The 115,343-nt window shown below is 42.3% G+C and carries 85 protein-coding genes, 3 tRNA genes and 7 pseudogenes (1 of these 95 running past the window's edge); 29 read left to right on the top strand and 66 right to left on the bottom strand.

The window, feature by feature from the left end:
- The 13 genes from BM329_RS01270 to flgB all read right to left on the bottom strand — a co-directional run.
- Positions 1-629: the 5' portion of a 3-hydroxyacyl-CoA dehydrogenase family protein gene (locus BM329_RS01270; protein ID WP_010848099.1), read on the bottom strand. It extends 229 nt beyond the left edge of the window; 629 of the gene's 858 nt are visible here — the first part of the coding sequence; the start codon lies at positions 627-629; its stop codon lies off the left edge, out of view.
- Positions 630-1,135: 506 nt separating this feature from the next.
- Entirely contained in the window at positions 1,136-9,166 is an 8,031-nt protein-coding gene (locus tag BM329_RS01265) for an AMP-binding protein (RefSeq protein WP_092547729.1), read from the bottom strand.
- Between the two features lie 1,019 nt (positions 9,167-10,185).
- Positions 10,186-11,154: a flagellar hook-associated protein FlgL gene (flgL, locus tag BM329_RS01260; protein WP_092547726.1), complete on the bottom strand. Its 969-nt coding sequence runs from the start codon at positions 11,152-11,154 to the stop codon at positions 10,186-10,188.
- 36 nt (positions 11,155-11,190) lie between these two features.
- On the bottom strand, positions 11,191-12,831 hold the full coding sequence (flgK, locus tag BM329_RS01255; protein ID WP_092547723.1) for a flagellar hook-associated protein FlgK: 1,641 nt from the start codon (positions 12,829-12,831) through the stop codon (positions 11,191-11,193).
- Positions 12,832-13,106: 275 nt separating this feature from the next.
- On the bottom strand, positions 13,107-14,072 hold the full coding sequence (gene flgJ / locus BM329_RS01250; protein ID WP_092547720.1) for a flagellar assembly peptidoglycan hydrolase FlgJ: 966 nt from the start codon (positions 14,070-14,072) through the stop codon (positions 13,107-13,109).
- Positions 14,072-15,190 carry a flagellar basal body P-ring protein FlgI gene (locus BM329_RS01245; RefSeq protein WP_092547717.1) on the bottom strand — a complete coding sequence of 373 codons (1,119 nt, stop codon included), beginning with the start codon at positions 15,188-15,190 and terminating at the stop codon, positions 14,072-14,074. The genes flgJ and BM329_RS01245 overlap by 1 nt, the downstream gene beginning before the upstream one ends.
- A gap of 15 nt (positions 15,191-15,205) precedes the next feature.
- Positions 15,206-16,009, bottom strand: a complete 804-nt coding sequence (locus BM329_RS01240; protein WP_092547712.1) for a flagellar basal body L-ring protein FlgH — start codon at positions 16,007-16,009, stop codon at positions 15,206-15,208.
- A gap of 67 nt (positions 16,010-16,076) precedes the next feature.
- Positions 16,077-16,859 carry a flagellar basal-body rod protein FlgG gene (flgG, locus tag BM329_RS01235; RefSeq protein WP_092547709.1) on the bottom strand — a complete coding sequence of 261 codons (783 nt, stop codon included), beginning with the start codon at positions 16,857-16,859 and terminating at the stop codon, positions 16,077-16,079.
- Between the two features lie 22 nt (positions 16,860-16,881).
- Positions 16,882-17,637 (bottom strand): flagellar basal body rod protein FlgF, encoded by a 756-nt coding sequence (locus tag BM329_RS01230; protein WP_092547707.1) that lies wholly within the window; start codon positions 17,635-17,637, stop codon positions 16,882-16,884.
- An 84-nt stretch (positions 17,638-17,721) separates the two neighbouring features.
- Positions 17,722-18,918 (bottom strand): flagellar hook protein FlgE, encoded by a 1,197-nt coding sequence (gene flgE, locus BM329_RS01225; RefSeq protein ID WP_092547704.1) that lies wholly within the window; start codon positions 18,916-18,918, stop codon positions 17,722-17,724.
- Between the two features lie 16 nt (positions 18,919-18,934).
- Positions 18,935-19,630 carry a flagellar hook assembly protein FlgD gene (locus tag BM329_RS01220; protein ID WP_092547702.1) on the bottom strand — a complete coding sequence of 232 codons (696 nt, stop codon included), beginning with the start codon at positions 19,628-19,630 and terminating at the stop codon, positions 18,935-18,937.
- A gap of 13 nt (positions 19,631-19,643) precedes the next feature.
- On the bottom strand, positions 19,644-20,048 hold the full coding sequence (gene flgC, locus BM329_RS01215) for a flagellar basal body rod protein FlgC (protein WP_092547700.1): 405 nt from the start codon (positions 20,046-20,048) through the stop codon (positions 19,644-19,646).
- Between the two features lie 4 nt (positions 20,049-20,052).
- Complete coding sequence (gene flgB / locus BM329_RS01210) at positions 20,053-20,469, bottom strand: flagellar basal body rod protein FlgB (RefSeq protein WP_092547698.1); 417 nt, start codon at positions 20,467-20,469, stop codon at positions 20,053-20,055.
- 207 nt (positions 20,470-20,676) lie between these two features.
- On the opposite strand from flgB, the gene flgA reads away from it, so the two are divergent.
- The 3 genes from flgA to BM329_RS01195 all read left to right on the top strand — a co-directional run bounded on the left by flgA (position 20,677) and on the right by BM329_RS01195 (position 22,238).
- On the top strand, positions 20,677-21,348 hold the full coding sequence (flgA, locus tag BM329_RS01205) for a flagellar basal body P-ring formation chaperone FlgA (protein WP_092547695.1): 672 nt from the start codon (positions 20,677-20,679) through the stop codon (positions 21,346-21,348).
- 122 nt (positions 21,349-21,470) lie between these two features.
- The gene (gene flgM / locus BM329_RS01200; protein WP_092547692.1) at positions 21,471-21,770 is read left to right on the top strand and encodes a flagellar biosynthesis anti-sigma factor FlgM; all 300 of its coding nucleotides are present in this window, start codon (positions 21,471-21,473) and stop codon (positions 21,768-21,770) included.
- A gap of 27 nt (positions 21,771-21,797) precedes the next feature.
- Positions 21,798-22,238, top strand: a complete 441-nt coding sequence (locus BM329_RS01195) for a flagella synthesis protein FlgN (protein WP_092547690.1) — start codon at positions 21,798-21,800, stop codon at positions 22,236-22,238.
- Positions 22,239-22,498: 260 nt separating this feature from the next.
- On the opposite strand, the gene BM329_RS01190 is transcribed toward BM329_RS01195, so the two are convergent.
- The 10 genes and pseudogenes from BM329_RS01190 to BM329_RS01145 form a co-directional block, all read right to left on the bottom strand.
- Positions 22,499-23,497 carry a fimbrial protein gene (locus BM329_RS01190; protein ID WP_092547688.1) on the bottom strand — a complete coding sequence of 333 codons (999 nt, stop codon included), beginning with the start codon at positions 23,495-23,497 and terminating at the stop codon, positions 22,499-22,501.
- A 94-nt stretch (positions 23,498-23,591) separates the two neighbouring features.
- Positions 23,592-26,096 (bottom strand): fimbria/pilus outer membrane usher protein, encoded by a 2,505-nt coding sequence (locus tag BM329_RS01185; protein ID WP_092547819.1) that lies wholly within the window; start codon positions 26,094-26,096, stop codon positions 23,592-23,594.
- A 23-nt stretch (positions 26,097-26,119) separates the two neighbouring features.
- Positions 26,120-26,824 carry a fimbrial biogenesis chaperone gene (locus BM329_RS01180; protein WP_092547686.1) on the bottom strand — a complete coding sequence of 235 codons (705 nt, stop codon included), beginning with the start codon at positions 26,822-26,824 and terminating at the stop codon, positions 26,120-26,122.
- Positions 26,825-26,923: 99 nt separating this feature from the next.
- Positions 26,924-27,451, bottom strand: coding sequence for a fimbrial protein (locus BM329_RS01175; protein ID WP_092547684.1), 528 nt, complete (start codon positions 27,449-27,451; stop codon positions 26,924-26,926).
- 808 nt (positions 27,452-28,259) lie between these two features.
- Positions 28,260-30,395 (bottom strand): annotated as a pseudogene (gene flhA / locus BM329_RS01170) (flagellar biosynthesis protein FlhA); the annotation flags it as partial.
- Complete coding sequence (flhB, locus tag BM329_RS01165; protein ID WP_092547678.1) at positions 30,340-31,491, bottom strand: flagellar biosynthesis protein FlhB; 1,152 nt, start codon at positions 31,489-31,491, stop codon at positions 30,340-30,342. The gene flhB and the pseudogene flhA, both read right to left, overlap by 56 nt.
- A gap of 212 nt (positions 31,492-31,703) precedes the next feature.
- Entirely contained in the window at positions 31,704-32,672 is a 969-nt protein-coding gene (locus BM329_RS01160; protein ID WP_092547676.1) for a fimbrial protein, read from the bottom strand.
- Entirely contained in the window at positions 32,669-35,161 is a 2,493-nt protein-coding gene (locus BM329_RS01155; RefSeq protein WP_092547673.1) for a fimbria/pilus outer membrane usher protein, read from the bottom strand. The genes BM329_RS01160 and BM329_RS01155 overlap by 4 nt, the downstream gene beginning before the upstream one ends.
- Before the next feature lie 184 nt (positions 35,162-35,345).
- Positions 35,346-36,059: a fimbrial biogenesis chaperone gene (locus tag BM329_RS01150; RefSeq protein WP_092547666.1), complete on the bottom strand. Its 714-nt coding sequence runs from the start codon at positions 36,057-36,059 to the stop codon at positions 35,346-35,348.
- Between the two features lie 57 nt (positions 36,060-36,116).
- A complete protein-coding gene (locus BM329_RS01145) occupies positions 36,117-36,665 on the bottom strand; it encodes a fimbrial protein (RefSeq protein WP_092547664.1) in 549 nt (182 codons plus the stop codon).
- Between the two features lie 814 nt (positions 36,666-37,479).
- Here BM329_RS01145 and BM329_RS01140 point away from each other — a divergent pair.
- Entirely contained in the window at positions 37,480-38,040 is a 561-nt protein-coding gene (locus BM329_RS01140) for a recombinase family protein (protein WP_092547653.1), read from the top strand.
- 146 nt (positions 38,041-38,186) lie between these two features.
- On the opposite strand, the gene cheZ is transcribed toward BM329_RS01140, so the two are convergent.
- The 14 genes from cheZ to cspE form a co-directional block, all read right to left on the bottom strand.
- Entirely contained in the window at positions 38,187-38,843 is a 657-nt protein-coding gene (cheZ, locus tag BM329_RS01135; protein WP_092547650.1) for a protein phosphatase CheZ, read from the bottom strand.
- Between the two features lie 9 nt (positions 38,844-38,852).
- Positions 38,853-39,242 (bottom strand): chemotaxis response regulator CheY, encoded by a 390-nt coding sequence (gene cheY / locus BM329_RS01130; protein WP_092547648.1) that lies wholly within the window; start codon positions 39,240-39,242, stop codon positions 38,853-38,855.
- Positions 39,243-39,328: 86 nt separating this feature from the next.
- Complete coding sequence (locus tag BM329_RS01125; RefSeq protein ID WP_092547645.1) at positions 39,329-40,381, bottom strand: protein-glutamate methylesterase/protein-glutamine glutaminase; 1,053 nt, start codon at positions 40,379-40,381, stop codon at positions 39,329-39,331.
- Positions 40,374-41,261 (bottom strand): protein-glutamate O-methyltransferase CheR, encoded by an 888-nt coding sequence (cheR, locus tag BM329_RS01120; protein WP_092547642.1) that lies wholly within the window; start codon positions 41,259-41,261, stop codon positions 40,374-40,376. The genes BM329_RS01125 and cheR overlap by 8 nt, the downstream gene beginning before the upstream one ends.
- Before the next feature lie 15 nt (positions 41,262-41,276).
- On the bottom strand, positions 41,277-42,899 hold the full coding sequence (locus BM329_RS01115) for a methyl-accepting chemotaxis protein (RefSeq protein ID WP_092547640.1): 1,623 nt from the start codon (positions 42,897-42,899) through the stop codon (positions 41,277-41,279).
- 56 nt (positions 42,900-42,955) lie between these two features.
- A complete protein-coding gene (locus BM329_RS01110) occupies positions 42,956-44,659 on the bottom strand; it encodes a methyl-accepting chemotaxis protein (RefSeq protein WP_092547638.1) in 1,704 nt (567 codons plus the stop codon).
- A 193-nt stretch (positions 44,660-44,852) separates the two neighbouring features.
- Positions 44,853-45,350 carry a chemotaxis protein CheW gene (cheW, locus tag BM329_RS01105; protein WP_092547636.1) on the bottom strand — a complete coding sequence of 166 codons (498 nt, stop codon included), beginning with the start codon at positions 45,348-45,350 and terminating at the stop codon, positions 44,853-44,855.
- Positions 45,351-45,452: 102 nt separating this feature from the next.
- Complete coding sequence (gene cheA, locus BM329_RS01100) at positions 45,453-47,567, bottom strand: chemotaxis protein CheA (protein ID WP_092547633.1); 2,115 nt, start codon at positions 47,565-47,567, stop codon at positions 45,453-45,455.
- 6 nt (positions 47,568-47,573) lie between these two features.
- Positions 47,574-48,575 (bottom strand): flagellar motor protein MotB, encoded by a 1,002-nt coding sequence (motB, locus tag BM329_RS01095; RefSeq protein WP_092547630.1) that lies wholly within the window; start codon positions 48,573-48,575, stop codon positions 47,574-47,576.
- Between the two features lie 2 nt (positions 48,576-48,577).
- Positions 48,578-49,459 carry a flagellar motor stator protein MotA gene (motA, locus tag BM329_RS01090; RefSeq protein ID WP_092547627.1) on the bottom strand — a complete coding sequence of 294 codons (882 nt, stop codon included), beginning with the start codon at positions 49,457-49,459 and terminating at the stop codon, positions 48,578-48,580.
- 130 nt (positions 49,460-49,589) lie between these two features.
- Positions 49,590-50,174: a flagellar transcriptional regulator FlhC gene (flhC, locus tag BM329_RS01085; RefSeq protein ID WP_092547624.1), complete on the bottom strand. Its 585-nt coding sequence runs from the start codon at positions 50,172-50,174 to the stop codon at positions 49,590-49,592.
- Between the two features lie 2 nt (positions 50,175-50,176).
- On the bottom strand, positions 50,177-50,527 hold the full coding sequence (gene flhD, locus BM329_RS01080) for a flagellar transcriptional regulator FlhD (RefSeq protein ID WP_092547622.1): 351 nt from the start codon (positions 50,525-50,527) through the stop codon (positions 50,177-50,179).
- 2,376 nt (positions 50,528-52,903) lie between these two features.
- Complete coding sequence (locus tag BM329_RS01070) at positions 52,904-53,254, bottom strand: hypothetical protein (RefSeq protein ID WP_092547618.1); 351 nt, start codon at positions 53,252-53,254, stop codon at positions 52,904-52,906.
- A gap of 486 nt (positions 53,255-53,740) precedes the next feature.
- Positions 53,741-53,953, bottom strand: coding sequence for a transcription antiterminator/RNA stability regulator CspE (gene cspE, locus BM329_RS01065; RefSeq protein WP_015834829.1), 213 nt, complete (start codon positions 53,951-53,953; stop codon positions 53,741-53,743).
- 490 nt (positions 53,954-54,443) lie between these two features.
- On the opposite strand from cspE, the gene BM329_RS01060 reads away from it, so the two are divergent.
- The 6 genes from BM329_RS01060 (at position 54,444) to bssS (ending at position 57,657) form a co-directional block, all read left to right on the top strand.
- A complete protein-coding gene (locus BM329_RS01060) occupies positions 54,444-54,968 on the top strand; it encodes a YlaC family protein (RefSeq protein ID WP_092547610.1) in 525 nt (174 codons plus the stop codon).
- 118 nt (positions 54,969-55,086) lie between these two features.
- Positions 55,087-55,162 (top strand) — tRNA-Asn (locus BM329_RS01055).
- A gap of 330 nt (positions 55,163-55,492) precedes the next feature.
- A tRNA-Asn gene (locus tag BM329_RS01050) sits at positions 55,493-55,568 on the top strand.
- A gap of 244 nt (positions 55,569-55,812) precedes the next feature.
- Positions 55,813-55,888, top strand: a tRNA-Asn gene (locus BM329_RS01045).
- A 225-nt stretch (positions 55,889-56,113) separates the two neighbouring features.
- Positions 56,114-57,166 carry a dihydroorotase gene (gene pyrC, locus BM329_RS01040; protein ID WP_092547607.1) on the top strand — a complete coding sequence of 351 codons (1,053 nt, stop codon included), beginning with the start codon at positions 56,114-56,116 and terminating at the stop codon, positions 57,164-57,166.
- A 236-nt stretch (positions 57,167-57,402) separates the two neighbouring features.
- The gene (gene bssS, locus BM329_RS01035) at positions 57,403-57,657 is read left to right on the top strand and encodes a biofilm formation regulator BssS (RefSeq protein ID WP_092547604.1); all 255 of its coding nucleotides are present in this window, start codon (positions 57,403-57,405) and stop codon (positions 57,655-57,657) included.
- Between the two features lie 466 nt (positions 57,658-58,123).
- On the opposite strand, the gene trhO is transcribed toward bssS, so the two are convergent.
- The gene (trhO, locus tag BM329_RS01025; protein ID WP_092547817.1) at positions 58,124-59,182 is read right to left on the bottom strand and encodes an oxygen-dependent tRNA uridine(34) hydroxylase TrhO; all 1,059 of its coding nucleotides are present in this window, start codon (positions 59,180-59,182) and stop codon (positions 58,124-58,126) included.
- Positions 59,183-59,614: 432 nt separating this feature from the next.
- On the opposite strand from trhO, the gene BM329_RS01020 reads away from it, so the two are divergent.
- Positions 59,615-60,556, top strand: a complete 942-nt coding sequence (locus BM329_RS01020) for a Kdo(2)-lipid IV(A) acyltransferase (RefSeq protein WP_092547601.1) — start codon at positions 59,615-59,617, stop codon at positions 60,554-60,556.
- A gap of 453 nt (positions 60,557-61,009) precedes the next feature.
- Here the strand turns inward: BM329_RS01020 and BM329_RS01015 are convergent, their stop codons facing one another.
- The 7 genes and pseudogenes from BM329_RS01015 to BM329_RS00990 form a co-directional block, all read right to left on the bottom strand.
- On the bottom strand, positions 61,010-61,456 hold the full coding sequence (locus BM329_RS01015) for a hypothetical protein (RefSeq protein ID WP_092547598.1): 447 nt from the start codon (positions 61,454-61,456) through the stop codon (positions 61,010-61,012).
- 319 nt (positions 61,457-61,775) lie between these two features.
- Positions 61,776-62,918: an FMN-dependent L-lactate dehydrogenase LldD gene (lldD, locus tag BM329_RS01010; RefSeq protein ID WP_092547595.1), complete on the bottom strand. Its 1,143-nt coding sequence runs from the start codon at positions 62,916-62,918 to the stop codon at positions 61,776-61,778.
- An 81-nt stretch (positions 62,919-62,999) separates the two neighbouring features.
- Positions 63,000-63,506, bottom strand: a pseudogene (locus BM329_RS01005) (L-lactate permease); the annotation flags it as partial.
- A gap of 12 nt (positions 63,507-63,518) precedes the next feature.
- Positions 63,519-63,716, bottom strand: a pseudogene (locus tag BM329_RS15255) (alpha/beta hydrolase); the annotation flags it as partial.
- Positions 63,717-63,730: 14 nt separating this feature from the next.
- The gene (locus BM329_RS01000) at positions 63,731-64,492 is read right to left on the bottom strand and encodes a thioesterase II family protein (protein WP_177216156.1); all 762 of its coding nucleotides are present in this window, start codon (positions 64,490-64,492) and stop codon (positions 63,731-63,733) included.
- Between the two features lie 559 nt (positions 64,493-65,051).
- Positions 65,052-65,504, bottom strand: coding sequence for a DUF2335 domain-containing protein (locus BM329_RS00995; protein ID WP_092547583.1), 453 nt, complete (start codon positions 65,502-65,504; stop codon positions 65,052-65,054).
- A 94-nt stretch (positions 65,505-65,598) separates the two neighbouring features.
- The gene (locus BM329_RS00990) at positions 65,599-65,820 is read right to left on the bottom strand and encodes a Cro/CI family transcriptional regulator (RefSeq protein ID WP_092547582.1); all 222 of its coding nucleotides are present in this window, start codon (positions 65,818-65,820) and stop codon (positions 65,599-65,601) included.
- Between the two features lie 100 nt (positions 65,821-65,920).
- Between BM329_RS00990 and BM329_RS00985 the strand changes: the two genes are divergently transcribed.
- A complete protein-coding gene (locus BM329_RS00985; protein WP_092547581.1) occupies positions 65,921-66,634 on the top strand; it encodes a LexA family protein in 714 nt (237 codons plus the stop codon).
- A gap of 386 nt (positions 66,635-67,020) precedes the next feature.
- Here BM329_RS00985 and BM329_RS14935 read toward each other — a convergent pair.
- From BM329_RS14935 to pncB, 3 genes and pseudogenes are all read right to left on the bottom strand, one after another.
- Positions 67,021-67,492: pseudogene (locus BM329_RS14935) on the bottom strand (IS3 family transposase); the annotation flags it as partial.
- Between the two features lie 98 nt (positions 67,493-67,590).
- Complete coding sequence (asnS, locus tag BM329_RS00980; RefSeq protein WP_092547579.1) at positions 67,591-68,991, bottom strand: asparagine--tRNA ligase; 1,401 nt, start codon at positions 68,989-68,991, stop codon at positions 67,591-67,593.
- A gap of 205 nt (positions 68,992-69,196) precedes the next feature.
- Positions 69,197-70,411 (bottom strand): nicotinate phosphoribosyltransferase, encoded by a 1,215-nt coding sequence (gene pncB / locus BM329_RS00975; protein ID WP_092547577.1) that lies wholly within the window; start codon positions 70,409-70,411, stop codon positions 69,197-69,199.
- A 400-nt stretch (positions 70,412-70,811) separates the two neighbouring features.
- On the opposite strand from pncB, the gene pepN reads away from it, so the two are divergent.
- The 8 genes from pepN (at position 70,812) to rmf (ending at position 82,967) form a co-directional block, all read left to right on the top strand.
- Positions 70,812-73,430 (top strand): aminopeptidase N, encoded by a 2,619-nt coding sequence (pepN, locus tag BM329_RS00970; RefSeq protein ID WP_092547575.1) that lies wholly within the window; start codon positions 70,812-70,814, stop codon positions 73,428-73,430.
- Between the two features lie 341 nt (positions 73,431-73,771).
- Positions 73,772-74,785: a quinone-dependent dihydroorotate dehydrogenase gene (pyrD, locus tag BM329_RS00965; protein WP_092547573.1), complete on the top strand. Its 1,014-nt coding sequence runs from the start codon at positions 73,772-73,774 to the stop codon at positions 74,783-74,785.
- Between the two features lie 144 nt (positions 74,786-74,929).
- Entirely contained in the window at positions 74,930-77,065 is a 2,136-nt protein-coding gene (rlmKL, locus tag BM329_RS00960) for a bifunctional 23S rRNA (guanine(2069)-N(7))-methyltransferase RlmK/23S rRNA (guanine(2445)-N(2))-methyltransferase RlmL (RefSeq protein WP_092547571.1), read from the top strand.
- A gap of 4 nt (positions 77,066-77,069) precedes the next feature.
- Entirely contained in the window at positions 77,070-78,980 is a 1,911-nt protein-coding gene (locus BM329_RS00955; protein WP_092547569.1) for an ABC transporter ATP-binding protein, read from the top strand.
- A gap of 49 nt (positions 78,981-79,029) precedes the next feature.
- Positions 79,030-80,298, top strand: a complete 1,269-nt coding sequence (gene pqiA, locus BM329_RS00950) for a membrane integrity-associated transporter subunit PqiA (protein WP_092547567.1) — start codon at positions 79,030-79,032, stop codon at positions 80,296-80,298.
- A 4-nt stretch (positions 80,299-80,302) separates the two neighbouring features.
- Positions 80,303-81,949 (top strand): intermembrane transport protein PqiB, encoded by a 1,647-nt coding sequence (gene pqiB, locus BM329_RS00945; protein ID WP_177216159.1) that lies wholly within the window; start codon positions 80,303-80,305, stop codon positions 81,947-81,949.
- Positions 81,949-82,587, top strand: coding sequence for a membrane integrity-associated transporter subunit PqiC (pqiC, locus tag BM329_RS00940; RefSeq protein WP_092547563.1), 639 nt, complete (start codon positions 81,949-81,951; stop codon positions 82,585-82,587). Before pqiB ends, pqiC begins: the two co-directional genes overlap by 1 nt.
- A gap of 221 nt (positions 82,588-82,808) precedes the next feature.
- The gene (gene rmf / locus BM329_RS00935) at positions 82,809-82,967 is read left to right on the top strand and encodes a ribosome modulation factor (RefSeq protein ID WP_092547561.1); all 159 of its coding nucleotides are present in this window, start codon (positions 82,809-82,811) and stop codon (positions 82,965-82,967) included.
- Between the two features lie 107 nt (positions 82,968-83,074).
- Here rmf and fabA read toward each other — a convergent pair whose 3' ends face one another.
- Positions 83,075-83,593: a bifunctional 3-hydroxydecanoyl-ACP dehydratase/trans-2-decenoyl-ACP isomerase gene (gene fabA, locus BM329_RS00930; RefSeq protein ID WP_092547559.1), complete on the bottom strand. Its 519-nt coding sequence runs from the start codon at positions 83,591-83,593 to the stop codon at positions 83,075-83,077.
- Positions 83,594-83,679: 86 nt separating this feature from the next.
- On the bottom strand, positions 83,680-85,410 hold the full coding sequence (locus tag BM329_RS00925; RefSeq protein WP_092547814.1) for an AAA family ATPase: 1,731 nt from the start codon (positions 85,408-85,410) through the stop codon (positions 83,680-83,682).
- Positions 85,411-85,615: 205 nt separating this feature from the next.
- On the opposite strand from BM329_RS00925, the gene matP reads away from it, so the two are divergent.
- Entirely contained in the window at positions 85,616-86,065 is a 450-nt protein-coding gene (gene matP / locus BM329_RS00920) for a macrodomain Ter protein MatP (RefSeq protein ID WP_092547549.1), read from the top strand.
- A 96-nt stretch (positions 86,066-86,161) separates the two neighbouring features.
- On the opposite strand, the gene ompA is transcribed toward matP, so the two are convergent.
- Together ompA and BM329_RS15170 are read right to left on the bottom strand one after the other, a co-directional pair.
- Complete coding sequence (gene ompA / locus BM329_RS00915) at positions 86,162-87,283, bottom strand: porin OmpA (RefSeq protein ID WP_092547546.1); 1,122 nt, start codon at positions 87,281-87,283, stop codon at positions 86,162-86,164.
- A 356-nt stretch (positions 87,284-87,639) separates the two neighbouring features.
- Positions 87,640-87,912 (bottom strand): annotated as a pseudogene (locus BM329_RS15170) (SulA-like leucine-rich domain-containing protein); the annotation flags it as partial.
- Between the two features lie 485 nt (positions 87,913-88,397).
- On the opposite strand from BM329_RS15170, the gene BM329_RS00905 reads away from it, so the two are divergent.
- A complete protein-coding gene (locus BM329_RS00905) occupies positions 88,398-89,021 on the top strand; it encodes a TfoX/Sxy family DNA transformation protein (protein ID WP_092547543.1) in 624 nt (207 codons plus the stop codon).
- A 33-nt stretch (positions 89,022-89,054) separates the two neighbouring features.
- Here the strand turns inward: BM329_RS00905 and BM329_RS14930 are convergent.
- From BM329_RS14930 to BM329_RS00885, 5 genes and pseudogenes are all read right to left on the bottom strand, one after another.
- A pseudogene (locus tag BM329_RS14930) lies at positions 89,055-89,169 on the bottom strand (IS1 family transposase); the annotation flags it as partial.
- Between the two features lie 637 nt (positions 89,170-89,806).
- On the bottom strand, positions 89,807-90,148 hold the full coding sequence (locus BM329_RS00900; RefSeq protein WP_092547540.1) for a DUF4156 domain-containing protein: 342 nt from the start codon (positions 90,146-90,148) through the stop codon (positions 89,807-89,809).
- Between the two features lie 159 nt (positions 90,149-90,307).
- Positions 90,308-91,954 (bottom strand): chaperonin GroEL, encoded by a 1,647-nt coding sequence (gene groL, locus BM329_RS00895; protein ID WP_092547537.1) that lies wholly within the window; start codon positions 91,952-91,954, stop codon positions 90,308-90,310.
- Between the two features lie 55 nt (positions 91,955-92,009).
- Positions 92,010-92,303 carry a co-chaperone GroES gene (locus BM329_RS00890; RefSeq protein ID WP_092513011.1) on the bottom strand — a complete coding sequence of 98 codons (294 nt, stop codon included), beginning with the start codon at positions 92,301-92,303 and terminating at the stop codon, positions 92,010-92,012.
- Positions 92,304-92,478: 175 nt separating this feature from the next.
- Positions 92,479-93,009 (bottom strand): FxsA family protein, encoded by a 531-nt coding sequence (locus BM329_RS00885; protein WP_092547534.1) that lies wholly within the window; start codon positions 93,007-93,009, stop codon positions 92,479-92,481.
- Positions 93,010-93,363: 354 nt separating this feature from the next.
- Here BM329_RS00885 and aspA point away from each other — a divergent pair, with 354 nt between their 5' ends.
- The 6 genes and pseudogenes from aspA to BM329_RS00855 all read left to right on the top strand — a co-directional run bounded on the left by aspA (position 93,364) and on the right by BM329_RS00855 (position 102,133).
- Positions 93,364-94,788, top strand: coding sequence for an aspartate ammonia-lyase (gene aspA / locus BM329_RS00880; RefSeq protein ID WP_092547531.1), 1,425 nt, complete (start codon positions 93,364-93,366; stop codon positions 94,786-94,788).
- 140 nt (positions 94,789-94,928) lie between these two features.
- Complete coding sequence (locus BM329_RS00875; protein WP_092547528.1) at positions 94,929-96,230, top strand: anaerobic C4-dicarboxylate transporter; 1,302 nt, start codon at positions 94,929-94,931, stop codon at positions 96,228-96,230.
- Between the two features lie 379 nt (positions 96,231-96,609).
- The gene (locus BM329_RS00870; protein ID WP_092547525.1) at positions 96,610-98,394 is read left to right on the top strand and encodes a protein-disulfide reductase DsbD; all 1,785 of its coding nucleotides are present in this window, start codon (positions 96,610-96,612) and stop codon (positions 98,392-98,394) included.
- Positions 98,395-98,412: 18 nt separating this feature from the next.
- Positions 98,413-99,004, top strand: a pseudogene (gene dicD / locus BM329_RS00865) (division control transcriptional repressor DicD).
- Positions 99,005-99,575: 571 nt separating this feature from the next.
- Complete coding sequence (locus tag BM329_RS00860; protein WP_092547522.1) at positions 99,576-100,700, top strand: porin; 1,125 nt, start codon at positions 99,576-99,578, stop codon at positions 100,698-100,700.
- 242 nt (positions 100,701-100,942) lie between these two features.
- Complete coding sequence (locus tag BM329_RS00855) at positions 100,943-102,133, top strand: amino acid aminotransferase (RefSeq protein WP_092547519.1); 1,191 nt, start codon at positions 100,943-100,945, stop codon at positions 102,131-102,133.
- Between the two features lie 96 nt (positions 102,134-102,229).
- On the opposite strand, the gene BM329_RS00850 is transcribed toward BM329_RS00855, so the two are convergent.
- The 7 genes from BM329_RS00850 to cmoM form a co-directional block, all read right to left on the bottom strand.
- A complete protein-coding gene (locus tag BM329_RS00850) occupies positions 102,230-102,862 on the bottom strand; it encodes an MBL fold metallo-hydrolase (RefSeq protein ID WP_092547516.1) in 633 nt (210 codons plus the stop codon).
- A gap of 40 nt (positions 102,863-102,902) precedes the next feature.
- A complete protein-coding gene (gene mepK / locus BM329_RS00845) occupies positions 102,903-103,451 on the bottom strand; it encodes a peptidoglycan L,D-endopeptidase MepK (RefSeq protein WP_092547510.1) in 549 nt (182 codons plus the stop codon).
- Positions 103,452-103,858: 407 nt separating this feature from the next.
- Positions 103,859-105,577, bottom strand: a complete 1,719-nt coding sequence (gene ldtD / locus BM329_RS00840) for a L,D-transpeptidase (RefSeq protein ID WP_092547507.1) — start codon at positions 105,575-105,577, stop codon at positions 103,859-103,861.
- Positions 105,578-105,932: 355 nt separating this feature from the next.
- The gene (mukB, locus tag BM329_RS00835; RefSeq protein WP_092547505.1) at positions 105,933-110,402 is read right to left on the bottom strand and encodes a chromosome partition protein MukB; all 4,470 of its coding nucleotides are present in this window, start codon (positions 110,400-110,402) and stop codon (positions 105,933-105,935) included.
- Positions 110,399-111,121, bottom strand: a complete 723-nt coding sequence (gene mukE / locus BM329_RS00830) for a chromosome partition protein MukE (protein ID WP_092547503.1) — start codon at positions 111,119-111,121, stop codon at positions 110,399-110,401. Before mukE ends, mukB begins: the two co-directional genes overlap by 4 nt.
- Positions 111,102-112,424 (bottom strand): chromosome partition protein MukF, encoded by a 1,323-nt coding sequence (gene mukF / locus BM329_RS00825; protein ID WP_092547492.1) that lies wholly within the window; start codon positions 112,422-112,424, stop codon positions 111,102-111,104. Before mukF ends, mukE begins: the two co-directional genes overlap by 20 nt.
- Entirely contained in the window at positions 112,421-113,206 is a 786-nt protein-coding gene (cmoM, locus tag BM329_RS00820) for a tRNA uridine 5-oxyacetic acid(34) methyltransferase CmoM (RefSeq protein ID WP_092547490.1), read from the bottom strand. Before cmoM ends, mukF begins: the two co-directional genes overlap by 4 nt.
- A gap of 168 nt (positions 113,207-113,374) precedes the next feature.
- Here cmoM and elyC point away from each other — a divergent pair, with 168 nt between their 5' ends.
- Positions 113,375-114,184, top strand: coding sequence for an envelope biogenesis factor ElyC (elyC, locus tag BM329_RS00815; RefSeq protein WP_092547488.1), 810 nt, complete (start codon positions 113,375-113,377; stop codon positions 114,182-114,184).
- Between the two features lie 126 nt (positions 114,185-114,310).
- On the opposite strand, the gene kdsB is transcribed toward elyC, so the two are convergent.
- Complete coding sequence (gene kdsB / locus BM329_RS00810; protein WP_092547486.1) at positions 114,311-115,060, bottom strand: 3-deoxy-manno-octulosonate cytidylyltransferase; 750 nt, start codon at positions 115,058-115,060, stop codon at positions 114,311-114,313.
- Positions 115,061-115,063: 3 nt separating this feature from the next.
- Positions 115,064-115,243, bottom strand: a complete 180-nt coding sequence (locus BM329_RS00805) for a Trm112 family protein (RefSeq protein WP_092547484.1) — start codon at positions 115,241-115,243, stop codon at positions 115,064-115,066.
- Positions 115,244-115,343 lie beyond the last annotated feature (100 nt).

Raw genomic sequence — 115,343 nt, 5'->3', positions numbered from 1 at the left:
TGCGGACTCGCTACATGATCCTGTACCAGAAATGCTGCTTCGTTCATGAATAAATGAGAAAGCCGGTTTGAAACAAATCCAGGAAAGTCTTCTACAACCACCGGATTTTTTCCAATTCCCTGTAAGAATTTTTTTGCATCAATTAATGTCTGTTCGGAAGTATGGAAACCCTGGATGACTTCAACACATTTTTTAATCGGTACTGGGTTCATAAAGTGCAATCCCAATACATTTTGCGGGAACGGTAAAACGGAAGCAATTTTTGTGATAGATATACAGCTTGTATTTGCAGTAACATAAGTTTCAGGTTTAATGTACGGTGTTATTGCTGCATAAACTTTCTGTTTAATCGACCAATCTTCAGTCACATTCTCAATAATCCAATCACTGCCTTCAACCGCTTTATAAGAAGAATCAAATTGAATTCTATTTTTCAATTCGGCTAAATTCAGCGCATTGAATTCAGGTTTCAGCATCCGATATGAACGGAATTCACGTGACATTCTTGAATCAAGGTTAGCCAGAACATCTGAAGATATATCTATAAGTGATATATTATGACCATATGCAGCACAGGTTATCGCCGTGTCCAGCCCCATCACACCAGCACCGATAATTGATATTTTCAACGACAGCCTCCATTTTTAATGACTGAAAATTAGGTCGTAGAAAAAACAGATGATACTCAACTTAATGAGTGTTATTTAAGTACGCTACCGCCCTTAAGTAACGGCCTTAAAACCATTCAAAAAATCTTAATTTTTTCTACAAAAACTTGGATGATTCAAACAGACTATATATTTTTAATTTCAAAAATATATATTACGAACGTAACAATTCATTTTTAATAAAAAATACAAACCATGTTAATTTCACAGAATTAACATGATAGAAAAAGAGGTAAACGCATTTTATCAAGTAAAAAGAAAAAAGAGGTAATACTAAATTCACAAACACTTATCATTATTTCCCATATGATAACTAATATTTATTATGAACATATACTATTCATAGACTAAATCGATATTTTTAATATCTCTATTTCAGACTCTCTTCGTTAATGCTTTTCCATCAAAAGCCAGTCTCATCCAAACCGTATGGAAGAGTCCGGCTTTATCCGTTAAGTTAGCTCTCCTTAATTCCCTGTGGATTTGCGTCGTCTGTCTGCCAGTCTACTTTTACCTGACTGGAATGAGCGCTGTAAATGTTCCTGGGAAGACACTTTATCCGATGCGGATGTAAATTCTGTTTCCTTCACTTGTCTACACGACAATTGGCCCTGTTTAATCCAGTTTGTAAATGAGGCAATCGTCGGATGTTCAAATAAGGTGGTGACCCGAATTTCACGATTGAATGCCTGCTGCAACAGGGACTGCAATGTAATTATCTTTATCGAGTTACCACCGGCTTCAAAGAAATTCGTTTCCGTCCCCACCCTTTCATTTTCAAGGACTTCCTGCCAGATCGCCCGCACTTTTACCGCCGCCGGATTGGCCAGTAGCAGGTGATCTTCAACCGGTTTTGCCTGCAATTGTTGCACCGCATATTCCTGTAAACTCTGACGATCAATCTTACCGGTAATGGTGCGTTTAAACCCATCGACAACCACAATCAGTGAAGGAAGCCAGGTATCCGGGAAGTTACGCCGGATATGTTCCCTCACCCGGGGTTCCAGCAATGCAGGTTGTTCCATGCTATCGACAAAAAGATGCCATTGACGTTTACCTTTCGATGTCGTTGCCGGCAATAAACAGCTTGATTTCACCGCGTCTAATGTTTCAACCACCCGCTCTAATTCACGAGGCTCTATACGGATACCGTTTACTTTTATCTGATCATCAATTCGTCCCAGATAGCGGAAACCTGTTTCACCGGAAAAAGTAACCATATCGCCGGTACGATAAAAAGGATGCTGGCTGTACTGCGCCAGGTATTTCGGCTTAACAAAATATTTGGCGGTTTCAACGGGATTCGTCGTGTAGCCACGGGCAACCGCCCTGCCTCCTACCCAAAGTTCACCCCGGACACTGGCGGGCAATGGCTTGCCAAAAATATCAGCACAGTAAGCGATAACATTTTGAATTGGCCACCCAATGGCAACTTCCGTCGCTAAGGATTGTCTGGCACTCAGGCAATCCACCGTTGTCTCACTCGGGCCATAATGGTTGCTCACCGCATATCCTTGTCGCAGCAAATCATCCCGAAGGCGTTCAGGTAATTCTTCACCCCCAAATATCCACAATCTCATGGACGGGAAGAAAGGAGCGTCCTGAATGAGCTGCGAAATAGCACCGGGGATAAAGTTGATTAAGGTGATCGATTCAGATTGCACCACGTTAATGAATGCTTGTCTTTCCAGTAATACATCGGGAGAGGGATAAATTAACGTCGCACCAACCACAAAACTGGCAAACAAATCCTCTACGCTGGGATCGAAATTCAAATCCGTCAGCCCAAGCACTCTGTCAGCCGCGGTCAGCGCAGTTTCTTGAATAAACCAATCCAACAAGTTAGCCACTGACTCATTGCGAATCGAAATTCCCTTCGGCGTTCCCGTCGTTCCTGAGGTGAAAATAAAATAGAATTCATCTTCAGGTTGTCGGTTAAGCCAGACAATGGGCTGCTCTTCGGCTGGCGGTAAAATATTTTCCTCAATATCCAGCAATAAATAATTTGTCCCTGCACCAAGTTCCTGATTAAACGCAGTCCCAGACAAAACAATGTTGCAATTCGCCAAGTCCAGTAATTTTTTCTTGCGTTGCAAAGGATCTTTCGGATTGATATAGCAATAACTGCCACCGCTGAACAAGATCGCCAGTATGGCTTGAGTCGATAACAAGCCTTTCTCAAGATGAACAGCCACTCGATCGCCGGGAATAAAACCCGATAAGCGTAATCGTTCCTGTACCGCACTTATCGCCTTCAGTAATTCATCATTGCTGATTTTATGCTGGCCGTCGATCAAACTGATTTCCTGAGGATACCCGTCAAGGCGTTGATAGATTTCTTGCAGCCGCGAATTAATATCCGGGATATGTTCATTGATCTCTCCCATGCTTAACGAGGTTTCTTCCGGCTCTTTTGCATTCAGCTTTAAAAAGAGATCTTCAATCAGTGTATCCGTCGTGTTGCTAATCAGATCTTCTGCCAGAGATTCAAAGGCATTAAACGCTGTTTTTACTGAGTCCAATGCACCCTTAAACATCTCTCCGGTACTTAATTCCACCCGCCATTGTTCCATGCCGGACACAGTTAACGTCAAACCAAAATGCGTCGTTTCTTCACTGTATAAATCCGTCAGGAATGCACCACAACTGGCATCTTTCAATGACGCATCAATCGGATAGTTATCAAAAACAACAATGGAATCATACAGTTCATCATTTATCCCCGCTTCCTCCCGGATTAACAAAGGCGGCGTTTTTTCATATTGTTGCGCCTGTTGTAAAGCCCGGAAAACGGAACGCAAAGCGACTTCTGTATTCCACTGGCCTTCAAGCGTCAGGATAAGGGGAACGGTATTAATAAATAAGCCTAAAGGCTGGCGATCAACACTTTGTGTCAAAGCCCTGCCTCTGCCGGAGAACGTACATCCCAACGCAATTGTTTTCTGGAATGTGAACTTAGCCAGTGTCAAGGCCCAACACAGGTAAATGAAACTGGCCGGCGTTACACCCGCACGTCGGCAAAGTGCTTCGATCGCGGCTTTACGCTCCTCGCTCCATAAACTGTTTACACAGAGTCTTTCATTGGTTTTTCTTGCAACTTCATTCTGCTTATCGGCCCGGAATAAAGGTTCTGCCAGTAATTTTGTTGTTGCAGAAGCTTCTCTGTTAGGCAGGTGCTGAAAAACATCCCGCCAGTATTCGCGGCTGTGTATCAACGCTTCCGGGCTTAACCCTTGCCAAAGTTGTTGTGAATAATTCCGTGCATCCAAGGGCACAATCTTTTGCTGACGCAATCCCTGTAACCACAGAGAAATCAACAATGAACTGCTCCAGCCATCCATCAGAATATGGTGGAAAGAGAAAGCCAGACTTAACATGCCCGCATTGACATCATGGAATCCGACAAGACGAAAGACTTCTTTATTTAATTCGAACGGTGTGGCCTTGGAGTGTGCCAGCCAATCGAGGCAACGCTGCCTGCATGACAGGGGCGGCGTTGTCGCGTCAACACGAACGTATTCGAACGGAATGCGAGGCAAAGCATAGATAATCTGATGAGGAATACGAATACCTTCCCAGACAAAAACCGACCTTAAAGCAGGTTGTGATTGCTGTATCTGCTGCCATACCTCAAGCAGCGTTTTTTCATCGGCATCCACTTTCACACTGAATGCCACACCAATGTGATAAGCGCTATTGCCATCTTTTAAAGCGTGGAACAATAACCCATTCGCCTGAGGTGTTGCTTCCAGCAATTCTTCAAGATAATTATTGCCGAATGTCGTATTCGTTGAATCAATAGCCGTTTTCAACGCGCCCTTAATAAGCGGATCAAATTCCGACTGAGCGAGCTGACAAAGCGGAAAATCGGCAGGGATCAAAGGTTGTTCCAAATGATGTTCGACCTGTGGATCTCGCAATACATCATTTTGGCTATCACACCAAGCCAATAGCTTCTCGTTCAATTGGGCTAAGTAATGATAAGCCTTATTACTGTCAGCGTCCGGCATCCCCAACTGCAATTCAACCCATACATCGCCGGATTCAAGACAATCACGGATCAGAATGTCAAAGTCAGCCGTACTCTTTTCATCCGGATGCCGGAAACCACCCGACAAAGTTTGATCCAGACTGAAATGGCTCCACGTTCTGCTTCCATCTAACCCGAAACCAATATCGTTAATGCAAATCAATGGCCGTTTTCCGCTGTTGTTCAGACCGAGTTGCGCTTCCCAGCTCTGCTTATCTTCAGACAGACCCGATTTTAAGATCCGTAAAAAAGCAGTTTGGGAACAGGGTGCTGAGGGTTCTACAGGCACATCAAGCGTTAACTGATTAAAACCGGTAAACCAACCCACCGCACTGGCCATTTCAGCATTCCAGGCAGTCGGTATTCCAGCTTCAGAGAATAGGCGGCCGTGATTTTCTAACAAGACGACAGGCTGTGAAGGCAATATTTCGTTATCCTGCATAACCTCCATCAAAGCAGCCACAATTAATTGCGAACGTTCAGCCTTAAAACGCTGTTCAATTGACTTAAAATCACGACCACAAATTGACAATGCCAATGTCACAGTAACCGCCGCGGGGTGATTAATAGTGTCACCGCATAGCGCATTGTCGTCCGTACCAGAGATATGTTCGCTTAACCATTTACCCCACAGGAAGGCACCTTGTTCTTCGGTTACTTCTTTCGCTGTATCGTGCCGGGATGCAATTTGATGGATGGCTTGATCCAATTCATCTAATAAGAAAATCCATGAATGCACATCACAAATAAGGTGATGACAGACCCAAATCAGATAATTTTTTTGTGAAACGGCATCAAATACGATTGCGTGTACACTGGGTTGTGTTTCCAGACTCACCCGGCTTTGTAGTTGGTTCAGCCGGTCTGCAAGCGATTCACCGGATGCCAGCGTTTCACCTTCTGTCAACGTATCACTGTCAGGTTTTGACGGGTCGAAATAGAATTCAGTCAACGCCTGATTTGCTCTCAGGGAAAAAATTTTATGCCTGGCTTTAACCGCTGAAATAGCAGCATTTATTGCCTCAGCGCAGAGAGCAGGTTTCAATTCGAGTACCATTCCCTGCTGCAACCGATTGCTATATTTGAAATCTTGTTGGCGGAACCAACTGACGCTGGGTAAGTGCCTGACCCAATTCGCTTCTGTTTTTTCTGATATTACCGAATCAGTGGTGTCTTTTTCCAACTGCTCAATACAGGCCTTTTCAAGTACAGAACCTAAAGAATTCAACGTTAACAGTTCACTGGCACTAATTCGGATACCTTCTCTGGTTAACAGTGCGACGAGCCTGATGGCTTTGATCGAGTCGCCCCCCTGCTCCAAAAACGAAGTAGTGAAATCAACGGATTGTGGCCAGATAGGTTTGAGAAACGCTTCATTCAGCCAGACAGGAAGCTGATAGCTGCCCGCTATTTTCTGGCCTTGTTCATGAACCGAACTGGACAAAGAAGAACCACTTTCCATCAATTTTGTTTTAGCCGCAACAGTTAAGGCGACTGTATCAACTTTACCATTGGCATTAATCGGCCAGGGTTGTACAGCGCAATACAACGTTGGCATCCAGGCATCAGGAATTTTTGCTTTCAGGCGAAGTTGAAATTCAGGATTGTTATGGGGTACAGGTTGGCTGCTGCATAAAGCAATGGTTTCATATTTTTCAACGCCATCACTTTCATCAACGATCAATTTCAGTACTTTCAGCTTCCAACTGTCATTAGCGTTTCCATCAAGACTGACCAGTACATCTTCTACCGCTTTCTCTATTTCCGCCGGATGAATCCGATAACCACGTACCTTAAATTCATCATCAATGCGTCCAAGACAATGGAATACACCTTGTTCATCCTGTAACCCCAAGTCACCGGTGCGGTACCAACGACTAAAGCCATCACCACTGTGCACAAATTTTTCGGTTGTCTGGGCAGTATTGTTGAGATATCCATCCGCCAGTACAGGGCCTCCAATCCAGATTTCGCCTTTAAATCCACGGGGCATCGTTTGCCCCCACGAATCTTTGACGGCCATCTCTGCTTTGCCCAGTGCCTGACCAATCGGCATCACCGCCGTGTTGATTTTATCGTTTCCGTCAAGATCGCCTTCTTTCCCGCTGACTGAACAGATACAGCATCCCACGGTTGTTTCTGTTGGCCCATATTCATTAATCACTTTGCTGCCCGCCGGAAAATAACTCAGGGCTTTTTTCACCAAAGAGGTGGATAAATTTTCTCCGCCGACAATAAACGTTAATGGGTTAATCCGCGCAGGGCTGTTTTCAATCAGCAATGAGAGGTGTGAAGGCGTGCATTTAACGCCGGTTAATGACTTATCAGCGAGCAGGATTTGCAGCAGTTCAGGATTATCACGAATATCTTGTTCATGAGCCTGAATAAAACCACCGGATAAAACGGGCACCAGCAGCGTTGTTTGTGTTAAATCGAAACCGAAGGAGGTAAATAAAGGCGCGTTAAAGGGGGTTTCCGCAGCATAAGCCTTCTTCGCCGCGAGGGCATAGTTTGCCAGAGCAACCGGAGAAATCACTACGCCTTTAGGCTCTCCCGTCGAACCAGAGGTATACAGGATATAAGCCGGATTATCGTGGATGGGTTTTGTCCCGTTTTCTGAATTTGATGAAATTTCAAACCCTGTTTTATCTAAATCTGTTTTACCCAAGGAAATAGGCAATAAAGGTAAATTCAGCCTTTCTGCAAGGCTGCTGTCAGCCTCGGTATAAATGCAAAGAGCTGCCCCGGAATTACGGGCAATGGCCGATAATCGGGCTACAGGCATAGTAGGGCAAACGGGCACCACGGTAATATTTTCAATCAGACATGCCAGATAAGCGAGGGTGATTTCAGGGGTACGTCTTCCCACAATGAAGACCGGGCTGTGTGTATCATGCCCATCGAACCTATCACGCAACTTAAGCCTGAACGGGTTAATCCATTGCAAACCCTGACGATAGGTCACAACATCAGCCGCCTGTTTGAATAACAGGTTATCGGCATAACACTCAAACGCATGGTATAAATGAATGCCAATCGGCGTTATCGAAGACGCTTTCCAGGCATCGGTGTCTTGCCTGTTTTTAATGAGTTGTTTCTGTTCCGTTTCTTGTTGTTCTGCTTTTTGTTGTTTTAATATGGCGAAGGCAGCTTCCATTGCATAATCAGTGACGATTCGTAAAAATTCGTGACACTGTTCTAATGACCATATCCTGCGGAAATCGGCCTCAAGTTTAAAATCCCCTTCTTCAAAGCGATCGTGGATATGGATTGTCGCGAAAAGTGCCTCTACCGCCTGCATGTGTTCAATCGATACTTCTGCGCCTAAAACCTCTTTCCGAAAGATACCGGTTTGGTAAGAAACCCCAAAAGCGGGAGTGATCCTCTTCCAATCCGGTGACGCAAACTCGCTCCAGCGGGCACCCGGTGCATAACGTGAATGCGCGACCGCTTTTTGCAAACGTTGTTTGAGAGCATGATAGCAATCCACCACGCCCTCACCCGTTTCACGAAACACAGGAATTAAAACGGGCGCCACTGTCATTGCGGCAGAACGTTTCTCTTCACTACTCCAACGATTGAGCATAGGCGCTTGTAATAAAGCCCCATTACCATCTTCAATGACCATTTGCGTATAGGCAACAGCCGCGAAAAATAATCTGAAAATGGAGCCCCCCGATTTTTTAAACTGACGCAAAGTATCGTTGTGTGTTTTGCTCAGTTTGTAATGTACACGCCTGGATCGGGGCGTTAAGGTACGATAATCACCCATCGGGTAACGACATGATATTTTGTTGACATCAGATGATTCCGGCGCGTCAGATTTCAGCCCATCAACTTCCCGCTCGTTAATAGTCCTGTCACTAAAAATACTCCGCCAATATATTTCATCTCTTTGCCTGCGCCGGGAGTTTTCATAATTTTGTTCCCCTTCTGCATGAACCGAAAATAAAAGAGATTCCGTATTCGGTTCTTCTTTCTCCAGAGCCTTCATCAGATGTTCTATCAGTACTGAAAACCCCTCACCATCCATCGCGGCATGATGCGCTTTAATAAACCATCCGGTTTGCCCTTGTTGAAAATGTACGGCAAAAATCCGCACCGGCGTTAATGACAAATCTTCTTTTATCAACATTTGGCGGTCTGCCCAACTCTCAAAAGCCTGTTTAGAGTCCGGGTAGTTGCTGAAATCGACCTGGATTACTTCAGAATGGGGGGTGAGCCGACGGATACCATGCCAATGTGTTGCCAGGCCACTCATTTCCACATTATCAGTCTCAAAACCGATGTGAAATATATCCATTGAGTTCCGAACGGTTTCGGCTGCCCGCACAAGCCAATCCAGAGGAATACTGCCATTTAAACGCACTGCAACACCCAAATAAAACGGACAGCCAGCCAGATGAAACGCTTCCATTTTGAAAACAGCTTGCTGTGATCTTGATAACTCAAAAATCGTCTTCTTCATGGTTTAAATACTCGTTTTGGTGAAGAGCAGACACTACCTATCTATGCTTGATGCAATTTCACTATCAAGGTTTAAGGAGTTTCATTTTAGTAATCGTAAAAAATGCCAATATTGTTCCAATAACATCCAAATCCATATTGATGAAAAGGCAATCTTTCGAAAACAGATAAAAAGTCATTCATAAATCGAGTCAGCAAAATTCCATTATTTTCATATTTCCTTTATAAATATTGTAAATTAAGTTCACCTAAGAATATAAATTAAGTTGGCACCATAATTAATAGATTGCCACTTGCATCATACAAATAAAAAGATAAACAATCAGAAACACAGATAATTTATCAACTATACATTTCGTCTTTCAAACTGCCTCTTTGTTGGCTGCGCTCACTCACCCCGGTCACATAGTTATCTATACTATTGGGGGTTCATTCCCTTGCCGTCGTGCTGCAACTTGAAATCCATTGTGTATAAAGTGAAAGAGTATAATAAAAAATAATATAGTTTTAAGGCCTTATAACCAACGTATCCACTTTATCTTATAGTGTGTCATTAATCAATGGAATAATAGAAAATCACAAAGAAAATCACAAATACAAATGCCAATAACAATTTAAATTAAAATAAAGTGAAAATAAAAAATCAAAGATATATTAAATATAGACAACATCATAAACACTATCAGGCATTTAAATTTTATTATCCCATTTTAATTAACTATATTTGTCTTAAATTAATAAGAAAAAGCGAAAATATTTTTATATAAAAAATTTTAAGATATATCTTCTTTTTAATTTATTAATATTTATTTTAGTGATATAAGATTTATTTTAGTGATATTAGTATGAGAGTTATTTTTATTACCTGAATTGTGGGTTCAAATTATTAATATACCCAATGGATTTCAAGATGCAGCCAACAAAGCTGCAACTTGAAAGACGACGGGTATAGAAAATGATATCAAAGAGATGTCAAGGTACAGCTAACAAATCTGTACCCTGAAACAGGGAAGGTTTTGATCAGCGATACATCTCAAACAGAGACATGCCTTTTAAATCAGTAAACGCTTTGAAAGAAGCCTGCAATGCAGCCTGTTGCTGGTAGTATTCAGAAATAGTCGCAGCCCAATCAACGTCAACCAGCTCTCCTGAACGTACTTTGTTAGCGATACTACGTTCACTGCCCAGAGAATCCAGTTGTTCCAGTTCCTGAAGCTGTAAACCAAGAACCGCTTCTACAGAAGAGAAGTTGTTCAAGTTATTGCGAATACCACGGTTAGCCTTATTCATCAGCTCCGTCGCGTCACTCTTCTGTTTTTCAGTCGCGCTACTGTATGGCGTTTTTAGTGCCTTGATTGCCATATCAATGGAAGCGAAAACATCAGATTCACTATTGGTTTTGCCATCAGGTTCTTTGATCGGATTATCCGGCTGAGATAAAAACGTTTTTCTGCCAGTATGAGCGATGGTCATCGAACGATTATCATCTACTTTCTGGGTGATTTTTTCATCACCGCCCACATAACTCACCTTTCCACTCTTCTCATCTAATTCGAAAGGGGGTTTGTCAGTCTTATATCCGGCAAAAATATAACGGCCATTACCATCGGTTTTATTGCCCAGATTCAGCAATTCTTGTTTAAAACCTTCCAGTTGCTGTGCATAAGATGCCCGATCCTGATCGCTCTGCTCATCCGCCGCTGCCACTAATGTCTCAAAAACATTGGTCGTGACTTTCACCATATTTGAGGTAATGCTTAATTGCGTTGACATGGCATTTTTGGCGAAAATACGAGCCGTTGCGAACTGTTGGTTTTTCGATTCAGACTGCGAAACCATAATGTTCTGCGAAGCAGCCAGAGGATCATCTGACGGATTAATCACCCGGCGACCACTGGAAAGTTGCTCACCCGATTTCATCCACTTAGATTGGGCACCAAAGATCCCATTCATTTTTTGAGTGTATAATTGATTCGTACTTACACGCACAATATCACTTCCTTTTTATCTTCAACCGAGCGGTGATTAACGCATGCCCAAAATAGCGTCAAACAGTGTTGTTGCCGTCTGAATAACACGGGCATTTGCCAGATAATACTGCTGCAAACGTTGCAATTCGCCGTATTCTTCGTCCATGTTGACACCAGAAATTGATTGGCGGGTTGAATCGAGTTTATCTACGATATGCCCCTGAGCGTCAAAACCGACTTTCGTTTTGTTCGCATCGCTGCCTACTTTACTCACCAACGAAGCATAGGCACCAGCAAAAGAAGATTTGCCATCAACCAAACGCTTATCCTGCAATTCAAGGAATTTCTGTGCATTACGGTTATCGCTCGGGCCACTATCTTTGGCACCGGCTGTCGCCAATTGAGAGGAATCTTTCAGATTCATTTCCAACGTTGCTACAACATTGCTGACCGTTTTCAACGTGTAAGTGTCGTTAGCTCCTGCTTTAGAGGCATCAATTTTGACTTTCAGACCGTCGAATTCCAGCGTATCTCCTGTTGGTTTCACAGGGAGTATAACGTTGTCAGAAACACGCTGAACTTCCCAATCTGTACCATCAAATTTCAGTTTATAGTCATCGGCCTTAACTTTAGAAGTATCGGCATATTCCACTGTGATCTCAGCCGATCCTTTATTATTGCTGTTAGAGGTAATTTCAGGTTTGGTAAAATTAAAGAAATCAACGCCATTATCACCGTTCAGGTCAAAACCGCTATGCTGTACCTGATTAAACTGATCTGCCATTACCAGTGCCAGCTGATTCAGTTTATTACGGGTTTCATCCCCAACTTCCCGGCGGGCTTGCAATGCTCCGCCTAATGCCCCCTGAGAAACAAAACGTTCATCAATTTCCCGGATACCGGATGTGCCATTGTTGTAGCCCAATGTGATACGAGCACTGTCAGTGCTGGATGGGATCGCTTCCAGTTGATAGGACTTATTGCCAGACACCAGTGTCATGCCACCGCCGAATGAGACGTTATAGACGCCACCATCCTGCTGAATCACATTCACTTCAACCAATTGGTTTAATCGGTTAACAGTTTCATCACGCTTGTCCAGCAAAGCCAGTGGTTCGCCATTGCCCACGCCGCGCATACGCGTGATTTCATCGTTCAGCCTGGCAATTTCTTCCGCATATTTATTGATTTCCTGAACATTTTGTTCAATTTGGGAATTGATACTGTTATCAATTTGACGCAGGTATTCATCAGCTTCTTTGAAACGACTGATCAAACCTTCCGCTTTACCCAGCACCGTCGTTCTGGCAGCGCTGTCTTCCGCATTGCTTTCAACCGTTCCCAGACTTTTAAAGAAATCTTCAATAGAATTGGACAAACTGGTGTCCTTATCAGCTAACAAATCATTGATTTTCGTAATCTGCTGATCATAGCTTTTTAATGCAGCATATTTGGTTTGTGCAGCATTATGTTGCTCAGTGATAAATTCACTGTATTCGCGATTGATTCCGGTGACAACCACACCGTTGCCCACAAAACCCACCGACGACATGGTTCCATTATTTTGCGTCATTACGGTAGTCTGTCGGTTATAGTCCGCGCTTTTCGAGTTGGCAATGTTATTACCCACTACACCCATTGCCACCTGTGCGGCATTAATACCACTCATGGCAGTATTCATAAGACTGTTGGACATGTTGTGTAGATCCTTTTACGTTTTTCTTTAAACCTCCATCTATACTTGGGTATATGGGAGGCCATTCACTGATACAGTTATCGGCAAATCACCCTGTTCCTTGAGTAAAAATGCGCTCTGTTTCGATCGCTATACACAATGGATTTCAAGTTGCATCGCGACGGCAAGAGAGCAAATCCCCGGGAACATAGATAACTATGTGACCGGGGTGAGCGAGCGCAGCCAACAAAGAGGCAGTTTGAAAGACGAAGTGTATATCACTTAAAGTGAAATCCTTAAAAGAGGCTATCGAAATCATAGGAGTAGGCTTTCGCCATTTGATTGCCGGTATTTTTTAACTGCTGGATCAGTGACACGAGTTTTTTGGCATAACCAGGGTCGGTGGTGTATCCGGTATCCTGCAAGGAGTATGCGCCCTGCTCAGCCGTTGTTGATTGTGCGACTTTGGCGTAACGGGGGTTTTCTGTCAGTAGTTTGACATAATCCGTTATTGCTTCCACATAAGAGCCATATACGCGGAAGCTGTCCTGCATTTTCTTCGGTTCGTCATCAATATATTCTGTCGTCATAATATTGGTGACAGCTCCCTTCCAATGCTTACCGGCTTTGATACCAAACAGGTTATGACTCGGTTTGCCTTCTGCGGTGAGTATTTCCCGTTGTCCCCAACCCGATTCCAGCGCAGCCTGTGCAATGATCAGTAAATGTGGAATACCACTTTGTTGGCTTGCCAATTGCGCAGGCAAGGAGAGCATGGAAACAAAGTTGGCACTGTTCATTGGCAGTGGCTTCGACTGAACTGTACCTTTGGAGAAAGCAGAAGACGTGTTTTCAGGCATAGCCCGGCGCATAAACTGTTCCAGAGCCTGTTTCGGTAATGTGGGCAAAATATCATTATCTAATGGCATCGGTGTGGTTCCGGCCAGTTCACTGGGAATATTATTCACATTGGAAAACTGTTTGACGATCATATCAGCGAACCCCAGTCCTTTCCGGGAAAGGTCTTGGGCAACTTGCTGATCGTATATCGAAGTGTAAAAACGTGTCTGCTCACTGCTTAATATGCCATCCTGCGGCAATGAGGAACGCATACTCTTCAGCATCATCTGGACAAAAACACCTTCCAGTTGTTGGGCTACTTGCTGTAGCCCTTGTTCGGGTTCCTGTGACAGTTTTGCTTTCAGTGAATGCAGTGAATTAACATCGTAAGCAGCGTTGGACATCGTCAGAAAATCATTCATCAGATAATCTCCAATTTCGCACGCAGACAACCTGCGCTCCCCATTGCCTGCAAAACCGACATGAGATCCGTTGGCGTTGCTCCCAACGCATTCAATGCACGCACTACCTGAGCCAGATTCGGGCTGGCACTGACTTGCTGCAATGCACCACTCTGCTCTTGGATACCAATATTCGTATTGCGAGTTACAACGGTATTACCTCCCGCCAATGGGGCATTAGGCTGATTAACCACAGTCTGACGTTCAACCGTCACTGACAGGCTGCCATGAGCAATGGCACAACTATCCAGTGTCACATTACGGTTCATGACGACCGAACCGGTACGGGAGTTAAAAATCACTTTGGCATCACCGGCATCGACGCGGATATTCAGGTTCTGCACTTGAGACAAAAATTTAACCTGCTCACTGTTTTCAATCGGTAAACGCAACTGCACAGTGCGGGAATCCAGCGGGGTTGCCGTTCCTGTTCCCTTCAAACGGTTGACTGCATCACTGATTTGTTGAGCCAGACTAAAATTATCATCATTCAGTTGCAGGTTCAGCGTATCTTTCTGACCAAATTGCGTCGGCAATTCACGCTCAATCACCGCACCATTGGAAATACGCCCACCTGCAAGCTGATTAATCTTGATGCTGTTACCACTGGCACTCGCACCTGCACCACCCACAAGGATATTTCCCTGAGCCAGCGCGTAGACCTGATTATCCACGCCTTTCAGAGGTGTCATCAGCAATGTGCCACCACGCAGGCTCTTGGCATTACCCAATGAAGAAACCACAACGTCAATGTTTTGCCCTGAACGTGCAAAAGGTGGCAGCCTGGCTGTCACCATGACGGCCGCGACATTTTTAAGCTGCATATTCGTACCGGATGGCACGGTAATTCCCAGCTGTGACAACATATTGCTCAAACTTTGGGTCGTAAAAGGTGTCTGCATGGTCTGGTCACCCGTGCCATCCAGCCCAACCACCAGACCATAACCAATCAGCGCGTTATCCCTGACACCTTCAATGGTCGTCAAATCACGAATACGTTCTGCAAAAGCGCTGGCAGACGCAAACGTGTTAAACAGCACCAATAAAAATGTAAAAAGGCTGGCGACTAATTTTCTCATCCTGACCATCCTCTTTTAAAACGGTGAGATATTCATAAAGAAACGTTGCAACCAGCCCATATGCTGCGCTTCGTTGATATAACCGTCACCAACATACTCAATGCGGGCATCTGCAACCTGGTTGGAGCTCACCGTATTATTACCGGTGATAGTGCGTGGGTTCACGACACCAGAGAAACGAATGAATTCCGTTCCCTGATTGATGGCGATCTGTTTTTCTCCCACTACTTGCAAGTTGCCGTTTGCCAGCAATTTATCCACCGTGACAGTGATCGTCCCTTTGAATGTATTGTTGGCATTCGCCCCGCCTTTGCCGCCAAATTCGTTATTGCCTTCCATGCCTAAATCAGTTTTATCACTGCCTATCAATCCCTGTAAGAAACGGGGAGTCAAAGCAGCCGCAAAACCGGTTTTTCCACTCCGGCTGGCGTTGGCTGAAGAATTTTTGCTCGCACTGACGTTTTCTTGCAGGATAATGGTCAGCGTATCGCCGATATTGCGTGGACGGCGGTCTTCAAACAGCGGTTGATAACCGTAATAGACCGGTTGGACAACCTGGAAAACAGAACCATTTGGCACTGGAGCCGATGTTTCGGCGGGTTTTGCAGTTGTCTTCCCTTTCACCAGCGGTTTGTGCGGTATATAAGCACATCCCCCTAATGTCAGTACTGACAATGTGAGAACCGCTATAGATATGCTGATACGCCGCTTATCTCTCCGGTTTTGCCGTAAACCGGCAGAGTCATAAGCTATATGGTTGTTAGCATGGTTTCCGGCATGTCTTCCGGCATGGCTCTCGGCAACTGGCATTGTATCCATCTTTTATGCTCTTAAGTTTATCGCAGAAATAGTGAGAGAAGCTGCTCTCCCACTATTCATGATCGGATTATAACTGAGTCAGTTTTTGCAGCATCTGATCAGATGTTGATACCGCTTTGCTGTTGATTTCATAGGCTCTCTGAACCTGAATCATATTGACCAGCTCTTCCGCCACATTGACATTAGATGTTTCAACATAGTTTTGATAAAGCAATCCAGCGCCATTGATACCCGGTGCATTTTCCACCGGAACACCGGAACTGTTGGTTTCCAGATACAGGTTCTCGCCGATACTTTCCAGACCGCTTTCATTAATGAACGTGGTCAGTGTTAATTGCCCGACCTGCTGAGGCGCGTTTTGCCCCTGCACGTTCACGCTGACAATCCCGTCACGGGCAATGCTCATTTTGGTGGCATTGTCTGGAATGATGATCGCAGGCACGACCTGAAAACCGCCTGCTGTCACCAGCTGACCATTCTGATCCATCTGAAATGAACCATCGCGGGTGTAGCCCGTTGTGCCGTCAGGCATCTGGATCTGGAAGAAGCCCTGCCCCTTGATTGCCACATCCTTGGTGTTGTTGGTCTGTGCCAGATTACCTTGACTGTGCAGACGCTCAGTCGCCACCGGACGCGCGCCCGTACCAATCTGCAAACCCGATGGCAGGTTGGTCTGTTCAGAAGACATCGCTCCCGGTTGGCGTTCAGTTTGATAGAGCAAATCTTCAAACACCGCGCGCTGACGTTTAAAACCGCTAGTGCTGACGTTTGCCAGATTGTTGGCAATGACATCCATATTGGTTTGCTGAGCATCCAGCCCAGTCTTGGCAATCCATAAAGATCGGATCATGAATTTATCCCCTGTTACCGATTCAGCTCATGGACAGAATTTGGTTGGCCCGCTGAGCATTTTCATCGGAACTGTGTATGACTTTCATCTGCATCTCAAAGCGACGCGCGTTGGCGATCATGTTCACCATGCTCTCTACCGGATTGACATTGCTGCCTTCCAGTACACCCGGCATGATTTCCACTTCCGTGCTGGCCGCCAGTTCGTTGCCTGCCTGCTCCTGCGCCTGTGGTGTCAGATGGAACAAACCATCATCGCCCCGTACTACTTGGCTGGCTTCCGGTTTGACGATTTTCAGTTTGCCAATCTGACCCAACAAAGTTGGCGGATCGCTGGCAATCAGCGCGGAGATAGCGCCATCAGCCGCAATGGTCAGTTCAGCCTGTGGCGGAACATCAATCGGCCCGTTTTCGCCCATTAACATGCGCCCCTGCACCATCAGTTGCCCGTCGGGTGAAATCTGGATGCCGCCGTTGCGGGTATAGGCTTCCGTTCCATCTTCAAGCTGAACAGCCAAGAAACCGCCTTGTCCGACCGCCACATCCAACGGACGGGAGGTATAATTCATTGGTCCCTGACGGCTATCGATGCCGGGAGTCGAGGCAACGGTGAGAGTACGTGTCGGCAGGGTTTCGCCTTCAATCGGTACAGCGCGTAGCGCAGCAAGCTGGGCCTTGAAGCCCGGGGTTGATGCATTGGCCAGATTGTTGGCAGTAACAGCCTGATGTTCCAGCGTTTGTCGCGCTGCGCCCATAGCGGTATAAATAACGTGGTCCATAAAACTATCTCCAAAAAAACCTATCCCCAAAAAAACCTATCTCCAAAAAAACCTATCTCCAAAAAAGCTATCCGCCGGAGTCTATTAACGCATGCTGACCAGTGTTTGCAGAATCTGGTCCTGCGTTTTGATGGTCTGGGCGTTGGATTGATAGTCACGCTGGGCGACGATCATATTGACCAGCTCTTGGCTCATGTCCACGTTAGAAGCTTCCAGTGCACCGCTGTACAACTTACCGAAATTGTCTGAACCTGCGAGACCTATAACCGGGCTACCAGACGCACCGGATTCTGTCCAAATGTTATCACCTTGGGCAACCAAGCCTTCAGGATTAGAGAAGTTTGCCAGTACAACCTGACCCAGGGCCAGTGTCTCAGTGTTAGAGTAAATGCCGTAAATTTTGCCGTCATTATCGACACGGTAATTGGTGAAATGACCAGTCGTATAACCATCTTGTTTTGGCGGAGAGATAGAGTTTTGAGCAATATTCTGCTGCTTGCTACCATTGAGTTCAATCTTGATTTCCGCGGCGGCTGAGCCATTTAAAGCGGGTACATTAAATTTAAATGGTGGAATATTTTTCATTTGACCACTGGTAGTGAATTCTAATTCACCCAATTTCTGAGGTGTAGCACCCACAACAGACCTATCCAGCGCATGAGCTGTCCATTTGTTATTGTCTGTTTTAACCAAAAATACATTGATATCATGCTGATTCCCCAGACTATCAAATACCTGAAGCGGAGCACTAAAGTTAAATGTGTCTTTCTTATCCGGATCAAATGCTGCGGTGATAGCTGCCTCCATTGAATTCAGATTAGCTTTCAGTTTGATTTCCGTCGTTGCTTTTGCATCCAACATATCGGTTGGAATAGAAATCGGCCCGACTGATCCACCCTGCTGAATTTCACCGTTCACTGCCGGATAACCTGTCAGCTTCATACCCTGCATATTGATCAGATTACGATCTGCATCCATCTGGAACTGGCCGTTACGGGAATAGGAGATATTGCCGTTGGAATCCTGCATGCGGAAAAAACCACCTTGTGTGATAGCTATGTCCAACTGGCGGTTAGTTGTAGTCGTTGAGCCATCTTTAAAGTTCTTAACCAGACCAGCAACCTTAACACCCAGACCCACATCTGAGCCGCTGAAAACGTCCGCAAAAGCAGCAGAGCTGGATTTAAAACCAAATGTCGCTGAGTTTGCAATGTTATTACCGATAACGTCCAGGTTACTCGCTGCGGCATTCAAGCCACTGACCGCTTGTGAAAAAGACATATGTCCCTCCGTTTAATTAAAGAATCTGACGAACTTTATCTATGGTTACCGTACCCGCCAGCCCTAAATCTAATTTAGTGCCATCCTCACCCCGCATAACACCGTTTACCACGGCATGAGTCAGCGGAAGTGTCACTATCGCTTGATTCTGATAGCTTGCGGAAACAGTAAAGCTATAGGCTCCGTTTTCCACTTCCTTGCCATCTGCGTTTTTGCCATTCCACTCGAAACTATGGACTCCGGCATTAAACTGACCGAAGTCCATTTCCCGCACTACCGCACCACTCTTATCTTTGATGGTTATTTTCACTTCATCGGCAGGTCGGGTCAGTTCAAAGCCAAACCGCGTTATGCTGATACCTTTTTCTTCGTTGAAGCCGACTAAAATCTTATCGCCGGGCACCATAACACCTCGCTTAATCAGCAACGTCGTTTGCATTGCCTGATTTTCGCCCATCTGTCCGACAACGGCTCCCAGTGTTTTATTGAGTTTTTCTACGCCCTGAACGGTGCTTATCTGTGCAAGCTGAGAGGTCAGCTCACTATTTTGCATTGGATTGGTTGGATCTTGGTTCTTGAGCTGTGCGACTAATATATTCAAAAAATTATCTTTGATCTCGCCGCTGCTTTGGGGCTTTGTTTTGATCGCGGAAGCGAGCTCACCTACTGTGGAGTTATCCAACGAATCATTAATTGAAGTGGTTATTCCCATAATGGAATTCCTGTTACTGACCCAGAGTCAGCGTTTTCAGCATGATGGACTTAGTGGTGTTAAGCACTTCAACGTTCGCCTGATAATTGCGGGAAGCGGAGATGGTATTGACCATTTCACCGACCACATCCACATTTGGCATGCGTACATAACCTTTTTCATTAGCCAGCGGGTTACCCGGCTGATACTCAAGGCGGAAAGGCGTGGGATCATCCACCACTTCGCTGACACGAACACCGCCTATCTCCTGCCCCGCTGGTGCAGCGACGCGGAAGACGACTTGTTTGGCGCGATAAGGCTCACCATCCGGCCCGACAACGCTATCGGCATTCGCCATATTGCTGGCGCTGACGTTCAGTCGCTGGGACTGAGCGGAAAGCGCAGAGCCGGCAATATCAAAAATACTGAGTAGAGACATCCCATTATCCTTGTGACTGTAGAACTGACATCATGCTTTTGATCTGCGCATTCGTCATAGTAAGTTCGGCCTGATATTTCAGGCTGTTATCTGCGAAATTGCTGCGTTCCATATCCATGTCAACGGTATTTCCATCCATAGCCGTCTGATATGGCACCCGATACAGCAGATCCATCTCCAGACGTTTTTGAGGCTGAACGGGAATATGTCGATCGGAAGTCAGAGTCAGCCCAATTCCATTCCCCGTTGCATGACCATGTGCCATGACCTTTTTCAGTTGAGCAGCAAAATTAATATCACGCGCCTGATAGCCAGGGGTATCCGCATTAGCAATGTTGGCAGACAAAACTTCCTGTCGCTGGTTGCGCAGAGCCAGCGCTTCTTGTCGAAATTGAAAGGCGGCATCTAATTTATCGAGCATATTCCTCCTTCGGTTTTGTTCGTGAAATCTGATGGGTTTAAGCAGCTAACAGAATAAACGCAGAAGAAAAAGGTGATTCGAAGAATAGAAACAAATTGAATTGCTATTTATCCCATTAACGAATAATCAATCGCGTTACACTATTAATATCCAATAGGTGCTGAATATTTTTGAAATCATGGTTCGCAATGAGATTGAGGTGAAGAGATGCCGGCATTAAAATTTATCGGGTTCCTTGCCATTTTTTTTAATCTATTTTTTGGCAGTTCTTTGGCTTGGGGAAATAATTTACCGCAATCGATAAATGACTATTTCAGGCAGATCCATCACACAGCAGGCCAAAAAGTCTCAGTGGAAATTAAAACGCCTGAACAACAATGGCCAGTCTGTGAATCTCCAGAAATACAACCATTACTTGGCAACAAAAATTGGGGCAGTATCTCCATTCCCGTGACTTGTGGTCAGCAGCGCCGTTTTATTCAGGTCTACGTCAACGTTATCGGCCCATATTTGGTTTCCAGGCGAACCATTAACCGCAATACCGTACTGACAGAGAAAGACTTTCAAGTCAAAACAGGCTCCCTGGATAAATTGCCAAACGATATAATCCGTAACAAAAAGGCCATACAAAATGGTATTGCTATCCGCAGCATACCTGCCGGACAATCCATCACACGCAATATGATCCGGCATCCCTGGGCAATCAAAGCCGGACAAAATGTGGTCGTTACCGTAGATGGGCACCATTTTCAGGTGCGTTATGAAGGAAAAGCGATTAACAACGCCGCGAGTTTTGATAATATTCGCGTCCGCCTGAACTCCGGACAGGTTATTACTGGTGAAGCTCAAGAAAATGGCAGTGTAAAAATGATGTTATAAATGGCTGAAGTTTTACTTTTTCGAGCCGATATAACCAACAGACTATGATTTACATGCATGCCAGCGGTATATCGCCTGCTACCTAAGACAAATAAATAATGCCTGATTAAAGGATTACGATTATGAGTATTGAACGCACTCAACCTCTACTGGCTATGGCGGCTTTACAGCAACGCAATGCCAATAAAGGTACTCAGAGCACTCACAGAACTGTGGCTGTCGCAGAAAAAAGCGCCGATACACAAGTCAAGCTGAGCGAAGCGCAGAAAAAGCTCGTTCAGCCAGGCGGTCAGGATATTAATATCCAGAAAGTACAACAATTGAAAGAAGCTATTGCGAAGGGAACACTGGCAATGGACAGCGGTAAAATTGCCGATGCTCTGTTCAGCGAATCCCTTGAAAATATGGAATATGATAAATAAACCATCAAAATCATAAAGAGCCATATAATGGAAAAACTTCAACTTTTGCTTGAACAGCAAAGTGCGCACCTGAACTCGCTTTCGCAAACGATGGCTGAAGAACAACGCATATTGAGCGACGGTTTTATTGAAGCGAATCATTTACATCGTGTGACGGAACAAAAAATGTTTTTACTTTCGGCACTTGATCACGCAGAACGAAAGCGCCAGTACTTAAATAAAACGCTGGGAATAAAGCCACCTTACACCAATCATGAAAGACTGGCTGTATTATGGGAACAAATTAACCAGACGATTGAACATATCCGTAATTTAAATGCGCATAATGGTTTTCTGCTGAATCAGCATGTGGAGTTGAACAGTAAAGCGATTACTTTTCTGAAAAGTCACCACAGCCCTTCTCTTTATGGTGCAGATGGTCAGGCCCGACGTAATTCAGCGCTATCGGGTCACAAGATTTGCGTTTAATTTTTATCATATTGCTTTAAGCAATAATTTCTACAGACCTCTTGGTTTATCCGTAATAATAAGAGGTCTGTTTTAGCAGCTGTTTATTTTAGATGTATATTCGGATGACATATTCAAAAAATTAATTTGAGTCATTTATACAATAGTTAATTTATTGAAACAATTAAACATACTTATTTATTTTATTATGATTCTTATAAACAAATTTTCCGTCACAATCAAATCCAGCAAATTATCACACCTCCGATTTTCACTCTTTATTACTCATAACTCATTGTAAATGTCGCGGATGCATTGGCAATTCCTACTTTCAGGTCATTACTATACCGATAGTAACGTGCTTTTAAAGGAATGTTGACAAGCCCTCCTATCGCGGTAGTTGTATAGTATATTTTTTCACCGATATGAATAGGAGTGTTAGTGTTACCATCTAAAATCTGAATACCTACTCCTTCAGCTCTGGCCTTGCCTTTAACTTTATCCTTAAAGCCACTTTTAAGATTGATAATGCCTTGTTTTGAATTATAAGCACCTTGATTACCATTTAAGGTCATATAAACCTTAGAATTGGGCTCACACTCCAAAGGTATATTAAATTCTTTTTCTGCCGCCGTAGAACCAAGTCCAGGCAATTGCGCCATCGTTACCGAGGGTAAATCTACGTTAATAACTGTTTTACCAATGGTACACGATGGTACTTTAATCGTTATTTCATCCGTACTCAATCCAGATTCACTCAGAGGTAGACTATTTCCTTGACCACTATTATCCCAGTATTCTAATAAGATATTGAGACGATTCTGGTTTAATTGATATAGACCTGCCTTTGCTTTTCCAATTTTGTAATAGCTAAAGACAAGCTCAATCGGTATACTGATACTTTCATCTTTTTTGATCTTTGGCAAATCCTTGTAAAACCCTTGTGCATTTTTTGTCATAGTATTTGTATATTTCAGTGATGAAGATTTATCCGATACTTTGACAGTATATGCAAGACCACTATCGTCCAGTTTATATTTTGCAGAATTCAATTGAAAAATATAGACCTGTATCCTATGAGTAACGTTTGCGACTCCTGTGCATGCAACAGTACCCTGTCTGGTTGTAGACAGCACACTTTTGCCAGAAGAAATATTGGATGACGAAAGAATTACTTCCTGTTCCCCTGGCGGATCCAGCTTTACAGTACAATTGGCATAAACTTTGCCCACAAAAAACACCGAGGCCAGCAATAACCACGGATAAATAAATACTTTCATCAGCCATTCCTTATATGAATTCTACCATTTATTGTTATGTCACCATTATTAACATAAAAAATTGTTAACACAGAAATATGATGGCCTCCTGCCATCATTGACAATTTTCATGTATTGAAATTACCGGAGCTTCGCTTTTTGGCAATGTAAAATGTGTTCTACATTGTTCGAATTGACTATTACCCCATTGAACCGATAGCTGTCCCTGCTCCGGCACGCCGCCGAAATAAACTTCGCCTCCATTGCCGACAATGCTTTGATTTGTGCTAAGAGAGCTAGTTTTATTCTCTTTATTCACTTTATTTTCTTCATATAAAGCGGCTATTGCGCCAAAAGGAATCGGTTTACCTCGGTGAGTCAGCGTGAACAGGACTCGGTGACCGACCCATGTGCGAAAATCAGCTACGACCATCGCTCCCTGTGTCGGAATAACGGTCTGAATATTAGACTCAATTTCTACTCCCTTGCCAAAAGAGTCCGGAGACAGCGCAATCCGGTTACGATGATAAGCACTGACATAAGGCAATACAGCATGACCTTGCCCATCCGTTTCAACGCCGCTATAACCGTTAATCTTAACACCAGCAGCACCGGGTGTTTTGACCAGAACAATCGTCTCACCCAATGGCTGGGATAACGTCGCGCCATGGCGATGAGCAACTATCCCGCCCCTGAGTCCGTAATTAATCTGTTTCGAACTATCGTTGTAGTTATATCCACCGGACAGCTCACCATAACGGGCTTTATAGCTGAGATGAATATTACCATCAGTACCCTGACCGTTATTACCATAACGCTGCTGCAGAGAATAACCCAGAACACCGTTATCCAGAGCCGTACCACTCAATCCAATTGATTGGTTGATATCGCCCCGACGGTTATGATTGATACTGTAGGTAGCCCAACTGCTCCGCAGCCAGCGATCGAGCGGAATGTGTATATTAAAAGCCAGTTGCTTATCGGCTGTTGAGTTATTTGAACTCATATTCTGGGTGTAATTCAGGGTATAATTGATATCGGCATAATTCACACTATACCCGATATTAAAACGACGGGTTTGGCTGTTCTTCCCCCAGTTATTCTGCCAGTCACCGGAAAAATAGACACTGCCGTAATCCGACAGATTTTGACTCAGAGTGAGCTGAAATTTATGTTTGCTTTGAGATGATGGCTTGTCATATCCAGACTGATGATTAGCTTCCGGTAAATCATAAAAGTGCGGTGAGGAGTAATAATAACTGGACAAAGACAAGTTAGTTCCCGTCTGCTCAAAGTCTTTGGTGTACTGGGTCCGGTAAAGCCAACCCTGTTTTTGACCTTCATCAATAATATCAGCCTGCGAGTGTGTGATATCAAAAGACAAAGAACCCCAATGACCAAAGCTATGGCCCACACCGATGGCATAAGCCTGATAGTTTGGAGACAGTAATGTACCACTATACACCGTTGTGGCATGAGGCAAACCATAATAGACTTCGCTCTGCATAAAAATCGGCCGACGGGTATGTTCGTGCGAATTACGGTATTCTCCCGCTGTCAGGCTGTATTTGAATCTCCCTTCTCGCAGCATAACGGGAGCTGATGAAAAGGATTGGACAAAATGCCGCTCACGACCATCCGCTTCCCGAATAACCACATCCAAATCGCCGCCAGAAGAGGCAGGATAAAGATCATCAATGACGAAAGCGCCGGGTGGAACATAAGCCTGATAAATCATGTACCCGTTCTGACGAATGGTGATTTGGGCATTACTTTCTGCGATTCCCCGCACCACGGGGGCGAAACCCCGCTGGCTGTCCGGCAGCATATTATCATCAGACATCAGAGTGGCACCAAGGAAAGCAAACCCGCTGAACAGCTCTCCCCGTGTATTACTTTCACCAATCACCAACTGGCTTTTCAGCAAATGAATATCACGTTGCAGATACGTATTAAGATTTTCCCAACGCGACTCACTGCGATTGCCTTGGTGATAAGTAGAATAATTCCGTAAACGCCAGGCACCCCAGTTTAATCCACTACGCAGATTCAGATAGAGACTCCTGGTATCAGAGCCGATTTTATTCCGGGTTTCAGCACCACTAAGATCGTAATTCATCCATAGCGCGGGTTCACCATGCTGCCAAAGTGACGAATCAATCGCACCGCGCGCTTCAGCCGTCATCACTGCTTGAGGAAGATTAATCAACAGCGTTTGTTGACTAAATTGTAACGTGGTATCGGCATAAGGAATGGTATCAGCCAAATCAGTGATCAACGTATCTGCGTTCAAACCGGGAAAAGCGGCTACATTGACTCCCCAGTCAATCAGTTGCTGAACCGATAAGACGGGTTGCAGCTTCTTACTGGCTCCCAGCACAAACCGGACATCTTGATCACCTTTATCCTGACCATTGACACGGATATCAACACGGTAGATCCCCGGTGCACTCCCGCCTTTTTCTGTAAAATAACTCAAATCAGGCGGCGGCATCGAAGGATCATGAATTTCCAGTGCATCAAGATCAAAATAGTCACTGGAATACCCACATACAGGTAAAAATCCGATCAGCAAAAATAACCTTAGCCAGCCGCGGGCAGTAAAAGCAATCCAACGCATATTATCTTTTGACTTATAGATCATTACCAAGATGATAATGTCTGAGATTGTGGTTCAGTTGTGCCGCCAAAATCATTGATGGCTCGCCATGTCACGGTATTGCCGGAATCTTCGGGTAAAGTCCATTGTTTAATGCTAAATGGAGATACCATACCGGTTTCTGGTACAGGTTGTCCCCCAATCATAATGTCATAGAAAGATATATAAAAAGGGGTTGGATTCTGCACTGTCAGTTGCCCGTCCTGCCGGGAAAAAGTCAGTTGCTGATAGGCATGACCCGCCTGTTCTTCTGTCAACCCAGCTGGCCGATAAAAAAGTTTTATCCGGTTTTTCACCGATATCAGCAGACGATTTGCATTACTCTTTTCCACCGCAGGAATGGCTTTAACGTTCAGCCAAAAGACAGATTCACGATCCCGTGGTAAAGCGTCGTCTGTCAGCATAATTCGCAGACGGTTTTCTTGTTCGCCATCCAGACGGAATAAAGGCGGTGTGACTAGAAATGGCGCTTTACGATCAGATGCTTCTGTCGTTGATGTAAACATATCGACCCAAGACTGAATAAGGTAAACATCTTCCTTGCCAGAATTAATGACGGAAACAGTCGCTTCACGCTGAGAAGCTTCATAAATGACCCGGGTACTACCGAGCGACACGCTAGCATAAACGGGGGAAACGAAAATAACAGGCAGGGACAGTAACAGCCCGATTAAAAAACGCTTTAACATAACAATATCACTACACAACTTAAAATAAGGGACATCCCACCGAATACGGTGGGAATATCACAGGTGCAATAAAAAACAGTAAACGGAAAGTGTAAGAAATTAGTTGTAGTGTAGTGTAAAGGTCGTGGAAACACTCACAACACCTCCTACTGCAGCCGCGTCTGCTGTAGCCACATATTTGGCCTTAAATTTAAGTTCACCTGTCTGATTCAAGCCTACATTAAGAGGTTTACTAAAACCCGCTTTGGTAATTTGAGTACTACCATCATTCTCATAAATACCAATACCAACATTTTTTGCTTTACTTATATCGCCGCTTGTATTTACTAGCAAATTATTTTCACCTAAACCTTCGAATTTCACCTTAACGGTTTTAGAACCAGCTAGCCCGCATTTTTCCAGATTAATCTGAAAGTCTTTTTCACCAGCAGTTGCATCTTTCGTTAACAATTTGCTTGCCAGTACATCGCCCAACGTGACATTTAATGTTGATGATCCGCTGCTGACACTACACGTTCCGCTAACAACCCTACCCATAAAGTTAATTGTGCCGCTATTGGCAGCAGATGCTGGCGCAGCCATTGAGCTAAAAATAACTACTGCGATAAATAATTTTAATAACTTCATTTTTATATTCCTTTAATTACATATATTACGCATATCAAAATCTCCTCAGCCGAAATAAAAATACCCCTTTTCAGTTAAGGAAATTCAATAAATTCTAATAATTGATGATTGTGTTTTAACAACAGATTCAGAATGTCTTTCTTAATAAATAGTAACAATCTTTGCCAGAACTCAAAACAATAGGTTTGACCAAAGAAAGCCACAATTTTTATATGAACAATCTATTTTTGTAATTACCTAAATGTCCGATCGAGAATACCGATCTTCACTCGCTAGCTCATGTACATATCCAAAAAAAAGCACATGGAATTGAAAAAAATCATTTATCCCATTGCTTTTTTTTTAATAATTACCTTCAATTTCAGCACTGCATCCACTTAAGGTAAAATGAGTATATAAATGGTGTGCTAATTAATGAAATGTTTCAGACAGCATTATCCGGCTGTGGTTTCCATACTCAATAATATTGAACATTTGATTAACGCTACTAGCATAAATACATCCTGTTTAACTATTTTATCTATTTAACTAATTAAAAATTTCATATTAGTAAGCCAAGAAATATACACTAACTAATTTCTTTATGGAAATTGTTATTATCGATCAATTAATATTATTTAATAGTTTATACCTATCAATATTAATAATTCGATCGTTTATTCCAATTTAAAATCATTAATCAATTAATGCGTTATTAAGATAATACGGTTATGTTTTCTTTAATTTTTTATTTTTTAATAAATACTGAATCAGGTTGGGGCATTAATTTATCTATTGATTTATATATATACATTATCTTATCTCGATCTTATCTCGTACCCCCAATCGTTGCTGTCATTCTGATTTGACGATTATCGGTAATTTCAAGGCTGGACAATACAACCAACCGAGGCAATACGCGACGTAAGAAACGAGATAATAGCGGGCGCAGTGCATGGTTAACCAATAGCACTGGCGGTGCTCCCAGCATTTCCTGACGTTCCAATGCTTCTGCCGCCTGACGTTCCAGACTTTCTGCCAGACCCGGTTCCAGTCCGCCACCATTTTGCAGTGCCTGAAGCAGTAATCTTTCCAGCCCCGCATCCAATCCAATAACGTTGATCTCATCCGCTCCCGGGAACCATTGCTGGGCAATCGCTCTGCCAAGCGCAATTCGGATCATGGCAGTTAATTCGTAAGGATCTTTCTGCATCGGCGCATGTTCTGCCAATGTTTCAATAATAGTGCGCATGTCACGAATCGGTACTTGTTCCGCCAGTAAATTTTGCAGAACTTTGTGCAGCGTTGTCAGGCTGACGACATCAGGGATGAAATCTTCCGTCAGTTTCGGCATCTCCTGACTGACCCGTTCAAACAATTGCTGTGCTTCCTGTCTTCCGAACAATTCACTGGAATGCTGTGACAGTAGATGGTTAAGATGGGTTGCAACCACGGTGCTGGCTGCTACGACTGTATAACCCTGTACCTGTGCCTGTTCTCTCAGACTGTCATCAATCCATACCGCTGCCAAACCAAAGGCCGGGTCTGTGGTTAAATCACCCTGCAATTCTCCGATAGCGCCACCCGGATTAATTGCCAACCAACGCCCCGGATGTGCTTCTCCATGACCAATCTCTACACCTTTCATCATGATACGATAACTCGCCGGTGCCAATTCAAGGTTGTCACGAATATGCACGACAGGGGGCAAATAACCCACTTCTTGCGCAAATTTTTTGCGTATTCCGCTGATACGGCCGAGCAATTCACCATTTTGGCGAAAGTCCACCATCGGAATCAGACGATAACCCACTTCCATCCCCAAGGGATCTTCCAACTGTACATCAGACCACGAGGCTTCTGCGGTCTGCTGTTGTTCCTCCATCGCTTTCATCACTTCGTGTTGTACAGCCAGTGGGTTTTTATCCTTACGCAATAAGAAATATCCCGCCCCGGCCAACGCTGCCGTAAACAGCAAAAAGACAAAGTTAGGCATTCCCGGCACTAAACCGAGCAGGCCAAGCACCCCCGCACTCAACATCATTACTTTCGGATTATTGAAAAGCTGGGTCACCATTTGCTGACCAACATCTTCATCAGTCGCAACACGAGTGACAATAACACCCGCTGCAGTGGAGATGATCAAAGCTGGTAACTGGGCAACCAGTCCGTCACCGATAGTCAGCAAGGTATAGGCTTCTGCGGCATCTCCCAACACCAAACCATGTTGAACAACACCAACAATCAATCCTCCGATGATATTGATCACCAGTATCATTAATCCGGCAATCGCATCGCCGCGCACGAATTTACTCGCACCATCCATCGAGCCGTAAAAATCCGCTTCCTGTGTCACTTCAGCGCGACGCTTTTTAGCTTCATCTTCACCAATCAATCCGGCATTCAAGTCAGCGTCAATCGCCATCTGTTTGCCGGGCATTCCGTCCAGCACGAAGCGCGCACCAACCTCTGCGATACGCCCCGCACCTTTAGTAATCACCATAAAGTTAATCAGGATCAGGATAACGAAAACAACAATACCAATCGCAAAATTACCGCCAACAAGAAAGTGCCCGAAGGCTTCCACTACCTGTCCTGCGGCGGCTGATCCGGTATGGCCTTCCATCAGAATAATTCGTGTGGAAGCAACATTCAGTGACAAACGCAATAAGGTCGAGAACAATAAAATGGTCGGAAACGCAGCAAAATCGAGCGTTCTGCGGGTGAACATCGCCACCAGCAACACCATAATAGAAAGCGCAATATTGAAAGTGAATAATAGATCAAGCAATAATGGTGGCAACGGCAACACCATCATCGACAAGATCATAAGAATCAGAACAGGTCCCGCAAGCATTTGCCATTCGGAGCCTTTCATATTTCCCGGTAAACGGAATAACGAGGCCAGATTAGCCATGACGATTATTTTCTCCAGCAAAATCCAGTGCTGGCGGCACTGGCAGATTTTCAGGTTTCTTCGGTTTCAGGCCACCTTCCTGTTTCCAACGTTTCAATTGGTAAACCCAGGCAAGCACTTCGGCGACAGCGGCATAGAGCGCCGCAGGAATAAAACCGCCCACTTCAGCATGGCGAAATAATGCCCTCGCCAAAGGGGGAGCTTCCAACAACGGAATGCGGTTTTTCGCACCAACTTCTTTAATGCGCAAAGCAATAAGCCCTGTCCCTTTGGCTAAGACTTTCGGCGCACTCATTTTTTTGCTGTCGTATTGCAGAGCAACAGCATAATGGCTCGGGTTGGTGACAATGACATCAGCCTTCGGCACATCCGCCATCATGCGTTTACGCGCCGCCGCTCGCTGTTGTTGACGGATCCTTACCTTTACATGTGGGTCCCCTTCTTGTTCTTTAAACTCATCCTTGATCTCTTGACGGGTCATTCTCAGTTTTTTCAGGTGGCTGCGGATTTGATAAAGCACATCAAATGCCACCATCGGTATCAGCATAAATAAGACAATATAGCTGGCAAAAATCATCATGAGCACAGCATCATTCAACGCCATCAAAGGAGGCTGGGCTATCAGGTTAAGCATGGCAGGCCAATTCAGCCAGATAAACAGCGCTGCTGCTGCTCCCACCAACGACGCTTTCAGGATGGCTTTGAAAAGTTCTGCCAGCGCATTCATGGAGAAGATTTTCTTCAGACCAGAAATGGGATTCAGCTTAGTTAAATCAAATTTAATGGATTTTGAGCTGAATATCAGCCCGCCCATCAATGCTGGTGCACTGAGAGCAATCAGGACTAATCCGGCAAATACTGGCAACAAAGCCCAAACGGCTTGTTTCAACAATCGGCCAACTTGTTGCAACATCTGTTTGTCATTACTGATCATATTGTGATCGAAGTTGAATCCTTCAAATACCATCAGCGAAAGTTCGTGGGTGATCGACTGTCCGCTCATCCAGAGCAGACTGACTCCTCCTGCTAACATCAGGATTGAAGTCAGCTCCCTGGAACGCGCAATTTGCCCCTCTTTACGGGCTTTTTCCCGTTTATGGGGCGTGGGTTCTTCGGTTTTTTCGAGGTCGTTATCTTCAGCCACAGCTTTTCCTGATAAGCATTCGTTATTGCATGCAAAAAATTTGCCTTTGGAAAAGAGCAAATGAAATTGTGTTAAGCATGACAAAAGCCCAGAAATTCAATGGCGGGAACACTGCAAAATTTGCGGGGGTATTTGGGGAATAATAAAAGTGCCGGAGGCTGGGCAGCTCCGGCAGTGGGATTGGTGCTATTTATAGCTGATATTACTGATAGCTAATAGTAGCTCATAGTATAGGTGACTTTGCCGTTGGCTTTGCCGGGGGTGACATGGTTTTCGGTTTGGATATAACGTGCCTGTAATGGGATCGTGATCACCCCCTTACTTACTGAGTTAGTCAACTGATGTGGCTGGCCAAATTTTACAAAGTTATTATCGTCATATTGCAACTGAATACCTATACCTTTAGCAGCACCTCCACTACTGTCAATCTCCATAATACCCTGCGCTCCTCCATTAACCACTGAATTGGAGGCAAGGACAGTAATCGACAGGTTAGTATTATCTGGACAGTTGTTCAAAACAATACCGGTACCGATATTCTTCCAGTTTGTGAAGGAATCTTTCCTCTTAAAGTCAGCAATATCATAGTCCCCCATCTCCACTCGGACATCAGGGGTTGTGCAAGTCGATTCCCTGATTTTTACTGTTCCTGTAAATTTGATGCGAGCTTTGTTGGCCTTATTGGCACTGTGGATACATAACTGGGGAAGAGAAGCACCCGTAAGTTTTCCTGCCATTAAGTTCGAACCTCTGAGAAACTTGAATGTCACTCCTGTACTAGGTGTTATATGAGATGTATTAGGAGATAAGGAAGTGTCATTATCATCTACCACTGCCATAGTAATACCTGAATTTCCAGACAGATTTTTGGAAAAACTATATGATAGCTGATCATTATCATTTAGCCCTGGTAAGCCAGAAAGCGTGGTATTCCCTTTAAATAGAACTTGACCCTCTTGGGTATCCGAAAGGAAAACAACCTGAGACAAGTCCACCTCGCGCACTTTGTCATCATCCACGGCCATGCCGTTACAAGTAAAGCTATTATCTGCTTCAGCGCCAGTGGAACAGAATATCCCCCCCAGAAAGATTACGGGTAAAAATAATTGATATAATTTTTTCATCATTAACTCGCTGATCATTGATTTAGCACACTGAATCCCCTCAGTGTTGCCCGTCATTTACACAACTGCACGCTCTGAGTATTATCCCACCACGAACTTTTGCTGTCCGGTAACTGATATTTCACCCGGCACTGCATTTGATTGTGGCTGCCCCATTGCACTTTCAGCTCACCTGTTGAGGCCTGCACACGGGCAAACAGTTGCCCTGCCTGACTGATATAACCCACCAGCCCCCCTTTTTCGTCTGTGACTTCCGCCCCAAAAGGGATCGGCTGCTGATTTGACTGCTGTAGCCGAAGCAAGATTGCAGTGCCCTGTTTAACACCATAATTCAGCTTCACCACCGCGCCCGATAACGGGGCCACTTTCTGCCGTGTAGTCCTTAATTCCACACCATCACTGGCTCCTTTGGGATCGATGACAATGTCATTCATCCGGTAGGGATTCAGGTTGGGCACGATTGCATACCCCTGAGAATCAATATGGATATTGGAATAGGATGAAACCTGTGCCCCTTCAGCCCCTTTGGCTTCGACAAGGGCAAAAGTATCGCCGCTATGGGATGAAAAACTGAGGCCGCCTGAATGCGCGATGACCGTGCCATTTATTCCGGCCGAAGCACTGCTATAGTTTTTTCCTTTACTGTAAGAAGCCGACAACACACTCCACGAGTTACGATAATTACCGGAAAGTGAGGCCGCATAGTCAGAACCCCGCCGCTGTGAAGCATTCAGGTTATAATAAAACGGCGTGTCTTCCCCGACCGTGCCGGACAGGCTAAGCTGTTTTCTCCACTGACTTTGCTCATCATAAGCCAGGCTGGTACTGAGATGACGGACTGCCTTTTTCCCCAGGGGCAGGCTGACATTAAACAGCCAGCTATTCTGGAATTTCCCCCGGTCATTCTGGTTACGGGTCACCGATACGCCATAGCTGATGTCTTGCCAATGGTTATTGTAGCCGAGCTGATATTGCCGGCTATAGCCCTGACGTTTCCAGGAATTCTCCATGGAACCACTTAAATGGAACTGTCCCCAGTGCTCTGGCAGGCTCTGATTGAATGTTAACGTGACGCGGTTGCGGGGTGTGCTGCCATTATTATCAGCCACGTCCTGTGAAGACAGGGCATCGGACAAGCTCCGGTAATCTTTGGTTGAAAAATGGTAAGTGTCCAAAGAGAAATAGCTGCCCGTTTCACGCATATGCTGACTGTAGCTTAAGTGATAACGCTGCCCCTGTAACAACTTACCCTCACCGGTATTTAAATGCGTATGGGCGACCGCGGCCGACAGTGCCCCTATGGGGGTATCAACGGCCAACCCCAGCTGCCCGGCATAATAGTTGCGTGAATATTGTAATCCCGCATTACCGGTTATACGGTTAGTTAAACCCTGCTGCCAGGTCGTTTCAGCAAACAGGGGCAGCACCTTTAACGTGTGACGGCGATATTTACCCACGGTAAAACTGTATTTACTGGCACCGGGACGTAATAACTGAGCGACAGCGGCATACGGCACTTCAAAATGCTGTTTGCTGCCATCTGCTTCATGAACCGTGACCGCCAGGTTGCCCCCATAACCCGTCGGATAAAGATCATTGATAACAAAATCCCCGGGCGGCACCGTAGTTTCATAGATAACTTGCTCTCCCTGATGCACCGTCACTCTGGCATTGGTACGGGCAATCCCGCGAATTTCAGGCGCATAGCCTTGTTGGGAAGGCGGTAACATATATGAAACGCTGGTCAGCGAAACCCCGGTAAATGGCAAGGTATCGAACAATTGACCGGAGGTATATGACTCCCCCATCAATACCCGGCCCTGCAATGCAGGAATATCACGCTGTACATAGGTATTCAGGGCATGATATTTTTTTTGGCCCTCCTGCGGCCAGTTGAGGCTGCCATTATGGCGGAAATACCAGGCGCCCAGATTCAGGCCGGTGTGCAATGAACCGTAAGCCGACTCACGGTGCACTCCCCGGGATTCACTGCGGTATGCGCTGAAGGTATAACCCAGCGTAGCAGCCCGGATACCTTTGTCCCACAATATGGGATCCACCGCATCCCGGGCCTGTTTTTTAACGTATATCTGCGGCAGGTTAATATTGAGTTGCTGATAGCTACTGTTGTACTTTACCGTGGCTTCCGGCAGCCATTCAGCCAATGAAATACAATTATCCTGATCTTCCGCTCCCGCTGCCGTGATATCTTTTGCCAATAGTTTCAGTTTAAGGGGCAACTGCTTTAAGAACGCCGCCGGCACACACAGACTGACCTGATAGTTTGGTAACCCTTTAAAGGTCACACTGTCCCGTGTCAGGTATTTCCCGTTCAGCCAGATCTCAGATAAATAAGTGCCCGGCAGCATGGCCGCTCCCTGACTGAAACGTTTTAAATCCAGTTTTTCCGGAGAGACACTGCGCAAAAATGTAGCCTCAAATTCAATATGTTCGCTGGTGTGTGCGGCAGAATAAGCAGAGGCTATGACCCCATAACCGAATACAATGGCAGGATATAAACGGTGATTAATTTTAGTTGATTTCATCGCATTCCTTATTTTCTTTATTTATGACTGTATTGCTTTCTTTATTGCTTTATTGCTTTGTTTCTTTCTTTATATATTGCTTTATGGTTTTGTTTATTTATTGCTGGATTTATGGATTTGTTTCTTTATATATTGCTTTGTTTGTTTATTTCTTTATATATTGCTTTCTGGCGACCAGAACATTTTATTGTGTGCTGTGTACAGCGCCATAGTCATTAATATATTGCCAATCCTTTACCTTACTAACGGCCGCCCCTTTAATTGCGAAGGTACGTTTGCCAAACGGGGAAACCGTATCGCCTGCGATAAGTTGTTCTTTCCCCGTTTGCTCTACCGTAATATTTGCCAGATTGATATACCAGGGGGAATCATTAATCGCAGTAATGCCTTTATTGTCGATTTCCCAGCGCAACCTTTTAGCCGCTGATGTCGGCTCTCCTTTAAGGGAGGCGGGACGAAAGAAGATTTTGATACGGGTACGTATTGCAAATTGTAAATAATTACGATGCTCTTTCTCTTCTTTGATTTTCGCCGGAATTTCCAACGCATTTAGCCAGAAGAGCGATTCCCGGTCCGCCGGAAGATGATTATTTTCGATATAACGAATACGCAGAGACTGGCCTTGATTGGGGTCAATCCGGTTCACCGGGGGGGTGAGAATAAAAGGCACATCAATCAGTTCCGGCAGGGCTTCTGCATCGCCATTATCTATCCAGCTTTGTAATAATACCGGTGATTTTCCCTTATTATTGACCTGTACCGTCACTTCCTTCTCTTTTTGTGGATAGATGACGCGGGTAGACGAGAGCACAACAGATGCAAAACCAGGATGTGCCATGATTGCCAGCAGCAAGACTGCCGGCAGCTTTTTTAATAACAGATAAGATTTTGATGACATATTACAGCCCGTTATTCTGAGAGATAGAGCGGAGTTTCCTCCGCTGCTATTTAATTATTATTGATAGCTGATTTCATAACTTATTTTTGAATTAAACGCCCCCGGTATAACTGGTTTATCATCTTCTATACGCTTATATTGGACAGAATATTCAAATTCACCCTCATTACTATTTAATACAATTTCCGGACGAGCGGTTGCTAGATCCAGTTTGTTTCCACTACTATCCAACATTTCAAGGACAACATTTCCAGCTGAATCACTAGACGCCTGATTAATTATTTGTCCGGCTTTGTTAATGCTATTCGTGTTACCTGTAAAAGTGGCAAACACACTTCTAGTATTGGGCACGGTAGAACATTGATTAAGCTTCAATTTCACTGCAGAATTTGCTGTTTTCCCAGATTTGTCAATATCTGTCGAATTGACATCGTTTAAGGTAATCGTTCCATCATTTCCAGGAACACCATTCATAAGTACAGTACAAGTAGGTGATCTTATATCCCCTTCAAACGTAATCGTTCCACTAGTTCCAGCAGCCATTACAGATGTACTGCTTAACGTAAAAATGGTCATTGCCATAACGGATAATTTATTAAGTTTCATAAAAATAACTACCTAATTCTGAATTAAAATTAATTAAAAATATCGATGATATTCGCTTATATTGCGGGTTATCAAAGGATACATTCACTGCGTGTTATCAAGGGATAGATTCACAAATCACTTATTAAAAAGTACAAGACGCATAACCACGCTTAACTTATTAACATACGGCAAGAAATCTCTTAATAACGGAAGGAAAATATATACTAACTAATTTCTTTAGGGAAATCGTTCTTATCGATCAATTAACATAATTTAATAGTTTATACCTATCAATAAAGATCATTCGATCGTTTATTCCAATTTCATAATAATTAATCAATTGATGAGTGATTAAGATAAGACGATGATGTTTTCTTTAATTTTTTATTTTTTAATAAATACTGAATCAGGCCGGGGCATTAATTTATCTATACCCTTCGTCTTTCAAGTTGCCGCTTTGTTGGCGGCGCTCACTCACCCCAGTCACATAGTTAGCTATGCTCCTAGGATTCATTCCCTTGCCGTCGCGCTGCATCTTGAAATCCATTGGGTATATTGATTTATATATAGTGTGTCTATCTGGAGAGCATTCAGATGGACTCATTGCGTATTACTGATAAGAAAAAATTGATACTGTGAATCAGCTAACTCGTTTAGGTTATTTTTCATTGAATTCATTGGTAATAATTTCTCTTTCATCACTTAATCGGATAAACACTGCAAATCAACCATTTTTTATCGTTCATTTAGATAAATAAAAGGTTTTTTATATCGTATAAATAGGTATTATTTATGTAATAAACAGTTTCTAAAAGTAACAAAAGGAACTTCTGTGGCAAGAGTGGGTTATATTAGAGTGTCAACAAATGACCAAAATAGTGATTTACAAAGAAATGCGTTGGTCAATATCCATTGTGAACTGATTTTTGAAGATAAAATAAGTGGTAAAACGGCAAATCGCCCCGGACTGAAACGCGCCTTAAAACACCTTAAACCTGGTGATACTCTGGTAGTTTGGAAGTTGGATCGATTAGGCCGCAGTGTAAAAAATCTTGTCACGCTCATTTCTGAACTGCATGAGCGTGGTATTCATTTTCAGAGTCTGACTGACAGTATTGATACCAGTACCGCAATGGGGCGATTTTTCTTTCATGTAATGAGTGCGCTGGCAGAAATGGAACGTGAACTAATTGTGGAAAGAACCAATGCGGGTCTGGCAGCAGCACGGGAACAGGGAAGAATGGGTGGACGACCCGTGATATTTACCGAAGAAGATCGTCAGCAAGCTGCCAGACTATTGACTAAGGGACACTCCCGAAAACAGCTGTCAATTATTTACAATGTCTCGTTATCAACAATTTATAAGTATTTACCTGTAGGGAAAGTGGTTTGACCACTGCTATTTGTACCGTGCAGAAAAACGATGAGGTTTCGATTACTCTCCAGACCGTCTTCTGGTTCTTTACGGTAAGAAACAAATGAGTTTTTCAACTTAATAATCTTATGAATCGACTTCACAATGTTTTTCTCTTCTCGTTATCAAAAACCTAAACTATCCAACAAATCATCAACTTGTTCTTGGTTGGCAATGACACCTGAACCATTTTGGTTGACTTGAGGGCCGTTAAGGAGACTATCGTTCTCTTTTTTCCCTTTAGCCATCTGGTCAGAGGGCATATTTTCCATTAATACCATGACCAATTGTTTTTCCAGTTCCTGAATGACTTCCATCATCCTCTTGATTACCTGCCCCGTGAGATCTTGAAAATCTTGTGCCATCATGATCTCAAGCAATTGGGTGTTGGTAAATAAGGCATAATCAGGCACAAGAGTCAGGTAGTTTCTCGTGTCTGTTACCAGTGAGCGGGCATCAGTCAGCTCCAGATTTTTCGGGTTTGCAAACCACTCATCCCAACGTTCAGTCAGGGATTTTGCCGACGCTTCCAGTTCATTCTGACAGGGCTGCGCTGCTTCAACGCAGTTCAGCACTCTTTCAGCTGCCTGTGCCGTCATTTGGACAACATAATTCAATCTCTCCCTTGCATCTGGGATCGCCTCAGCCGCCTGAGCTATAGTTTGATCCAATCCCAGTTCACGCAGACTATCGCGCAGCATTCTTGTCAACTGCCCAATACGACTAATTATTTCACTGGCAGGAATTGCTTCACCTCTAGGCATGACTGGATTTTCACTCATTTTATCTCCTTAGAGCCCCAATTTTTCAAATATCTTATCGAGCTTCTCTTCTAAGATAGCGGCAGTAAACGGTTTCACTACATAACCGCTGGCTCCGGCCTGTGCCGCTGCAATAATGTTTTCTTTCTTCGCTTCTGCCGTCACCATCAAAACAGGTAAAGAAGCCAATTTTTCTTCGCCGCGAATCGTTTTCAGTAATTCGAGACCATCAATATTTGGCATGTTCCAGTCAGAAATAACGAAATCAAATTCAGAAGTACGAAGTTTAGTCAGCGCTTCAGCCCCATCCTGAGCCTCATCTACGTTGTTGAAACCTAACTCTTTCAATAGATTACGCACAATCCGGCGCATAGTTGAAAAGTCATCAACAACCAAAAATCTCAGATCCTTACTTGCCATAAAAACTCCTTAGAATTGCATTTGTCCGGCAGCACAATTTTGTTTGCAAAAACAGGGCTGCAAAAATTAACATCAAATAACAACGACTAAGTGCGAATCGATTGCCCTGCGCTGATTTTAGCAAGCATCGCTTTGCTGATGTTTCGAATGTCCATGACATCATCCACTGCTCCCAATTGAATCGCTGCCCGTGGCATGCCAAATACCACGCAGCTTGCTTCGTTCTGCGCCAGGGTATAGGCTCCCGCCTGCTTCATTTCCAACAAACCTGCGGCTCCATCACTGCCCATGCCCGTTAAAATGACACCTATGGCATTACGCCCTGCACATTTGGCAACTGAGCGGAACAGAACATCAACGGAGGGACGATGGCGATTAACCGACGGTGTGTTAGTTATCATGATTTGGTAATTGGCACCACTGCGACACAGCTCCATATGCCGATCCCCCGGTGCGATGTAAGCATGCCCCGGCAGGACACGTTCTCCGTCTTCGGCTTCTTTGACAGTGATTTGACTCAGTTTATTGAGCCGTTCAGCAAATGAGCGCGTAAAACCCGGTGGCATATGCTGTGTAATCAATAAGGCCGGACTCGTGACCGGCAGAGGTTGCAGCAAATTTTTAATCGCTTCAGTTCCCCCCGTCGACGCTCCGACTGCGATCAGTTTTTCACTGGACAATAAGGGCTTGAAATTCAGCGGTACTGCCACTTCAGAAACTGATGTCACAGAACTGACTTTTGCCTGTGCCGCAGCACGGATTTTCTCGGCAATCAGTTCACTATAAGCCAACATACCTTCACGGATGCCCAGCTGTGGCTTGGTGACAAAATCCACGGCACCTAATTCCAGCGCTTTTAATGTAATTTCCGAACCTTTTGCTGTCAGAGAAGAAACCATCACGACAGGCATAGGACGTAACCGCATTAATTTTTCCAGAAAATCAATCCCATCCATGCGAGGCATCTCGACATCCAATGTTAATACCTGCGGGTTATATTTTTTTATCAAATCGCGGGCAACAAATGGATCCGGAGCACAATCGACCACTTCCATATCAGGGTGGCTATTGATAATTTCCCGCATGATTTGGCGCATCAGCGCCGAATCATCCACACAAAGAACAGTTATTTTATTCATGACCCCTCCTTGCCCGATTTACACCGTAAACGGTATGCCCTTGCAAGTAGAACTCTCGGCTGATTTGAGTGACATTTTCGGAATGCCCTGCGAAGAGCAAACCATCCGGTTTTAAGATATTGATAAAACGACGCAAGATCCTTTCTTGTGTCTTTTTATCAAAATAAATCATGACATTACGACAAAATATCGCATCAAATTTACCGTCTGGCACCCAATCAGCATCCAATAGATTCAAGTGCTGAAAGCTCACCAACTCAGCAAGCAAAGGGCGGACCCGGGCATGACCTTCGAAAAGACCAACTCCTTTGAAAAAATATTTTTTCTTTTGAGTCTCACTCAGAGACTGTAATTCTTCCAGTCGATAAACACCCTGCCGGGCTTTCTCCAGCACGCTGGTATCGATATCGCTGCCAATGATTTTTATCCGATTTGAACGATGCCCCAGTGCATCACACAAGGTCATTGCAATAGAATACGGCTCTTCACCCGTTGAAGCAGCTGCGCTCCAAACACGGTATGTTCCCCCACTCTTCCTGCTGGCATGTGTCGCCAGAATAGGAAAATGATGGGCTTCCCTGAAAAATGCCGTGAGATTGGTGGTTAATGCGTTGATGAACAATTCCCATTCGTTGCTGTGGATATCTTGTTCCAAAATCGACAGGTATTGACCAAAGTTATTCAGCCCTAATACACGAAGCCGCCTGACTAAGCGGTTATACACCATCCCACGTTTATTTTTTGCCAGTACAATGCCAGCCCGTTGATAGATAAACTGGCAGATGCGCTCAAATTGCGCATCTGACAAGGCATGCCGCTGAAGCATAAAGTTCAGCGGTGCAATAGCATCAATATCTGAAGCTGTTAAATTGGATTTCATCTGACCTCAGTGTACTTAACTTACAATATACTTATTGGTCATGTTTGATGCAGAAGACTTCTGATGACTATATTCATTGCCAGAATCTTTAGGCAGTTCAAATTGAGCAACGTTTTTCACCAGCATGTCTGCTTTCTCTTCAAGTGCTGACGCAGCCGCCGCAGATTGTTCCACCAAGGCCGCATTTTGTTGTGTAACTTGATCCATTTGGCTGACGGCTTGGGCAACTTGATGAATACCACGGCTTTGTTCATCGGATGCAGCCGCAATTTCAGCCATCAGTTCTGTTACCCGGTTAACAGAGCTGACTAATTCATCCATTGTTTGCCCCGCATGATTAACGAGTTCTGAGCCTTGGTTTACACGATGGACAGATTCATCAATTAAGGTTTTGATCTCTTTTGCTGCCTCAGCACTTCGCTGTGCCAAATCACGTACTTCACCTGCAACCACGGAGAATCCACGCCCTTGTTCTCCTGCGCGGGCAGCTTCTACCGCAGCATTAAGAGCAAGGATGTTGGTCTGGAAAGCAATACCATCAATGACACTGATAATTGCGCTGATTTTCTTCGAACTATTGGCAATTTCATCCATAGTTGCCACAACACTTGTGGTCAATTCACCACCTTTTGAAGCAGTTTGGGATGCGGAAACCGCTAATTCGCTGGCCTGACGTGCATTTTCTGCGTTCTGCTTCACAGTGACGGTCAGTTCTTCCATACTGGCTGCGGTTTCTTCCAGTGAGGCTGCTTGTTCTTCTGTCCGTGACGATAAGTCGGTATTTCCCTGTGTAATTTCCTGAATACCGATATACATTTGATCGGTGTTATCCCTCACTGCCAAAATCGATTGAATTAATGATTCCTGCATATCACGTAGTTTTCTGAATATGTCGCCAATTTCATCATTGGTTGTGACAGACACTTCTTTATCCAAACGGCCTTCTGCCATATCTTGAAAACAAGCTCTCAGATTTTCAAATGGTTTGAGCAGATTACGTTTCAGCCACCAATTAGCTGCTATAGCGACAGTAAATACCATCAGAATGGAGCCGAAGAACATAGCAACAGCAATTTTGTAATACAGTGTTGCGTCGGCCATCACTTTTATAATGTTGGTATTGAGGTAATGCATATAATTGTTATATGCAACTGCCATCCGACGCTGATGCTCTTCTGTCGGTTGATCAAGGAAAGCCTGGAAATCTCCGCCATAAAGAAAATCCTTCAGCTCTTTCAGAGCGTTAAAATATTCTCTATGAGCCTGTTCAATCTCAGCTAATAAGTCATCCCTTTTTTTACTCTCTCCAATTTGGGGCAGTGAAATAAATTTGGCAAAATTTCTTTCCAATTCATTCAGTGAGCTTTTAAGTAATGCTTCCATCGCATCTATCTGAACTTGCGGCTGTCCTACTTTTTGTGCAATAGCGATTTTATTCAGAGTGTTACGCGTTTGTAACAATGCTGCCCAACTCAAGCCAAGGGTATCTCTCCGTTGGGTTCCCAGATTAATTCTTTCAATATATGTCTGATCTGTATGAATTATTCCCAGAGATAAACCACTCGAAACAATTTGCATAACACAAAACATCATTAATAATAGATACAAACTGGTTGATATGCGAAGCTTGTCTAACATGTAATCACCTCGTTTAACGGCTGCCTAAGACAGCCGTGGTTATCGCTATTATTTTTTTAGAATGTTTCCCAATTAGATGGGTCTTCCACATCCCTGCTTTTTTTCAGTGTGGGGGAATTCGTTTTATTAGCTGGAGGGGTTGACGTCTTTTTCATCAATAAAACTTCATTTTTACTTTTTTCAGGCTGCCCCCTTTCTGCCTGCTCCGGTAACTGGAACAACGCGACCGCTTTGGTCAATATTTTTGCCTGCTCTTCCAATGCTGCGGCGGCAGCGGCAGACTGTTCAACCAGTGACGCGTTTTGTTGAGTCACTCTATCCATTTCAGAAATAGCCACACCAACCTGGGTAATTCCCCTGCTTTGTTCATCAGAAGCCGATGCAATTTCTCCCATGATGTCGGTCACGCGTGTTACGGAATTGACAATTTTCTTCATGGTTTCACCCGCACTTTCTACCTGCATAGAGCCAGTATCAGTACGGTTTACAGAGTCTTCAATCAGTGCTTTGATCTCTTTGGCTGCTTCAGCACTACGCTGTGCCAGATTGCGTACTTCGCCCGCAACAACGGCAAAACCGCGTCCATGCTCTCCGGCACGGGCCGCTTCCACCGCAGCATTAAGTGCAAGGATGTTGGTTTGAAAAGCAATGGCATCAATCACACCAGTGATATCAGAGATTTTTCGGGAACTGTCAGCGATTTCATGCATTGTCTCAACAACGTTAGCCACCACTTTACCTCCCTGACGGGCGATATCAGAGGCATTGTCAGCTAAGTTGCTGGCCTGACGAGCATTGTCAGCATTTTGTTTTACTGTCGCAGTCAGCTGTTCCATGCTGGCAGCTGTTTCTTCCAACGAAGCCACTTGCTGTTCTGTCCGGGCAGAAAGATCGTTATTACCCGCAGCAATTTCGCTGGTGCCGGTATAAATGGTTTCAGTACTTTGATGGACGCTTCTGACCGTGTTAATCAGTTCTTCCTGCATGTCTCTCAAGCCAACAGCTAACATGCCCATTTCATTATTACCGGATACGGTAATCGTCTGGGTCAGATCTCCCTTTGAGAAGGCTTTGATGTTTTCCAGCAATGTATGCAATGGATCGATAAGTACTTTACGCAGGCCAATCCAACTTACGGTCATGACACCAATCAGCAACACAAATACAGAGATCAGGCTGATAATGACGTTGCGATAAGCGCTATTCGCTGTTTCTGATACGTCTTGATACAGTTTGTCATTCTGGTTCAAATAGAATGTATGTTCCACATTAAAAGCGTTTTGGAAGCCAGTGGTTGGCTGTTCAAAAAAGGATTTAAGATCTTTTTTTGTCAGAAGAATATCAAGTTCTTTCAAAGCATTAAGGTAGTCATGGTAAGTTTGTTTCAGTATTTGAAGACGCTCTGGATCATGTACAGGCAGTTTTGGCAGTTTATCAAACTGTTCGAAACGACGTTCCGCACGAGCAATATTGACTTTGGCTTCCGCCCAGATTTCGTCGACAGAATATTCACTACCAAAATTCTGTTGCTTCATTATGGTGACAATACCAATACGGTTCAGATTATTACGGGCTTGCAGCAGGCTAATCCAGCTTTCGTCCAGTAATCTTTGGTGCCCGCGAATGTTATCTATCAGATCAAAAGCTTCTGTATCATTCTTCAAGCCATTGAAGAATAAACCCCCGGAGATAAATTGCAGAGCACCAAATAATATGATGACTGAGATAAGCCCCGTCACTATTTTCATTCGGTTAAACATGACTTCCCTTTTGTAATAAATTGCTATGCCAGTGTTATCGGCACGCTTAAAGGGAACTTTATGCGTAATCCTAAAAATTGATTTTTTTACAGTGCTTTTTTGATCTAGAGCAATTTTGATCTAAAACATTTTTTATCCGGCGACCTGAAACAATAAAGCTGCTGTTTTTCTTAGTACAGCAGCTTTAAAAACATCAGCCTTTCGCAACTGAATCGACCAATGCCATTTCTTCACTATTGAGGAGCTTTTCAATGTCGACCAGAATCAGCATCCGTTCATTAAGGGAACCAAGCCCTGTCAAATATTCTGTTGATAATGTAACCGCAAATTCCGGTGCAGGGCAGATTTGATCTTCTTTCAGGGACAAGACATCTGACACGCCATCCACCACAATTCCGACGATGCGATTCAGCAGGTTCAGAACAATAACAACAGTGTTGTCGTTATAGGTAACATCTTCCTGTGAGAATTTGATCCTCAAATCAATAATAGGAACGATTACCCCACGCAGGTTAGTAATCCCTTTTATAAAGTTAGGTGTATTCGCAATGCGGGTAATTTGGTCATAACCACGAATTTCCTGCACTTTCAGTATTTCAATTCCATACTCTTCGTCACCCAAGGTGAAAACCAGATACTCCTTTCCGATTGTTTCCCCTGATAATTTATTTAATTCTTCAATGGCTGACATGATGTTACCTTTTGACTTTGAGATGACTATCCTCTTTATCTTTCAGGCCACCGCTCTATTGGCTATGTCACAACCTGAAATCGATCGGGTCTATCTTATTTGTTATTTATTCACCAGTTCTGCTTTATGCATAGCCAATTGTTCATGGTTGAGTTTCTGCAAAGCAGGAATATCAATGATGAGTGCAACACTACCATCCCCCATGATAGTGGCTGCAGAAATGCCCGGCACTTTGCGGTAATTGCTCTCAATATTTTTAACAACAACTTGGTGCTGCCCCACCAGTTTATCCACCAGCAACGCATAACGACGTCCGGCACTCTGCACAATAACGGCAATGCCTTTTGTAGGATCTGTTTCTCCATTCGGGATATCGAGTATGCGGTACAGTTCAAGCAGCGGTAAATACTCGCCGCGTACCTGCAATAGTTTCTCATCACCCGCCAATGGGTAAATATCTTCATCCTGTGGCTGCAATGAACTGACTACAGCTCCCAGAGGCAGAATGAAAACTTCACCATTAACTTTGACGGACATACCATCCAGTATTGCCAATGTCAGTGGGAGCAGAATACGAATGATGGTGCCCTTCCCTTCCTGGAAGTTGATCTGAATCTGCCCACCCATATCCTGAATATTACGTTTGACCACATCCATTCCGACACCACGACCAGAAACATCTGTTACCTCTTCTGCGGTAGAGAATCCGGGAGCAAAAATCAGCATGGCCACTTCTTCATTGCTCATGTTTTCGCTGATGTTCAGGCCCTGAGACTGTGCTTTAGCCAAAATCTTCTCGCGGTTTAAACCTGCACCATCATCAATAACTTCAATACAGATATTTCCACCCTGATGCTCAGCCGCCAGTGTCAAATTACCGATTTCGGATTTCCCTGCTGCAAGGCGTTTTTCTGGACTTTCGATACCATGATCAAGACTGTTACGTACCAAATGTGTCAGAGGGTCAATAATCCGCTCAATCAAGCTCTTATCCAGTTCTGTGGAGCTACCGATCAGTGTCAGCTCTACTTTTTTATTGAGTTTTCCGGCCAAATCACGCACTAAACGTGGATAACGGCTAAACACATATTCCATCGGCATCATACGGATAGACATGACAGACTCTTGCAAATCACGGGAATTTCGCTGCAATTGAGTCATACAACTCAACAGTTCGCTGTGTATTGCCGGTTCCAGACCATCGCAGTGCTGTGCCAGCATAGATTGGGTAATGACCAATTCCCCTACCAAATTGATAAGTTGATCGACTTTTTCAACAGCGACACGAATACTGGAAGATTCCGCACGTTGACGTGGTGATCCCGCCGCAGGACGAGGTGCAGGATGCCCGATTTCACGTGCATCTGTTTTTTTCGGTGCTTCATCAGATTGGGGCTTATTTGGAGTTTCAATTTTGGTCGCTTCTGCCTGAGATTCATGCAGCGGTAAAAACGTTATTTGTTCAGGTTCAACCACAAAACACAGTACAGCAGTAATATCATCTTCTGTCGCAGATGTTATTAAGGATGCTTCAAGGCTGTTTGAAGTTTGCTCCACATCATATATATCACCAAGATGAGCTAATTCATCCTTCATCAACGCAACTTCGCGTTCTTTCAGTCCAGATAGATGAATACGGATCTGCCCATTATCGGGTTTATTTATAGAAGAAGATTGAGAAGAAGATTGAACTCCTGCTACCGCTTGTTCTTTCTCTATAGTATCTACAGCTTTAGTATCTACAACTTCAGTATCTACAGCTTGTTCTATGACAAGATCAGCTTGAATTTCAGATGATGCAGCGAAAAGTTCCTCTTCCTGCTTATCTTCCTGTAGCTCTAACGCAAGCTTACGCAATGTCTCACAGATATAATTGAATGTATCCTCATCCGGCTCCTGTGAAATTTTATAGGCATCCAATTGTTGCTGCATAATATCTTTCGCTTCTAAAAACAGGTTGATAATGTCAATGGTCAGGCGTATTTCATCACACCTGGCACTGTCGAGCAGATTCTCCAAAACATGCGTAGTTTGTTGTAGCTTGGTAAAACCAAAAGTTGCAGCTCCCCCCTTAATTGAGTGGGCACTGCGAAATATTGCGTTTAGCTGTTCAGTATCAGGTTCATCAGTGTTGAGCAGTAATAAATGCTGCTCCATATCCACCAATAATTCGTCTGCTTCATCAAAGAAAGTCTGATAAAACGCGGTAATATCCATCGTTACTTACTCTGTCACCTTATTAGTATCCCTACTCAGTTCAGCCGATGGCTGCTCCGGTTTTGTGGTTTCATTGGATTGGTCAGTAGGTTGCTGAACAGGTGTTCCCTCATTCGAATCCATTCTGATAACTTTTTGCATGTCCATACTATCGTTAGCGGTTATGGCGCTACCGCCACTGTTTTCCTGCTCAATTCGTTTTTCTGCATCTTTATTCAGTACAATGATGCTGATACGACGGTTAATCGGTGCATTAGGATCAATGCCTTTCTGCATGCTAACCGTGGATGCCATCCCGACAACCCGCAGGATTTTCACTTCACCCAATCCCCCCATCAGCAATTCACGTCTTGAAGCATTGGCACGATCAGAAGAAAGTTCCCAGTTGCTGTAACCTCGTTGGCCATTGATATACTGTAAATTATCGGTATGACCAGAAAGGCTGACTTTATTCGGAATATCATTCAAGATCGGCGCAATTGCCCGTAAAATATCGCTCATGTGACTTTCAACTTTTGCACTGCCAATCATAAACATAGGACGATTTTCCCGATCGATGATCTGAATGCGCAATCCTTCATCCATCATGTCAATCAATAAATGAGGACGGAGTTCTTTAAGGCGGGGATCTGTAATAATCAGCTGATCAAGTTGCTGGCGCAGGCGGTTCAGACGACGATTGTCTTCGCTGGTTTCAACGTGTTTAATTTGGCGGAAGACTTCTCCATCCTGTTGGAAAACGTCCTCTCCTCCACCAGGGATCGGGGTTGTGCTGTCACTGCTTTGTTGCCCTTTATTAATAGCGACTTGCAAAGGAGTGCGAAAATATTCTGCAATGCTGGTCAACTCCTGTGGGCTGGCGATGGATATCAACCACATCACCAAAAAGAATGCCATCATCGCAGTCATAAAGTCAGCATACGCAATCTTCCATGATCCACTGCAATAGCCCGGATCATGTTTTTTACGCTTCTTTATTCTAATGACGGTAACATTATTCGCTCTCATAATTATTCTTCAACTTCTTGTTGTACAGGAGCTTTAACCCGACGAACATGCTCTTCAAGTTCTGTAAATGAAGGGCGATCGGTGAAGAATAATGTTTTGCGACCGAATTCAACGGCAATTTGTGGTGCATAACCGTGGAGACTGGAAAGTAGTGTCACTTTGATGCATTGCATCATTTTGACTTGTTCACTGCTGCGTTGACGAAGTAATGTTGCCAGGGGAGAAACAAAACCATAAGCCAGCAAGATCCCTAAAAATGTTCCCACCATCGCCTGTGCGATCAAAGCACCTAATTCCCCAGCCGGGCGATCCGCAGATCCCAGAGCGTGGACAACACCCATTACAGCTGCAACAATACCAAATGCTGGCAGTGAATCTCCCACCATCGCTAAACTCGTAGCTGGCACTTCACTCTCTTGTTCGTAAGTCTCGATTTCTTCATCCATCAACGCTTCAATTTCATGAGGATTCATATTACCGCTGATGATCAAGCGCATGTAATCAGTGATGAAATCCATCAATTGCTGATCTTTCAGTAAACGGGGGTACTGGGTGAAAATGTCACTTTGGTGTGGGTTTTCAATATCCCGTTCCAAAACAAGAAGCCCATTCTGGCGCGATTTAGATAGCAGGCGAAACTGTAATGCCATAAGATCCATATACATCGCTTTATTATATTTTGATCTGCGCAATATTTTTGGTAGAACACGCAGTGTTGCCTTTATCGCCTTGCCATTATTGCCCACGATAAAAGCACCAATTCCCGCGCCTGCAATAATTAGAAATTCCGCTGGCTGATAAAGTGCGCCCATGTGACCACCGACAAGCAGATAGCCACCAATTACCGCACCAAAAACCACTATATATCCTAAAAGTACTAACACGCGATATCCTTTAGCTAAATTGGTGAGCAGATGGGATTTGAACAGAGTGAATTGATAAATGAAGAAGGGTGTGGTGGCAGGTTACAGTTTTTTAAAGCCTGTAACCTGAATTTTACTTTCCCATTTAAATTCACACAGCTTGCTGAGCAAATCCATCCAGCCGTTGTGAATTAGTATCGGCAGGTTGAGAGGAAAGTTTACGTTTTTTTACCGCTCGTGACGGCGGCTGGCAAAGACTACAAACAAAACTATTGATTGGTTGGTGAGCATGTGTGATGAAAGTTCCACCACAACAACGGCACTCTGTTGGTTGTAGCATACCACTGTCAACAAAACGAACCAATGTCCAAGCTCTGGTCAATGCCAAAATAGGCACATCCCCATTATTTTCCGGGGGACATTGCTCAAGGTACAGTCGATAAGCTCTTACAACAACTTCTACACCTTCACAATGCCCACTTTTCAACAGAAAACGGTAAGCATTATAGAACATTGACGAATGAATATTTTGTTCCCAAGTCATAAACCAATCCGTCGAAAAGGGGAGCATCCCTTTAGGCGGAGGGCTTCCCCGCAACTCTTTATACAACCGGATCAGCCGGCCCCTGCTTAGCTGAGTTTCACTTTCAAGCATCTGCAATCGTGCACCTAAAGTGATGAGTTCCATTGCCAGCTGAATATCTTTCGCTTCCTGAACAATACTTTTTTCAACCATTTTTATTCTCTTTTCTTGATTGAAGTGTCATCCTCGGCGGATAACTGCTGAAAAAGATGAGTAGACAACAAGATACCTGTATGAATTTGTTGCAGATCGTCCACCCGCGATTCCTTCGTTAACTGTTGCACGGTTTCGTGGTCTTCAAACCGAAAATGGCAAATCAGTTGGTTTGTTTCAGCTAATTTTACTAACTGAGGCAATGTCAGCTCGGCCAACGTATCAACCATCGATTCATTAATACCTAAACGGAACATCGCAGATGCTTTCTCATGGTTAATTAGCCGTTGTGCTAAAAGCAAATACGATAAATTTATGTCATAAATATGTTTGAGCAATTCAACCGTACTCATTTCTATATATCCCGTCCGATTACATGAAAAAATTAAATTAAGTGATCAAAGAATCACTCACGACAAAACTACCAGTAGCATGAGATTCAATAATCTCCGACATAACTGAAATATACATCTTTAGCCAGAGCAGTAACTGTCCTTTGTATTACTCTTGGGATCGCCCAATTTCTAAAATATTTCGGTAATGGGTTGTGAAAGTATTATTGCGTCATCTGGATAATACACTTGCCACAATTGATTGAGAATATTCTTAATGCTAATTAACTTTACTCCTGAACCATCAACTTATACAACGGAGAATATATGTCATTTTAAATACTATGTGACAATGATCACAAAACTGACGCTTTTTATTATGATTCTAGCTCATTAACTATTCAAGCAATAAAAAACAAAAAATAGTCTATAATTAATAAGTTAAATTATCTAAATAAAAATATTAGTGACTGTTTTTTGTTTTATGCGATCTATTAAACTTATAAATCTAAAATAACGATAAAAAATCTTTCCTTTAGTAAAATTATCAACATCTTGGTAAAATTTGTTTCTTGATAATGTAGGCAGGCACTCATCTTCCACTATAAGTTGATTTAGATCATAGCCATGCCAAATTCATTAATTAAATGTGAACACTAGTTATTAAAAGATACCAGTCTGATCATTTTTAGTTTATGATCGTGTTTTTTTTACACAGAACAAAGAGAGGTACTTCATCCACTCACGGGTCAAATCTCACACAGATCACAAAAATAAGATAAAATACAGTATGATATTGAAATAAAAAAACATCTGCCTTATTACCCTCCTATAGATATAGCCAGCAAGGTTTTGTTAACTGAACAGAATCAATGTCTATCAAGAGCTATCAAAGCTATTCTTACCCATACAAATCAATAAATTTATCTAAACAAATAGAACGCATTCATAGCCTGTTTGTGACATAAGTTTAACCAAATGCTCATCGGTGATTATTTCCACTTACTGGCTAGCTTATACATACAAAACATAATAAAAATTAATCAATCAAACTTATTGCAAATTCACAAATGATAAAAATAATCAATGTTTTCGATGGCGTTCTATAACTTAAAAACTGATGAGGAAGTTCATAAGAAAACTAGATTATTGACTAAAAATCAATTCGTTTAAATAATAAAATATATAGATACAAAACCATTCCAAAATGCAAATTTAGTGACTAATTATTATTGTATAAAATCCAATTACAAGAGGAATAAATATTCAAAATAAAATCAAATGAGTATTAATAGATAGAATAAATATAAAAAATAAATTTATTCTACTTAAGTTTAAATAAAAATAACAATAGATGATTTTAATTTCCATTTCAAATAAATAATATAACAGCTAAATATAGTCCTATTACTTCATTAAATTAATTTCTATTGTGATAGAAGGTTCATATTCAAAGAATGACATCAATACCTATTCTAAATATTTATAAAAAATTTATTTTAAGGAGAGTTATAATGGAATACGCTCTGTACAAATTACTCCTTTAAAACATACAGAATAAGATATTATTTAAGGATAATTATTTACAACCATCCACTAAGACGTGAATGTAAAATCTCTTCATCATCTGAACAACAATACACTCACTTATTAGCCTCCTGATTAACTATGAAAAACAATCGCAAGGCGGCCAATATAACTCCATAGGAGTATCAAGGGAAAGAAATGAAATTAATTACCTAATGCCATTATTATTAAACCACATCACGTCGTATGTCGTTATGTAGAAGATAGATGAGCAATCCCACTCCAGAGCAGAAAACACTCAATACTATTTTCGTATCTACTTACATTTTCTTTCAGGAACTCTTTATCTATTTTATCTCAAAGCAAAAACTGTTGTGAAATGTCGCATATTAGATTTTGTATGGGCAAATGAACGGCTAACCTCTTCTCTTAATCATCCCCCCACTAATATCATCCGGTTTTCATCAGGCTGAATGATTCTGCTGACTTTTTTGTGATATCTGCCACTGTATCAACTGAAATTCTGACATCAGTAGCCTGTAATGTAAGAGCTTCATTTATTCCACCATGAAGAAAAACAAAGGCATGACCATTCTTTTACGATGCTTTAAAATGAATGATTTTTGTAACTCGATTAACTTACAAAAAACCGACCTTAATTCCACTTATTTTGAAAGATTTTCATCACTCATTAATTCAATATCAGAGCCAATAAGAATATTTCCAGAATCTAAATCTACATCACGGTAAACTTTAGCCATAATGACAGGATTATCTCCGGTAATCACCTTAACCAGAGTACCATTTATTCTAATGTTACTATTGCCATTGTTTTATTTTCTTTTTCTCGGTCTAAAAATGTTATAAACCCTACTGCATCATCGCCTTTTCATCAGTAATAAAAAGAGGATAATTCGCTCCATCAGTACTTAACTCCCTTGTCACTAAGATTAACACCCTGAAACCTTGTCCGTTATAGCGACTAACCAGTTGCACCACATTGTTGCGACTTTCTTCAGTGAGAGAAATTATTTTCTCCTCTATCTTTATATAGGAGCAAACTGATAGCAGTTCTTGCACAACACTCCCGTCAACCAATTGGTGTTTTTTTATACAAACTATGTGCAAAAATTGACTGACTGGGTCTGACAAAATCAAGTAGTAACTCATCAATTTTTCTGTAGCTGCATACAAAATTGATATCTGAATTTCTACTTTCATAACCAATAATCGCTTGATTTATTAGTGGGATCATACTTCCTCCTCACTGAATGATAGTAAGAAGTAAGCAGTACGGAAAACGACCATAAACAATAGTGGTAATAAAAACTTTGACTATCCAATTGCTCACTCTCCAATAGAATTTGGGACGGAGTATAAACAAGTAGAATTGATAAGTAACAATTTTAATCGAGATACAATTTCACAAGAAATCATATATTATTTGTTTTATTGGACAACAATGGTTCTGCAAATATTTTGCATGCAACCAGAATTTATTTTATTCCATAATAAATAACTCTTTATTTTCATAAAGTTACTTTTATCATGTAAATAAATTCACTTAGAAAATTTTATAATGGAAACTATTTTTGGAAAGGAGGCCGTGTGATGTAGGATTCATATGATGCGGATTGCACTACAAAAGACAAAAAGCCCGTCAGAGCAATTTATTAGTCTGACGAGCTTAAATAAGGCTTAAGGCAATTAGATAGCAGTTACGTTTGCTGCCGCTGGGCCTTTGGCACCACTTTCAATGGTGAATTCTACGTTCTGGCCTTCTGCCAGAGTTTTGAAACCGTTACCTTGAATGGCAGAGAAGTGTACGAATACGTCTTTGCTGCCATCAGCTGGAGTGATGAAACCAAAGCCTTTAGACTCGTTGAACCACTTCACTTGACCTTTCATTTTGTCGGACATTTGACTTTCCTATATATCAAAAAAAACTCGCCACCTTGGGCATGTGTTGGCCAGTATCAGCTATTACTTATGGAGGCACTAAGAAGGAAACGGTCAACAAAGGCTACCAGAAATAGCACTTACACATAACTCATTAACTCAAGATGTCGTACATAAAGTAGGTCTGTTAATCAGGCCAAACGCATTAACGCATTAACGCACACGAATAGCAACCTTTTTATGTGTTCTCATTTTAAAAAAAACTAATCTGCTCAATATTAGAACAAAACAGCATAATAAAATGGGTCATTTATAATTTTATTTGATTTATTCAACTTTTGTCGTAGCAAAAATACTGATACCAGACACCAACAATAACAATTTCATAAATAAATTAAACTAATTGATATACAGATGTGTGTTCGGGCCGTGTTAACCTTGAAAATGATACAACTTTCAATTCGATTATGCTTTTTACAACACTTTTCTACAAAATAAGTGGGTTAGTATTATGAACATCATCAAACAGATATTGATTCAGGATCTTGAGCGGATCAATCTTCAAGAACATCGCGATGGTAAAGTGCGCTTCAACAGTATCTTTATTCGCCACCATCCATACCTATGTCTGGCGATGGTTATCGCTTATGCTTTTATGGCTGCGCTCATGTGGTATGCACCCTATTTCGGTACATGGTCTCTTTTGGCATTTACCGTGGCTTTTATTGCTATGGCAGCTGTTCTGCTATTTGATATTAAACCCGTCTACCATTTTGAAGATATCGATGTGCTCGATTTACGTGTATGTTATAATGGTGAGTGGTTCGTCAGCGAACAAGTTTCCAAAAAAGCTGTCAATCAAATACTCACTCATCCTCAAGTACCTAGTGAAATCAAAAATAACATCAAATACATTATGAAAAAGAAACAAAGCATCTGTTTTTATGATGTGTTTATGCTTACTTGTTCAGAACAGTCACCTTATGTTCAGTCTATGATTATGGTAAATAAAAGCGCAATAAGTTCAACAAATTAGTATGATGATGACACAATACGCTTACATAGTAGGCAAACAGTAAGAAAATGGTATTTTTGCCGTTGACACTATTCAAGTTCATCGCTAATATTCGCCCCGTTCTCAAGAACGAAGTAATTCCTCCATAGTTCAGTCGGTAGAACGGCGGACTGTTAATCCGTATGTCGCTGGTTCGAGTCCAGCTGGAGGAGCCAAATTCTGAAAAACCCGATTAGCAATGTTAATCGGGTTTTCTATTTCTAATAAACCCAAAACTTTCTTTTATCACTGCCACTTTATAATTTCGGTGTATTTTCACCCTTGCACCTACTTATGTCCCCTTATCCTCCAATGCTCAGATTTATCCACAAAAAATAAATACCGTATCTTGAGATTCATAAAATTGCATTACACATACTAAAAATACAAATATGATCAAAAACAACACAACAAGAACATATTTTCAGCAATCAAACAGTTATCATTATTTTCCGCTTTGACAAATGTAAAAAGTGCCGTTAATATTCGTGCCACTTAAACGGAGTTCCTCCATAGTTCAGTCGGTAGAACGGCGGACTGTTAATCCGTATGTCACTGGTTCGAGTCCAGTTGGGGGAGCCAAATATTCTAAAGAGCCTGATTAGTTTTACCAATCAAGCTCTTTGCTATTCCCCTTCAACTTTTTATCTTTTCTCTATCTTTCTGTTTGCACATAATATCTTTATTTTCTGCTTTCCCTCAAATGAGCAGTAGAAAGACCAAAAAACACATACAGTACACATTGCGGGCAATTAAACAATTATTGGTATTTTCTACTTTGACAAACGGTAAAAGTACCGTTAATATGCACACGTCTTGAAGGAGTTCCTCCATAGTTCAGTCGGTAGAACGGCGGACTGTTAATCCGTATGTCGCTGGTTCGAGTCCAGCTGGAGGAGCCAAATTTAATTCACCCTCGCGTTGTTATTTCTATTTTTTCTTTTTTGATATAATAATTCCTCTGGATACCCTAACACAAAAAATTAAAATTCTAGTTACAAAAAATTCATAGAAATCTATCATTCAATAATAGCTATTTGGCTATTTTCTCTTTATCATCCTCCTCCGGCTTAAGGAATGCTGAATCAGCATCCATCATTTTTCATCTATATTCTGGAGCCGGTTCCATGACCACTGAATCATACACAATTAAAATCCGCCGTCCTGACGACTGGCACGTCCATTTCCGCGATGGTGATATGCTAAAAACTATCGTCCCTCATACCAGCCGTTTCTTTGGCCGAGCTATCGTCATGCCTAACCTTGCCCCTCCAGTGACAGATGTAGCCAGTGCCAAAACCTACAAAGATCGGATAATTGCAGCAATTCCGTCAGATCACCATTTCCAGCCTCTTATGACTTGTTATCTGACTGACTCAACAGACAACACCCAAATTGAAATTGGCTATAGCGAAGGGGTTTTCACTGCCTGTAAACTCTATCCAGCCAATGCAACAACTAATTCCAGCCACGGTGTTTCTGATATCAAGAAAATCTATCCTTTATTGGAGACCATGGAAAAAATAGGAATGCCTTTGCTGATCCACGGTGAAGTCACTGCTGCTCATATTGATATTTTTGACCGTGAAGCTAGATTTATCGAACAGGTAATGGAACCATTACGTAATCAATTTCCTGGTCTGAAAGTTGTTTTTGAGCATATTACAACTAAAGAAGCTGCTGAATATGTTCTTGAAGGAGGCGATAACTTAGGTGCAACTCTGACACCACAACACTTGATGTTCAATCGGAATCATATGTTGGTTGGTGGTATTCGCCCCCACCTTTACTGCTTACCTGTACTGAAACGCAATATTCATCAGGAAGCTCTACGAGCGGCAGTTACCAGCGGCTGTGACCGATTCTTCCTGGGGACAGATTCGGCCCCACATGTGCTACATCGTAAAGAATCATCTTGCGGTTGTGCAGGAGTTTTCAATGCACCTACAGCTTTGGCTGCTTACGCCACTGTTTTTGAAGAGTTAGGAGCAATGAAACATTTTGAATCTTTTTGCTCTCTAAATGGCCCTGCCTTTTATAATCTTCCCATTAACGAAGGGTTTATCGAACTTACACGCAAACCTACACAAGTCGTTGAATATATTGAGTGTGGAGATGAGAAATTAATCCCCTTCCTCGCCGGAGAAGATGCTGGATGGGATGTCAAAGTATGTAAGTAATTTTTTCACTGACTTCTGTGCAGAAATTATTCTTTATTTCCGCATAGTTATCCTTATTTATAAGGTTCAGGAATAACTTACAATGATTTCTATCAGTGATAAAGTGAAAAATTCTACTTTTTTCGCTTCTTTGATTGCTAAAAAGGTTTATACTGCTAGTGGTTCGTCTTAGATGAGATCTTTTGCTCTTAGTCAATTATATTAATAGTGATGCTGTAGTCTGATTAGGAGGTTATATGGATAGAAAAAATGAGATAATTCAAACTCATCCTGTTATAGGTTGGGATATCAGTACTGTTGATGCCTATGATGCTATGATGCTCCGTCTTCATTACTCATCTTCCGAAGCTCAACCACCAGAGAATGTCAGTGTCGACAAAACATTATGGTTAACAACGGGTGTTGCAAAGCAACTCATCTTTATTTTACAAGCTGGGATTGAAAAGATAGAAGCCTCAGAATATAGTCAGCTCGATTACATTAAACATTAGCTTTAACAATAGATTTCAACACGCCAAAAACATTCGGACACTCAACCCCTTGAGTGTCCAGCAAGATTCAACACATACAACTCTCTTTTTAATTATCAGGAAAATAGAATTATCTACTACTGGATGTTAAGAACTGATATCCATAGTATCGCCAAATATTAAAAATCAGTAATAGTACAGTTTATTCTCATAAAAGGCATATTATAGAAAAATCAAGCGCTTCTGACAAAATAGAGTTATTCCTCATTTATAATATTTTTAAATATATCTGTTGGATTCCTCTAATTAATTATTTAATCGCAAATAATCCTAATTTACGCTAAGTTTAGCTCTCACAAATTCATTAATTCAATTTCAGTCGCAACGCAAAGGCAAGAGAAGATTCCCGCAGGTCACATAGATATCTACGTGACCTGCGGGAATAAATACAGTCAACCAAACTTAAACTTGAAAGACGACGGGTATATTACTTAATGGATTGCAGTGAAGTTATATTTAAGCCATCATTTAACCGATAACGGGATTTATTAAAAATCTTAGCCCCATTTTCTCTTCCTGCCCGACGAGCATGTTGTTGCTCTTCAGGAAGCTTCATTTCTTCACGACAAACATGACTACAACAGCCTTCGAAACGTTCTGCGCAAGATGGGCATTGGATAAATAGTAGGTGACAGCCATCATTTTTACAATTGATATGACTATCACACAGCGCGCCACACTGATGACAATGTGCAATGATTTCTTCAGAAATACGCTCACCCATACGCTCATCAAAAACAAAGTTTTTACCAATAAAGCGAACCGGTAACTCTTGTTCTTTCGCTTTGCGGGCATATTCAATAATGCCGCCCTCTACGTGGTAGACTTTGTTAAAACCGTTATGCAGCATATAAGCACTGGCTTTTTCACAACGAATGCCACCAGTGCAATACATCACGATATTTTTATCTTTGTTGTCCTTCAGCATGTCTACTGCCATTGGCAACTGTTCACGAAATGTATCTGAAGGAATTTCAATTGCGTTTTCGAAATGCCCTACTTCATATTCGTAGTGGTTACGCATATCGACAAAGACGGTTTCAGGATCATCCAGCATTTGGTTAACCTGTTCCGCTTTAAGATATTCGCCCGTCTTTGATGGATCAAAAGTTTCATCTTCAATACCATCAGCAACAATACGCTCACGTACTTTCATTCGTAGTACCCAGAATGACTTACCGTCATCTTCCAGAGCAATGTTAAGGCGCAGGTTGCGTAACGCAGGATCAGTTTCATCCAATAATGCTTTTAAGGCATCAACATTTTTGGAGGGCACACTGATTTGTGCATTGATACCTTCTTTGGCGATATAAACTCGCCCAAAAATAGATAACTCGTTGAATTTACGATAAAAACTATCGCGAAAAAACTGTGGTTCGGCGATGGTAAAATATTTATAAAAAGAGATAGTCGTGCGCGACTCAACTTCAGCCAACATGCGTTCTTTCAGCTCTTTATTAGAAATACGGTTGTGTAACACTGGCATGGTGTTCAGAATATCCTCGTAGTTCATTGATATTTATGATTTTATGTCTTTCCATGTCCACAAAATAGACACACTAGACCATTATCGATAATTTTTAACTAGAAACCCCAAGCACACACTTGGGATTTTTTATTTTCTACAATATTACTTTTTCTTGTGACCTAGATCTATCAATCCGTACCATGAATCTACTAAAACCTCAAAACTAACTTGTCTATCACTGTAAGGACAGGAAGTGGCACTCTTTGATATCGATAACAAATTCAGTGAGATCATAGTGAAAATGGCCTCCAGCCCATCATGATTTACGTTCTTTTATCCAAACAATGTAAATCAAATATTTGAATATCAGGCAAGGGAATATCATAATCATGCCAATATTACTCTTAGGGCCTATCTCTGTAGGTGCCTGACAAAACATACTGAAAACACATGATACAAGCACCCTCTTTTCATCGTTCATTTTTACACCCCCGTTACTGGCTGACTTGGCTAGGTATCGGCATACTTTATTTATTGGTTTTACTTCCTTATCCCGCGATTTACTGGATGGGTACTCGGTTGGGGCGGTTTTCACAACGTTTTTTGAAAAAACGTGCCAAAGTTGCTGAACGTAATCTGGCACTTTGTTTTCCTGAAATGCCACCAGAAAAACGGCATGAATGGCTGGTCAAAAATTTTGAATCTGTTGGCATGGGTCTGTTTGAAGCCGGAATGGCCTGGTTCTGGCCTGACTGGAGAGTCAAACGCTGGTTTAAAATCACCGGACGGGAAAACATTCAAAAAGTGCAGTCCGAAGGCCAAGGGATTATCGTTATTGGGATTCATTTTCTGACATTAGAATTAGGGGCACGTATCTTTGGGATTCTGAATCCGGGTATTGGCGTTTATCGCCCAAATGACAATCCAGTCATGGATTGGCTGCAAACTTGGGGACGACTCCGCTCTAATAAATACATGCTGGATAGAAAAGATGTTAAGGGGATGATCCGCTGCCTGAAAAACGGTGAAATTATCTGGTATGCGCCTGATCATGATTATGGCCCACGCAACAGCGTTTTCGCTCCGTTATTTGCTGTTAAGCATGCTGCAACCACAACAGGCACTTCAATTCTCGTCCGCTTGTCCAATCCTGCATTAATCCCTTTTACTCCTCACAGGTTGCCTGGTGGCAAAGGCTATGAATTAATTATCCAAGCTGCTGTAGAAGGTTTTCCTCTTAAGAATGAAGTAGAAGCAGCAACATTTATTAATAAGGTAATTGAGAAGGAAATTATGCAATCACCTGAACAATATATGTGGCTACATCGTCGCTTCAAAACACGCCCCGAAGGGATGCCATCCCTATACGGTGATAACAATAATATCCACTGATATAAATCATTTGATAGTTACTTTCCAAAGAAAACACTATAAATCAGTGGATTAGAAAGAATACAATCTGAAATAACAATATTATGGTTGGTACTGGAGCTTTGACGTTGATGAATTGGGAATACTGATAGCACTGCTGATTTTTCGCTTTGCAACTATGACGGTTTTATCCCTCCCTATCACGTATGTATGGATAAGTCATCGTCGTTTGATGAGCAGATTACATGGAACGGAAGCAAAATCTTAATTGCGAAAATAATCGATAATCAGATGTACAAAAGCCATCTTCGTTATGCTGAGATGGCTTTACTTTTATGTAAACTCAATGAAAACGTGATTGGGCGATTTCGATACAATTTTATCAAGCTAAAATAGATCCACAGTTGGGCTTACTTCAATCTGAATCGACCTATTTCCCCTGATGCAGCGCTCAATCTGATAACCATCGGTATTCTAATAAAAACCACAGGCATCAGAAATATCAGCATAGGAATAGCCATTTCCTTTTTCTTTTTCTAATTTCTGTCTGGTTTCTCTATAGCATCGGTGTTGTTTATGTTTTTTGAAATTCTGCATAGTGTGTGTCGAGTTCATATGGGAAGAAGTTATCCACCTTTTCTTATCCCAATCGTAAATGGATTCCGAATGTTGTTGCTTGTATTTAAACCTATTCTGGTATTCCTGACGTTCATTCTCCTGTTTCTCAGCCAATGTATTATCAGAAGCCAGTTTTTCCATATCCCAGTCCTTGTGATCCAACTGGTTTCTTTTTTTCAGATACTCTTCTGAAGGCTTGTTATCAGCAGGTATATCGCTTTTGTAGCCTAAATCCAATGCCAGAGCCTGAGAAAAACACACTGACAAAATAAAAAACAGGAAAGGAGAGCCTTTGATTTTCATATTATTCCTTATTGTAATTATAACAAATAATTATTATTTAATAGTCATTATCACTTAAGGTCAATACCAAAATATTTGTATATTTCGCATTCAAATAATATAACTCTTTACAAATAAGAATATTTTTAACATTTTCCCCGAAACGGCTTTCTACTTCTCGGACAAATTAGTTGTTATCATATTCAGTTCACTTGACTGAAAACCCTTACGGGCAGCCAGATAAACCTGAATGACAGGGATATCGCTCCATAGAGATAAAGCTAATAGGATATGCTCAGCAGGATAAATTCTGCTGACTCACAATAGCAACCATTGTCCATTAAGCCTGATGGCGTACCAACAATTCTGAATTAATTTCTGAGATTGATTTCGCTCCAGTTAACATCATCGCCACTCTCAACTCTTTATCAATCAGATCCAACAGATTGAAAACCCCTGCCTCACCCGCCGCTGCCAGCGCATAAACAAAAGCACGCCCCAACAAAACACTATCGGCTCCCAGAGCAAGCATTCTCAGTACATCCAAGCCGGTTCGTATACCAGAATCGGTAAGGATGGTAATGTCATTTTTTACTGCATCGGCAATTGAGGGTAAAGCCCGTGCCGTTGACAGGACGCCATCAAGCTGACGCCCGCCGTGGTTAGATACCACAATACCATCTGCGCCAAAACGTACAGCATCTTTAGCATCTTCGGGATCAAGAATGCCTTTAATAATCATTGGCCCTTTCCAGAAATCACGGATCCATTCCAAATCTTTCCATGAAATAGAGGGATCAAAATTACTTCCCAACCATCCCATATAATCCTCCAGTTTGATTGGCTTGCCGCGATATACAGAAATATTACCAAGATCATGTGGCTTGCCCAGAAGCCCCACATCCCATGCCCAACGCGGGTGTGTCATCGCTTGCAAAATACGTCGCATAGCAGCATTCGGGCCACTCATACCAGAATGAGCATCACGATAACGTGCTCCGGGAACTGGCATATCAACCGTAAACACCAGATTCTTAACACCCGCAGCTTGTGCCCTTTCCAGCACATTACGCATAAAACCACGATCTTTCAGTACATAAAGCTGAAACCATATTGGACGATCAATCGCAGCAGCCACTTCTTCAATCGGGCATATTGATACCGTCGACAAAGTAAATGGAATCCCCTTTTTAGCCGCAGCACGTGCAGCCTGCACTTCACCACGACGCGCATACATTCCCGATAATCCCACAGGTGCCAGCGCCACAGGCATTGAGACTTTTTCTCCGAACAGACTGGTTTCCAGACTCAATTCAGACATGTCTTTCAATACACGTTGGCGTAACTCAATATCCGATAAATCTGTGGTATTACGTTTAAGGGTATGCTCTGCACAGGCTCCACCATCAATATAATGGAATAAAAAAGGCGGTAACTTAGCCTGTGCTGCCGCTCGATAATCAGTTGAAGCGGAAATAATCATAATATGCACCTTATTGTTGAAAAATTATTCGCACATTTTCAGGATGCCAGAATTAAGGCCATGACAGCCGCAATTCCTCCATAAACCAGCATTGGTAAAACCGAACCAAGCCGGCGTTCCTACTGCCCCGAAAGAAACAGGAACTGAGTTCATCACCAAAGTCAAAACCACCCTCAATGGATTAAACCCTAAACCTACCAATATAGGAGTAGCAATCGCAGCTGGTGTTCCAAAACCACTGGCACCTTCAATCATAAAAGCAAAAGCCCAGCCAATTATCATCAACTGAGCCACAGGATTAGGACTGATATTTTCTAACCAATTGCGTACAACATCTTCAGCGCCACTAATTTTCATCAATTTACTCAGTAAAATCGCGCCTAAAATAATCGTGACAGGAGTAAAAACAGTAATCAACGCTGTTATGATATTGGCATGTAACAATCTCGGTTGAACCCCAAACCAAAATACTTGCATGAGATAAATAATAAGCACAGTCAGGGGTAAAGCAATATAGGATGGAATACCATTACGTTTGGTCATCATCCAAATCAGCAGAATAATCGGAGAGATACTAATGACCGCCATTATCAATAGTAATCACTTTAATTCTGGTAAAGTAGCTTGAGGTAAGTCACACCCTGCAACCAGAATATATCCACCAATATGAAGAGAAGCTGAACGTATCACCTTTAAAGGTCTCAGAATAGTAATACACCAGAGGCTATGGCCAATAAAAGTTGTATTGCTATCTACCTGTGGTGCAATATCCATCATCATCTTAGCCCATACTTCAGGTTTTGGTGCTAACGCTAACTTTGTTCAACTAATTCTCTGGCCCGTTTTTCAAGCCAAGGGAGTACTGCATCATTAGTAAACAAATAAAAATGCCCTCCGGTAAAAATTTGTTGTTCTGTTGGTGCAGGCAATACATTCCACCATCCCTCCAAACGGGAAACAGGAACTCTGTTGTCCTGAGATCCACCTATGACATGAGTTTGAGCATTAATTTTCCCTTTTGGTAATCGAGATAAAGAATCCAGTAAAACCAAATCATTTTTCATTGTTCTTATTAAATAATTACGTAACTCAGGGTTAACAAGAACATCTGAGGGTGTTCCTTCACATTGCTCAATGACATCCAATACATGAGTATCAGAATATTCCTCACTTGGGCTATTTTTAAAACTTTCTGGATCGACAAAAGCACGGGCAGAAAGAATTAGCGCTAATTTTTTTTCAGATATTTCATTCTCAATTTTACGAGTAACTTGATAAGCAATCTCTGCACCTAAACTGTGACCAAACAATAGCAAAGGTTTATCCTCTCCTAGCCTTAAACGTTTTATTGAAGCAAGAATATCAGACAGTACAGTGCCAGCATCTTTCTGGAAAGGTTCCGACATTCGCATTCCCCTGCCTGAAAGTTCCAGAAAATAGACTTCAATAGACTCCGACAATTTGTTAGCTAATTCCACATAGGAAAAACAAGAACCTCCAGCGTGGTGTAAAAATATCAACTGTACTTTAGCTTTCGGCCTTTTAATCGCAGAAAATAAAACTGAATCAAGCAAGATTAAGTTCCTTTGGTCGTATGGGTAACTTTAGATGAAGTTCATTAAATACAGAGTAATAACTATTGGTTTCTTTTTCTATAACAGAATAAATTGATTAGATTACAATTCTTAATTAGCTGAGAGTAGAGCATATACCCGTCGCCTTTCAAGTTGCAGCTTTGTTGGCTGCGCTCACTCACCCCAACTAGCATATTCTATTTCATCAACAGTAAATTTGATGGGATACCACTGACTCAGACAAGATTTAGCCATATGGTTGGTATGATTCGTTTTATGACCCCAGAAAAAAAGATATTTCAGTTTCTTTCCTGATTGGTGAAGATCACATACAGTTTTAATATCCATATTAACTCTCTATTACACGCTAATTTATTTTTAATACATAAATATTCCCTCTATCATACAAATTTTTATACTTGTCGATGAATTCCATACCAATTTGATTGACATAGAGTAAGAACCATGGAGATAAATTTAAACAAAAATAACAGCTATAAAAAATAGTAAGTCAAAATAGTTACCTATTCTCTGAGTTACTTTCCATAGTGATTTAATATCATGCAATATTTAATTTTCGTCCTATGACAAACACAGCAACCAATCCGACTAAATCAATAGTGATTAAAGTACCAGCAAACAAAATTTCACCTTTAAAAGCAAAAACAGTCGCAATCATTAAGATAAACATAGCGATGGAGAAACCCATCCATTGCCCTCTTTTATCTCGGTTAATCAGGCCATCAAGCGCTTTTTTCTGTTTTTCATGTTGAAAAAGTTGCTCTTTCTCTCTCAGAGAGAATATTCTTTCTGTACAACCTGGTAAGATTGATTCATAATTTTTTAATACTTCTGGTGATGGAAGTAAATCAAAATAACAAGAATACTCTCTATTTTCGAATAAATATTCATTTGATGAATCAGTTCCTAAAGTATCACGATAATCGTTTGCAGGCATGATATCCAGGATACTCCCTATCATTCTCAAATAGTGGTAAATGTTAGAATTCATATTTTCTCCCAGGCAATATACACAAAAAACATCTTAATAAAATCAGTGATATCATTAAATTCAATCTATAATAGAGATGAATTAGTCACCCTTCTTATATTCCCTCTATTTCCTCTACCCGTAATACAGCCTGTTTTTGGCTAGGAAATGGGCGGCATTCTTCAGCTTTATAAGTTCCATCTTTCTGACGAATTAAAAATATTTTACGGCCTGATCTCAATGCCTTACTTATCGCAGTCTGATGAACACCAACCAAACCTGCTGTTTTAGCTTGGCCATTTAGCTTTACATATTCTGATAATGGAATTTTTTCCATAAGTTTCCTCCTGTACATCTCAAAATAATATCTAAAGTACTGAATATTTCAATACTTTTAGTATTTATCATTTTAATAGCGTTGGTATTAAAATGCTCTCATGAAAAAGAAACTCACAGCAGAACAACTTGCAGATGCCACACGCTTAAAAGAGCTATTTGAATCCAAGAAAAAACAGCTCAGCATCTCTCAGGAAACGCTTGCAGAAGAAATTGGCAAGACTCAAAGTGCAATTTCACACTATCTCAACGGCATAAACGCACTTAATCTGGAGATGGCAACTTATTTCGCCCAAAAATTAGGGGTTCAGATTGCAGATTTCAGTCCATCATTAGAGAAACAAGCCAGAAACCTTGTCACTGTTCTCTATGGCAATAATGTTGCATTTTCTGACCATCCACAACTTCAAAAACAATACCCATTACTTGACTGGGCAAGTGCAGGCCATTGGTGTGAAGAACCCGCGACTACATACAATTCAAATCGTATTGAAAAGAGATATGAAACTGTTGTTGAATGTTCACAGCGTGCTTTTTGGCTGGAAGTAAAAGGTGATTCAATGACTTCTCCAAATGGATTAAGCATACCATCAGGCATGATCATCTTAATTGATCCAGAAATAAAACCTACAATCAATAAGTTAGTCGTGGCAAAGCTGGATGGGGAAAAAGAGCTGACTTTTAAGCAATTGATTACTGAAGGATATGATAAGTTTTTGAAGCCACTGAATCCGCAATATAATATGATCCCTCTCAACAATCATGTACATATTGTGGGGGTTGTTGTGGAGGCAAAGGTTGATAAACTACCTTAAGCCACTTATACCCCTTTAAAAGCTAAGGGTAGGATAGCGCTTTTAGAACATTAATGGGATCTTTGTCTATTTTTTATTTATCATAACAATCCCCTTATTTATATAAATTAACCTTGCCAAACATCACTTAGATATTACCTGCATAATCCATGAATATTCCATATTAAAATAAGGGCAGCACTGATAACTTAAATCAGATAAAGAAAGTCTACAAAACCAGTTAATAATAATTAGGGAAGGAATAATCATCATAATGAGGCTTGCTTTCCCCCAAAAAGCAAAAACTCCGCCGAAGCGAGATCTGAAAATTCGATAAGCTATGTGACGTTGCTATCACTCTTATCACAATAACCAGTGAATTTCGTTACGAAAAGCTTTTATGCTACTTTAAGTAAATTAGGGTGACAGTGAAAACGATGATGGCTCTGCGTCGTTTTGTGGTAAGCCCGTCTGGTCTGACCAACAAATGATGGGGCCTGAGTAAATCGAACAGACTGTCTCTGCCTATTTTTAATGGGTTTGATTGGTTGAGCAGGTACTGAAGCTTTCTCGTGCCAATACGGGGCTGCTTCAGGTGGATTGATTGCACTTGCCTCAGCACATCCTGGGCCTGTTGTTCTTTGATGACTGCCCGCTGACATTGCTGATAATAATCCTGTCGTGTGATACCCAAATAACGGCAACATTGAGCCACATGGAAGCCGGTTACTTTTTTCGCCTGAATGACTTGCCTCGTGGCTTTTTTACGACAGTCACTCCATAATCCCGTTTTAACACCTCTACTGCCGCCTCAAAAAATTCAGCTTTCTTTTCCATTTCAGTCAGTTGCTGTTCAAGTTCTTTTATTCGTTGCTCAGGTTCAACCTTATTTAGGACGGGACAAATAAAATAAAAAAAGCCAACTTTTGCTGGCTTTTTGAAGGATTAGATTTTAGATTGTTTTTTTATCTGATTCATTAGAAACTTGCGTTTCTTGGTGTCCGTGGGAATGGAATAACATCACGAACATTTGATACTCCAGTAACATAAGCCACCAAACGTTCGAAGCCTAAACCGAAACCAGAGTGAGGAACAGTGCCGTAACGGCGCAGATCACGATACCACCAGTAATCTTCTTTATTCAGCTCCATCTCTTCCAGACGTTTATCCAGCATATCCAAACGCTCTTCACGCTGAGAGCCTCCGATGATTTCACCGATTCCAGGAGCCAGAACATCCATCGCAGCAACAGTTTTGCCATCTTCATTCATACGCATATAGAAGGCTTTGATGTCTTTTGGATAGTTTTTCATGATCACTGGTGCTTCAAAGTGTTTCTCTGCCAGATAACGCTCATGTTCTGAGGCCAAATCCACCCCCCAAAAAACGGGGTTTTCAAATTTCTGGCCGCAATTTTCCAGAATTTTTATTGCATCAGTGTAATCTACCTGAACGAAGTCAGAATCAACAAATTTCTCCAGACGAGTAATAACTTCGTTATCAACACGTTCTGCAAAGAATGCCAGATCATCTGCACGTTCTTCCAATGCCGCTTTGAAGACATATTTCAGCATATCTTCGGCAAGCCTGGCGATATCATTCAGATCCGCAAACGCGACTTCAGGTTCAACCATCCAAAACTCTGCCAAGTGCCGGCTGGTATTGGAGTTTTCCGCACGGAAAGTTGGCCCGAAGGTATAAACGTTACTTAATGCACAAGCATAGGCTTCACCGTTCAACTGACCGGATACTGTCAAAAAAGCTTCACGACCGAAGAAGTCTTGGCTGAAATCCACTTCGTCTTTATCTGTACGTGGCAGGTTTTGCAGATCCAACGTAGAAACGCGGAACATTTCACCTGCACCTTCTGTATCTGATGCGGTGATCAGTGGGGATGATACCCAGAAGAAGCCTTTTTCATGGAAGAAACGATGCAGGGCTTGAGCCAGTGTATGACGAACACGAGCAACTGCCCCGATCAAGTTGGTACGTGGGCGAAGATGAGCCACTTCACGCAGGTATTCAATACTGTGGCGTTTAGCCGCCATTGGGTAAGTATCAGGATCATCAACCATACCAACCACAACAACTTTCATCGCTTGCAGTTCAAAAGACTGTCCCTTGCCCTGAGATGCTACTACTGTTCCCGTCACTTCTACAGAACAGCCCGTGGTTAAATGTAATACTTCATCCTGATAATTAGGTAAATTATTATTAACGACGGCCTGTAATGGATTAAAGCAGGAACCGTCATAGACGGCGAGGAACGAGATACCAGCTTTAGAATCTCTCCTTGTACGTACCCAACCGCGAACGGTGACTTCGCTGTCAACCGGAACACGGCCTTGCAGTACATCGACTACAGGCGCTACGCTCATAAATTTCTCTCTTCTTTATATAAGTGAATTAGATAGATTTTAGATTTACCATAAATGCCCCCCATTAGGGGCAGATCTTCTATCTTACTTGCCATCTCTCAGGAAACAAGAAGAAATTGCGAGTCTTAATGAGGAAATACAGGGAAAAGGTGTTTTTTATCGGCATAACCAGCATAAGGCTGGTTATGCTAAGGAATCAGCGGAATTATACTGCTTTTTCTATATAAGGAATGTCAAATGCCCGGCGTAACCTATCGACAAACTCATCATCTTCACAGATGGTCTTTCCGGGACTATCAGAAAGTTTTGCCACCGGCTTGCCATTACATTCGACGAGTTTGATCACGATATTCAGTGGATTTACCCCCGGAATATTGCAAGTCAACCGAGTACCAATACCGAAAATCACATTGATTCTCTTATGAAAATGGTGGTACAGCGCCAGCGCTTTTTGCAGATCCAGACTGTCAGAGAACACCAATGTTTTCGTCATCGGATCGATGTCCAGTGACTGGTAATGTGCTATGGCTTTTTCACTCCACTCAATAGGATCACCGGAATCATGGCGCAAACCTTGGTATGCGGTCGCTAATGGTTTGTCGAAATCTCGAAGGAAAGCATCCATGGTGATACAGTCTGTCAGGGCTATGCCTAATTGGTTTGGATACTCATTCAGCCATGTTTGCAGTGCTGCCCGCTGACTATTGGCAAGTTCTGGGCTAATTTGCTGATGAGCCTGGAACCATTCGTGAGCTTGTGTGCCAAGAGGAGGGAGGTCAAGCTGTTCTGCCAGTTGGTAATTACTGGTTCCGATCAAATAAGGGAAATTATTTTTCAGCTCATTGATAATAGCGTACTGCACTTCGTGTGAAAAACGACGGCGAGTACCAAAATCCATTAACTTGAAACCAGATAGATCGATATTTTCTTCCGCTGCATCTTTATGAAACAGCTCAATAAGCTTTCTAAGCTGAATAACGGCATCTTCTGGTGTTATTTCAGGCGAGCGATGGCGATGAACCAATTCGCTGATCAGTGCAAGTAGAGGCACTTCCCACAGGATAACCTCGTGCCACAAACCGGAAATGCGGATAGCCAATTGCCCTTCATCGGTAACGGAGACTTCCACTTGCTTAGGATTAAAGCGGAATGTTTTGCACCAGTTTAGGTAATCCTCTTTAAAGAACGGAAGACGGGAAAGATAATCGGCTTCACGTTCTGTCAGTGTTAAATCAGCCATCATATTAATTTGATGGCGCAACATTTCGGCGTATTCTCCGAGCAATTCATCACCACGGCAACGAAATTCTGCAACAACAGGAATATTGCTGTAATGGTGATACACTGCTTGCTGCATATGAAATTTATAAGCGTCAGTATCAAGCAGTGATTTGATAATCGGGGTAGCGTCTAAAGTCATAGCGCGTCAGGCATCCTCGCGGAGCGTATTCGTGTCTGCTAAATCGATAAAGTTGGGAGAGTATACAGTGATTATTGGGTTATTGAAGCTACATAGCAGCATATATTTTCCCAAGTCTAAAGATTAAGGTTAATCCATTTGTAGATAATATCATGTTAAATGAGATATGAGATGACAGTTAGCACAAAAGCACCAATATATTGGTTACATAATTTATGCCATTAATTAATAAATTATTAACATTCAAAAAAGAAACTTAATGATTGAAAGGGTTGTCTCTCTATGGCAGCGTTAGTGCTTGGAATGTTTCTATGGAAACATAATGCGCTAGGCGTTTTGCAACCAAGGTTATATAAATGTTATCAAATGTGCCTGTTAAAAGTAATGGAAAAGGTTCCCTATGACACAACAGCGACTTGTTAAATGCCGTCTGGATTATAAAACACCAGATTACACAATTACCGACATTAATCTCGATTTTGATCTGGATGCAAATAAAACAACGGTGACGGCAATCAGTCAGATAAAGCGTTTGGCTAATGATATTACACCACTGATTTTGGATGGAGAAAATCTTACATTAAAAAGTATCCATATAGATGATGAATCGTGGGGGCATTATCAGGAACGGGATGGAAAGTTACTAATTGAACAACTTCCAGCCCAATTTACGTTGAAGATTGTGAATGAAATCAACCCATCGGCAAATACAGCACTTGAGGGACTGTATGTATCTGGAGGTACCTTATGTACCCAATGTGAGTCCGAAGGATTCCGCCATATTACTTATTATTTGGATCGTCCGGATGTTTTGGCCTGTTTTACTACCCGCATTACAGCGGATAAATCCCAATACCCATTCTTGCTCTCCAATGGTAACCGAATTGAGCAGGGTGAATTGAATGATGGCCGCCATTGGGTGAAATGGCAGGATCCCTTCCCAAAACCAGCTTATTTGTTTGCATTGGTTGCGGGGGATTTTGATGTTCTGCGTGATACTTTTGTTACTCGCAGTGGTCGTGAAGTTGCACTGGAACTGTTTGTGGATCGCGGTAATTTAGATCGTGCGGACTGGGCCATGACATCTTTGAAAAATTCGATGAAATGGGATGAAACTCGTTTTGGATTGGAGTACGACCTTGACATCTATATGATTGTTGCCGTTGATTTCTTCAATATGGGAGCAATGGAGAACAAGGGGCTGAACGTCTTCAATTCCAAATATGTTTTGGCAAAAACAGAAACAGCAACAGATAAGGATTATCTTGCCATTGAAGCTGTGATTGGTCATGAATATTTCCACAACTGGACAGGAAACCGCATTACATGCCGTGACTGGTTCCAGCTAAGCCTGAAAGAAGGGCTAACCGTATTTCGTGATCAAGAATTCAGTTCTGATTTGGGTTCACGTTCTGTTAATCGAATCAATAACGTGCGCCTTATGCGCGCTGCCCAGTTTGCGGAAGATGCCAGCCCGATGGCTCATCCGATCCGTCCCGACCAAGTGATGGAAATGAATAATTTCTATACGCGTACTGTTTATGAAAAAGGTTCAGAAGTCATCCGAATGATCCATACTTTATTGGGTGAAGAACAATTTCAGGCGGGTATGCAGCTTTATATTCATCGTCACGATGGCAGCGCGGCAACCTGTGATGATTTTGTTCAGGCAATGGAAGATGCTTCAAATGTCGATTTGACACTGTTCCGCCGCTGGTATAGCCAATCCGGGACTCCAGTGCTGACTATCCGTGACGAATACAATGCAGAAAAACAGCAATACGTTTTACACGTTAGTCAAATGACACCACCAACAACAGATCAGAAGGAAAAGCAACTGTTGCACATTCCTCTGGATATTGAGCTTTATAATGAAAATGGAAATGTCATTCCGCTGCGTCGTGATGGTCATCCAGTGCATCATGTCCTGAATGTCATCAATGCAGAGCAATCATTTATATTTGATAATGTGCCATCACAGCCGATTCCGTCTTTACTGCGTGAATTCTCTGCACCAGTCAAACTGAATTATCAGTACAGTGATGAGCAACTTTCATTCCTGATGAAACATGCACGTAATGAATTCTCGCGTTGGGATGCTGCGCAGGCATTACTCACTAATTATGTGAAACTGAATGTTGTCCGTCATCAAAAATCCCAGCCATTGGACTTACCAATGCATATTATCGATGCTTTCCGTGCGGTATTGCTGAATAAAAATATCGATCCGGCACTAGCAGCATTGATCTTGACTCTGCCATCTGAAAATGAAATGGCAGAACTGTTTACCATTGTTGATCCTAAAGCTATCCATGATGTCCTTAGTGCAATGACCCGGACGCTAGCTAATGAAATGGCAGATGAGTTTGCAGTGGTTTATCGTAGTCTTCATGTTGGCACATATCGTGTGGATCATCTGGATATTGCAAAACGCGACTTGCGGAATACTTGTCTCTATTATCTGGCCTTTATTGATGATAAAGAACAGGCTGATAAATTAGTGGCTGCGCAGTATTATCAGGCTGATAACATGACTGATACCATCGCGGCACTGTCTGCGGCTGTATTTGCTGAATTGCCTTGCAGCTATCAATTAATGGATGAGTTTGATCAGCGCTGGCATCAGGATGGCTTGGTTATGGATAAATGGTTCAGGCTTCAGGCTACTAATCCGGTCTTCGACGCACTTGATAAAGTACGTGGCCTGATGCAGCACCGTTCTTTCAGTTTGAGTAATCCAAACCGTGTTTATTCACTGTTGAGAACATTCTTTATCAGCAATCCAATGGCTTTTCATAGTGAAGATGGCAGCGGTTACCAATTCTTGGTAGAAGTTCTGACAGATTTGAATAGCCGGAATCCGCAAGTTGCATCAAATTTGATTGACCCACTGCTTCGTCTGAAACGTTATGATGAGAAACGTCAGGATTTGATGCGTTCCGCATTGGATCAGTTGAAAGAACTAGAAAACTTGTCTGGTGATCTGTTCGAAAAAGTTACTAAGGCACTTGAAAGTTAATTTGTAATATCCTCTTCGGTTGTTGCCGAAGGGGATCAAGGCCATAGAAAAAATTTATTGGGTGTATACCCAATGGATTTCAAGATGCAGCGCAGCCAACAAAGCTGCAACTTGAAAGACGACGGATATATATCCGAGTCAGATAGAATTGTTTGAATAGTATGCTTTTTATCTGCTGGTAGAGAGTGCTTTTTTGTTTACTCATATGGTGATAAATTAATGGTCTTTTCCTTTCATGACAAAGCAACAACTATATATGTATGGAATTATATGTATGGGATTGTGCATAACTTAAAATATAGAACTGACAATTTCTGCGTAAAAACAATAGGTTAATCTAAATGTGTTATTCTTTAGTACGGAAGGCATTGTTCCAGCTTGATCCGGAACAGGCTCACGAGCTCACTATCCGCCAGCTTAAACGCATCATCGGTACTCCTTTCGAATTTCTCATCCGCCAATCAGTTGCCACTAAGCCCGTTACTTGCATGGGGTTATCTTTTAAAAATCCACTTGGCTTAGCTGCCGGCCTTGATAAAAATGGCGAGTGCATTGATGCCTTTGGTGCGATGGGCTTTGGTTTTGTTGAAATTGGTACGGTAACGCCGCGTCCGCAAACTGGAAATGATAAACCAAGATTATTTCGGATCGTCGAAGCAGAAGGAATTATCAACCGGATGGGGTTTAATAACCTTGGTGTGGATAATCTGGTTGAGAATGTCAAACAAGCAAAATATGACGGTATTATCGGTATCAATATTGGTAAAAATAAAGATACTCCGGTTGAAAATGGAAAAGATGATTATCTAATTTGCATGGATAAAGTTTATCCTCATGCAGGCTATATCACTATCAATATTTCTTCTCCAAATACCCCGGGTCTGAGAACATTGCAGTACGGTGATGCTCTGAATAATCTCTTATCTGAGATTAAAAATAAGCAAAGTGAACTTCAACAGAAGTTCCAAAAGTATGTGCCAGTTGCAGTAAAAATTTCTCCTGATCTTTCCGAAGATGAATTAGTCAAAATCGCTGATAGTTTAATCTGTCATCATATTGATGGGGTTATCGCGACTAATACTACATTGGATAGAACAATTATCGAAGGATTGAATAACTGCCAACAAGCAGGAGGATTAAGTGGTCGTCCTGTTCAATTACACAGCACAGAAATTATTCGCCGTCTTTCTCAGGAATTAAAAGGCAAAATACCGATTATTGGTGTTGGTGGAATTGATTCACTTGTTTCTGCAAGAGAAAAAATGGAAGCTGGTGCTTCATTGGTTCAAATATATTCTGGTTTTATTTATAAAGGACCAAAACTAATCAAAGATATTATCAATCATATTGAATGATCGAAAGGAGTGACATCGTTAACATGCATTATCTCCAGAATATTTTTATTTTTAATCGTGTCAGCAACTTTATGACATGTCGATGGTATTGGCTATAATGTGCCACAATTTTTTGGTGGTAGACTTTTTGTGGTGATTAATAATATGAACTCTCTCTTTGCCAGCACGGCACGTGGGCTGGAAGAACTGTTAAAGAACGAACTGGAAATGCTGGGAGCGCAATCCTGTAAGATTGCCCAAGGCGGGGTTCATTTTCAGGGTGATGATCGGGTGATGTATAAAAGCCTGCTATGGAGCAGACTGGCATCCCGTATCATGATGCCACTCAATGAATTCAAGGTTTATAGTGATCTGGATTTATATCTTGGTGTCCAATCCATTGACTGGAGTGAAATTTTTTCAGTTGATAGCACGTTTTCCGTGCATTTCAGTGGCACAAATGAAGAAATCAGAAATACACAATATGGCGCACTCAAAGTAAAAGATGCCATTGTTGATAGCTTTGTACGCAAAATAAAACAACGCCCTGATGTTGCCAAACAGCAACCTGATATCCGTGTGAATGTCTTTTTGAATAAAGAAAAAGCAACTGTTTCACTCGATTTGAGTGGAGATAGCCTGCATATCCGTGGTTATCGTGATCTGGCAGGGCAGGCACCTCTGAAAGAAAATCTGGCTGCGGCGGTTATTTTACGCTCTGGCTGGACTATCGGAACGCCAATGGTTGATCCTATGTGTGGCTCAGGAACATTGTTAATAGAAGCCGCGATGATGGCGGCAGATTGTGCGCCCGGCTTGCATCGTACACATTGGGGCTTCAAATCATGGCTAAAATTCGATGAAGCTATCTGGCGCGAAATCACTACAGAAGCACAAGTACGCTTCCGTAAAGGGTTACAAGGAACAACATCTCGCTTTTTCGGTGCAGATATTGATCGTCGCGTAATGGATATGGCGCGTTCAAATGCGCGCAGAGCGGGCGTTGCCCAGCTGATCCAATTCCAACAGGGAGATGCAAGCAAACTGGAAAATCCAGTGCAGGAAGGTACATCGGGAACTGTATTAAGTAACCCACCTTATGGTGAGCGTCTTGAAAGTGAACCCGCACTGATTGCACTGTACAGTATATTTGGCCGCGTGATGAAAAGTCGTTTTTCTGGTTGGAGATTATCACTATTCAGTGCTTCGCCAGAACTGTTGAGCTGTTTACAATTGCGAGCAGAGCGCGAATTTAAGGCCAAAAATGGACCGCTGGATTGTGTTCAGAAGAATTACTCTATTCAGAAAAACGAGCAGCAGTCAGATAAACCTCAGTTATTGAATATCGGTATTGCTGAAGATTATGCCAACCGCCTCCGCAAGAATGAGAAAAAAATCAGTAAGTGGGCTAAACAGCAGGGTATTGATTGTTATCGCTTATATGATGCGGATTTACCAGAATACAATGTTGCTGTTGATCGCTATGCGGACAAAGTGATTGTTCAAGAATATGCGCCACCGAAGTCTGTGGATGTCAATAAAGCTCGCCAGCGTTTGTTTGATATAATTAGTGCAACAATGAATGTGCTGGGCTTATCATCCAATCAACTTATCCTGAAAACCCGCCAGCGTCAGAAAGGCAAGAGCCAATATGAAAAAATGGCCGAAAAGAAAGAATACTTTTTGGTAAACGAATATGGGGCAAAATTCTGGGTTAACCTGACCGATTATCTGGATACAGGGTTATTTCTTGATCACCGCATTGCCCGCAGAAAATTGGGTGAAATGAGCCAAGGCAAGGACTTCCTCAATTTATTTGCCTATACCGGTTCGGCAACTGTTCATGCAGGATTGGGTGGAGCGCGTTCGACAACCACAGTAGATATGTCGCGAACTTACCTTGAATGGGCAGAGAAAAATTTACAGGTAAATGGCTTAACGGGTCGTCAGCACCGTTTAATTCAGGCTGATTGCCTGGGATGGCTGGCCCAGACCCGTGAACAATTTGATGTGATCTTTATTGATCCGCCAACATTCTCCAATTCAAAGAGAATGGAAGACACTTTTGATGTTCAGCGTGATCATATTGCATTAATGAAGCAACTAAAACGGTTATTACGTCGTGGTGGAACCCTGATGTTCTCTAATAATAAGCGGGGTTTCAAAATGGATCTTACTGAATTAGAGACATTAGGATTGGTTGCAGAAGAAATAACAGCAAAAACATTATCTCAGGATTTTATTCGTAACCGTCAGATTCATAACTGCTGGTTGCTTCGTCACGCTGACGAGGAAAAATAATATTATGTCATTGATTAGTTTATCCGGTGCTTGGTTGGCCTTCAGTGATGCGCCATTACTGGATCATACTGAACTGTATATTGAAGAAAACGAAAGGGTCTGTTTGGTTGGGCGTAATGGTGCGGGAAAATCCACACTTTTACGTGTGCTGGCGAAAGAGCAGCCGTTGGATGATGGATCGGTTATTTATGAGCAGGATCTGGTTGTTGCACGCTTAGAGCAAGATCCTCCGCGTGATATCGAAGGTACGGTATTTGATTTTGTCGCGGAAGGGGTAAAAGAACAGGCTGAATATATTAAAGCTTTTCATCACACTTCACGTTTGGTGGAAACAGATCCGAGTCAAAAAAATCTCAATCATCTTGCGCAATTGCAGGAAGTATTGGATATCCGTGGCCTTTGGACGCTGGATAGTCAGATTAATGACGTATTGAAGCAATTGTCATTGCCAGCAGAAGCAAAACTCTCTTCACTGTCTGGCGGCTGGTTACGCAAAGCGGCATTGGGCAGGGCATTAGTATGCGCACCAAGAGTTTTGTTTCTTGATGAACCCACCAACCACCTTGATATCGACACTATCAAATGGTTGGAAAATTTCTTGAAGAACTTCAATGGTAGCCTTGTTTTTATTTCCCATGACCGTTCATTTATCCACAACATGGCAACACGCATCATCAATTTAGATCGAGGGAAACTGACATCATGGCCGGGGAATTACAATAAATATCTTGAAGGCAAAGAAGAGGCATTGCGGGTTGAAGAAATGCAAAATGCCGAATTTGACAAAAAACTGGCTCAGGAAGAAGTTTGGATACGTCAAGGTATTAAAGCACGACGTACTCGTAATGAAGGGCGGGTAAGGGCTTTGAAAGCGTTGCGCACAGAACGAACTGAACGCCGCAATGTCACGGGAGCGGCAAAAATGCAGGTCGAAGAAGCAACTCGCTCCGGTAAGATTGTGTTTGAAATGGAAAATGTAAATCACCGAATTGGTGATAAGACATTGATCAAAAATTTCTCTGCTCAAATACAACGTGGTGACAAAATTGCGCTGGTGGGGCCAAATGGTTGTGGAAAAACAACATTGTTGAAGCTGATGCTGGGCGATCTGACAGCAGACAGCGGGCGCATTCATTGTGGCACAAAACTTGAAATTGCTTACTTTGATCAGCATCGTGCAGCATTAGATCCTGATAGAACCGTTATAGATAATCTTGCAGAAGGTAAGCAGGAAGTGGTGGTCAACGGACGTCCCCGTCACGTACTGGGCTATTTGCAAGATTTCCTTTTTCATCCGAAACGTGCAATGACACCTGTGCGGGCACTGTCTGGTGGTGAACGTAATCGTCTGTTGTTGGCACGACTGTTCTTGAAACCAAGCAATTTGCTCATTCTCGATGAACCTACCAATGATCTTGATGTTGAAACATTGGAATTACTTGAAGAATTGGTTGATAGTTATACTGGGACAGTGATTTTAGTCAGCCATGATCGTCAATTTGTTGATAATTCAGTGACTGAATGCTGGATTTTTGAGGGTAATGGTGAAATCAACAATTATGTAGGTGGCTATTATGATGCACAGCAGCAGCGGGAACAGACTGTTTCTTTGCGTCAGGTTTCAGAAAAAAAAGCCAGTGTTGAGCCTAAAATTGTAAAACCGAAAGAAACAGCTAAACGGACAAACAATAAGATAAGTTACCATTTACTGCGCGAGTTAGAGCAACTACCATCATTATTGGAAAAGTTAGAAGAAGATATAGAGAAATTACAATCTCTGGTCAGTGATGCTGAATTCTTCAATCAATCACACGAAATCACACAAAATGTTCTGAATGAATTGGCAAATAAAGAACAAGAGTTAGAAAAGGCTTTTGATCGTTGGCAAGAACTGGAAATGATGAAAAACGGATGATAGCTGCCGCATAAAAGAGACTTGTGGATTTTGCTAAAGGAGAAACACTTTGTGTTCCGATAACCATCAGCATGACAAGCTGGTTCTTTGTCCCCAGTGTGACATGCTGGTGGTTGTACCTGATTTGGAACAAGGGAAAAAGGCGGTTTGCCCCCGGTGTAACACTTTGCTGACAGCAAAATGGAAAGAGCCTCGCAACCAACCGACAGGTTATGCAGTGAGTGCATTAATAATGCTTTTTCTTGCCAGCCTGTTCCCCTTCATTAGCATGAGTGTTGCGGGAATCGTCAGCGAAATTAAGCTGACCGAAATTCCCAAGGTGATGTTTAGTGAAAACTATTCCAGCATGGCTGTGTTTTTCCTGATCTTTGTTCAGCTTATACCTGCATTTTGCATGGTGGCCATCATTCTCTTATGCCAGAATGTCAAAATAGTGCGTCGTTTGAAAATCGAGTTGGCGCGCATTTTGTTTAAGATGAAATCATGGTGCATGGCAGAAATCTTCCTTGCAGGTGTTCTGGTCAGCTTTGTTAAGCTCATGGCGTATGGCGAAATCAGCCTTGGTTTGAGCTTTTTGCCCTATTGTTTATTTTGCTTATTTCAGATAAGGGCGTTTCAATGCCTTGACAGGCATTGGTTTTGGGATGAAATAGAACCCGCCCCAAAATTTTGCCATATGTTACAGGCCGGAAAACCCGGCTTGGTACAAGGTGTCAGGCTGTGTCAATGTTGTACTGCTATTTTACCTGCCCAGCAATCCGTGTGCCCACGTTGTTATACAAAAGGGCATCCCCGACGCCGCCACAGTTTACAGTACACAATGGCGTTACTGATAACATCAGTCATACTTTATATTCCGGCTAATGTTTTGCCGATTATGGTGACTCAGGCATTGGGAAGCCATCTTAATTCTACCATTCTGGAAGGGGTCGTTTTACTTTGGGGTTCAGGTTCTTACCCGGTAGCTATGGTCATTTTTATCGCCAGTATTATGGTGCCTTTACTGAAAATGCTGGCTATCAGTTGGTTGTGCTGGGATGCTAAAAGTCAAAGCAGTCATAATTCCGAAAAGATGCATTCTATTTATGAAATGGTGGAGTTTGTTGGTCGTTGGTCAATGATTGATATATTCGTTATTGCCGTATTGTCAGCACTGGTTCGCATAGGACAATTAATGAGTGTTTATCCTGCCACAGGAGCCATACTTTTTGCTCTGGTTGTTATCTTGACGATGTTTGCGTCAATGACATTTGACCCACGTTTAACCTGGGACAAAGCCAATAGTAAATTTGCATTACATAAAAATAAGGAGTTGTAAGGTGATGGATAAAGAAGAAGATCTGACCCGGGCTAGGATCAATAAACTCAAGAGTTGGTCACCTGTATGGATCGTACCAATTATCACCGTACTCATTGGAGCCTGGATACTGTTTTACCATTTCAGCCATCAGGGACCTGAAGTGATATTGATGACGTCTAACGCTGAAGGTATCGAAGCAGGAAAAACAAAAATTAAAAGCCGTAGTGTTGATGTTGGTGTTGTTGAAACGGTTTCACTGAGCGATAACCTGGGACAAGTCATCATCAAAGCCCGCCTGAAAGATGGTATGGAACGATTGTTACACACAGATACTGCATTTTGGGTTGTAAAACCGCAAATTGGGCGAGAGGGTGTTTCTGGTCTGAGTACACTATTGTCAGGTGTATTTATCGAATTACAGCCTGGTGCGCAAGGTGAGGAAGAAAGAAAGTTTTCATTGCTTGACTTACCGCCGCTTGCTTCCCCTGATGCAAAGGGGCTGCGTCTTATTCTGACCAGTGAAAAGGCGGAGCGATTAACGCCCGGAGATCCAGTATTATTCCGGGGATACCGAGTGGGATCGGTTGAAAGCAGCATCTTTGATCCCGAATCCCGGCTGATCCGTTATCAGATTTTTGTTAATGCACCTTACGATGGTTTACTGACAACGAATGTCAGATTTTGGAAAGATAGCGGTGTATCTTTCGATATGTCATCACAAGGCTTGCGGGTTGAGGTTGCTTCATTATCAACCTTGTTTGCTGGTGGTGTTAGTTTTGATGTGCCGAAAGGTTGGGATCTGGGAAGCCCAATCAAAGAAAAAGAAGTTTTCAAACTTTATGATAGTGAGAAGAACATCCAAAACTCACTTTATACAGAGTATAAAGGTTTTCTATTATTTTTCTCCGATTCAGTGCGCGGTTTACAACCGGGAGCGCCTGTTGAATTCCGCGGGATTCGGATGGGAACTGTAGCAAAAGTGCCTTTTTATACTGAAGGCGTCAGGCAGCGTCTCGACAATGATTTTCGTATTCCTATATTGGTTCATATTGAACCTGAGCGTTTTGAGAAAGAATTAGGAAATGGGTTCTATACAGACAAAGAACTGAAAGAGATTACTGACCGGGGTTTGAGAGCCTCTTTGAAATCGGGCAATTTACTGACAGGGGCACTGTTTATTGATCTGGATTTTTATCCTAATGAGAAAGCATGGGAAGGCCCATATGACATAGCCGGATACCAGACTCTACCGACAATAAGTGGCGGTCTGGCGCAAATTCAACAAAAAGTCATCACCACATTAGATAAACTCAATAGTATGCCGATTGAGCCAGTATTTATTCAGGCAACACGGGTGCTTGAAGAGAGCCAGAAAACAATTAAAACAGCACAAAAAACCATAGATGAATTAAATCGTATTCTTGCGAGTAAAGAAGCTCAAGGACTTCCAAAAGATATTCAAAATACATTGCATGAGTTAAATCGCAGTATGCAGGGTCTTCAACCGGGATCACCCGCTTATAATAATTTGGTTGGCAATATGCAGCGATTGGATCAAGTACTGCGTGAACTACAACCTGTCTTGAAGACTCTTAACAACAAAAGCAACGCATTGGTATTTGAAGCGGAAGCGATAAAAGATCCTGAACCTAAAAAGGCGCCTGAATAATGAAAAAATTGATTTCAAGATTGGCATTTTTTATTTCTGCCACCGTTTTTGTTGTTGGAAGTGTATTAAGTTCGGGATGTAGCAACAGTCAACCACAAAAAACGTATTACCAGCTGCCAGTTTTAGTTAACTCTTCGCCAGAGAAGTCTCTGTCATCGGAAAGTGTTGTGCTACAGGAGGGAAAGCTGGGTGCAAAACATGAACGACAACTATGGGTAAAAGGAGTACACCTTTCTGACTATCTTGCAGATTTCGGAATTGTGTATCAAACAGGAGAAGTGAGTTATACCAATGCTTCGAATCATTTATGGGCCAGTCCACTTGAGCAACAATTACAGCAAGTGTTGATCTCCGAACTGAGCGCCGCATTTCCTCACCGCTTAGTTTCTGGACAGGAGCTGGAAAAAGACTCAGATGCACTGGATGTCACAATAACTGCTTTTCATGGGCGATATGACGGGCGAGTGGTGATTGAGGGATATTGGATACTATCAAATTCGGATAATGTGATTAAGCACCCATTCAATCTTGAGCTGAAGCAGCCAGAAGATGGTTATGCCGAATTAGTGCTGACTTTAGCAAAAGGTTACAACCAGTTAGCCCAATCTATTGCCAAACAGATATCCTCTCAACATTAACTACGTTTGATAAATTTCAAGTTTTGGTGCAATCACCAATCTACAACTTGAACTTGAACTTGAAAGATGACGGGTATAGATATTAATCATGACAATTTTATGAAAATCTGTGCTTGATATTCATTTCGTATAAGAGTATCACTAGAATCAATCGAATAAAAAATGATCATAATTTCACCTTCATAATTTCATCTTCATAGTAACAAATGAGGAAGTAAGGCATGAAAAGACAAAAAAGAGACCGTTTGGCAAGGGCACTTACCAGAGGCTATCAAGCAGGCATTTCGGGGCGGCCGAGGGAGAATTGCCCTTATCATTCATTGGATGCTCGTTCGTATTGGTTGGGAGGATGGCGTCAGGCGAAAGAAGATCGCGTTTGACGGTTGATTGAGGCATTAAATGGGAGAACTACCTCCGCCGCAATAGCGGAGGTATTCAGCACCGGAGACAGAGATTGACAAGTTTGCCAGCCACCAATCTGAGAATATCAAAAAGTACTGGTATCTTTGAATAAACCTACTTTCAAATCAGCCGCAGTATAAATCAGTTTGCCATCTACTAAGACTTCGCCATCAGCAAGCCCCATAATTAGCTTACGATTAATGACACGCTTAAAATTAATGCGGTAAGTTACTTTCTTTGCCGTTGGCAGTATCTGGCCCGTAAATTTCACTTCCCCAACGCCGAGTGCTCGACCTTTACCTTCTCCACCGATCCAGCCGAGAAAGAAACCAACAATTTGCCACATTGCATCAAGACCAAGACAGCCCGGCATGACAGGATCGTTGACAAAATGGCAGTCAAAAAACCACAATTCAGGGTTGATGTCGAATTCCGCCTCGACATATCCCTTATCGTAGAGACCTCCAGCTTCAGTCATCTTTATAATGCGATCCATCATAAGCATATTGCCGCAAGGCAGTGGTGGGCCGCTCTCACCAAACAATTTACCTTGTCCAGAGGCTTGAAGTTCTTCTTTCGTGTAGGATTCTTGTTTTTTAAACATATTCTCAGATTGCCTTATAATCGTATAAGGCTAGAGAATAGCGTACGCATGTACGCTGAACAACTCCGATCAGATGATAACTAGAATTAACCTAACCAGCGAAGAAACCAAGGAAGCCTAGGACGCTCTTGATTATTAGCCTGTGTAATGCGTTCATATATAATAGCTAACAGATGTTCTTTTTCCGGATCGTAATAAGGAATACCAGTCAACAATGATGCGGCCTCTGAAACATGTTCTACAGCCCAGATATGAAATTGACCATTTTTTACCGCATCAATAACATCTTGGTTCAGGCATAAATGCTGGACGTTAGATGCCGGAATAATGACACCCTGATAGCCTGTCAGCTCCCGGTAGTGACACACGCGGAAGAACCCTTCAATTTTCTCATTGACACCACCAATTGGTTGTACATAGCCAAATTGATCTACAGCGCCTGTAACAGCAATTTGCTGATCGATAGGGTGTTGTGACAATGTACTGATAAGGGCACATAATTCAGCCAACGAAGCACTGTCACCATCCACTTCGCCATAAGATTGTTCAAATACAATAGAAGCAGAAAATGGTTGTGGCTGATCCAGTTTCAATTCAGAAATTAAGTAAGCCTGCATGATCATCATGCCTTTTGCATGAATATTGCCGCCTAGCTCAACTTTACGTTCTACATCAATAAATTCGCCATCTCCTAAGTGGGCTACACAGCTGATACGGGAAGGTTCACCTATTGGATCCGGATGTCCGGGATATTCGAGTACAGATAAGCCATTGATCTGGCCAATCACTGAACCTTTTGTACGAATCAAAATCTGACCTTTCAGCATTTCATCCATACTGCGTTCAGATAAATAACTATGGCGCCAGATCCGATTTTCTTCCGCTTGTTGCAGAGAGTCGGCGGTGAGCTGGTTTTCCTGCTGATAATTGGCCGCTGCTTCTAATTTCTGTTGCAACCATTGGATATCCAGAGGTAAACGGAATTGATCCTCTGTATAACGAGCTGCCTGTTTGAGTAACTCAGGCCAAGCATCGGCACTTAATGGGAGCAGGTTTTGCTGTTGGGTAATTCCATTGACATAGCGACACCACACCGTCAGCTCGTCTTCTCCATAAAGAGGCATATCCAGCTCAAACTCACCGTATAATGCATTGTTTGCCAGCTCAGGTTCGATGGATTGTAATTCTTCTAGACTCAGCCTATCACCGACTAATATCAGACGCAGATTCAATTCCATTGAAGGAATAGGAAAGGGGAGGGAACGGTTTTCATCATGTGATAGCCAGTCAAAACGACGTTGGATGATCATCTGCTTAAGACGAACCCACATCAATGGCTGAGAAAGCAAAGTACGCAATGATAAAACCAGGACGCCACCATTTACTTGATGGATAAGCCCGGGTTGCAATTGAAATGTGTCTTGATGTGTGTAGATATTGCCAAATAATTGTTCTGACTCAATCCATTCTCTATAGGCAACCCGCTCAGTGGGTGCAAAACTGCCTTCTCCTGAAGAGTGCCAGGTAATGGTTCGGTGTTTTATCTGATAATATCCACCGATATTACCGTTTTTTTTCGGCAATAAAGAAGAAACTGCATTAGATAAATAAGACAGATAAGCATCACTTTCTTCTGCTTTCAGCAGCATAAAGGGTTGACGCAAATCAGCCTGACAAAAAAGGGACAAACTACTGTGGAGTCTGGATTGAACCTCATTCATTGTAATGAAGGGTAATTCAGATACCGAATTAAAAAACGCCTCATAAGGCGTATTGTTTGGCTGTAGTGCCTGCCAGTCTAGTTTTATATTCGTCAAAGTGATAGCTACATCATCTAGTAAAAGGAAATATTTATTATACAAGATTAGACAATGAACAAACATGCCAGAATCTTGAAAGACACGACATTTGAGCTAATGCATTCATTGTCTGAAAAATACCCCAAGATTTTGTGTTGCTATGAGCAATTCAGAGAAATAATTGCTATGCTTAATTTAAGTTACGCTGTCACTGAGAGATGAAATGAAATATCAGCAATTGGAAAATCTGGAATGTGGCTGGAAATGGACATATTTAGTGAAAAAACACCGTGAAGGTGAGCCGATTACTAAATACATTGAAAAAAGTGCAGCGCAGGATGCGGTTAACGAATTGATGAAACTAGAGCAAGAGCCGGTTAAAGTCTTGACTTGGATTTCGCGGCATATGAATCCCGATTTATCCAACCGAATGAAGCAAACGATTCGGGCACGGCGTAAACGTCATTTTAATGCTGAGCATCAATACTCCCGTAAAAAATCCATCGATTTGGATTTCCATGTCTGGCAACGGCTTTCAGCGCTTTCTCGACGTCGCGGCAATACGTTATCAGAAACAATAGTGCAATTGCTGGAAGATGCTGAATATAGGGAAAAATATAACCATCAGATGTCGAGTTTGAAACAGGATCTGGAAGCAATATTAGGGAAATAAAGCACCATCTATGATGGTAATGCGAAAAAAAAAGAGAGTAAGCAGAAAAATAAAACCCCATTTTAAATGGGGTTTTTCAGCGATATTAGAGCAGTATTACTGTGCTACTTTTGGCTGAGTAACAACTTCTTTAGTGCCCTGAATATTGATAACTACACGGCGATCTGGAGCCAGGCAGTCGATAAGTTTAGCGTGGACTTTAATGTTGTCACAGCTAGAACCAGTAACAGGGCTTTCTTTGCCGCGACCTTCTGCTTGGATACTGCCAGCAGGGATACCTTTAGCAACCAAATAGTCTACAACGGATTGAGCACGTTTTTGAGACAGTGGCAGGTTAAAATTCTGGCTGCCGATACGGTCGGTGTAACCAATTACCAGAACATTGCCTTGAGTTGGGTCGATATTAGCCAGTTGATTGTAGAGGTTATCCAGTTCTTGTTTACCTTCTTGCTTCAGTGTTGATTTGTTGAAATTGAACATAACGTCAGAACGCAGAGTGAAGTTCTTGTTTTCAACAATAGGCGCTGGGATCACTGGAGCAGGAGCTACTGGTACAACGACTGGGGCAGCTTCATCTTGACCGAAACGGTAATAAACACCGACACTCAGCAGACCATTATCTGGGCGGGCACCAACAGAAGTTGCATCACCGATGTTGTTAACCCATTGGTAATCCAGACGGGTTGCCAGATTTTTAGTCAGTGCGTATTCAATACCAATCGCAGCCAGAGGAGAAATACCCGTATCGTGGTCTTTCAGTCTGCGCTGGTCTTTATCACCAGTTCCTTCGACTGCATTTGCACTGTAAGTCGCAGAAGAATCTGCACGCCATACCATACCACCAAGGCGAGTATAAACATCCAGATTGTCCATCACTGGATAGCTTAGTTTAGTGGTCAATTGAACACCTTGAGCACGGAAAGCACCGTTATTAACACTGCCTTTATAAGCCATACGACCTAACCAGTCATAACCCAGTTCAAAGCCCAGATATGGGTTTGCCTGATAACCGACATAGGCACCTGCACCTAACTGACTTTTGTGGGTAGAGCCGTTACCAATACGGGTATCATAACCATGACCGTAGAAGTTTACGTCATGGTATTGAGACCAACCCAGCTTAACACCGGTATACCAAGTATTATCCTTTGGAGCTGCTTGAGCAGCAGATGCGAAAGCTGCCACTGCCACTGCTACTGCGATAGCTGTCTTCTTCATTTTACGCCTCGTTATCATCCAAATAGGCAATTGGCCTTGAAAGCTTTATTATTAGCCATTGGTTAAAATGTTTTGTTAGGTAACTAGACTTATCTCAGTAGATACGTCCTTAATTATAAGGGCGGTAAGTACAATTCCCTAAACTTTGTAAAGTCTACAACGAACTTAAAAAGTTACAAGTACACTGTAACCCATTGCGCAGAATTTTTAATTACAGACTGACATAACTTGAATATTTTTGATTAATACTTACAGTTAAATTCATATTAATATATTGATTTTCACTATAAATAAGAATAACTATCAATTGGTAGCTCATTTTTTATAAAAAATATTGGGATAAATCCTAATTTTTGTCAATGATAGTAATTTGTGTGGATTTTTAATTTACACAACTGTGATATAAATTTATGTGCCTGATTCATAATAAGGCCGAGAGCTGTGCCTTTTTGCGCAGCCAATTTCAAGTTATTAACTTCATATTCAGACAATTCAAGCAACCAGCACAATACCACACTATAAATTGCCACTGGCCAATGCTTTTTCCAGGCATAGATTGACGCAATGGGATGGATTTGATTTAGCTGGACGACCTTATTTAGAGGAAGACCGGAACTTATTAACCATTGACGGCTTAATCTCTTATCGGATGTTACCCAAAGTAACCACCTGTCTTCATTTCCGGATCGATGTAATTAAAGGGAGAAGGATGTGATTAATGGCAGACTGGTGTTCATTGTATATCAGCTCACTAACCAGGCTTTTCACAGTCATTCCAACAAGTGATTTATCTGTTTTATGCTTTTTTACTGTTGTGGTAGCCACTGCTGTTTTCTGTTTAGTGAAATATTCCCTCTCTAGATCGAGTGCTCATAATATTCCTCACCATGATTAACTGTGTATTTATACAGCATAACTCTATTTGATTAAAAGCAAGCCTATTTTTTTCAAAGCGCTTCGCAAAAATTCACAGAAATTAAGATTTTTCCGACTTAACGATTGGCAGTTGGAAATAGTTTGCGTATGGTTTTAATTAATTGTTCTTGTTATCTATTTTATTAATAGAAGGCATGATTAAACATTACATTGGAATGTGATTCATGGAGTGATAAAAATGCTTTTATCTGGAGCTCGTTTTGCTCAATTGCAACATGGTGTATCTTCACTGGGAAAAATTAAGAAAAAATCTCAATTTGGTGGCATCGGGCTGCTGATTAATGGTGTTTTATTTGCCATTAGTTCCGATGGGGAACTTTATTTACGAGGGAATAGTCACGCTGAGGTATTATTTAGAGCCAGAGGGATGGAAAAGTTTATTTATTCAAAAAGAGGGATACCTGTTGCTTTGCGTTATTACCGTGTTAATGAATCACTTTGGCAAGATCAAAAACAATTGTTTGAATATGTGAATCTGGCTTATCTCTATACTAGAGAAGAAATTATTGATAGACAGAAAATGCCGCTCAGACTAAAAGATCTCCCTAATTTAGGGATAGCATTAGAGAGACAATTATGGAAAGTTGGTATTTCTAAAGTAGAAGAATTGCGGATGTTAGGAGCAAAAGCAACTTACCTAAAATTACAGCAGCACAGGAAAAAAACAAATGTCAGTTTACTGCTTGCCTTAGCAGGTGCGATAGAAGGATATCATGTCGCAGTATTACCAGAGCAATTACGTGATGAATTAATCAGTTGGCACAGCGAATTAATCCACCAAAATTCAGATTACCGCTCGTAATGAGTGATATTTGATGAATAGGGGCATTGGCCCCTATTGCTTGTAAATATAGCATTCGTATTTAATGAAGGTGCCAATAACTTTGTCGTGTATTTCTTCTGATTTTAGAATAGCTAATCGTTCTCTGATTCAGGTTTTTTAATCGTGCTAAGATGTTTTGCATGTAATCAATATCAAAAATGCATACTTGTATTGTTAATATTTGTAATCATCTATCTATTTTGTTTTGAATAACAAGGGAATATTTGTTTATATCATTATTAGACAATGGATTTGTAATGGAATTTGTTAAATTTTGGGGCAAGAAATAAATTTATTATGTGAATCTACCTTATATGAGTAGAGGGATGTCCATGAGATATATGAAGAAATTTCAAGTTACAGTATAACCAATCAAGCTGTAACTTGAAATATGATAGGTATAGTTTTTTAGTATGGGTATGGTTCTGGCTCCGACACCATATTCGAGATTACTGATGCTAATTCAGCATCACAATTATGGGCAACACGGCGAACAATAGCCTGATTTTAGATGCGATTGCCCTAAAGCAGTGATGCCCCAGTTTTTGAAGCTCACGAGCCCAGTACTGAGAACCTCCACAGGCTTCCATGCCAATGAGGCAAGGTTCGCGATTACTAAAGTATTCAAATATTGGTGGGAAGTGCTCATCTTATTTTCCTTCCCGGAGCTGTTTCGGCAATCACCAAAACATTAAAACATTGCTTCTGGAACAGGCTTCTCGTCAATTTCTTATTCAGAATTCAGGTTATTTAAGTCAATATGACTAAGGGCATTTATAGATCTTACCGACCATTTTGCTATCAAGAGGTACAAAGCTGCCCAGCAAATTTTCAGATGGACTATTCACGCCATAAATCACGTTTCCACCAATTTCAGCGGCTTTATTGCGTAAATCATTTGTGGCACTGCGCATAGAGCTGCTCTCATTGCTGATCCCATTGAGCCAGTTGCTTTGAGTACCCGCAATTTCACCTAATCGCTGACATTCACTGCCTGGCTGAGTATCCACAAAACGCACATTAGCGCCAGCATTGGTTAATTGGTGATTTGTTGTACAACCTACCAACAACAGTACTGACGCTCCAAGCCAAATTTTAATTCTCATAACTTCCCTCATTGGTTATAGGAACTTTTACCATGATGATAAATATACCCTTTTGAATTCAATTAAGACAAAAAAATAAAAAGGCGAGCAGTTTTTTCTGCTCGCCTTCAGAGTTTTTATCCTATCGGATGGGTAATTCCATCGGCAGGATGAACAGCACTACATCATACCGCCCATTCCACCCATACCGCCCATGCCACCAGCTGCACCTAAGTCAGCTTTGTCATCTTTAGGCAGTTCAGTCACCATGGCTTCAGTGGTGATCATCAGGCTAGCGATAGAAGCTGCGAATTGCAGTGCAGAACGGGTTACTTTGGTTGGATCCAAGATGCCCATATCGATCATATCGCCGTACAGTTCAGTTGCCACGTTATAACCGTAGTTGCCTTCACCTGCTTTCACGTTGTTCACAACAACAGATGGCTCTTCACCAGCGTTGTCTACGATCTGACGCATTGGTGCTTCCATTGCACGCAGTGCAACGCGAATACCGACGTTTTGATCTTCATTATCGCCGCTCAGTTCAGAGATAGCACTGGCAACACGCACCAGAGCAACACCACCACCAGCAACAACACCTTCTTCTACTGCTGCGCGAGTTGCATGCAGAGCATCATCAACACGAGTGCGTTTTTCTTTCATTTCAACTTCAGTTGCTGCGCCAACTTTGATTACAGCAACACCGCCAGCCAGTTTAGCTACTCGCTCTTGCAGTTTTTCACGGTCATAGTCAGAAGTTGATTCTTCGATCTGCTGACGGATTTGAGTAACACGAGCAGCAATCGCGCCTTCTTCGCCCACACCATCAATGATAGTTGTAGTGTCTTTGTTGATGACAACGCGTTTTGCCTGACCCAGATCTTCCAGAGTCGCTTTTTCCAGCTCCAGACCGATCTCTTCAGAGATGACAGTACCGTTGGTCAGAGTAGCGATATCTTGTAACATTGCTTTACGGCGATCACCGAAACCTGGTGCTTTAACCGCAGCCACTTTCACGATGCCACGCATGTTGTTAACAACCAAAGTTGCCAGTGCTTCACCTTCCACATCTTCAGCGATGATCATCAAAGGTTTGCTTGCTTTAGCCACACTTTCCAGAACTGGCAGCAGTTCGCGGATGTTAGAGATTTTCTTGTCAACCAACAGGATGTATGGATTTTCCAGTTCAACAGAACCTGATTCTGCTTTGTTGATGAAGTAAGGAGATAGGTAACCACGATCAAACTGCATGCCTTCAACAACATCCAGTTCGTCTTCCAGACCAGTACCTTCTTCGACGGTGATTACACCTTCTTTGCCGACTTTGTCCATCGCTTCCGCGATCAGTTTACCCACAGTTTCGTCGGCGTTAGCAGAGATTGTACCAACCTGCGCAATAGCAGTGGAATCAGAGCAAGGTACGGACAGTTTTTTCAGCTCTTCAACGGCAGAAATAACGGCTTTATCAATACCGCGTTTCAGGTCCATTGGGTTCATACCAGCAGCGACAGCTTTCAGACCTTCGGTGACGATAGCTTGAGCCAGTACGGTTGCAGTAGTCGTACCATCGCCTGCTGCATCGTTGGCTTTAGAGGCGACTTCTTTAACCATCTGCGCACCCATATTTTCGAATTTGTCTTCCAATTCGATTTCACGCGCTACAGATACACCGTCTTTAGTGATAACAGGTGCACCGAAAGATTTATCCAGAACTACGTTACGACCTTTAGGACCCAAAGTTACTTTAACTGCATCAGCCAATACATTTACGCCGCGCAGCATTTTGCTGCGAGCATCATTACCAAATTTTACGTCTTTAGCTGCCATTGTGTCTTTCCTTTAAATTCATTCAATTAAGAAGATTTAAGCGCAAGATATTCAATTACGCTTCAACAATTGCCAGAATGTCACTTTCAGACATGATCAACACTTCTTCATTGTCGATCTTTTCTGTTTTAACGCCGTAACCTTCATTAAAAATGACGGTATCACCCACTTTTACATCCAGCGCTTTCACTTCCCCACTTTCAAGGATGCGACCATTGCCAACAGCCAGAATTTCCCCACGGGTAGATTTGCCCGCAGCAGAACCGGTCAGAACAATCCCGCCAGCGGATTTTGATTCAACTTCTGTACGTTTGACGATAACGCGGTCATGTAATGGACGAATTTTCATTGAAAGATCTCCTATAAATAAAGTCCATATCAGGTAAGAGAATTGATACCAGAACCCAACAGAACCAGTACCATGAAGCTACAAATTGGGGCTTAAAACCAGTACTTCAAGGGTGGATGACAAAAATATTTTACTTTTTTCTTATCCACTGAAATTTTAGCCAAAACAAAAATAACTAACTTTTGTCGTTTGAATTGCCATATTCGCCGTTTTTTTTCTGATCAGCTGATTTATGCTCATCCAATGTATAGGAGGTATCATCCCGCCTACGTTCATATTCCCCTTCAAAAGTTTGCCCATTTTGGCCTGAATCACCACGATGATTTGAGCCATAAAAAGTATTCGGGCGGTAAAATTTGATATGAGGTAATAAATTAGCTGTTATAAGCTTCTGTACGGGAGAGAGCAACAACAGTAATCCGCAAAAGTCGGTGAAGAAACCGGGAAGTATCAGCAAGAATCCTGCTATTACCAAAGAAACACTTTTAACAGCTTCTTCCGCAGGGCTTTCACCTGCCGCAATTTTTTGCTGCATAGACATAAAATTCTTGATGCCCTGATTACGCACAAGAGACACACCAAGACAAGACGTAAGAATAACCAGCAACAGAGTCAGCAAAACCCCGACTTCGGAGGCAATGCGAACAAACAGGACAGACTCAATGTAAACCAGCAGGCATATCAGAATAAGTGGGAGCCAACGCACGTGGTTCTCCTTTCATTATTTAGTCCACATTATTTATCATTCACATTATGCGAAATCAGACAATATGGGATTAGATCACGTAATGTGGGGGTAACAGTAACGGTTTTCAATACGTCGGATACTTCACTTTCCACACAAGTAATCGTGATTTAGGTCACATATATGTTATTTCATTAATAAAATAGCACTATAAAGTGATCCAAGTTCAAGGCATTTCTAATAAATCAACATATGATTGCGCCGGCAATTTCGTGATAAGTAATTAATATCACGCCAATTGTTGCCGGTAACGTTAATTCTCAACAAACACGTAATAGAACAGTAAAAAAACGTATCTAATTTAAGAAGGTTCTCATGTCAAACAACATTCGTATCGAAGAAGACCTGTTAGGTAAACGAGAAGTCCCCGGTGAAGCCTACTACGGTATTCACACTCTACGTGCGATTGAAAACTTCTATATCAGTGACCGTACTATCAACGATGTCCCTGAGTTCATCCGTGGCATGGTAATGGTGAAGAAAGCAGCAGCACTGGCGAACAAAGAACTTCATACTATCCCTGGAAAAATTGCGGACATTATTGTCAAAGCATGTGATGAAGTGCTCAACACAGGCAAATGTATGGATCAATTCCCTGTTGATGTCTTTCAGGGTGGCGCTGGTACTTCACTGAACATGAATACCAATGAAGTATTGGCAAATATCGGCCTGGAATTGATGGGTTATCCAAAAGGTGAATATGAGTATCTGAATCCCAATGATCACCTGAATAAAAGCCAATCAACCAACGATGCTTACCCTACTGGTTTCCGTGTTGCTGTCTATAACTCACTGATGCAATTAATTGATTCTATTGAGTTGTTGAAAGCAGGCTTTGACAAGAAAGGTGTTGAATTCGACGATATCCTGAAAATGGGCCGTACCCAGCTGCAAGATGCTGTTCCAATGACTCTGGGACAAGAATTCCGCGCTTTCTCCATGTTGCTGAAAGAAGAAATTAAGAATATCACCCGTACGGCAGAACTGCTGCTGGAAGTAAACCTCGGCGCAACGGCTATCGGTACAGGCTTGAACACTGCTCCAGGTTACCAGAAATTGGTAGTTGAAAAACTGGCCGAAGTCACAGGATTACCTTGTGTTCCAGCAGAAGATTTGATAGAAGCCACTTCTGACTGTGGCGCTTACGTTATGGTTCACGGTGCGTTGAAACGTCTGGCTGTTAAGATGTCCAAAATTTGTAACGACTTGCGTCTGCTTTCTTCCGGTCCTCGTGCTGGCTTGAATGAAATCAATCTGCCAGAATTGCAGGCTGGCTCTTCTATCATGCCAGCTAAAGTAAACCCAGTTGTTCCAGAAGTTGTTAACCAGGTTTGTTTCAAGGTTATTGGCAACGATATTTGTATCACAATGGCAGCAGAAGCAGGCCAGTTGCAGCTTAACGTCATGGAACCAGCGATTGGTCAGGCGATGTTTGAATCAATGTCGATCCTGAGCAGCGCAGGCCGTAATCTGGTTGAAAAATGTGTTAACGGCATTACTGCCAATAAAGAAGTGTGCGAAAGCTTTGTTTTCAACTCTATCGGTATCGTCACTTATCTGAACCCATTTATTGGCCACCACAATGGCGATATCGTGGGCAAGATCTGCGCTGAAACCGGCAAGAGTGTCCGTGAAGTTGTGCTGGAACGCGGTTTGCTGACAGAGACAGAATTAGACGATATTTTCTCCGTTGAGAACCTAAAACATCCAATATATAAAGCAAAACGTTTTGATGACTAATTAAATGATTATAATAACGAGGTTGTCTTAATTTTTAAGGCACGCAATTCCAACCGGAAGCGTGCCTTTTTAATTTGCAGCAAACACAAAGTATTAACCATAGATTTTCATAAGACCAAATAAATGAAGGAGTATTTAACATGTTAGCCATAGAATTGGTTATTGTTCTGCTGGCCATTTTTCTTGGGGCAAGATTAGGGGGAATAGGCATTGGTTTTGCAGGTGGTCTCGGGGTTTTAATCCTTGCCGCTATCGGTGTTAAACCAGGGGATATTCCGTTTGACGTTATCTCAATTATTATGGCCGTTATTGCTGCGATATCAGCGATGCAAGTAGCAGGGGGGCTGGATTATCTGGTCCAGCAAACAGAAAAACTACTCCGCAGAAATCCGAAATACATCACAATTCTTGCGCCTATCGTCACTTATTTCCTGACATTATTTGCAGGTACGGGGAACATTTCACTGGCAACATTGCCAGTTATTGCAGAAGTCGCCAAAGAACAAGGCATAAAACCATGCCGCCCACTCTCTACCGCTGTTGTTGCAGCCCAAATCGGGATCACTGCGTCCCCTATTTCGGCAGCAGTCGTTTACATGGCATCCGTCATGGAAACACAAGGCATCAGTTATATCCATTTACTTATGGTGTTATTGCCCTCAACATTCTGTGCCATCCTCCTCATGTCATTCATCATTTCATGGTTTTTTGATGCCAGGCTGTCAAATGATCCTATCTACCAAAAACGCCTTACTGATGGTCTGGTCGAAATGCGTGGAGCCAGCCAGCTCCAAATCAAACCTAAAGCAAAGCTATCCGTTCTGCTCTTCTTGATAGGTGTCGTTGGTGTTGTCATTTATGCGATTATCAATAGTCAGTGTGTCGGCTTAGTTGAAAAACCATTGATGAACACCACCAATGCGATTTTGATCATCATGCTCGGTATTGCCACCCTCACTACCATCATTTGCTCCGTTGATACCGATGCCATCCTGAACTCAAGTACCTTTAAAGCAGGTATGAGTGCATGTATCTGTATTTTAGGGGTTGCATGGCTGGGGGATACTTTTGTACAGGCTAATATTGACTGGATCAAAGAAACAGCGGGAAGTTTGATTCATGCCCAACCTTGGTTGCTGGCAGTCATTTTCTTCTTCTGTTCAGCCCTGCTCTATTCACAGGCAGCGACAGCAAAGGCCCTGATGCCAATGGCATTAGCCCTGCATGTCACACCACTGACAGCGCTGGCTTCTTTCTCTGCGGTTTCTGGCCTGTTTATCCTGCCGACTTACCCAACACTGGTTGCCGCCGTACAGATGGATGATACCGGAACTACCCGTATCGGGCGTTTTATATTCAATCATCCATTCTTTATTCCGGGCACTATCTCCGTTATCTTGGCCGTGTCATTCGGTTTCCTGTTTGGCGGCATGATCTTGTAGTTTCGCAATATCTATGCCCATTGGATTTCAAGATGCAGCGCGACGGCAAGGAACGAATCCCCTGGAGCATAGATAACTATGTGACCGGGGTGAGTGAGCGCAGCCAACAAAGCTGCAACTTGAAAGGCGACAGGTATATGCCCAATAGATTTCGAATTACAGCTTGAAAGATAAAGGTAATATTATTTGAAAACGTTATTTCAGGGGCTGATCATAATGTCCCTGAAGTATTTCTGCCTTAAAATCTTTTCCTGTCAAAAACACAACATTGTCTTAATATTAGGCAAGTGACTTCCTACCATAGGTATCATCGGTTATAGTGCAGAGTCTGATAAATTTTACAAATCAAACCCACGATACAGGCAGATCAAAATTACTTATGATGAAACGTATTCTCATGATGTTTTTGCTGTTCATCAGTATCGCTCTTTCTCCTATCAAGGCCAGCGCACTGTTTGAACAACCAACGCAAAATTTCTACCTTCCTGCTGATCAGGCATTTATGTTTGATTTTCAGCAACAAGGGAATAAACTCACGCTGAACTGGGATATCAAGCCCGGTTATTACCTCTATCGAAAACAGTTCAGTATCACCCCCAAGCAAACATCGTTAGGTAATCCTGCGTATGCTAAAGGGGTTGAACATGAAGATGAGTTTTTTGGTAAAACCGAAGTTTATTTTCAATCAGCACGTATCGATATCCCTATACTATCCGCCACCAATGATTCTTCTCTCCAGGTGACTTATCAGGGATGTGCTGAAGCGGGTTATTGTTATCCTCCAGAAACCCTGAGCGTGCCATTACAAGCCGTTATTGCTTCAACATCACCCAATAACGAAACCGTAGCATCATCAGATATAGCAACATCTCAAGAAACAGTATCTTCAAAAGCTCAGCTGCAACAGAAAGATATCCAGACCAAAGATCATGATGTTCCATTCTCACCGCTATGGGCTTTGTTGATTGGCATTGGCATCGCTTTTACTCCTTGTATACTGCCGATGTATCCACTGATTTCCAGCATAATTCTGGGCCAGAAACGCCCCGAAAGTATGAAACGAATCTTTTGGCTTGCCGTAAGCTATGTCCAAGGGATGGCACTCACTTATACGATACTTGGGTTGGTCGTTGCTGCTGCCGGTTTACAATTTCAGGCGGCCCTGCAAAACCCTTATATTCTGATCGGGCTATCAGTACTGTTTATTTTGCTGGCCTTATCTATGTTTGGATTATATTCACTGCAACTTCCTTCTTCTGTCCAAACTCGCTTGGTAGATTGGAGCAATCAACAACAAAGTGGTTCTTACATTGGCGTATTTTTTATGGGGGCCTTGGCAGGGCTTATTGCTTCCCCCTGCACCACCGCACCACTCAGTGCCATCTTGCTCTATATTGCCCAAAGTGGTAATACACTGGTTGGCGGCCTGACCCTTTATCTCTACGCATTTGGTATGGGCTTGCCGCTTATTGCTGTCACGTTATTCGGTCATAAACTCCTGCCTCGCAGTGGCCCGTGGATGCAGTACGTTAAGGAAGCTTTCGGATTCATTATTCTGGCGCTGCCAGTATTCTTGCTGGAACGGGTACTTGGCGATACATGGGGGGTCCGATTATGGAGCATGTTGGCGATTGCTTTCCTTATTTGGACTTTCGCAATAACGTTGCACAGCAAAAAAGGCTGGCTTCGTACCTTACAGATAATTTTACTGGCTCTGGCCCTTATTGCTGCGCGCCCTTTACAAGATTGGGTATGGGGAACCCCTACAATAGGGCAACAAAAAACAGCAATAAAATTCCAGCGAATAAATGATTGGCAAGAATTAAGCCAAATTTTAGCTGAAAATCGCCATCAACCGATCATGTTGGATTTGTACGCTGACTGGTGCGCTGCCTGCAAAGAGTTTGAAAAATATACTTTCAGTGACCCACAAGTACAGACACAATTGAGCCAATTCCTTATGCTACAGGCAGATGTCACGGATAACGGGCCAAAACAGAAAGAATTACTGCAAAAATTGAAGGTATTGGGGCTTCCCACTATTTTGTTTTTTGATGTTCAAGGCAATGAAATAACCGATTCGCGAGTCAATGGATTCATGAATGCGGAACGCTTTAGCCAACACGTACAGCACATATACCCAAAGGGTATACAACAAAAGTAACCTAAAAGGAGAACCCTTGTGCAACGCGAATATGTGCTTAGCCATGTCCTGAACTTACTGGAACAATATGGCCTGTCTGCATCATTGGAGACACTTTTAACTCCCCTTGACATTGATATGGGCCATATAAAAAATTTTTGGCCTGACCGAGAAGCTCTGCTCTATGACTGCTTGCGTTATCACAGTCAGCAGATTGAAATTTGGCAGCGCCAAATCCTGCTGGACGAAATGCTAAGCCCTGAACAAAAATTATTGGCGCGTTACGATACCCTTCAAGAAAAAGTGCAGGAACAACGCTATCCGGGCTGTTTGTTTATTGCTGCTTGCAGCGCTTTCCCTGACATAGATCATCCGATTCACCAATTGGCAGAGCTGCAAAAACAAAACTCTTTCCATTTCACATCAGCGTTATTGCAACAACTCGATATAGACTATAACGAGCAAATAGCGAAACAGATGGAACTCATCCTTGAAGGATGTCTCAGTAAACTATTAGTGAAAAGAGATATTGAAGATGTCATCATTATCTCTTTGTTATCTCTTTGCAAAACTGCTGACGCAGGATATTCTAACTATCGCAAAATGCCGAAAAAATGGCGCATTAAGCTAAATAGTTTGTCATAATGGTGAGACTTTTATATTTCTCATTTCTCTCAAAGTCGTTAACGAAGCTCTTTTCAAAAAAATTTTCACATTACGAATAAGCTGCCACATAAATTGATTCCTGTTTGGGCATCAAGGCAACCGGCAAAATAATATAACTGAAAACCGAATTTTTACGCTGTAAACCCACTGACCTGAAAGAAGCGACGAAAATGGTAAGTGAATCGACAGGTATCTATAATCGGTACAGACCTCACTTAGCCCTGACATATAAAACGTCCGATGAAGTACATCATCAGGCGTTAAATAAAATAAGTGTCAACGTATATCAGGACCAGACAACAGCGAAAACTGCGCGAAAAAAGTTCCCTGATATTTACATTTTGAAATATCTATTTTCCCTTTGTTACTTATTTTGCACTTTTGTAGCATTTTGAGGGTAGATAAAATTCATTACCAATGGAACACTGATCGCCAATTAATAAGACACTCGATACCTACAAATAGTTCCAAAAATTTTTAGTGTTCTATTTTTGACAGTAACAAGTGTCTGGATAACACCAATGAGGGTAATAATAATGAAGCGCAATATTCTTGCAGTGGTAATCCCAGCTCTGCTGGTTGCTGGCACAGCAAACGCAGCTGAGATTTTTAACAAAGATGGCAACAAACTGGATCTGTACGGTAAAGTAGACGTTCGTCACCAAATCGCAGATAAAAGAAGCAGCGAAGACGGCGATGCTTCTTATGCTCGTATCGGCATCAAAGGCGAAACTCAGATCTCTGACCAACTGACTGGTTTCGGTCGTTGGGAATACAATCTGAAAGCTCATAAAACAGAAGCTAACAGCGACGGTACTGCTTATACTCGTCTGGCTTTCGCTGGCTTGAAATTCGCTAACTACGGTTCATTGGATTACGGCCGTAACTACGGCGTAAACTACGATGTCAACGCATGGACTGACGTGCTGCCAATCTTTGGTGGTGACTCCATGGCTCACACTGATAACTACATGACTGGCCGTGCTACTGGCCTGCTTACATACCGTAACACTGATTTCTTCGGTCTGGTTGACGGCCTGAACTTTGCTCTGCAATACCAAGGCCAGAACAGCGAGCGCACCAAAGATAATCGCAAAGGCGCTACTGCAAATGGTGACGGTTACGGTTTGGCTACCACTTATGACGTAGGTTACGGTATCACTGTTGGTGGTTCTTACGCTAACTCTACTCGTGGTCATAAATGGAATACCAGTGATGCTCACGGTAAGCGTGCTGAAGCATGGAACATCGGTGCTAAATACGATGCTAACAACGTATATCTGGCAGCTATGTACGGCGAAACCCGTAATATGACTCCCGGTGCTGGTGGAAATGTAAGCAGAAGCAAAGTTGACTACTTTGATGGTGTCGCAAATAAAACTCAGAACTTTGAACTGGTTGCACAATACCTGTTCTCTGATTTTGGCCTGAAGCCATCTCTGGCTTACGTTCAGTCTAAAGGTAAGGATCTGAAGCGTAACAACGGTGCCAAAGGTTTCAACGCAGATCTGGTTAAATATGTTTCTGTAGGTTCTTACTACTACTTCAACAAAAATTTGTCTACCTATGTTGATTACAAAATCAACCTGCTGGACAAAAAAGAAGGTGGCGATACAAACGCCCGCAACGTATTCGGTGTTGGTCTGACTTATCAGTTCTAATCACTGTTGATAAACTGTTTAGCAAAAAGTTAAACATATTTATCTCAGAGAAGCAGCGCTCCGGCGCTGCTTTTTGCATTTTACCTCCCTGTTTTTTCGGACTATTTTTCTCACTCCGTAAACTACTTCACAAGATTTTATTCTTTTTGCTACAAGTAGTTGGCAAATGAGTTCCTTAGCGTTACCCTGAGCGGCATGTAACTTATTTTGGGCTTAACTCTCCGAGTCTTGGAATCAAAAAAATGTTTGAGAAAATTACAGCAGCGCCTGCCGATCCTATTCTTGGTTTAGCTGATAGTTTTAAAGCTGACCCTCGTGGAAATAAAATCAACCTGGGTATCGGAGTCTACAAAGACGAAACTGGTAAAACTCCTGTTCTGACCACCGTTAAAAAAGCAGAAAAATTCCTGCTGGAAAACGAAACCACCAAAAATTATCTGGCAATTAGCGGATTACCTGAATTTGGCCGTGTCACTCAAGAACTGCTCTTTGGCAAATTCAGCCCTGTCGTAACTGATAAGCGTGCCCGTACTGTACAAAGCCCGGGCGGAACTGGCGCACTTCGCACTGCCGCGGATTTTATTGCTAAACAGACCAATGCAAAACGTGTCTGGATCAGCAACCCCACCTGGCCAAACCATAAAGGTGTTTTTGCCAGCGCTGGTTTAGAAATTCGCGAATACAATTATTACGATGCAGAAAAACATGCGCTGAATTTTGAAGGCATGTTAGCAAGCCTGTCTGAAGCACAAGCAGGTGATATTATTCTGTTGCACGGCTGCTGTCATAACCCGACCGGTATCGATCCAACACCTGAACAATGGCAGAAACTGGCTGATTTATCTGCTGCAAATGGTTGGTTGCCTGTATTTGACTTTGCTTACCAAGGTTTTGCCAAGGGATTAGATGAAGATGCAGAAGGTCTGCGCATTTTTACCAAGAATCATAATGAACTGATCGTTGCCAGCTCTTATTCCAAAAACTTCGGCCTGTATAATGAGCGTGTTGGAGCCTGCACCATCGTTGCAACAGACAGCGATACCGCAGAAAAAGCATTCAGCCAAGCAAAGTCTATTGTTCGTACCAATTACTCCAACCCACCAGCACACGGTGCTTCCGTTGTTACAACAATTCTGTCCAACGATGATTTGAAAGCTGAGTGGATTCAGGAATTAGCAACAATGCGTGAACGTATTCAACGTATGCGCCAACTGTTTGTAAACACCTTGCAAGAAAAAGGTGCGAAGCAAGATTTTAGCTTTATTATTTCTCAAAATGGTATGTTCTCATTCAGCGGTCTGACTAAAGAACAGGTTGATCGTCTGCGTGAAGAGTTTGGTATTTACGCCGTTAGTTCTGGTCGTATTAACGTAGCAGGTTTAACACTGGAGAACATGGTTCCTCTGTGTGAAGCTATCGTTGCTGTACTCTAAGTTTTATCTGAGTATTGATATATTATCTAAAAAGCCGCTGAAATGCGGCTTTTATCTTTTTAATACAAAATATTACGATAAGAAAAACATATTTCATTAATCTTGCAGGAAAGGGTTAGTCTTCCGTTCATATCCCAATGTTGACATCGGCCCGTGACCGGGAATGAATTGATAGTCATCCCCCAAAGGCAGTACTTTCTCTTTAATGGATTGAATCAATTCATCATAATTTCCACCCGGAAAATCCGTACGACCGACACTTCCTTTAAACAACACATCTCCCATTGAGATTAATTTATCGGCATGATTAACAAGGATAATATGCCCTGGCGTGTGCCCCGGACAATGCAAAACAGACAATTCAACCTTACCAATTTGCAACGTATTTTCTTCCTCTAACCAACGATCCGGCGTGAAAGAGGGACATGGCTCAACACCAAACATTTGACATTGAATTTCCAGCCCTTCTATCCAAAAAGCATCTCCCTTATGTGGCCCATAAACAGGTACATTAAAATGCCTGGAGACTTCAAGGGCAGCACCAACGTGATCATAGTGACCATGAGTCAGCAAAATTTGTGTCAGTTTCAACTCACGACGCTCTATTTCGGCAATAAGCTGCTCAGCATTACCGCCGGGATCTACAATCGCCGCTTCCTGAGTTTCCTCACACCAAATCAATGTACAATTTTGCATCGCCATTGTGACGGGGATAATGTGGTATTTCATTATATTGTTGGACTCCACAATCAAGACTATAGGTATAAGATTACCACGTCCTGACCGGGCCTGTATCAATATGAATAAAATTACTCTTTGGATAAAATCCGACCCCTCCAGCTCCCATTTTCAGCGCTGCCTTACGGATATTCTCAAGTTGCATACCATCAATATGAAAATCCATTGCTTGTCCACGAGTATGGTAGCTATGTTTTGCTACTCTACCACTGGCTTGGCGTAACATATTATTTGTCATTAATGAACGATAGCCAGAAACTAATTGAACAGGTTTATTTATTCCCATAATCATCTGTAATAAATAAATTTGGTCAAATAATTTTGGATCAATCGTTTTGATCTTATTTTGACGAAAATCTCTAAATAAATAATTCAAACGGGATAATTCTGATTTGTTATAACGGCGACCATCAAAGAATTCAGCTTTGAGTTTTTCTCCCGTATGTAGGTTATTAAAGTGTAAAATTCGGGGGCGTGGGGTTGTCAATGCAGCCAAAGCATGTTGAGGCAATAAACTTAACCCCAATGCGGCCACGCTTACGCCGAGCCACTTTCGGCGATCATGGTCAATATCATTCATGGATAATATGCCCTGCTATTCTATGATTTATTAATATTTTCTAAACTTCATTACTTATTGAGTTTAATCGACTAATAAGACACCAACAAATAAAACTTTGTTTCAATTTTTTTGTATATTAGTGTAAATTAATCAACCAATAATTGTGATCTGCTTAACAAAATTCAAAACATATTAAACGAAAGTAAATATTTATGACGATAAGTTAATGGGAGATATCTCTATATGGAATATAAATATTTCTTCAATCAGAAAGAAAAATCCGGCTAAGATTATATAACAGGAATAAAATCATTGGAAAAATAATTAGCAATAAAAAATAACGGTGAAAGAAGTGTTATTTCTTTCACCGTTCATAACATTAACATCAAATTCATTCCCTCATAAATGATGAGGAACCACAAAAATTATAAATCATTTCTGGTAGCCAGAATCTCATTAAATGCCTCTGATTGTTGTCTTGCACTTATATCATAGTCATAGATATCAGCCCGATATTGTGGCACCCCTCCTTCATCAACCCAGGCTGTTTGATAATAGAGGAAAACAGGAATTTTTTTGGGTATATTTACATATTTTGTTGTCCATGTTTTCAATGAATTATTAACTTTATTTTTATTCCAACCCGCATCCCCCAATAACATGTCAGCCAGTTCAGGCGCTTTATTTACACGCACACAGCCTGAACTGACTGCCCTCATTTCCCGATCAAAAGAAGCCTGATTTGGCGTATCGTGCAAATAAATCGCTTCTGAATTTGGCATATTAAATTTGAAACGCCCTAATGAATTAGTTGGGCCAGGAGCCTGCCGTATTCGGTAAGGAAAATTACTTGGTGTTACTGTTCCCCAATCAATTGATGAAGGTTCAATAACCTTGGCATCATTACCCCAACTGGAAAAAACTGTATAACCCCGAGTACGAAAATAACTCGAATCCCGCATTGCCCTTGGCGCGATATCTTTTCGGGTCATACTGGTAGGTACGTTCCACGGCGGATTAATCACCACATTATTCAATTGACTGCTCATAATCGGTGTTTTGCGGCTGGGGCGACCAACCACAACTTTAGAGCTTAATACTTCCTTGCCATCCAAATAATAAAAAAGTGAGTAATTTGGAATATTGACAAAAATACCTGTAGGCATATCTGCCGGAATAATTCGTAATCTCTGTATATTTAATGCCATTATACGGGCACGAGTTTGTGGTGTTGTATTTAACCATATTTTCGTGGATTGACCGATCACACCATCCGCAGATAATCCATGCAGGGCTTGAAATCGTTTTACAGCAGCAACAAGTTCTTTGCCATAAACTTTATTATCAGATTTGACTGAAGATGATTCCAGCACACCGGAACGAACTAATATCTTTCTCAATGCAACCATACTCTCACTACTTTGCCCTGACCTTAACGTTTTTTTGGAGGAGAACTCTGTCCACGGTTGCCTATCAGATAATTGTCCTAACATCTCCTTACGCATATTTTCATACATAGGATGATTAGGTAACAAGGTCGTAATATAAGAGAGAGTGTTGTTATTATTGATATATTGTTGCCATTTATCAATTGATTGAGAGGGTGGTAAATTAATCTTATAAGGAGTTTTTCTATATAACCATGAATTTCCCTTTTTCTTAACATCATTGACAAAATGAAGATAACCTAACATAGCATCAGACAAAAGAATATCTCGTCCCATATCATTTAATTCAGGTGAATGAAGTTGTATTAACCATTTTTCAAATTGAGGCTGAAAACCAGCTAATGACAATTCAATCAATTGATTTTCAAGCTGTTGAATTGTTTTTTTATCCTGCCATAGAGGTTTCATATTATTAGCAATATATAATGTTGCCAACCGTTCAAAGAATATCGGTTTTATTTGTTGTGGTAACCAATTTTGTAATTTTTTTCGATTTTCATCAATAGAAGTTCCCGAAGATATAGGAATAGTCTTATCAACTGAATCAGTCAAATTTTCCTTTTTTTGTTCCTCTGATAATTCTTGCACATTGCTTGCTATCAATCCATTTTGTTGATTTGCAAAGGTTCCCTCTGATACCGCTAATGCGCTACAGATAAAAGAAACTTTCAGAAACCTGACCGTGTTCTTCGCCATAAGAGTTCACCTCACCTTATTATGTTATGCAGCTGTCCAATGACTTATTCTAATTCTCAGTCGCCCTATCTTATCAGAAAAGAATAGCAGTAATTATATACATAATTACTTCTTAAGATAGAGAACCAATCATACGCATTGACACTCAACAAAATAAAACATTCACTATAATAAATTAGAGCATACTGACCTTAAAAAAGAAAAAAGCACCTCTGGTGCCTTTAATCAAAGTATATTCTATTGATATTTCAGATTTAACGACTACTATAACTAAATATCGACCCATCATTTTCAGATAATATAAAAGGGGTTTCATTATAACCCCTCTTAATAACAGTATCTCTTAATAATGAAATTACTCTTCCAATATCGGTTGTGACTGCATTTGAGGATGCGTTTGTTCTGTCATAGGGGTATCCTGTCCGAAACCACGTAATCCAACAACATGTACATGTTCCTGATTATTGAAAATTTTGCGAACCAATTTATAAGTTGTGCCTTTTTCCGGACTGATATTCTCTGGTGCAGCGATAATTAATTGCATTTGTAAACGTTCACACAACTCAAACAACGTTGCGATGGATTTAGCATCCAAACGTGCAGCTTCATCAAGGAACAACAGTCGGCATGGTGAAATATCTTTACCACGCAGACGACGTGATTCCTCTTCCCAGCTCTGTACCACCATGACCAGAATAGACATCCCCGTACCAATAGCCTCACCGGTAGATAATGCCCCACTTTCCGCTTTCAGCCAACCATCCGAACCACGGTTTACTTCAACGTCTAATTCAAGATAGTTACGGTAATCCAGCAACTCTTCACCAATAGTCTGTGGCAAACGTTGCCCCATATCCATTTGTGGATTCAAGCGCTGATACAGTTTTGCCATCGCTTCTGAGAAGGTCAAACGCTGGCTGTTGAACAGATCCTGATGCTGTTCCTGCTGTTCGGACAACACATCCAGCAAAACAGAGTGGCTTTCACGCACGTTCACATTCAGGCGCACACCGCCAACCTGTCCGAAGGAAACCGCCTGCAATCCCTGATTTAACATACGAATGCGGTTCTGTTCACGTTGGATGGTTTTGCGAATGATATTAGCTACGCTCTTGGAACTGATCGCTAATTTCTGCTCACGTGCTGTTAATTCTTCAGTCAAACGCGCCAGTTCAATTTCCATTTGTTCGATAGCATCAACTGGATCATCCGTGCGGATGATATCCTGACGAATACGTTCGCGTAAATGTTGGTAAACGGCAACGAAGAATTGAATTTTTCGCTCAGGGCGTTTCGGATCTTCAGACAAGCGCAACACATCACGCAGGTGTTCATTATCAGCTACTGCCAGACGCAATGCACCCAATGCCTTATCCGACATTGAACGCAAATCATCACCCTCCATATAGGCCAGCTCGCGGCGATGTAAGCGACGTTCAACGCCGTTGTCTTTCACCATGCGCATGACAGCACACCAGCCCGCTTTTGAAGAAACAACTTGGTCACGCTTTTGATAGTAATCACGCTCAGATTTACGTAATTTCTTCTGGAGGTTTGCCATTTCAGCTTCACAGAATGCGATCTGTTTCTCAAGCTGGTTAATACGGGAACGGTTAGTATTTACAGCAGCATGAAGCTGATCACGACGTTCACGTGCACGAATTTCTGCATTAGCATCCGCCTGAACACCAATATCTTTCATCTCCTGTTCAAGCTCTTTCAACATATCCTGCTTAGTGTCATAAGAGCTTTTCAGTGATGCCAAGACTTGGCTGAACTGAGCATATTGTGCCTGCTGCTGGCGCAATTGTTCACGTGCGCGACTACGATCCGATTCTGCGTGTTCAAGGCGTTGACGCAGTTTGTCGTTTAGATCAGAGTTTTCACTGAGCATTCCTGCGGAATCGCTATAGCTGAAATGCGCACGGCGCTGTACAACTTCCGTCAAAGCAAAAGCTTGTTGTTTAGTTCTATTCTGGCTATGTTGCGCGGCCTCATAATCTTTCTGCAACTGTTTATGTTGCTGTGGATCGCTTTGCAAAACAGAAACCAACGGTTCGAGCTTGGTCAATGTATTGCCATGCTGTTGCAGAAATTGAGCTGCATCCTGCGCTTCATTCATTTCTTCACGGACAGTGTCCACACGATCAATCAGCGTTTCATCCAACAGGATTGTCATTTGTGGGATCAAGCGATTCAGCGCTGACAGACTTTCTTTAACCTGAACAAGTTTTTGTTGGTGCTGCTGGGTTTTGGTCTCAAATTGAGATAATTCCCGCTCCAGCTCGGTTCGGCGTTGATTCAGGCTGCGAATTTCTGCCTCTGGATCATCATCAAACGCAACAGACAGATGCTTACCCACAAAACGGCTGAAAGCCTGATGTGTCCGCTGGGTTTTTTGAACATCAAATGAGAGCGTTGCATAACGTTCAGCCAGAGTATCACGCTCAAGACTGAGTGCTTCCTGACGATTTTCTCTTGCCGCCCGACCAAACAGGGGAACTTCAGGATAGCGGGAATAACGCCACTGGCGATCAGATGATTTCACCAGAACTGCACTGTTCTGCTCTTCGAAGTGGAATACACTGTCATCGAAAGATTGCGGATCACCCTCAATCAAATAGAGATCTTCCGGGCAATCTTCCAATGATTCCAAAAGTGGGCGAACCAATGAAAGATCAGGCACAACAATCGCATGACGAGCAGGACCATACAGCGCAGAGAAATAAGGCGCATCATCAAGGGTAATGTCGTCATAAATTTCTGACAGTAAAACACCACCGAAACGTTCAGCTAATGCGAGTAATCGACCGTCTTCTGCTCCACTTGGTTGGCTCAGGCGATCAATTTGTTTTTCCAGTTCACGTTTCTGAGCCGCTACGTCATCACGTTCAACAGTGATTTCTCGTTCTTGCTCCAGCAATTGCTGCATGTATTCAGTGACATCGTGACCACTTTCAAGCGATGTATTACTCTGTTCACAAAGCTGATTCAGGGCTTCCTGTGCTGCTAACCATACTGGCGCACGCGCTGTCAATCCCTGAATCTTCTGTTTCAGCTGTTCAAACTCCTGACGCATCTGAATGCGGCGTTCACCACTTTCGTTGGCACTCAGGCTTAATTCTTCCAACTGGGCTTCTAATTCACTCTGTAGCGTCTCTAAATCTTCCGCCTGATATTGCTGGTTATGGCGCTTACAGAATTCTTGCAGTAAACGCTCAGCATTTTGCTGACTGTTCAGTCGTTGTTCCAATTCAGACAATTGGATACGCAACGGTTGAACCCTATCAGACAAATGGCGTTGAGATGACCATTCCCGCAATACTTCACGGGCTGCCTGCCAGGCTTCGCTGCGGCTCACTTCACCAACAATATTTTTAACCAGCTCATAAGCCTGCTCAAACTGACTGTGAGCCGCGTCAGCAACACTTAACTTCTGTTCTAATGCCAGCAAAGTTTCAGTCGCCTGCTGTGCCTTGGCTTGGTAAGTTTCTTGCCACTCATCGGCATTTTCAGTCGCCAGTTCTGGAAGTTGACAAAGCTCACGTGCTCGTTTTAGTGCTTGCAATGCCTGCTGATATTGAATTGCGCGAGTTTGCTGAACATCCAGAGCTTGCTGATAATCAGCAAGCTGGCTTTTCAATTCATCAACTTCCTGTTCTGCTGCCTCAGATGAGGTTTCATATTCCGCCTGAAGTTCTTTTGCTTCTTCAACGACTTCGACCTGTTCTTCCAACCGATAAGTCAGCTCCTCAACATCTGATTGATAACGTTCAATTTTTTCCTTCTGACGCATCGCTGTCTGAACCAGATTCAAATGATCGCTGGCCGCCTGATAATCCATTTCTAAATCAGAAGATACCCCACTTTGTTCCGCCAGCTCTCTCGCCATTTCAACATGACGATACTGCTCAGCTACCAATTGACGGCGGCTACCAAACAATTCACTACGCAAAGCCAATGATTCATCCAAATGAACACGCCGTTCGTTGGCATGACGCATATAGTCGGCAGAAACATAGGCCGTAGATTCTGTGATGAGATGCTTGAAAAGATCACGATCGGATTGCGTAACACGGATAGCTTCCAGTGTAATGCGGTTTTCACGCAATGCGGCTTCCATATCCTGAAACGCTTTTCTGACCCCACTGTTTTCTGGCAATAGATAATCACGCAGTGAGCGGGTAATGGCGCTGGAAATACCACCATATAGCGATGCTTCTATCAGGCGATAAAACTTGCTGCGATCACTTGCTGAACGCAAACGTTTTGGTATCACCCCCAAATCAAACATCAGAGCATGATAATCTGTAATAGAGTTAAATTGTTTGAACTGGGCACCTTCCATTCCATCAAGGCGTTCTTTCAGTTCATTCAAGGGCAGAACGCGTGCCTGACGTTCGCCGATATTTTCAGTTAATAACTGTGTTGGCTGAATAGATGCAGGAATTCCCTGAATCATAAACGGCTTGATATCAACCTTGCGATCACGTCCAGCAACTTGTTGTAAACGTACCCCTGCAATAATTCTCTGGTGGCGGGAATTCACGACATCCAATGTGGAATAACAGACTCCGGCACGTAATTTACCGTGTAAGCCTTTATCACGGGAGCCACTGGTTGCCCCTGCTTCTGTGGTATTGCGGAAGTGGAGCAATGTTAAATCAGGGATCAACGAGGTCACAAATGCTGCCATCGTAGTAGATTTACCCGCTCCATTACCACCAGATAAGGTCGTCACAAGTTCGTCAAGATCAAACGTTCTGGCAAAAAAACCGTTCCAGTTAACCAATGTCAGTGAGCGAAATTTACCGCGTTCAATCATGACTGCTCATCCTCCGTGCTTTCTGCTGAATGTTCTGATAGTTCCTCATGCTCATTCTCTTTTTGCGATACATCCCCTACCACTGGCATAGCTTCCCCATCACGGATCATCCGTAATTGTGCTTCACGTGGATTATCACCACTGCGCACATCTGCACCGAAGCGGAATACCGCTTCAGTGATCATAAATTTATTGCTGTCGTTTTGCAGGAAATAAACCATTCCCAAACGACGCAAGCGGTTTAGAGAAGATCGTGCTTTTTCCTGTAATTTCTGTTTGTCCAGATCGGTGCCGGTCGAACGTTGATTCACCACTTTCATCAACTTATTTTCGTTAGCTAACGACAACAGCTCTTCATATAATTCTTGAAAGGTAAATATTCCCTGATTGGACAAGCGTTCTGGGCTGAGATAGAGGTAACACAAGATCTTACCTACCATCATGTCCAGTTCAGAGAGAACAGATCGCGGGATCAATGTCGTAGAACGGGGACGCAGGTAGAAAAAGCCTTCTGGTGCACGGACTAACTCGACGTTATAGCGCGCATAAAACATTTCCAATTCTTCCTGAAAATCCATCAGAAAAGCATGATTATCAAGATCATCCACACTAATGTGACGCCCGGCGCGAAGATGACTATCTAGTTCAGGAAAAAGTGTATTGGATAATGCCTGAGCCAGTTTTACTGGCATAATTTGTTCAATATGTGTCGATGACATGTGCCTGCACCTTGGCTCCGTAATCATTAATCGCTAACCATTCCGCTGGCAACCCAGAGAAATCCGCTTCTGCAACGCCCAACCTTACCGCTTGATCCACTAACATACGTGCCACATCAAAATGGCGTTGACGTGGATACTGAGTAAGGTAAGCACGCATTACAGCCCCCAAATCCAGAGGACGTTTTGCTTGCTGGTAAATCGCCAGTGCCTGTTCCACCATTTCAGCCAGTTGTTCGTTGATTTCACTGAACTCTTCGTATTCCATTTCTGGCGGTAATTCTCCCATTACCTCTTCATTACGCAAAGTGAGTTCTTCATCACGTACATCCAGCAAGCGCTCGGCATTCGCGACGGTCAGTACCCACGGGCTGTCAAAATAGTGTTGAATGGATTGGCGAAGGCGCTGGGCAAAAATCCGGTTTTTATCCATATCAATGGCAGTTCGGATAAATTTGTGAACATGACGATCATAACCTATCCATAAATCAATAGATTGCTGTCCCCAGCTGATAATACGATCCAATTTGCCTTGCAGATCAAAGACCAGCTTATCAACCAGCTCAGAATCGCTGCCATTTATATTGGCATCCTGAATACGCAATAGGTTGGCCTGCAATTTGTCACCCGCTGCTTCCAATGTGTCCTGAAGTTCCCGCAGAGTACCCGAGGTTTCAGACAGTAGCTGTTCACAGTTAGCGATGGCAGCCTGCCAATCCTGATTAAGCAGCGCGGCGATATCCGTTTTTACACTGTTTTGCTGTTCATCCAGCAGGCGTTGGGACATATCTATACTGTCAAAAATTTCAGCCACAGAATATTTCAGCGGAGCAAAGACATTGCGATGCCAGTGGAATTCATCCCCGCCTTCTTCAGCCGCTTCTGCCGCCCGGTGCAATTCATTGGCAACGATAGATAGCTGCATGGAAAGACGCAACGTGGAGAATTCACGCTGGCGAATGTAATAATCACTGATACCCATTCCTAATGGAGTCAGACGGTAAATAGCATTACCATCTGCTAATTCACTGGTAAAACGGTTAATTAACTTCTGGCGAACCATATCATTGATGGCATTATTCGCCCTGACGGATACCGCTTCAGAAGTCTGCTCAAAACCTTTACATACTTCACGGAAAGCATCCACCAACTCCCCTTCACTCATTTCACCGTCAAACCGTTCACTGTTTAATACGGCAATTACCATCAAAAACGCCAGCCGTTCTGGTGGCAACGAAATTGAAAAGTCATTTTTTCTGGCCCAGAATACAAGTTCAGGAACAGTCTGGGAATATTCACTCATAATTTGCTCTTTAAGGTAAGCTTGCGTGCCATCACATGAATGTAGCGCCCCAGACTGATATAGGGTTCTTGTCTACAATAACGTTGTTCAAGTTCAAGCAACGCCGGAAAATCTGCATTTTGTAATTGGCGGCTTTGCAGGTAGTCGTGAAAAACTCTCACTCCTGTTTTTCCCGTTATTTCCATATTTAGTTCAGTCAGCCATCGATATACCTGTTCCGGTACTAATGGGTTCTGTGGTGATAGAGAACGTTTTCGGCGACGCTGAATATTCGGTGTCGCCAGATGGAAATTACCCAAGATGGCATTACGCATAACCAGCCCATTAGCATTATAAAACATTAATGAGAGTGCACCACCCGGTGTTATTATATTCCCCAATATTTCTATAGCCTCTTTTTGATCAGTAATCCATTCCAATACGGCATGGAATAGGATCAGATCAACAGGCTGCTCAATATGATGATGAATTTCTTGTACTGAACTTTGAATAAATTGCATCTTATGGGAAACACCCCGCCCCTCTGCGTTGTGCTTCGCCCGTTGAACCATCTCTTCTGACAGGTCACAAAGTATTACCTGATGGCCTAATTCGGCTAATTGGCAAGCCATATTTCCTTCACCGCCCCCCGCATCCAAAATGCGTAACGGACCTTGAGGAAAATGATTCAGCAATTCGTTAATATCTTGCCAGACAACGGCTTGCCTGATTTTACCTTTGGTTGTGCCGTAAATATTACGCGAAAATTTGTCTGCAATATCATCGAAATTGCGATCCAGCATGAAAAACTGCCTCACTTATAAGCTAAGGTTAATTTATCTATTGAGTAGTTATGCTATCTACTGCTATTTTTGCTACTGTTATTTTGGCACAGTAATTATTTAATTAACTACTTTTAGCCTTAAATTCGACCCTGTGCGACTACAATTTAACCATAACAAGGTCAGTCAATGTTATTCTTGCTAAAAAAGTATATCGGCTCGCTATTAATGCCTTTGCCGTTGATTATTATTATCTCTTTCACCGCCCTGATATTATTGTGGTTCACCCGTTGGCAAAAAACAGGCAAAACCATTTTATCACTGAGCTGGCTCGCATTACTTTTATTGAGTTTACAACCTGTTGCGGACAAACTCTTACTGCCTATTGAAGGGAAATACGTTCAGCGCTATGAACCCGACATACCACAGGCCACACCTATAAAGTATATTGTAGTTCTTGGTGGTGGCTTCACTTATAATTCCCATTGGGCACCTAGTGCTAACCTTATTAGTAATAGCTTGCCTAGGGTGACTGAAGGCATTCGGTTATATCATCTTAATCCTGGCGCTAAAATGATTTTCACGGGCGGTAAAGGCGTTAATTCAATTAGCAGTGCCGAAGTTGCTGCTATGGTAGCACAATCTGTAGGAATTCCTGTAGAGGACACGATAGCATTAAAAAAACCTTTGGATACCGAAGAAGAAGCAGCTGAGGTTGAAAAAGTGGTTGGGCAACAATCTTTTATTCTTGTTACGTCGGCTAATCACATGAAAAGATCACTGCGTTTTTTTGAGCAACGTGGTTTACACCCAATCGCAGCCCCTGCTAATCAATTGGCTATAACAACACCTTTATATCCGTGGGAGAAATATATCCCCTCAGTCTATTATTTTTCACATACAGAACGTGCTTGGTATGAAACATTAGGTCGGATCTGGCAAGCGATTAAACCAAAAAGTGCTGATATTGATACTGAAAAATCAGAAGATTCTCAGTAAAAACCGTTAAAATATCATCAGATTAGAAAAAACATTGAGAAAGAACACGGTTGAAAAAAAGAGAATGTCGTAATAACGCATTCCCTTTTAGCTCAGATTTAATTGATACTTTCTCTGATAGAGAGATCAAAGCCCTGCAAAAACTTTTCTTACAGCATCCAGATCTTCCGGTGTATCAACACCTGCGCCAGGTGCTTGCAATGCTTTTGCCACATGAATTTTTTCACCGTACCAAAGCACACGTAATTGCTCAAGCATCTCCATATTTTCCAATGGGCTTGGCGCCCACTGTACATAACGGCGGATAAAACTGACACGATACGCATAAATCCCAATATGACGCAGGAAGTCATTTCCAATCGACTCTTTTGATTGCATAAAGCGCTCTCGTTCCCATGGAATGGTAGCGCGAGAAAAATAGAGTGCATAACCTTGCGCATCCATGACAACTTTAACAGCATTAGGATTGAACGCTTCTTTCACATCTTCGATCTGTACGGCAAGTGTTGCCATTCCAGCATCACAGCCAGCCAGATTATCAGCCACCTGTTTGATGATCTGTTCTGGAATAAGAGGCTCATCCCCCTGAACATTTACGATAATTTCATCATCAGCAAATTGGTATTTATCAATAACCTCGGCCAAACGTTCTGTACCTGAATGGTGATTTTCGTTTGTCATGCAAGCTTCGCCGCCTGCGGCAATCACCGCATCAAAAACATCTTGGTTATCTGTCGCCACAATCACTCGTTCAGCACCGGAGCGAGTAGCCCGTTCCATTACACGTACAATCATAGGCTTGCCGTGAATATCAGCCAATGGTTTCCCTGGCAGACGTGTTGAAGCAAAACGTGCTGGAATGATAACGGTAAACATGGATTATTGGTTTTCCTCTGTAGGCAAAGTACGTGCTTCATTTTCCAGCAGTACAGGAATACCATCGCGGACAGGAAAAGCGAGACGGTCAAGTTTACAAATCAGTTCAAGGTTTTCTTTATCGTAACTAAGCTTACCATGACATACAGGACAAGCGATGATTTCGAGTAAACGGTGATCCATATAACCTATATGAACGCATCCCGTTTGCAAGGCTTTCGTTGTTCAGACATTGACGGTAGGTTGCAGCTCTATATCCGGCCTTACTGCAGCCGATGCTGCG

This window comes from Xenorhabdus koppenhoeferi (assembly GCF_900116635.1).
GTDB classification, from domain to species: Bacteria; Pseudomonadota; Gammaproteobacteria; order Enterobacterales; family Enterobacteriaceae; genus Xenorhabdus; species Xenorhabdus koppenhoeferi.
This window is presented reverse-complemented; position numbering and strand designations above follow the sequence as displayed.

What these genes read in the sequence shown, in the direction of transcription:
- BM329_RS01265 (WP_092547729.1), bottom strand. Translation starts at nt 9,166, where the DNA reads ATGAAGAAGACGATTTTTGAGTTATCAAGATCACAGCAAGCTGTTTTC.
- flgK (WP_092547723.1), bottom strand. Translation starts at nt 12,831, where the DNA reads ATGTCCAACAGTCTTATGAATACTGCCATGAGTGGTATTAATGCCGCA.
- flgJ (WP_092547720.1), bottom strand. Translation starts at nt 14,072, where the DNA reads ATGAATGATTTTCTGACGATGTCCAACGCTGCTTACGATGTTAATTCA.
- BM329_RS01245 (WP_092547717.1), bottom strand. Translation starts at nt 15,190, where the DNA reads ATGAGAAAATTAGTCGCCAGCCTTTTTACATTTTTATTGGTGCTGTTT.
- BM329_RS01240 (WP_092547712.1), bottom strand. Translation starts at nt 16,009, where the DNA reads ATGGATACAATGCCAGTTGCCGAGAGCCATGCCGGAAGACATGCCGGA.
- flgG (WP_092547709.1), bottom strand. Translation starts at nt 16,859, where the DNA reads ATGATCCGATCTTTATGGATTGCCAAGACTGGGCTGGATGCTCAGCAA.
- BM329_RS01230 (WP_092547707.1), bottom strand. Translation starts at nt 17,637, where the DNA reads ATGGACCACGTTATTTATACCGCTATGGGCGCAGCGCGACAAACGCTG.
- flgE (WP_092547704.1), bottom strand. Translation starts at nt 18,918, where the DNA reads ATGTCTTTTTCACAAGCGGTCAGTGGCTTGAATGCCGCAGCGAGTAAC.
- BM329_RS01220 (WP_092547702.1), bottom strand. Translation starts at nt 19,630, where the DNA reads ATGGGAATAACCACTTCAATTAATGATTCGTTGGATAACTCCACAGTA.
- flgC (WP_092547700.1), bottom strand. Translation starts at nt 20,048, where the DNA reads ATGTCTCTACTCAGTATTTTTGATATTGCCGGCTCTGCGCTTTCCGCT.
- flgB (WP_092547698.1), bottom strand. Translation starts at nt 20,469, where the DNA reads ATGCTCGATAAATTAGATGCCGCCTTTCAATTTCGACAAGAAGCGCTG.
- flgA (WP_092547695.1), top strand. Translation starts at nt 20,677, where the DNA reads ATGCCGGCATTAAAATTTATCGGGTTCCTTGCCATTTTTTTTAATCTA.
- flgM (WP_092547692.1), top strand. Translation starts at nt 21,471, where the DNA reads ATGAGTATTGAACGCACTCAACCTCTACTGGCTATGGCGGCTTTACAG.
- BM329_RS01195 (WP_092547690.1), top strand. Translation starts at nt 21,798, where the DNA reads ATGGAAAAACTTCAACTTTTGCTTGAACAGCAAAGTGCGCACCTGAAC.
- BM329_RS01190 (WP_092547688.1), bottom strand. Translation starts at nt 23,497, where the DNA reads ATGAAAGTATTTATTTATCCGTGGTTATTGCTGGCCTCGGTGTTTTTT.
- BM329_RS01185 (WP_092547819.1), bottom strand. Translation starts at nt 26,096, where the DNA reads ATGCGTTGGATTGCTTTTACTGCCCGCGGCTGGCTAAGGTTATTTTTG.
- BM329_RS01180 (WP_092547686.1), bottom strand. Translation starts at nt 26,824, where the DNA reads ATGTTAAAGCGTTTTTTAATCGGGCTGTTACTGTCCCTGCCTGTTATT.
- BM329_RS01175 (WP_092547684.1), bottom strand. Translation starts at nt 27,451, where the DNA reads ATGAAGTTATTAAAATTATTTATCGCAGTAGTTATTTTTAGCTCAATG.
- BM329_RS01160 (WP_092547676.1), bottom strand. Translation starts at nt 32,672, where the DNA reads ATGACGGGCAACACTGAGGGGATTCAGTGTGCTAAATCAATGATCAGC.
- BM329_RS01155 (WP_092547673.1), bottom strand. Translation starts at nt 35,161, where the DNA reads ATGAAATCAACTAAAATTAATCACCGTTTATATCCTGCCATTGTATTC.
- BM329_RS01150 (WP_092547666.1), bottom strand. Translation starts at nt 36,059, where the DNA reads ATGTCATCAAAATCTTATCTGTTATTAAAAAAGCTGCCGGCAGTCTTG.
- BM329_RS01145 (WP_092547664.1), bottom strand. Translation starts at nt 36,665, where the DNA reads ATGAAACTTAATAAATTATCCGTTATGGCAATGACCATTTTTACGTTA.
- cheZ (WP_092547650.1), bottom strand. Translation starts at nt 38,843, where the DNA reads ATGAGTGAAAATCCAGTCATGCCTAGAGGTGAAGCAATTCCTGCCAGT.
- cheY (WP_092547648.1), bottom strand. Translation starts at nt 39,242, where the DNA reads ATGGCAAGTAAGGATCTGAGATTTTTGGTTGTTGATGACTTTTCAACT.
- BM329_RS01125 (WP_092547645.1), bottom strand. Translation starts at nt 40,381, where the DNA reads ATGAATAAAATAACTGTTCTTTGTGTGGATGATTCGGCGCTGATGCGC.
- cheR (WP_092547642.1), bottom strand. Translation starts at nt 41,261, where the DNA reads ATGAAATCCAATTTAACAGCTTCAGATATTGATGCTATTGCACCGCTG.
- BM329_RS01115 (WP_092547640.1), bottom strand. Translation starts at nt 42,899, where the DNA reads ATGTTAGACAAGCTTCGCATATCAACCAGTTTGTATCTATTATTAATG.
- BM329_RS01110 (WP_092547638.1), bottom strand. Translation starts at nt 44,659, where the DNA reads ATGTTTAACCGAATGAAAATAGTGACGGGGCTTATCTCAGTCATCATA.
- cheW (WP_092547636.1), bottom strand. Translation starts at nt 45,350, where the DNA reads ATGTCAGCCATTGAAGAATTAAATAAATTATCAGGGGAAACAATCGGA.
- cheA (WP_092547633.1), bottom strand. Translation starts at nt 47,567, where the DNA reads ATGGATATTACCGCGTTTTATCAGACTTTCTTTGATGAAGCAGACGAA.
- motB (WP_092547630.1), bottom strand. Translation starts at nt 48,575, where the DNA reads ATGAGAGCGAATAATGTTACCGTCATTAGAATAAAGAAGCGTAAAAAA.
- flhC (WP_092547624.1), bottom strand. Translation starts at nt 50,174, where the DNA reads ATGGTTGAAAAAAGTATTGTTCAGGAAGCGAAAGATATTCAGCTGGCA.
- flhD (WP_092547622.1), bottom strand. Translation starts at nt 50,527, where the DNA reads ATGAGTACGGTTGAATTGCTCAAACATATTTATGACATAAATTTATCG.
- BM329_RS01070 (WP_092547618.1), bottom strand. Translation starts at nt 53,254, where the DNA reads ATGAAAGTAGAAATTCAGATATCAATTTTGTATGCAGCTACAGAAAAA.
- cspE (WP_015834829.1), bottom strand. Translation starts at nt 53,953, where the DNA reads ATGTCCGACAAAATGAAAGGTCAAGTGAAGTGGTTCAACGAGTCTAAA.
- BM329_RS01060 (WP_092547610.1), top strand. Translation starts at nt 54,444, where the DNA reads ATGAACATCATCAAACAGATATTGATTCAGGATCTTGAGCGGATCAAT.
- pyrC (WP_092547607.1), top strand. Translation starts at nt 56,114, where the DNA reads ATGACCACTGAATCATACACAATTAAAATCCGCCGTCCTGACGACTGG.
- bssS (WP_092547604.1), top strand. Translation starts at nt 57,403, where the DNA reads ATGGATAGAAAAAATGAGATAATTCAAACTCATCCTGTTATAGGTTGG.
- trhO (WP_092547817.1), bottom strand. Translation starts at nt 59,182, where the DNA reads ATGCCAGTGTTACACAACCGTATTTCTAATAAAGAGCTGAAAGAACGC.
- BM329_RS01020 (WP_092547601.1), top strand. Translation starts at nt 59,615, where the DNA reads ATGATACAAGCACCCTCTTTTCATCGTTCATTTTTACACCCCCGTTAC.
- BM329_RS01015 (WP_092547598.1), bottom strand. Translation starts at nt 61,456, where the DNA reads ATGAAAATCAAAGGCTCTCCTTTCCTGTTTTTTATTTTGTCAGTGTGT.
- lldD (WP_092547595.1), bottom strand. Translation starts at nt 62,918, where the DNA reads ATGATTATTTCCGCTTCAACTGATTATCGAGCGGCAGCACAGGCTAAG.
- BM329_RS00995 (WP_092547583.1), bottom strand. Translation starts at nt 65,504, where the DNA reads ATGAATTCTAACATTTACCACTATTTGAGAATGATAGGGAGTATCCTG.
- BM329_RS00990 (WP_092547582.1), bottom strand. Translation starts at nt 65,820, where the DNA reads ATGGAAAAAATTCCATTATCAGAATATGTAAAGCTAAATGGCCAAGCT.
- BM329_RS00985 (WP_092547581.1), top strand. Translation starts at nt 65,921, where the DNA reads ATGAAAAAGAAACTCACAGCAGAACAACTTGCAGATGCCACACGCTTA.
- asnS (WP_092547579.1), bottom strand. Translation starts at nt 68,991, where the DNA reads ATGAGCGTAGCGCCTGTAGTCGATGTACTGCAAGGCCGTGTTCCGGTT.
- pncB (WP_092547577.1), bottom strand. Translation starts at nt 70,411, where the DNA reads ATGACTTTAGACGCTACCCCGATTATCAAATCACTGCTTGATACTGAC.
- pepN (WP_092547575.1), top strand. Translation starts at nt 70,812, where the DNA reads ATGACACAACAGCGACTTGTTAAATGCCGTCTGGATTATAAAACACCA.
- pyrD (WP_092547573.1), top strand. Translation starts at nt 73,772, where the DNA reads ATGTGTTATTCTTTAGTACGGAAGGCATTGTTCCAGCTTGATCCGGAA.
- rlmKL (WP_092547571.1), top strand. Translation starts at nt 74,930, where the DNA reads ATGAACTCTCTCTTTGCCAGCACGGCACGTGGGCTGGAAGAACTGTTA.
- BM329_RS00955 (WP_092547569.1), top strand. Translation starts at nt 77,070, where the DNA reads ATGTCATTGATTAGTTTATCCGGTGCTTGGTTGGCCTTCAGTGATGCG.
- pqiB (WP_177216159.1), top strand. Translation starts at nt 80,303, where the DNA reads ATGGATAAAGAAGAAGATCTGACCCGGGCTAGGATCAATAAACTCAAG.
- pqiC (WP_092547563.1), top strand. Translation starts at nt 81,949, where the DNA reads ATGAAAAAATTGATTTCAAGATTGGCATTTTTTATTTCTGCCACCGTT.
- rmf (WP_092547561.1), top strand. Translation starts at nt 82,809, where the DNA reads ATGAAAAGACAAAAAAGAGACCGTTTGGCAAGGGCACTTACCAGAGGC.
- fabA (WP_092547559.1), bottom strand. Translation starts at nt 83,593, where the DNA reads ATGTTTAAAAAACAAGAATCCTACACGAAAGAAGAACTTCAAGCCTCT.
- matP (WP_092547549.1), top strand. Translation starts at nt 85,616, where the DNA reads ATGAAATATCAGCAATTGGAAAATCTGGAATGTGGCTGGAAATGGACA.
- ompA (WP_092547546.1), bottom strand. Translation starts at nt 87,283, where the DNA reads ATGAAGAAGACAGCTATCGCAGTAGCAGTGGCAGTGGCAGCTTTCGCA.
- BM329_RS00905 (WP_092547543.1), top strand. Translation starts at nt 88,398, where the DNA reads ATGCTTTTATCTGGAGCTCGTTTTGCTCAATTGCAACATGGTGTATCT.
- BM329_RS00900 (WP_092547540.1), bottom strand. Translation starts at nt 90,148, where the DNA reads ATGAGAATTAAAATTTGGCTTGGAGCGTCAGTACTGTTGTTGGTAGGT.
- groL (WP_092547537.1), bottom strand. Translation starts at nt 91,954, where the DNA reads ATGGCAGCTAAAGACGTAAAATTTGGTAATGATGCTCGCAGCAAAATG.
- BM329_RS00890 (WP_092513011.1), bottom strand. Translation starts at nt 92,303, where the DNA reads ATGAAAATTCGTCCATTACATGACCGCGTTATCGTCAAACGTACAGAA.
- aspA (WP_092547531.1), top strand. Translation starts at nt 93,364, where the DNA reads ATGTCAAACAACATTCGTATCGAAGAAGACCTGTTAGGTAAACGAGAA.
- BM329_RS00875 (WP_092547528.1), top strand. Translation starts at nt 94,929, where the DNA reads ATGTTAGCCATAGAATTGGTTATTGTTCTGCTGGCCATTTTTCTTGGG.
- BM329_RS00870 (WP_092547525.1), top strand. Translation starts at nt 96,610, where the DNA reads ATGATGAAACGTATTCTCATGATGTTTTTGCTGTTCATCAGTATCGCT.
- BM329_RS00860 (WP_092547522.1), top strand. Translation starts at nt 99,576, where the DNA reads ATGAAGCGCAATATTCTTGCAGTGGTAATCCCAGCTCTGCTGGTTGCT.
- BM329_RS00855 (WP_092547519.1), top strand. Translation starts at nt 100,943, where the DNA reads ATGTTTGAGAAAATTACAGCAGCGCCTGCCGATCCTATTCTTGGTTTA.
- BM329_RS00850 (WP_092547516.1), bottom strand. Translation starts at nt 102,862, where the DNA reads ATGAAATACCACATTATCCCCGTCACAATGGCGATGCAAAATTGTACA.
- mepK (WP_092547510.1), bottom strand. Translation starts at nt 103,451, where the DNA reads ATGAATGATATTGACCATGATCGCCGAAAGTGGCTCGGCGTAAGCGTG.
- ldtD (WP_092547507.1), bottom strand. Translation starts at nt 105,577, where the DNA reads ATGGCGAAGAACACGGTCAGGTTTCTGAAAGTTTCTTTTATCTGTAGC.
- mukB (WP_092547505.1), bottom strand. Translation starts at nt 110,402, where the DNA reads ATGATTGAACGCGGTAAATTTCGCTCACTGACATTGGTTAACTGGAAC.
- mukE (WP_092547503.1), bottom strand. Translation starts at nt 111,121, where the DNA reads ATGTCATCGACACATATTGAACAAATTATGCCAGTAAAACTGGCTCAG.
- mukF (WP_092547492.1), bottom strand. Translation starts at nt 112,424, where the DNA reads ATGAGTGAATATTCCCAGACTGTTCCTGAACTTGTATTCTGGGCCAGA.
- cmoM (WP_092547490.1), bottom strand. Translation starts at nt 113,206, where the DNA reads ATGCTGGATCGCAATTTCGATGATATTGCAGACAAATTTTCGCGTAAT.
- elyC (WP_092547488.1), top strand. Translation starts at nt 113,375, where the DNA reads ATGTTATTCTTGCTAAAAAAGTATATCGGCTCGCTATTAATGCCTTTG.
- kdsB (WP_092547486.1), bottom strand. Translation starts at nt 115,060, where the DNA reads ATGTTTACCGTTATCATTCCAGCACGTTTTGCTTCAACACGTCTGCCA.
- BM329_RS00805 (WP_092547484.1), bottom strand. Translation starts at nt 115,243, where the DNA reads ATGGATCACCGTTTACTCGAAATCATCGCTTGTCCTGTATGTCATGGT.